Below are 115,343 nucleotides of genomic sequence, written 5' to 3'. Positions count from 1 at the left end.
AGTCTTTTTTTCGTTTTAATACTGGTTTTATATTCATTAATAATGTACCACTCACATAGATCATTTGGATGTTTATAATTAAACGGAAGATACCGATTATTATTAACTCGGCTTTAAATAATAACTTCTAACAAGATTATTTAATTGCCGTTAATAGATTGTTAATCCTAATGGAATTATTAGAAAGGAGAAATTTATGAAAATAATATTTCAAAATATTAATAAAGAACTTAAAAAAATAGGTCTAATTCTTAATGATATTCAGGAAATGCCTTTTATAGAAATTTATAATAAGAATCATGACTGGGATGGTGGGTATGAATCCGGACATGGATATGATGGTGCAAGAGAAGAATTTTATTCTGATTTAAATGAAGAATTTGATTTTCTTATGCAATTTATTACAATTAATAATTTAAAAAAATGTATCTTGGCGCCACTTCACAGTTATAAATACTTTGAGGAATGGTCAGATATTTCAAAAAATGATATCTATCAAATATTAAATAATATATTAAAAAACTATCATATTAATAAGCAAACACAATGTGGTATTGATTTGAATCCTAATGAAAATAAAGTCATATTAAAAAGATTTGTCGAGGGGGGATTTAGGTATATTTCAACAGTTAGTTTCTTTTTCCCTGAAATAAAATTGATTGTTCAGCCTTGGCATCATCTCAATTTATTGTTTTTTCCTTTGGATTATAAAAATATATTATTTATAATAAATCAAATTATTGGTAAATATGATAATTTGGTAATATATGAAGGAGATAAACGTGCATAAACTCGAGGAACCTAAAAAAATCTTATTACAATGATTCAGAGGTGTTAATATGGAATTAGATTTAAATTATTTGAAGTTTGTCCCTATTATCGAAATTAAGCCCTCAATAAAGTATATAGAGATGAATTCTTTTAGCCTTTATTTAATAATGGATATATTTTAAATTTTTAATATATGAGGTGTTATGAAACGAATTGAATTAAAGAAAAAAATTAATGATATTATTTTACCAATATGCAAAGCTGAAGGCTTTGTTCAAAAAAACAAAAGTCTTATGTATTATAAGACAATTGATAATGTTTTAAATGCTATTTTATTTGACACAAGATCTACTGGATATGAGTGTCAGATATTCGTTCAACCATTATATATATCCAACGACTCGCTTGTATTGGGGTTAGGAGATTCAGTATGGCGTATTGATATTAATCATTATAAAAGCTACCATTTAATGCTTGATATGGATGAAAGTGGTATTACAAGTAATATTGAATCCCATGCCATGTTTTTTCAAAAAACTGCTTTTGATTGGTTTGATAATGTAGGTTCTCCTTCAGGTATATGTAAATATATTTGTAGTAATCATAAAGAAAGCAAAATCTTTTACACACCCATTATATGGAAATATGAAGCGAAGGCATATTCTGAATTATATTTAAAGAACTTTTCAAATGCAATAAAATATTATGATTTGTTTGTTAAAGAGTTAAAAGAAGGGAATGCTCGTGGTTGGCGGGATGTGAAAATAGAAGAAATTGAAGAAATGATTAAGGGTATTCAAACATCACCCGAGATAATTCACGGGAAATTAATTCAGACTGCGAAAGAAACGCGTGCGAGAATTGGTATTAATTAAATATTAAATTAACGCATTTATATATTGCCTTTGCGACAGATCTTTATTCCTTCCGCAATGTATCAAGAATCGGTTTCAGGTAGGCTTTATCGGTCCAATCACATTTTTCATCACCCGCAGATATCAGTGCTGTCATCCACGGCTCAAGTTCCGAAGGATCTTTTTTGGCTACGGATTTTCTTAACATCTTACATAGAGTTTTGTCCATTAAGCTCATTGAATCGATATCCCAGGCGCCTCTGCAATAAAACACGGGAATATTTTTTAATTTATCTTTCATATTATGCTCGACAATCTCATGAAAAGCCGCTTCGTTATAAGGAGACGCTCCCACGCAAAAAACAATTAATTTCTTACCTGATAACTGGTCGATGTTCTTTTTTAAAAAAGCAAGCCCCGCAATTCCCGAAGCATATATTCCTCCGCCTAAAATAACAGTATCACAACCCGCAATATCATGTTGATTTGCTTTATCGGTATCGACACAACGAAAACCTGTCTCTTCAGATAGCCAATCAGCATATTTTTTTGTTGCTCCGTATTTAGATTTATATAAAATAATTCCGTTCATTTCATTACAGCTCCTTTAATTCTATTAAATTATAGTTATAGAACCCATATAACATGGCTTATTTAATATAAAACAGCGATTATTATATTGCATTGAATCATAATGATAAAATTATTTCCACGGTCTTGCCTTTCCGAGCCAGCCGTTATCTTCCCAATATTTCTTTTCGGTTGATGAACCCCAACCGGCTTTCTGCATTCCCGCCATCTTGTTGAATATGAAGCGTGTTTTTATACCGATGCGCGGAGGTTTACCATTGGAAAGCTTCTTTGCAAGCTTTGTCATAGCATGCTCGATTCTGTTTTTCTTTTCAGGCTTCACGTCGTCCCAGCATTTTGCCTGAACCGCGATGCCATAGCTCTTTATATAAGGAACACCCCAGAAGAATAATGTTTTCGCAATGCCTCCGGCGGCTTTTCCGGCTCCCGCTCCGGCTGCCGTGGAAATAACGGCGGCTTTCTTTGTAAACATACACCCGCGCGGCTTGTGAGACATCCAATAATTGAATGTCAAGTCGATAAAGGCTTTCATCTGAGCGGACGGCATCATACAGTAATTCGGTGTTGTGAAAATCAATAAATCCGCAGCTTCGACCGAGTCCATGATCACACGCTTTTCGGTGTAATACGGACACTTCGTATCGTCCATAATACAGGAATAACACCCGATACAAAAGTGATTCAGATCACGCGGAAGGAAATACTCGCAAATTTCATTTTTTCCACCGATTTTCTCCGCCAGCATACTTCCGATATGATAGGTGCTGCCTTTGTGGTTTTGCCCGTGAATTAAAACTATTTTCATTATTATTCCATTATTTATATATTTTTCCTGGATTTCGTGTCTAAAAAGCTTACCGATAAGATTGTAATTTAGGGAAAAGAGAGAAAAAACTACTTGTCTTTATATTTAACTTACTGCTATAAAATATTTTGTTTTTACAAATCTCATTATACCAAAAAGCAGAGCCTTTTGCACTGCTTTTCGCAATCTTGGCTCTGATTTTTGTAATTATTATTTACTCGGATTTTAAATAGTTGACGCTTAAAGAGAGAAAAGCTCTGGTATAAGGGCTTTTCTCTCTTATACAACAAGGCTTCGCTGTTTATTATTCTTCAAATTCTGTCTTTTCCATAACCAAAGCAAACAAATTTTCTTTCGATCCTGTCGCAATTGTAACATTAATTATTTTCCAGCCGTTGCTCAGAAATTCATCATTAACTTTCGTTTCCGAAAACCCGAAATCGCCGGTGAAAAAGTGTTGAACGGTTCTCGGTGTCCCTCTTATAATGTAATCGACCGTAACATTGAATAAATCTGCAATCTGCGGGAACAGCGTAACATCAGGATAACAGCCGCCAACTTCCCATTTGCTTATAGATTTGTCGCTGACGCCGAGTTTTGCTGCAAGCTCAAGCTGCGTCATTTTATGTTCTGCTCTTAATTTTGCAATCCTTGTTCCTACTTTTTTCTCATCCATATATAAATTATCCTTTCTGTTTTATGTTTGTATTATAACACGAAAAAAATAAAAGTACACCTGCTTATTTTAGACTAAAAAAACTTAATAACAGATATTTACTCTACCGGAAGTAGAAATTTCTGTTTGTAATATATACTCATTAATGTTTATAATCTCGAAAATACAATCTGAGGTTAATTGAAAATTATGAACGAGGTAATGAAGCGATTATTGTCTCTGAAAAATTATTATTAAAGAGAACAGGAGCCGACCCGGTTTGGTCGACTCCTAAGCTTTTTGCAGCGCGCAGTACTTCAGTAATTAGCATTATACATGACCAGTACATACATTGCGACGGGAGGAGCGGGAGCTTTTTACCCTCCGCCTACTCTGTAAATATAATTATAGCGACTATAAAGCTTTTTCAGAGCTTTGTAGGAATAGTGACTTCATCTCTATTATTTATTGTATATCTTTCCGATGGTAATTTCGCTTCTGTCGGCTTTTTCTCTCTCTCGCTTAAGGTGCGCTTTTGAAATGCCGATATCAAGGAAATCCCATGGCAGAATTTCGTCGCGTGAAAAAGTTCTGTTCGCGAAAAAGGCGACGTCAACGCCGGCTTCCTCGGCGGCCGAAAGCCATTTGTCATAAATAAAATATTCGTCCCAGGCATCGAAGACCTGGCCGTTTCTATATGCTGCCTCAATTACTTTTGAAAGCTTTCTGTTTCCCCTGGCAAAAAAAGCTTCAATACGGCTTACGCGGGCGTCATGGTATGCGTATGATATCTTTTTAGTCCTAACATTTTCTCTGATCAGCTTCTGCTTGCGCATCAGCTCATCCGGCATATTCTGTCCGTCCCATTGAAAAGGTGTGAAAGGCTTCGGCACAAAGCATGAAACACTGATATTTACATTGACACCGCGGCCCTTTGGCTTGCTTTCACTTTTATAATACACATTGACGCATTTTTGCGCGAGATCTGCGATACCGATGACATCCTCGTCTGTCTCAGTGGGAAGTCCGTCCATAAAATAAAGCTTTACCGATGTATGACCGGAATCGAAAGCATAACCCACCGAACGCATAAGATCCTCCTCCGTGACGCCTTTGTTTATGCGGTCGCGAAGCGCCTGGGTTCCCGCTTCGGGCGCGAAGGTAAGAGAAGTCTTTCTGAGGCTGTCCGACTTTTCGAGAAGCTCCTTTGAAAAACTGTCTATGCGCATTGACGGCAGTGATATATTGACCGACTTGGCTCCGCACCAGGATAAAAGCCCGTCGCAGAATTCTTCAAGCTGAGAATAATCGCTGATGCTGAGACAGCACGCGGAAATCTCGTCATACCCTGTATTTTTAAATACTTCCTTTGCTATATCGTTGAGCTTTTGCGCGCTTCTTTCTCTTATAGGGCGGCACACCATTCCGGCCTGACAAAACCTGCATCCTCTAATACATCCTCGGAAAACCTCGAGCGTAATACGGTCATGAACGGCTTCCGTAAAGGGAACGACTTGTTTTACAGGGAAATATGCGTTCTCAAAATCCTTCACATGGCGTTTTTTAATCCGCGCCGGAACATCCGGAAAAAGCGGAGCGAATTTTGAAATCGTACCGTCGGTATTATAATCGACTTTATAAAGCGAGGGTACATAAAAGCCTGAAAGATGAGAAGCGAGACGCAGAAACTCGATTTTTTTCATGCCATCGTCTTTACATTTACGGTAAAGCTCCATGAGCTCCGGCAGGGCTTCTTCTCCTTCGCCTATTGACATGATATCAAAAAAATCCGCAAACGGCTCTGGATTATAGGTGCACGGACCGCCGCAAAGCAGTATCGGCGCTTCACCCAATGGCAGATCCGGCCTCTTATCTGCATAAAACTCGATATCGGCCAGCTCGAGCATATATAAAATGTTTGTATAACACATTTCATACTGAAGAGTAAAGGCGACTATGTCAAAGCTTTTTACAGGATCGGCGCTTTCAAGCGCGTAAAGAGGAACGCCGTTTGTTTTCATGAGCTCGGCCATATCTGGCATGGGCGCGAAACAGCGTTCGCATCTGACAAAGTCAAGCTCGTTAAGGACGCCGTAGAGGATCTTTATCCCAAGATTCGACATTCCGATTTCGTAATTATCAGGAAAGCAGAATGCGACCGAGCACTTGCCTTCTTTATCTTTAATTATTTCGCCGTATTCGCCGCCGATATATCTTGAAGGCTTTGAAACGGAGTCAAGCAGGTTATTTAGTTTTTCAGGTATCATTTGTAATAATGACCAGCCTTTCAATCAAAATGTGAGCTTATGCCTTTTCGGCTTGTCGGAAGAAATTCAGGCACAAAGCTTACCGTCTGAAAGCTTTATCTTTCAGATTTATTGACTCGGCATTTAAATAATTACCGCTTAATGAGAGAAAAGACTCTGGTATATGGGCTTTCTCTCTTATAAACAGGGATTATTTAATCGCCGTTTTAATAAGCACCTTTCTCAGATATTGCCCGGTATATGATCCCGGATTCTGCGCTACCTGTTCGGGAGTTCCGCAAGCGACAAGCGTTCCGCCCTTATCGCCGCCTTCCGGACCGAGATCGATTATATAATCCGATGTTTTGATAATATCAAGATTATGCTCGATGACAAGCACCGTATTTCCGGAATCAACAAAACGGTTCAATACCTCAATAAGCTTTTCGACGTCGGCGGAGTGAAGACCTGTCGTCGGCTCGTCAAGTATATATATGGTTTTTCCCGTGCTGCGTTTTGACAGCTCACAGGAAAGCTTAACGCGCTGCGCCTCACCTCCCGATAAGGTTGTCGATGACTGACCCAGCTTAATATATCCGATTCCGACATCGCACATTGTTTTCAGCTTTCGTGAAATCTGCGGAATGTTCTCAAAGAAAGAGCTTGCCTGAGTAATTGTCATATCAAGCACATCGGCGATAGTCTTTCCTTTGTACCTTACCTCAAGTGTTTCTCGATTGTATCTTTTCCCTTTGCAGACATCGCATGTCACATATACATCCGGAAGAAAGTGCATCTCTATTTTTATTGTTCCGTCGCCGCCGCAGGCTTCGCACCTGCCGCCGCGAAGATTAAATGAAAATCGGTCCTGACCGTATCCCCGCGCTTTTGCGTCGGGCGTTTTTGCAAAAACCGCCCGTATTTCATTGAATAATCCTGTATATGTCGCCGGGTTTGAACGCGGTGTGCGTCCTATCGGAGATTGATCTATCGCGATTACCTTGTCAAGCGCTTCGAGTCCGAGGACGGCTTTGCATTTTCCGGTACGCGTATAAGCGCGGTTCAGCTTTGAGGCAAGCTCCTGAAGCAGTATGCCGTTGACAAGAGATGATTTTCCGCTGCCGGAAACTCCTGTAACCGAGGTAAAGGTACCGAGCGGAATTGAAATGTCGATTCCCTTGAGGTTGTTTTCGCGCGCGTCCAAAACCTTTAGAAAATAACCGTTGCCGGATCTGCGGATGTCCGGCACCTTGATTTTTCTTCTTCCCGACAGGAAATCGCCCGTAATCGATCCCGGCGTGTTCATAACTTCTTGCGGAGTGCCCGCGGCGACTATGTTTCCGCCTTCTATACCGGCTCCGGGGCCGATATCAACTATATAATCGGCGTTTTCCATGGTTTCTTCATCATGCTCGACCACTATAACGGTGTTGCCGATATCTCTCAGCCTTTTCAATGTATCAATGAGCTTTGAATTGTCACGTTGATGAAGTCCGATGCTCGGTTCGTCAAGAATATATAAAACGCCCATCAAAGAGCTGCCTATCTGAGTGGCGAGCCGTATTCTCTGGCTTTCGCCTCCGGACAGAGTTGCGCTTCTCCTTGAAAGCGTCAGGTAATCAAGCCCGACATGTTGTAGAAAAGAAAGCCTGTTTCGTATTTCCTTTGTGATTTCGCGTGAAATCATGGTTTCCTTTTCGGTCAAAGTAAGCTTGTTGATGAATTCCAGAGCGGCGGTAATAGAAAGCCCGGTGAAATCTGCGATCGAAAGTCCACCTACTGTAACCGATAATATTTCCTTTTTAAGACGCTTGCCCTTACATACGGGGCATTCGACATCCTCGAGAAAAGCGTCGTAATATTCGTTGTTGGTTTGTTCAAACCGCTGTTGGATAATGTTGATTATCCCGTCAAAGGAATATGTGAAATCGCGCTTTTGTCCTTCGATTATAAAGCTGCGTGTATGACGTTCGCCGCCTGTGCCGTAGAGAATGGCGTTAAGTGCATCCGGTGAATAATCGCAAAGAGGCGAGTTCAAATCAAGTCCATATTTTTCGAGTACGGCGGTGAGCGTCTTGCCGGACCAGTTATCATTGTCAAGGCTTTTAAAGCCGTTGACCTGAATTGCTCCTTCTGACAGAGAAAGCGAAAGATCCGGAATTACGAGCCGTGGAGATATTATACGCTTCAAGCCAAGACCTCCGCACGCTTCGCACGCGCCGTAAGGATTATTGAATGAAAACATTCTCGGCGCGAGCTCTGCCATGCTGAAGCCGTGTTCTTCACAGGCAAAATTCTGAGACAGTGTGATTATCCTGTCAGGATCGTCAGCGGCTTTATCGACAAATTCTATCATTACAGTTCCGTCTGCGAGGGCGAGCGCGGTTTCGAGCGATCCCGAAAGCCTTCCGAATATATCGCCGTTTATGACAAGCCTGTCAATTACTATTTCTATGGCATGCTTCTTGTTTTTATCGAGAACAGGAGTTTCAGAAAGGTCATAAACGAAGCCGTCAATTCTTACTCTTACATAGCCGTCTGCCATTGCGTCGGCAAGCACCTTTTCATGAAGTCCTTTTTTACCTTTAATGACCGGCGCGAGTATCTGAAAGCGTGTTCCTTCCGGAAACGAAAGTATTTTATCGGCGATCTGATCAACTGTCTGGCCTTTGATTTCCTTTCCGCATACCGGGCAGTGAGGAATGCCGATGTTGGCGTATAACAGCCTGAGATAGTCATATATTTCCGTAACTGTTCCCACGGTGCTTCGCGGATTGCGTGAGGTGGTTTTTTGATCAATTGAAATCGCCGGTGAAAGCCCTTCGATATAATCGACTTCTGGTTTGTCAAGTTGTCCGAGAAACTGACGGGCGTATGAAGAAAGAGATTCCACAAATCGTCTGTATCCTTCGGCGTAGATTGTATCGAAAGCAAGCGAGCTTTTCCCGCACCCGGACAGTCCCGTGAAAACTATCAGCTTATTGCGCGGGATGGACAATGAAATGTTTTTTAAATTATGGGCTCTTGCGCCCGAAATGTATATATCGTCTCTCATATTATTTCCATGTCTTTAAATTTGCTGTAGAATTTGTTTAGCCTTGAAGCGATTTGATTTTATCTCGCAAAGCGGCGGCGTATTCAAAATCAAGCCGTTTTGCGGCGGCTTTCATTTCGGCGGTAAGTGCCTCGAGGCGCTCCTTCTTTGAGCCTGATGTGAGTTTTTCGTTGTTTTTTACGGCGTCTGTGTCGGCATTTTTATCTTTCTTTGTTATCTCAGGCAGGCTTCTTGTGCCTTTTATGATACTCTTCGGGATGATCCCGTGGGCTTCGTTATATGCGTTCTGAAGCTTTCTGCGGCGTTCGGTCTCGTCAATAGCTACACGCATCGAATCAGTGATTTTATCGGCATACATAATAACCTTGCCTTCCGCATGACGGGCCGCGCGTCCTATGATCTGAATAAGAGAACGCTCCGACCTTAAAAAGCCTTCTTTGTCTGCGTCGAGAATCGCGACAAGAGAAACCTCCGGCAAGTCAAGCCCTTCACGCAGAAGGTTAATTCCTACAAGTACGTCGAAAACGCCTTCACGCAGGTCTCGTATCAGCTCCGTACGTTCAAGGGTATCAATGTTGTGATGCAGATACCTGACTTGTATCTCGTGCCCCGATAGATAATCCGTCAGATCTTCGGCCATTTTTTTTGTCAGTGTTATGACAAGACAGCGTTCTTTTTTTGCCGCGCGTATCTTAAGCTCTCCGATAAGGTCGTCAATCTGTCCTTCTGTCGGACGTACATCAATAACAGGGTCGAGAAGGCCGGTGGGACGGATCAACTGTTCCACTATCCGGTCGCTGCGCTGGGTTTCGTATTCGGCAGGCGTGGCGCTTACATAAATCACCTGGCCGAGCTTCTTTTGAAATTCGTCGAATCTCAGAGGACGGTTGTCAAATGCGCTTGGTAGTCTGAAGCCGTAGTTGATTAGATTTTCTTTCCGGGCTCTGTCTCCGGCGCTCATGCCTCTGACCTGAGGAATCGTGACGTGCGATTCGTCAACCATCAGCAGAAAATCGTCCGGGAAATAATCGAGCAGAGTGAAAGGAGTGCTTCCGGGCGGGTTTCCGGCGAAAACCCTTGAATAATTCTCGATGCCGGAGCAGTATCCGATTTCACGCACCATTTCCATATCGTATTTGACCCGTTCGGAAATACGTTGCGCTTCAATAAGCTTGTTATTGGCTTCGTAGAATTTTACGCGCTCCTCGAGCTCTTCTTCAATTTCCGCGATCGCTTTATCGCGGCGCTCCTCTGTTGTTACATAGTGTGTCGCCGGATATATTGCCGCATGGGAAAGCCGTGATTTCACGGAACCGGTAACTGTGTCTATGACGCTGATCCTGTCGACAGTATCGCCGAAAAATTCGATTCTTATGGCGGTATTGCTGCTGTTTGACGGAAAAACCTCGACGACGTCGCCTCTCACTCTGAATCTGTTTCTGGTAAAATCGACATCGTTTCTTTCGTATTGAATCGAAATAAGCTTTTTAATAAGCGCCGCGCGGCTTATTTGGGCATTCTGCCTTACGGAAAGCACAAGGTCCTTATATTCTGAAGGATCACCGAGAGTGTAAATACATGAAACGCTCGAAACGATGATGACATCGCGCCGCTCAAAAAGAGAAGAGGTCGCAGAATGGCGGAGCTTGTCTATCTCGTCGTTGATTGAAGAATCCTTTTCAATATAAACATCTTTTCCCGGGATATACGCTTCGGGCTGATAATAATCATAATATGAAACGAAATATCCGACGGCGTTATTCGGGAAAAATTCGCGGAATTCGCCGCAAAGCTGCGCCGCGAGCGTTTTATTGTGCGAGAGGATCAGCGTTGGGCGGTTGACCTGGGCTATTACATTTGCCATCGTAAAGGTTTTTCCGGAACCCGTAACGCCCAATAATGTCTGCTCCTTAAGTCCGCACTGCAATCCGTCGACAAGCTTTGCTATTGCCTCGGGCTGATCCCCGGTCGGCTTATACTGACTGACAAGTTCGAATTTGTTCAATTTGAGCTCACCTTATTATAAATTTAAATTTTATCGGCAGAATACTGAGCTATATATCTTAAAAAATAATCTTTGCTTATACTTGTATATTTATTTTCGGCAACAATAAAATGATCTAGCAGAGTGACCTGAAGCGAGGCAAGAAAGCCTCTTAGCTTTCTTGTGGTATCGAGATCGTCCTGAGACGCGATCGGCAACCCTGACGGGTGATTATGTGCAAGTATCACCGCAGACGCTTTTTTTAGTATTGTGGTCTCTGCAAGTTTGCGCATGGAAAGGTGAGCGGAGTTTACGCTTCCTTCAAAAATGATTTCATCGCATATGACCCTGAGGCTATTGTCCAGGAAAAGAGCGACGACCTTTTCGTCCTGACATCCGACATATTTCGATACTAAATACGCGCCGATTCTGTCATAATCGGGAAGAGTGTCTCCTATTGAGAATTTATCTTCGCAATATCGCTTTGAAAGGGCGGGAATGAGCTTTAACAGAAGCGCAGTGTGTTCTCCAACGCCGGGTACGGATAACAGGTCGTCGTAAGGAGCGTCGAGGACGCCGGCGACAGAGCCATATTTATCTATAAGCGCGTGCGCGGTATCGTTGGTGTCCGTGAAAGGAACAGAATAAAAAAGCAGCAGCTCTATCACGTTGTGCGGTGCGAAGGAATCAAGTCCTTCGTCAAGAAACCGTTGCTTTACGCGCGCTCTGTGACGCGAATGTATATTTTTTTCCTTGGGCTCCTGTGCCATAGGTTTACCGCTCCTTAAAGCTCATGGAAGATATATAAATGTAATCAATATATTATAACAAATCGTTGAGCCAATGTCAAATAATATAAATGATATGAGTTAAAAATAATACTGTATATCTGTTCGCGTAAAGAAAATTTGTTTCAATATATATTATTAAAACAGAAATTAAATAATTCTTGTTTTATAAGAAAGAAAAGCCCATATACCAGAGTCTTTTCTTTCTTGACGGTATTTATTTAGTTATATGGAGCGCATAAATGATAAAATATACATATCTCATTGTACAAAAAACTCTTAAGCTCAATGATGGATTAATAATATAAATCTAAATCAATGTAGATCGGAATAAAACATGAAAGCTTTTTTGATAATGTTAACAAATAAATATTCAAAGCCGAAAATCCTGCTTTATTCAGTGATATTTCTTGCATTGCTATACATAGTATCCGAGCAAATATTATTTGTATTTCAAAGAACGGAAATTAAAAAATTCATAAACGATTATTTTGATGATATTCAGGCTTTGAATGATTATTCATCATTCAGCTGCGGCAGTCCGCAAAATACCGATATTGCTGATAAAAAATTCAGAGAACTTGAAGCGTTATTTAATAATTATTATGCGGATAATTCAAGCAATAATTCTGTCAAACAGCATAGTATTGATGTACTTAAAAATGATCTTAAAGACATTTTATCAGGAGCAAGCGCTATTTATAAATATGATCTTGATGAAATTGATATAAACTTAAAAATTGCCAAACTTGAATTTGTCAGTCAGAATATAAATAATTAAAATATCAATATATTTTATTTTATTAAAATTCGCCGCGGTTTATTCCGCGGCGAATTTATTTTAGTTTAAACCTTTACAATTTTAAATCATAAAAATATAAAACAGGAATATAAAATTAATATATAAGCTCTTGAATTATCGCGATGTTTTTGTTATTATATACGAATAAAATGATTGATGAATGAGAGATTATTGATTATTATGAAGCTATCTGAAAAAAAGCCTTCGGCATCAAACATTATTACATATATACAGGCCGCTTTGTTCGCGGCTATGATATTGTTTTCCATAACGATGTCTGCGATAAGCCCGGCTTCGGTTCCCGCATTTAATCCTATTCCGGAGGATCCGGCGGAGACACTCGGCATATTCGATCTCAAAGGCAATTATGACGGCGCTATTAACAATAATTATGTAATTTCGCCTTTGTTCGGTTCACAAAAAGGCAAGAATCTGGTTATTGTAAAAATTGATTCGCTTTGCCGCGCTGTGACAGACGCAGGCTTCGCGCCTAAAATCACATCATTCATAAATTCATCGAGTTGTTTCGATAATTATTATTCGTTCGGCGGATATACTCCGACTGACACTGATTTTGTAATAAACACATCCGTTCCTTCCCCGGCTCTTTCGGACGCGTTGTCATATTTATCAGAAAAAAGTATCATTTCTCTTTCTTCGGTGCTTAAAGAAAACGGTTTTTCTTCCGCTTCGGCTTTTTTTACATGCGACTCGCATCTGGGCGGCAGAGACAAACTTTTCAAGCTTCTAGGATTTGATGTAAACAATACCGCTGCCGCTTCATCCGCTTATGACGCGGCGGCTAAATATATCTCAGAAAGTAAAGAATCCGTATTTGTATACATAGAAGACGCTTCAATTGAATATCCCTTTTGCTCTGCTTCGACAGAGAAAACCGGACTTGCCGGCGCGTATGGAGCGGTTGTCGTAAAAGCTGACGGTAAATTCGGAGCGTTTACGGACACATTGAAAAATAAAGGACTTTTGGAAAACACAGTTATAATTCTTGTCGGCGGCGGGAGCGCAATTGATTACAATAAAAAATCAGATGTTACTTCAATTAATTCAATAATGCCCGAAGATCAAAAATATACCGCCGAAGATTATTTTCACGCTCCTCTCGCGATATATTATGACGGTATCAATCCAAAGAATTATAAAGCGATATGCGGAAGTACAGATATTTACCCGACGGTTCTTGACCTTTTCGGAATCAAGCAAACCGAGCTTGCGTTTTTCGGCGTGAATATCCTTTCAGAAGATAATGAAGCGGAAGAAGAACAGCATTATTCAATCCCTCTTGGCTGGCCTTTACGTGATGGATCGTTCGTATCGGATAAACTGATTTTCGCAAAAACACAAGCAAGCTTTTCTATATTATACCATACCGAAAATGACGGAAAGACCGCCGCAAGAAGTGAAGCGACTCCGTATACCAAAAGAATAAACAGTATTTTCAAAGAAGCCGAGCTTTACCTTTCACTTGAACTTCCAGGTATTATTAAAGAAAAAGGAGAAGAAGAGGCATATAAAAAATTTTACGCGGTAAAAAAGCGTGAAACAAAACTGGAGTCATATCCGCCTGCCTCTGTTGTGAAACCTGAAATGTATAAACCCGAAATCGATCTTACATACCGCGCAAAAATATTTACCGCTTGTGAGTTAAACGGTAAATATGACGGCACAATATCTTCCGGCAATATGATATCTTTAAGGCCAAAGGCGGATATCGGCACATTCGTATCCAATCCGATCGACATAGGAGCATTTAAAAAGCTGTATCTTTCCTGGAACGCTTCGCTCAGAGGCGGAAAAATATCCTTATCCGTTGCTCTTGAAAGGAAAGACGGGACGTTTACAGATTATTATTCCTGGGGAACGCGCAGCGCGAAAAAAACTGAAAACGCGAGTGCTTCACGTTCCGATAACGATGCTTCGCTTGATATAGACACTCTTTTAGTTCGTTCGCAGATTACAGGCCGTGTAATAGTGCGGGCTGAGATAACACGAGGGTCATCCTTCTCTCCCGAAATATATAATATCACATTCACGACCGACGGAGAACCGTCAGCATCCTTTACTGACCGCCGGAGCAGCGGAGTTACCTCAATAAAACTGGACACCTCACCGCGCTCTCAGAATAAAATCCCCGATATAGGAAGCGTAATATGCAGCCCGACATCACTTTCGATTGTTTTGGATTATTTGGGTAAAAACATTCCTACCGCTTCGGTAGCCGCGGGGGTGAAGGACAATGCCGAGGGAATATACGGCAACTGGTCGTTCAATGTGGCATATGCCGCTGAAAATGGATTCTTTGCTTATGTCGATTTGTATAATGACGCGGCACTGGAAAGCGCTGTTATCGCGGGCACTCCTGTTGTTTGTTCGATTGCAACATCAAGCGTCGATGAACTTAAAGGTTCTACGTCGGCATATCCCGCGGGGCATCTTCTCTGTGTTATCGGCTTTGAAACCAAAGACGGGCAAATGTACTATATAGTAAACGATCCCTGTTCATCTGACGATGAAAGCGCGTTGCGCGAATATAAAAAGGACGAATTTTTACGTGCCTGGAACGGAATAGTATATATAATTCAAAAAAGGCCGGAAACCGGTTCTTTCCGTATCGGAGAAGGGACCTCTGAAATGCTTGACGTAATAGTCGATTATATTGACGAGGATACACTCGGCCGTCCGGGAGATGTGACCACGAAAAAGTGGATCGTAATTCATAATACAGGCAATTATTCATCTACCGCGGATGCAAAGATGCACAACGAATATATACATAAGTCTACATATAGTTCGACTACCTCGTGGCATTATACCGTTGACGATCATTCGATTTATCAGCATATACCGGATAATGAAAGAGCCTTTCACGCCGGAGACGGCGGATGGGGTGAAGGCAATGCCTACGGAATTGGCATTGAAATATGCGTCAATGAAGGCGGCGATTTTTATGCGGCGCTCGATAATGCGGCTCAGCTTGTGGCAGAGCTAATGATAAAAAACAATCTGACCATGAGCAGTATCAAGCAGCATTATGATTTTAACGGAAAGAATTGTCCGCAGGAAATACGCGAACGCGGTCTGTGGGGAAGCTTTCTTGAAAATATAAATAACAGGTATATCAGACTCAAGGAGAGTATAAAAAAATGAGTTTCAATAAAAAGCTGTTTTCAATAATTCTTGACCGTGCGCGCGGCGATCGAAGCTGGAGACAGTTTTCGCTTGACAGCGATATCAGTTATGTACAGATGCGTAAGCTTGCCCAGATGCAGCAGGAAAATCCGCCCCGCGTAAAGCTTATTAAAAAGCTTGCTCAGAATTCTTTAAACGATATTGCCTATGATGATTTATTATTCTGTGCGGGAGTAAATTTCGGAAATGAAAAAAGACTGCCGGTCAGCTCGAACTCCATTAAACAGGGCGATTTGTTTTATGAACAATTTCTTTCCTTGTCAATCGGACAAAGAAAAATGATATGTGATTTCATGGATTTTTTATCAAACCGATGAAGACTAGATTTGATAATTTTCTGAAAAAAACAAGCGCGGCGGTAAATGAATACTATTCGTCATTGGAATTCAAGTATATCGCTCCTCCCGAGCTTAAGCGAGGCGTCGGAATGTATTTTGAGCGCGGCGGAAAAAGGCTGCGCCCAGGTATTCTTTCCCTTTGCGCCGGAGCGACAGGCGGCGCCGATGCCGTTTTGCGCGCTCTTCCCGCTGCTTGTGCCGTTGAGCTTTATCATAATTGGACGCTTATACATGACGATCTCATAGACGGCGACAATGTTCGCCGAGGAGGACCCAGCGTGCATAAAGCGACATCTGACGAGATGCCGGAGCTTATTTCAGGCGTAATTTCACGAGAAGATGCAGATAAATACGGTGCCGCAAACGCAATACTTTCCGGAGACGCGCTTCACGCGGCGGCCATATCGGTCATTAGCTCAATGAAGGGCGTTTCTGATACGATTAAGTTAAAGCTTGTCACTCTGATGGAAGACAGGCTTACGGGCTCCTTGCTGGAAGGCGAGGCGCTTGACACGCGTTTTGGAATCGTGACAAAAAATCTTGACTCAATGCTCACCATTACGGAAGATAAAATAATTGATATAATGCGTAAAAAGACCGGCGAGCTCTTCGGATATGCCGCTGTATGCGGAGCGATTATCGGATTGGATTTGTCAGATGATTCATCGGAGATCCCTGAAGCTCTAAGAGGCTTTGCTGAGGATTGCGGAGTCGCTTTTCAGCTTGCGGATGATGTGCTTGGCATAATCTCCGATGAAGAAACACTCGGGAAACCCATAGGCGGAGATATCCGGGAAGGGAAGAATACTCTTGTATTGAGATATGGTTATAATAACGCTTCAGAAGATAATAAGCAGATTTTAAGATCGGTTGTCGGAAACCGGAATGCCGGTTCTGACGATATAAAAAAAGCTGTGTCAATTCTTATAAATTCCGGCGGAATCGAATATGCGAAAAAACGCGGAAGCGAATATATCGCTTCCGCGCGTAAAAAGCTTACGGTTGTTCAGGATTCAGAATATAAGGAGCTTCTGAATGATTGGGCGGATATGATGATATTCCGAATCAGGTAAAAATAAAATTTTTTGTGACACGGTATAGCTCGGAAGCATATAATGAAAATCCGATTTCGGTTGGATGAGGATCATCTGTGCGGTAAAAATCCTGCAAATGAGGCATAAGTGTTCTGCCGCATATATATTTTATACCATATTTTTCACAACAGCTTTCAATAACTGAATATACCAATGCCCACCTGTCGGTGTCCTCCTTTTTAAAGGGATTCACGCATAACGGAGCTTCACGGTAATACCAGATAGGGCTTATTGCGATGATGGGTATTCCTGAATATGTATCACGTAAAACAGAAAAAAACCTGTCTGTGTTTTGTCTGACAAAATTATCGGAAACGGTAAGAGCGGTGTCGTTTGCGCCGTATGCGACAAAAATCACATCCGGGACAAAATTCAATGTTTGATCGATAAAATCCGGACAGAACATCGCACTTCCGACAGCGAGATTTATATATTCACAGTCTTCAAAGCGTGAATATAAATTTGGCAGATTCATTGAAGGATGACTCCCGCAATCGACGCCCTGCGCGATGGAATCTCCTAAAAACATCAGCTTTTTGCCTGTTCTTTTAACGGAACACACACAGCCAAGCGAAAGATTTGAAACAAAGATCTGAGCTATGCAAGGAAAATAAACTGTTATTCTCGGGCTTTTTGAATTCGGAATATATTCTATCCGACCGCTTGATTCACCGCGGCACATATATGAATAAACAAGAACGTCATTTTCATATATATCAAACGCGACCTGCTTTCGGTACGCAAGTCCGAACGTATAATCAAAGGATATTCTTTCGGCATCGGTATAGAAATCCATATATATTCCTGAATCACAGTATGCGCGCATTGCGAAGCTTTCGTTTTTTGAAGTGAAATATTCACGCTGACGCAATGTCATTCGCGCTGGCCAAATTCCGGTATCAGTAAAGACAAGCTCGTGAATGCCATGAAATATTTCATATAGCGTTTTTTTAGAATACTCCATATTGCTGTCTCCTGTTAACACCAATAATATTAATTTAAAAATCCTATGACGCATATATCCGCGTCGCGAAAGGTATTCAGATGAATAAAAAAACGACCTCTATAGTTCTGATTATATTCATAATTATTAATTTTGTCAATTGCGTATTGCCTATTTCCGTTTCTGCCGGAGCGGAATATAACGGTGCGTATGTGCCTACGGATTATGAAATATATTCACGCGGGGCATATATGTTGAATCTGAACACGGATACTGTTGTATACGCAAAAAATGCCGACAGAAGAATGTATCCTGCGTCACTTACAAAAATCATGACTGCGATTATTGTGCTTGAAGAATGCGGAGACCCGGCGGAAGAAAAGATAATTGTTCCGTCTGATACAAGTATATTTGACGAAATCTATAAGGTTGGAGGATCAAATATAGCATTGAAGGCAGGCGAAGTTCTGACTGTAAAGGATCTGCTTTATTCGTTGATGCTACCGAGCGCATGCGATTCGGCCACATTACTGGCCTATTATTTCGGAGGCGGAAAAATATCGGATTTTGTTGAAAAAATGAATGCAAAAGCGAAAGAACTGGGAGCTGAAAATACTAATTTCATGAATCCTCATGGTTTGCATGACGACAATCATTATACATCTCCTGCAGATATGAGCCTTTTTATAAAATATGCTTTAAAATTTCCTCTTTTCAATGAAATTATTTCTACTCCGGAATATACCATTCCCGCTACCGATAAGACAAAAGAAAGAAAAATTGAATATACAATTTCGATGCTGCTTAATAAAAACGATGAATATTATAAATATATGAAGGGAATAAAAAGCGGATTTACCGCCGCGGCAGGCAGATGCCTTATGTCTATGGCAGAAAAAGATGGGGAAAAATATATATTGGTATTGATGGGTGCGAATCTTGACCAGCCTGCCGTTTCAAGCGAACAGGCAAATCTTACATATGCCGATACAAAAAGCCTTTACGAATATGCGTTTTCACATTTTGCGTACCGCCAAATAATTACAGAAAACGAAAAGCTGAAAACGGAACGTGTAAGAAACGGAAACGCGGACAGCATAGATATTTTTTCAGAGAATTCTGTATACGCATTACTCCCGATTGATAAGGAAGCGGAGCTTGTATATTCTATGCCTGAAACGCTGCTTGCTCCCCTTGCTCCCGGAACCATCGGAAATTTATATGTATATTATAACGGGAAGTGCTTTGGTGAAACACGTTTAATGAATTCTATGTCTGTTCCGGCAATATCCTCCGGAATAGCGCAGCCCGGGAAATCCGATAATCAGTCCGAACCGGGTAAGGATACGCGTATTGGCGCCGATGATCTTCAAAAGCTCTTTGAAGATCGACCTTTTCTGATACTCCTTATTATTTTGTTTGCCTTTATAATACTGTTTGTTTCTGTGCTGGTTCTTTCTCGCAAGGCATCAGGAAAATCAAAAAAAGCGAGATTCCGGTAATATTATTTAAAAGCTTATAAAACCCACTTGACATAAATGTCTGAATTGCTTATAATGGTTTTCATAACCATGATGTGGCGTAAGAACTAACGATGATCACAGTATTGACTTTTGAAAGGAATTAATATGAAGCAAAAAAATTATCCTCTATATAATGTCAAGGAATTCGGCAGTATACGCGAGATGCTTTTGCTCGCGTCAAAAGAGGCGGGAGACAGGTATGCATTCAAGTATAAAGATAAGAATTCTACGCTTCACGAAATAACATACAATAGTTTTAGACAGGATACTGTTTATCTGGGCACTGCGATTGAATCGCTCGAATGCGGCGAATGCCATATTTCCGCTATAGGCGAAAACAGTTATGACTGGGTTACGGTATATCTTTCTGTTCTTCAGTCAAAAAATGTTTTTGTACCGATAGACAAGGATTTACCTGATAAAGATCTTCTTTATGTTTTGAACGACTGTGATTCTTCAATACTTTTCTATGCGAAAAAGCATGAGAGCTTTATTCGAGAGAACCGCGCGTCATTGCCGGCGTTCAAATATTTTATCGGCTTTGAACGCGAAGAAAACGACGGAGAATTTCTTTCATATGAAAAATTAATAGCCGCGGGGAAAAAAGAAGTTGATTCCGGGAACAACAGCTTTGAAAAAATCAGAAATAATATTGAAAAACTGAAAATGGTCGTATATACCTCCGGGACAACAGGTTTGGCGAAAGGCGTAATGCTTTCTGAAAAGAACCTTGTATTCAGTGTATATTACGGGCTTCAGGTTTCGACTGTTTATGATATCTGCCTTTCAGTTCTTCCGTATCATCACACATATGAAGGCGTGTGCGGCATTCTCGTTTCTCTGCATATGCACGCTACGATCTGTATAAACGACAATCTCCGGAACACCGCGAAAAATTTGCTTTTTTACAAGCCCAGCTATATTATAATCGTCCCTGCGCTTGCGGAAGTATTGTATAATAAGGTCTGGCTTTCCGCTGCTGAAAAGAAAATGGATGTGAAGCTTAAAAAGCTGATCGCGTTTTCAAACAGCTTAAGGAATATCGGAATAGATTTGAGAAAACCGCTGTTTAAGACATTACGTGCCGCTTTCGGCGGAAATCTCAGAAAAATCGTATGCGGCGGAGCGCCTATTCGTCCTGAGATAGGTGAATTTTTTGATTCCATCGGAATAGATCTTATCAACGGATACGGTATAACCGAATGCTCTCCGCTTGTGAGCGCAAACCGTGACAGATTCAACGATTTTCGCACCACCGGCGTAAAATTGCCCTGTATTGATGTAAAACTCGACGATGTAACTGGCGACGGAGAAGGCGAAATTTGTGTCAAGGGTCCGATCGTAATGATGGGATATTATAAAAACCCCGAGGCGACAAAAGCTGTCCTTTCGGACGACGGTTGGTTTAAAACCGGAGATTACGGAAAGATCAACGAGCTCGGACAAATCTCAATTACTGGCCGCAAAAAAAATGTAATAGTTTTGGCGAACGGCAAGAATATATATCCCGAAGAAATTGAAGGATACATCTCGGCAATCCCGCTCGTGAGCGAAGTAATTGTTTCCGCCTTCAAGGATGATCTAGGAAATGAAAGCGCTCTCTGCGCGGAAATATTCCCGAATCTTGATATGCTGAAAGCTCTTAATATCACCGACACTCTCGATGCGTTAAAAACAGAAATAAGGAAACAGCTTGACAAGCTTCCGTCATACAAGCAGGTTACAAAAATCATCGTACGCGATCAGGAGTTTGAGAAAACAACATCGAGAAAGATCAAGAGAAATGCAGCGAGACAGGAAATTAAAAAAGCATCTGTATGATGAATCAATCAATTTTTCAATAACTTTTCAAGAGTTTATTTATAGTTTTATACATCCTTAAATGTATATTAGCAGGTGAGAAGATTGCATCAACAATCATATCACGTCGTTTAAGAATTATGAGAAGAAAAAAGTCCCGCCGTTTTTCGGTGGGACTTTTTAAATAATATCAACTTAATTGATTATGCTTTCGTAATTGTCAATATATTTCTGAAGTTGTGTTTTTGCTGATTCTTCGACTGCCGCATAATCGGAAGCGAAGGTATTGGTTCCTTTAGAGACCATAGCGGTGAGCTTGGTATCGAGATCTCCGATATCAAGTACAAGGCCTAAATCATAAAAGGCGGTATCAAAAATAATATCAAGGCAGAACTGGCTTTCTTCATCGCGTGCGACAACACCTTTGAGAACTCTGTTATAATATTCCGGGCGAACGAGTGTTCTGCCGTAATAAGAGAGTGCTTCAATAACCGCGCCTGCCGCTTCCGCATCCTCTGAATATCTCGGAATGGCGATGACCGGAGTGGAATAGCTGAAGCCGTGAGCATAGTTTTCTTGTTCAGAATCATACTTCGGATAAGGAAGGATTCCGAATTCCTCTTCCATAACACGGCATTGAATTATTCTGACCATGGCCGTCTGGCGGAACATGATTCGGTTTTCCATGAACATGGTATTGCCGTATTCATATACGCTGACGCCGCCGCATTCTGAAGTCGGGATCTGATCAAGGTGAATTGTGGTTGTTTTATCGTTATAAAATTCAAGGACTTTATCGATTATTTCAGTGTTCTTTGCGCTGTAAGCGGTGAGATTTGGTATGTCGTTCTCATCCTTTTCGCAGATATGAACTCCGCAGGATGCGAGCTGGAACACGATACTGGAATAAGCGGTAAGGTATCCCCACTGGTCTTTGCCGGTGCCTTTACCATCGTCGTTTAGGTCTTTATAAGCGCCCTTGCACATATCATACATTGTATCAATTGTCCAGGTGTTGTCTCTGACATGATCGTACGGGCTTTCAAGACCGGTGTCTTCTACCATGCCCTTATTGAACATGACAGCGGCGATTCCGTCATTGTCGACCGTCGATATATCGCCGAGTACGAAGAACAGCTTGTTTGCTATGGACATCTGATCAACGAAGCTTTGTGTATACCAGGGATTGGAAAGCTCCATTGAGTTAAGCGAAGCAAGGTCAATAAAAAAGCCTTCCTGAGCGAGTGGAGCGACCTGATCAAGCTCAATGTGAATCGCATCGTACGTGCCGTTGTTGCTGGAAATATCGGCGCGTGCATCAGCGGCGACGGTATTTCCTGCTATTACTTCAGTTATGTTTACATTATAAAGCGATTTAAGCTTTTCTTTTCTGGTATAATTGGCATTGGTGATTGAATCGTCAACGCTTCCTTCCGTAGGAGTAAAATCGTTGTAAATAGACCAACCTGAAGACTTCGGGACGAGAATAACAAAATCTTCTCCTCCGAAATCAACGCCTTCTGAAACCTTTAATTGGGGTTCGTTCGAGCCGGTTGTTACATTTGCCGTGTTTATCGCTTCGGTGTTGTTCGTCTGAGGTACTGTATCAGGCGTTTGGGGCTGACATCCCACCGCCAGAACGGAGAACAACATCAGAAAAGCGATAATGATCGCAATGGATTTTCTTTTTTTCATTAGAATTCCCTTTCTGAATTTTATTCCATATTCGTTATTAATAGCTCAGAATTAAATAATACCCGCTTAAGTCTCTTGTAAAACAAGGATTATTTAATCGCATTTATATAAAGAATATGTAAATCAATCGTACATGATTTTATCATATGATGTGAGCATTGTCAATAAATTTTATAATAATAATTTCAAAATTGTTCAAATGCGCCAAATAATAAAATGAATTAAATTTACTGCCGACTGTTTAATTAATAACGTGGTAATTATTAACAAGCTTTATTATTTATTACCGTTTTTAATAACCAGCTTTGTTAATGGATAATACAAAAGAAATTTAACGGACATAATAATATTGAGAAAAATAACATCAACTAATATTTATATTGCGTTTTATGTCTTGTTATCTGTGATAAAATAATGAAATAAATATTATAAAAACATTGACAAAGCATGTATTTATGCTACAATAATATAGAATTATATAAGTTCAAAAATTTTAATGATGAGGGAAATCCATGAAAAACAGCACGATAAAAAAACTTGTTGCAGCTATTCTATGTATACTTGCGGTTGCTTCTTCTTTTTCGCTCGCTGCTTGCACGCCCCAAGAACCTGATAATACAAAAACAGGGAATCAGGCTACCGGAACCGCTGCACAGAATACCCAAACAAATGAATCCGGAGTAGTTGACCGCGCCGATGTCAAGGACGGTCTTCCGGAGAGAAATTTCGAAGGCGAGACGGTTACCATTTATGTACGCCAGGATTTTGATTACGAAATTTGGGCGGAAGCTGAAACCGAGGAATTACTCAATGACGCGGTTTATAAACGTCTGAACAATATTCAAGAACGCTTTAATGTAAAACTTGAATCGGTTGTCTGCGGAGATAAATGGTCATGTATCGATAAAATAGCCGCTATTGCTCAGTCCGGTTCCGACGAATGCGATATCGCCGCTATAACTCAGTATTACAGTCCGACATTAATACTTCAAAACGCTTTAGCTAATCTTCATAATACCGAATATCTTGATTTCTCAAAGCCGTGGTGGCCGGATAGCTATATTAAGGTAAACACCTATGAAAATGAGAAGCTGTATTTCCTCGCGGGAGATATAGGAGTGGCATTTATCCAATGGATGAACGGAATATTCTTCAACAGACAGATCTTTGAAGATAAAACAAGTCAGTCCGCCGATACCTTATATCAGCTTGCTACTGATAGAAAATGGACGCTCGACAAGCTCAGCGAATACTGTAAGCTTGTTTATAATGACATTGACGGCGGCGGAGAACGCGACGAAAACGACCTTTACGGTATCGGCCTTGCCCCGAACGCTTCGCTATACGCTTTCCTGGTCGGCAGCAATGTGGAATTTTCGAAATTCAATGCAGACGGCTATCCTGAAATAGTACTGAATAACAGTTATACATTAGAAGTTGTCGATAAACTTCGTTCTTTCATGTACAGTAATAACGGAGTTTATGTCGGAGACACGTATAAATACGATATGGATACTCATTTTGCAAAAAGCGAGCTGATGTTCCTCCCCGGTCGGCTTATTGAATTCGCCCAATACCGCTCTATGGACGACGATTACGGCATTTTGCCCGTGCCGATGTATGATGAGGCGCAGGGTGAATACAAGAGCTTTATTCATGACTCATACAACGTGTTCTGCGTTCCTACGACATGCGAGGATGTTGAAAAATCTGCGTTTATTCTCGAAGCAATGGCGGCGGAAGGCTACAGATATATTACCCCCGCTTATTATGAGATTGCTTTGAAGAAAGCTTATGCGCGAGACGATAAAATGTCTCAGATGCTCGATATTATCCGCGACACCGTTTCGTTTGACTTTGCTCTCGTAAATTCGAATGTGTTAGAGAATATCGAATGGCTTATTCCTTTTTATGTGTTAAAGGAAGGCGGAAGCTTTGCCTCTGAATATGATAAGATATCGGCAAAGCTTGGTACCGATCTCAGCGGTATGATTGATACAATTAAACACCTTGAACCGTAATTTGGCTCATTTGTGGGTTAATAACATGTAATATTAAAACGTCATTTAAATAAGTCGTGTTTTATAAGAGAGAAAAGCCCATATACCAAAGTCTTTTCTCTCTTTAAGCGGTAATTATTTAAATGCCGAGTTAATAATACCCATTATAAAAATATTATGGCGCTGCCGCATATTAATGAGGCAGCGCCTTAGTTACATTTTTGATCGCTGATTGCCTTTGCCGGGAACAATAAAGATGAGAATCAGTTATATTGTTGTTTAGCGTTTTTACTCGGAGATATACAGAGAAGCTTTCACAGCTTTATCTTTACGATATCACCGTCGGCGCTTTCGATATCAACCAGATACATATCCGGATATTTTCGTCTCATCCTGTTCAGCATTCTGATAAGCTTTCGCATGTCATGGGCGTTAAGCTTCAAATCGATATCCATATTTATATGTTTATTTAGTGCTTTGGCTCCGATTGAAGCCGTGATATCGTTGAAAATCAGACATGAAGGGAACAGCAAGGTGAACTTTTTCCCGTCATTCGATTTAACGTAAATACGCATTTTATTCCACCGCTATTTCCACGGTATCTCCGTCGGCGCTTTCGACTTCGACAAGTTTTCCTATAAGTCCTTTTTCAACCATTGCGATAAGCTGTGAGAAATCAATATTTTTTAAAATATCATTTCCGGAGATTTCCGGCATTTTCATACCCATTTCCAATAACATTTTCACAAGCGGCATCGGCAGATTTATTCGAACCTTGTCACCGTCGGATGACAGTACGCGAATCCGGAATACCATATCGTCTATATTTTTCCTTTGTTCCACCGGTAAAATCATAGTTTCTTTTTTTGGCTCGTCAGACAACAGCTCGTCTACCGTCACGCCGAGCATGGAGGCAATTTTCGGAAGCAAAAGTATATCAGGGCAGGAAACATCATTCTCCCATTTGGACACGGCCTGAGGAGATACGCCCAGCTTTTCCGCCATTTCTTCCTGCTTGATACCTTTTTCTTTTCTGAAATCAGAGATTTTCTTTCCTAATGTAGTTGCCATAAAATTGTATCACTCCTTTTACGTTATGCCAATATATTACTATGAAGTTCGGTGAAAATGAATGGATCATCGGTTGAAAAAGCGATCTTTTTAACAACCAAAGGTAGAGTGTTTGCTCAACTGATGGTTGCGTTTGAATGGATTATAATATAATGGGAGATTTTGCGAAAAAATTTATATAAATTATGCTTTTTGCATGATAACACATATTCTCAATATTATCAATACAGTCGGCTTAAGCATTATTACTGCGATAATAAAAGACTATGGTATATTGGCTTTTTACATGAAACAACCCGTATAACCGCCACGGAGGAGAGCCTTTCGGCTTGCTCCCGCTACATATAAACGGAGCTTATATTAAATTTGGTATTTCATCGTGGAGGCTTTGGGCGTGAAGTATGGTTCCCCTGGAAACTGCGGTAATATTCTCCCGGACAAAACTCCATTGCAAATTGTGCTATGGATTTTACTATGGAAATTTACCCATTATTTTTACCGTTGAATAATGCTTGCGCTTTTCGAAAAAATGATATATAATTAGATGGTTTTGGGCCTATGATTGTTAAACGGTAATAAAATAATCCTTGTTCTGCGGACATTGTTTAATTGCTGTGTTAATAAAACGAAATACATCTGAAATTTAATGCTGTGTAATTTACGCGTCAATTAATAAACGGTAATCGAATGACAGAAAAGGTTTAATAAAAATAGATATCAAAGGCAAATGATGAAAAAGCTTGTTTATTTCGATAATTCCGCGACCACGCCCCTTTCTTTCGCCGCAAGAGACGAGCTTATGCGATATGCGAGCGAAAAATATCAGGAATGCGAAGAATACAACAATATTGAACGAAGCTTTGCGAATCCATCGTCGCTTCACCGCGCCGGATTTAATGCGGAACGAAGACTTGAAGAATGCCGCGAAATCATAGCCGGAACAATGGGATGCCGCGCGGCTGAAATATATTTTACCTCCGGCGGCACCGAGAGCGACAATCTTGCCATATTCGGCGCGGTATATGCCCGCGCACGCCGCGGAAAGACTATAATCACCACCGATTCGGAGCATCCCGCCGTTGGAGAGCCGATGAAAAAGCTCGAAAGCGATGGCTATAAGGTTATAAGGCTATCCACTTCGGGAGGCAGACTTGATACAGATATGCTGCGTTCCGCCGCTTCCGAGGATGTGATATTTGCCTCGATCATGCGTGTAAACAATGAAACCGGCGCGATTTACGATATCAAAACAGCATCGGACATAATAAAGCGCGCTTCTCCCGGCGCCATAATACACAGTGACTGCGTACAGAGCTACTTGAAAGAAAAAATATCTCCGTCAATGCTCGGAGCAGACCTTTTTTCCGTCAGCGCGCATAAAATTCATGCGCTGAAAGGCTGCGGCGCACTGTATGTAAAAAGCGGAACGCGCCTTATATCTCAGCTTCTCGGAGGCGGTCAGGAAAAAGCCTTGAGAAGCGGAACTGAAAATACTGTCGGAATATCGGTTTTCGCGGCGGCTGCCGCTGACGGATATGAAAAACTTAATGAAAATAACGCCCATATTGCGTTTCTTTCATCGCAAATCCGCAATTTTGTGATAAATCTGCCGGGAGTAAAGCTTCTTGAGCCGCCATCTTCTTTACCGAGTATAATAAGTATGTCCGTTCCCGGTATTAAAAGCGAGGTAATGCTTCATCTGCTCTCCGACGAAGGAATATGTGTGTCCTCCGGCTCGGCCTGTTCATCAAAAAAAGGGAAGAGCAGTGTTCTGCACGCATACGGACTGACCGATGCCGAGGCCGATTCGACCATAAGAATAAGCCTTTCTCCTATGAATACCGAAGAAGAAACGATATATTTCTGTGATATCCTCGCTAATATGATAAAGACGAAATGGAAAACTATCCTATGAATTTTAAACGCTGCATACTGCTGAAATACGGTGAGATCGTATTGAAGGGACAGAACAAAGGATATTTTGAAGACAGGCTGCGCGCCTCCGTCTCCTCGCGGCTGCGTAGAGCTCTCGGTCCGGACGGATACGAGCTATATTCGATGCAATCCACGGTTTATATTATGCCGCGTGACGATACCATGACGGATGCTGCCATGGAGGAAATGCGGACTGTGTTCGGGTTGGGCGGCTTATGCGTCGCTTGGCGCTGTGAAAAGGATATCGAAGAGATCAAAACAGTATTACATGAAAAAATTGCTCCGGAAATATCCGGATATCGCACATTTAAATGCGATGCGAAGCGCAGCGACAAAAAATTTCCGCTGACTTCTCCCGAGATAATGCGAATCAGCGGAGATGCTCTTCTCGAAACTCCCGGATTCCGTCCTGCGGTTGATGTAATCGATCCGGAAATAACCGTAATGATCGAGATTCGCGACAAACACGCTTTTGTGCATGCCGGGCGTGAAAAGGGCGCCGGAGGAATGCCTCGCGGCAGCAGCGGAAAGGCAATTTTACTTTTATCCGGAGGTATAGACAGTCCTGTTGCCGGATATATGGCCGCTCGCCGCGGAGCTGAGATAGAAGCGTTGCATTTTGAGAGCTATCCCTACACTTCGGAGCGTGCCAAAGAAAAGGTTTTTGAGCTTTCAAAGCTTTTATGCCGTTATACCGACCGGATGCGTGTGTTTACAATAAATCTTACTCCGATACAGCTTGCCATAAAGGAACATTGCGACGAAGAATATTTCACTCTTATTTTACGTCGCTTTATGATGCGGCTTGCCTCCCGTCTCTCAAAAGAACGCGAATGTGGCGCGCTTATAACAGGCGAAAGCCTTGGTCAGGTCGCAAGTCAGACAATGAAGGCGCTTGCCGTTACCGATGCAATTCCCGCTTCCGAGGGCATACCGGTGCTTCGCCCGTGTATAGGTATGGACAAGGATGATATAATAACAATTGCCCGTCACATTGGCACGTTTGATACCTCGATATTGCCTTATGAGGATTGCTGTACGGTATTCACTCCGCGCCATCCCAAGACGAATCCTTCCCTGGAGTGCTTAATCGCACAGGAAGAAAAACTCGATATATCCGCTCTCTGTGAGGAGGCATATAAGGGTATAGAAACAAGGCTTATCACATATTGATGCAGCTGCATCGGAAAGGAATACGATAAAAGCCGGATGAGAAAGTATAAATATCTGCTTAAAGCATTTTGCTATCTGATAATTTATATTGCAATACAGTCGTTTTTCAGCTTTGCGTTTGTTTATTCGATCGTCGGTGAAATATCCGTCGGAGTAACTATTCTTAGCTCGATCGCTGCCATATTGGTTTTCTGGGGTTTATCGTTTATAACAAAAGATAAATTTTCCGATGAAATCCTGCTTAAAAAGCCGCAAAAGCCATCCTTGCTCTTGCTTGTTATTCCTTTGGGCATTTCTCTTCAGTTTGTCATCAGCGCTTTAATGAATCTTTTATACTATATTCCGTTTTTAAAACCGCTTTTCGACAGCTATGCACAGTCATCATCTGTTCTTGATGTCAGCTTTTCGGCTTTTTCACTTATTGGATTTGGCATATGCGGACCGATTGCCGAAGAAGTCCTGTTCAGGGGTTATATCTATGGCAATCTTAAAAAATGCGTAAAGCCGCCGTTCGCGCTCCTGATTCAGGCTTTTGTTTTCGGCTTGCTGCACGGCAATCCGCTCTGGATATTGTATGCGACAGTGCTTGGTATAGTTTTAGGATTGCTGCGTGACAGATTCGAAAGCATATATGCGCCATTGCTGCTTCATTGCTCATTTAATATGACAAGCTTTCTTCAAACGTATGTCGAATCGGCAAGAAATATGGTGATATATTCAGTGTTCGGCATATCGTTTATAACTGCCGCCTTCTGCCTCTATATGATTTTCCCAGACATTCCTATGAAAAAGCCTGATTGAATTGCCGTTTTATATTATATAGCAAGTTAAATTTTATAAAGAATAAACCCTGAAAGGGTATTTTGGGTATGAATATCTTTGATATTTTTAAACGCATAGAAACTCCCGCAGCGGCGGTGAAACCGATTGAGTATATAGTAGCCGGACTGGGAAATCCGGGAGACAAGTATTCGCGTTCAAAACATAATGTGGGTTTCAATACGCTTGATTTGCTTTCGTCAAAGCAGGGCTTTACAATTAATCATTCCAAATGGAACGCGCTTTATACAGACACGGTGTTTTGTGGTAGGAGAGTGCTTTTTGTCAAGCCTCAGACTTTTATGAATAATTCAGGACAAGCAGTACGTGATATATGTGATTTTTATAAAATCCCCCCCGAAAAGCTGATTATCATTTATGACGATATAAACCTTTTGCCTGGCTGTATCAGAATAAGATCAAAAGGCTCCGCCGGCGGACACAACGGGATGAAGGACATTATTTTCCAGCTCGGCAGTGACAACTTTCCCCGTATACGTATCGGCGTCGGAGAAAAGCCCGAGGGATGGGATCTTGCTGACTGGGTGCTTGCTCCGTTTTCAGAGGATGACGGCAAAAAAGTTTCGGAGGCGATCTCGAACGCCTGTGACGCACTGACCGTGATGTTGGAATCGGGAATTGACGCGGCAATGGCAAAATATAATTAAATACCTGAAACTCTCACCTCGATTATTTGTATTTTGTGTACACACTTGTATTAACATTGAAAACTAAAAAAGGTTCAATTATTTATAAGTTTTTTTGATTTTTATATTCAGTGTAGCACATGATTTTATTTTTCTCATTAATTCCGGGTTTTCATAAAGATAATAAAAAGGCTCTTCACGGCAAGTATTGAAATTATAGAAATACGGAGATTGCTTATTTTGCAATATCCTACGGTATAATTCAATAATTTGAAAAGAAAATCCGGATCAACTTGCACATGATTGAGTTACAAAATTCCACTAAAATCCGTGAAGGTATAAAAACAAGAATTGCGGACTTTTTACGAAAAGTCCCTATAAAAAAACACGCGCCGCTTCATTTAACGAAGCGGCGCAATGCTTATTTCTCCATTATGTCGACCATGACCTTGGTGTCGTCTTTTGTGGCGGCGGCTTTTAAAAGAGTTCTGATCGCTTTTGCGATTTTGCCCTGTTTGCCGATTACCTTGCCCATATCCTCGGGAGCGACGGAAAGCTCGAGATGAAGATATTCACCGTCCTGGCGTTCCGCAACCTTGACTTCATCGGGCTTGTCGACGAGCGCCTTAGCTATATCGATCAATACCTGTTTCACTTATTTACCTTGCCTTTCGGTCATTGCCGTCATTCGATTACGCCGCTCTTTTTGAGCAGGCTTTTCACCGTTTCGGTCGGTTGAGCGCCTTTTCCGATCCATGCTTTCGCGGAATCGGCGTTGATCTTGATCTCGGGCGGGTTGGTGAGCGGATTATAATAACCGATCTCCTCTATGAATCTGCCGTCGCGAGGATATCTGGAATCCGCGACGACTACGCGGTAAAAGGGGGCTTTCTTTGCGCCCATTCTTCTGAGTCTAATTTTAACTGCCATTGTGGGGTTCCTCCAAAATTTAAATATAATTATTATAAGCGTTTTATACAGCTGTCAAAAAGCGGCAGGCAGAGAATCGGGGACAATTACGTTTTGATTAAAGCTCGTAATTGATAAAACTGCGGGATTAAAAAGCTCTGACTTTTCACTCTGTGAGGCTGTTGGCGCATGGGTGACTTTTTAAAAAGAGAATTTACCTTTTTTCATGAATTTATTGCGCTTGCCTCCGGCTGTGAAGGCTTTCATCATTTGATTCATTTGATCAAATTGTTTAAGCAGGCGGTTGATCTGTTCGACGCTGGTTCCGCTTCCGGCTGCTATTCGTTTTTTGCGCGATGCGTTAATTATGTCGGGCTTTGCGCGTTCACGCGGAGTCATGGATAGGATTATCGCTTCCATCCGGTTCATTTGTTTATCATCAATCTGTGTGTTTGATATGTCAGATTGTTTCAGACCGGGAAGCATTCCGAGCAGCTGATCCATCGGACCCATTGATCGTATTTGTTTGAATTGATCGAGAAAATCCTGAAGAGTAAAAGAGGATTCGCGCAGCTTTTTTTCAAGCTCTGCGGCCTTTTTGTCGTCATATGCTTCTTGGGCTTTTTCGATGAGACTCAACACATCGCCCATACCGAGTATGCGGGACGCCATGCGGTCGGGATAAAATGGCTCCAAGGCGTCCATTTTTTCTCCGGTTCCGACGAATTTTATCGGCTTTCCTGTTACATGCCGAACCGAGAGAGCGGCGCCGCCGCGCGTATCGCCATCGAGCTTGGTGAGAATTACTCCGGTTATATCTAAAAGACCGTTAAAGCTTTCAGCAACATTTACTGCATCCTGTCCGGTCATGCTGTCGACGACAAGAAGTATTTCGGTTGGGTTCACGGCTGTTTTAAGTTCTTTTAATTCACCCATGAGCGCTTCATCTATGTGAAGACGACCCGCGGTATCTATAATGACGAAATCATAAGAATTTTTGTCGGCGTATTTAAGCGCTTCCTTTGCTATTTCGATCGGCTTTTTGGAATCGGGAATGGCAAACACCGGAACATCAATCGATTCTCCGACGACCTGCAGCTGTTTGACGGCCGCCGGGCGGTATACGTCACAGGCGACAAGCAAAGGACGCTTTCCTTGTTTTTTATAAAGCTTCGCGAGCTTTCCGCTGTGTGTCGTTTTGCCTGAGCCCTGAAGACCGACCATCATGACCGTTGTAGGAGGTTTTGATGATATATTAAGCTTTTCGTTTTTTGTGCCCATTATAGACACAAGCTCTTCATTGACTATTTTTACAATCTGCTGAGCCGGGACGAGGCTTTCAAGGACTTCGGAACCGACGGCGCGTTCGCTTACCGCGGATATAAAATCCTTGACGACTTTGAAATTTACGTCGGCTTCTAAAAGCGCCAGCTTAATTTCGCGCATCCCGGCCTTTACATCGGCCTCAGTCAGTTTGCCTTTGTTTTTGAATTTGCCAAAGGCGGCATTCATCTTGTCAACAAGATTCTGAAACATGAAAATGGATAATTCCTTTCGTGAGGATTAACGCCGGGCGGTTATTCGTAAAGTTCGCTGATCGCGTCGAGCAACGCGCATATTTCTGACGTGGAGCATCCGGATGAAATAGAGATTCGAGCCTTGTCGAGAAGCTCAGATAGCTTCCGTCGTTTTTCACAAAGCAGCATTGCGGCTTCTGCTGATCTCAATTCATCGGCAGCGTGCGCAAGAAGATCGCGGACGGCCTGACGCGAAGTACCGGTGTGCTCCGATATTTCGGCAAGTGAAAAATCATTGTTGTAATAAAGGTCAAAGGCCTCACGCTTTTTATCGGATAGTAGCTGTGCGTACTTATCAAAAAGAACGCAAAGCGACAGATCTTTTTCAAACATACAGGTATACCCGCGAGAATAAATAAATCAATGTAAAGATAAAAGCTTTACATGCTTGCATTATTATAAAGGATTAAACCCGTTTTGTCAAGAGGCAATATAGGATTTTCAAATTGGGTAAATTCCCAAAGTAAAATCCACAGTGGAATTTGAAATGGAGTTTAGTCTGGGAAGGAATTTGAGCGGAACGCAGAGGCGTAAACTTGGAAACCGCCATGTACCGATCGGTATACAAGGTCAAATAAGATTCCTGTCAATTTATGAGATACATGGCGATAATCCAATTATTTAAGCGGCATTAAAAATACTATTATGAGAAGAAAAATTTGGCAGGCTTTTCTCCGGCAATGTGAGCCACATAAAATTTTATAATTTAACTGCAGGTTATTACTTAAGAATCTCCTTCATATAATTCAGTATCAATTTATATAAGAAAAGATGCCACATGAAAAACGCGAAAAAGCTTCTTATCAATACATTGCTTCTGACCGCTACGAGCCTGGCTATGAAGACCGTAGCGGTATTATATAATGTCTTTCTCACAGGAAGGATTGGTACGGCGGGAATAGGTTTATTTTCGTTGATCATGACCGTTTACGCTTTCGCAAAAACTCTCGGTGCTTCCGGATTGTCGCTTGCAAGCACGCGTCTGACCGTAGATAACCCTGACGCTGCCGCGCGCAATATGAGAAAGCTTGTTCTTTCCGGATTAACAGCTGGGCTTATTGCCGGCGCGTTGTTATATTTCTGCGCTGGCATGGCCGCAGAGCTTTGGCTTCAGAGTGCCGCAACAGCGCCTTCTTTAAGAATCCTTGCCTTTTCGCTCCCGTTTATCTCAATGACCGTTTGCTTTGGAGGATATTTTACCGCTGTCAGAAAAATGGCTATATTCGCGGTCATCACATTTGTAGAACAGCTTATAAAGATTGCACTGTCTGTTGTGTTTTTGAATTATGCCTCCGGTTCAGGCGAATCATGCGCGGCAATTTCATTTGCTATTTTAGTTTCTGAAATTTTCAGCTTTACAGTATCATTTATTGTATACATATTACTGTCCCCTTTAAGGAAAGGCGGTGGAAGAAGTCGTTTTATGCGTAGCTTTTTGCGCATTGCGGCACCGGATGCTTCAGGAGCATGGGTAAGGAGCGCGCTGAGAACCGTAGAGCATTTATTAATACCGTCCGGTCTGAAAAGATCTGGCGTTTCCGAAACAGAAGCTCTTGCATCGTACGGCGCGGTTCAGGGGCTTGCGCTCCCTGTGCTGTTATATCCTGCGTCATTATTAAGCTCGCTTTCCGGGCTTCTTGTACCTGAAATAGCGGAAAGTAATGCGGAGAAGAAAAAAAAGCACATAGAATACATGGTTAATCGGGTGCTGTCCGCGTCGATAGTGTTTTCAATATTCATTTCAGGCGCTATGCTGTGCTTCTCTGATACTCTTTCAATGGCGGTATATAAAAACATGGATGCTGCGCCGTACATAAAGCTTATAGCTCCGCTTATACCTGTGATGTATATCGATATGACAATAGACGGTATGCTGAAAGGTCTTGACAAACAAATGGCTGTTATGAGAATTAATATTCTTGATTCAGTGATTTGCGTTATTCTTGTGGCAGTGTTGGTTCCAAAATATGCTGTTAACGGATATCTTCAGACTATTTACATCGCCGAGATAGTAAATTTCACACTGAGTTATTGGACGCTTTACCGCAACTGTCTTTTAAAGATAAGCATTAAGGATAAAATAATAAAACCTATGATCGGAATATGTACTGCGGTTGCCGCGGGACGCATTATATCGCGTATGGCGGACGGATATATTCTGAGTACAGTCATAGGAATAACTTCGGCGGCTTTGATTTATATTTTCTTGCTGTTTTTAATGAAATGCATAACAAGCGAGGAAACGGAATGGATCAGAGTTCTATTTCACATTGGTAAAAAGAAAAATCCGAAAAAGCTCAAAAAGCATGCGGATCGGAAGGAACTAAAAACACTTAAACACGGCAATGAACCGGATTAAAGCAGCTTGTTTCCGGAATATATATTTTACTGGTACGGCAAAATAATTACAGTTAATGAGAAAATTCGTGAGAAGATACCGAGAGAAAAGGTCGAAAAGGCTAAATATTTACTCAGGTATCGTTGCATTTCTATCAGTTTTTTGATATACTTGTCACATGACTGGATTATTTTAATATTTAACGTATAAAAGAAAGGCATGGTCACATTATAATGGGCAAAATTACATTTATGGGCGCGGGAAGCAACGTATTTGCCAAAAATGTATTGGGCGATTCGCTGCTTACCGAGGCATTGAGAGATTTTGATATCGCTCTATACGATATTGACCCTCATAGACTTGACGATTCATATCAGATGATAATTAATATCAATGCTAACATGAACGACGGACGGGCAAATGTAAAGAAGTATGTCGGCGTGGAAAATCGGAAAGAGGCGCTCCGCGGAGCCGATTTTGTTGTAAACGCAATTCAGGTCGGAAGATACGAGCCCTGTACAGTGACTGATTTTGAGGTGCCAAAGAAGCACGGACTGCGCCAGACTATAGGCGACACGCTCGGAATCGGAGGAATATTCAGAGGTTTACGCACAATCCCTGTGCTTGAGAGCTTTGCCGATGACATGTCTCAGGTATGCCCGAACGCATGGTTTATGAATTATACGAATCCGATGGCGATACTTTCGGGCTTTATGCAGAGATATACGGGAATTAAAACAGTCGGACTTTGCCACAGCGTTCAGTCATGCAGCCACACGTTGTTAAATGAGCTCGGAATTCAATATACAGAGCCTGTTTCCGATGTTATTGCCGGAATCAACCATATGGCATGGCTTATGGAAATAAAGGATGGTACAGGCAAAGACCTGTATCCGGAAATCCGCAAGCGCGCTTTTGAAGAGCTTGAAAAGCCGGACAACACCTTCCGTGATCTTGTGAGATTTGAATACATACGCCGTCTGGGTTATTACTGCACCGAATCAAGCGAACACAATGCCGAATACAATCCTTTCTTCATTAAAACCAGATATCCGGAGCTTATCAAAAGATATAACATCCCACTCGACGAGTATCCCCGTCGTTGTATAGAAGCGATACAGGGATGGGAAAATAAACGCAAGCAGCTTATTGATCATACGCTTACACATACACGCACGCACGAATACGCTTCATATATTATGGAAGCAATGGTTACAAACAAGCCTATTTTCATCGGAGGCAATGTAATCAACACAGGTCTGATTGACAACCTTCCCAGGGAAGCATGCGTTGAAGTTACATGTATGATCAATCGAAACGGCGTAAATCCGTGCCATTTCGGTTCTCTTCCGACACAGCTCGCGGCTATGAATATGTCAAACATCGGATGCCAGCTTCTTACTATTGAAGCGGCTGTTACCCGTAAAAAGGAAAAGATATACCAGGCCGCGATGATGGAGCCTCATACAGCCTCGGAGCTTTCAATAGACGACATCGTTTCGCTGTGCGACGATCTTATTAAAGCTCATGGAGACTGGCTTCCCAAATATAATTAAATTATTAACTGGTAATTTTAATAATACTGCTTAAAGAGAGAAAAGGCTTTGGTATATAAAAATTCTCTCAATGTGAGTCATATAACACAACTATTACTTAGTTATTGCTTAATAAAGAAGCTTTTAACGGATTCTACAGGCGAAATCATAAACATTGCAGTAAAATTGAAAGGCATAGTTAAAATGCGAAAAGCGATTAAAAACATATTTTTTACCATGGGGCTCTCATTCACGGCAATAGTATACTCAATGTCTTTGATGAGGAACCTGATAGAAAGTAAAAAAGAATCTTTTCTCGGGATTGCACAAATGAGCTCGATACTGCTGTTTTCATTTATTCTGGGACTTTGCGGATTGGTATTCCTCATACCAAAGCTTCCCGGCTTTGTTAAATGGACAATTCATTTTGTGGCCTCGGCCGGAGCGTTCTTTGTATGTATTGTGGTTTTACTCGGATTAAACAATACGTCGAGTTATATTTTCATATCGTTGATACTGTTTACGCTTTGCTATCTTGCGGTTTCGGGAATCTCTGCGATTATCAGGTCGTCTGAACGCAGGCTTGAAAATAAAAACCGCGAATATAACGCAGTGTATGTGCAAGAAGAACAGAACGGAAAATAACAATAAAACCGCTTGACTTTTTGATCGCTGCGTCATATACTGATACAGAAGATACGATATATTGTTTACGATATGTTCGATTGACGGATTCGGGAGAGACGCGTGAATTCGCGAGCCGAAGGGGATTCAACTCTCAGGCAAAAGGACCGGATCCTGACGAAACTCCGGAAAGCTCTGCCGCGAGATCGCGGTATGACACCGAAGAAGCAACTCCGATTATACGGAGGAATCTTTCAGGTATTAAACACGGAGCTGCGCTTTTTTGCGCGGCTTCGTGTTTTGTTTTATATGTAGAGCAGTGCACGAATCTTTCCGGCGAAAGACTGGTCACGGATTACCACCGAGCAAGGCGAAATGCAAGCTGTTGACAACCATGTAAGCGGTTGATGAAACGCGATTTAAAATTTTTCCTGCGAACAGTACGGTAATAATAAATATTATTCTATAAAAAAATCGGATAGGTCGACAACAAACCGATCTACACAATAGACTGATGGAGGATATGAGATCTATGGAGAAAAAGACACCGCTGTATGAGAAACATTTATCGGCCGGAGGAAAGCTTGTGCCGTTTGCAGGGTATTTATTGCCTATACAATACCCTACCGGAGTAATACGGGAACACAACGCGACACGGACCGGCGCGGGGCTTTTCGATGTTTCACATATGGGCGAAATCATACTTACCGGGAAAGGCGCGCTTAACAGTATTAACTATTTAATGACGAATGATTTTTCGGATATGCTCATAGGAAAAGCCAGATACAGCCCGATGTGTAATGAGAACGGCGGCATTGAGGATGATTTGATCGTTTACCGTACCGGTGAAAATGAATATTTGATTGTTGTAAATGCCTCAAACCGGGAAAAGGATGCCGCGATAATCAGCTCCGGGATCAACTCGGAAACAACGTTTGAAGACGCGTCTGAACGCTTTGCTCAGTTGGCGGTTCAGGGACCGGACGCGGAGCGCATTGTTTTACAGCTTGCCCGACCAAAAGATATCCCGTCAAAATTTTATACCTGTGTTCCGCAATCCGAGATAGCCGGGATCAAATGTATCATTTCCCGGACCGGATATACGGGAGAAGACGGTTTTGAGCTCTATTGCGCCGTAAAAGACGCGGCAAAGCTCTGGGACGAGCTGTTGAAAGCGGGAAATGGCGATTTGATACCATGTGGATTAGGCGCGCGTGACACATTGCGGCTTGAGGCTTCCATGCCTCTTTACGGACATGAAATGAACGATTCGCTCACGCCTTTCGAATCGGGGCTTGGGAAATATGTCAGGCTTGATAAGCCGGAATTTGTCGGCAAGCGGGCGCTGGCTTCATCGACGAATCCATATAGAATGAGAGCCGGGTTCAAAGTCACTGGAAAAGGAATTGTCAGAGAGCATGAAAAAGTGTTTGCCGGAGAAAAGGAGATAGGGATCACTACATCCGGAACCTTCTGCCCTTATCTCAATGGGGCATATGCTATGGCGATTATTAATACAGAATACTTTAATTATCAGGGACTTTTGGCGGAAGTCAGAGGCAGGAAAATTGAAATCGAGCAAACTGATATGCCTTTTTATAAGCGTCGCAAATAGTTTAAAAAAAAATATATATTGAGGTGAACGAAAATGAAATTACCGACAGAACTCAGTTACACGGCTACTCACGAATGGGTGCGTTTTACCGGAAAGAATATGGCTTATATCGGCATAACGGATCATGCACAAGAGGCTTTAGGAGATCTCGTATTCGTTAATTTTCCGGCGAAGGGCGCCGCGGTCACGGCGGGAGAGATTTTATGCGATGTGGAATCCGTGAAAGCGGTTTCAGACATATATTCTCCCGTTACCGGAACGGTATCTGAATTTAACAACACGCTTGAAAATTCACCGGAAAGCATAAACTCCGACCCTTACGGCTCATGGATTGCTAAAATAGAAGAAATAACCGATACTGCCGGGCTTCTGACGGCCGAAGAGTATCAGCAGCTCATTGAGAAGGAAGGATGAAAATATGGGAGGTTATATAACCTGCTCAGATTTCTGTAAAGCCGAAATGCTGGCATATATCGGGAAATCAGATATATCGGAGCTTTTTTCTTCTATTCCCTTAAAAATAATGGAGGATTGCCGTACCGGGATTGAGAGATTTTCCGGAATGTCTGAAATTGAAGTCAGCGAGTATATGAATTCTCTTGCCTCACAAAATACTGTATTCAAGACAATACTTCGCGGAGCGGGTTCATACCGTCATTATATACCCGCTGCGGTTAAGCAGCTTGCTTCCAAAGAGGAATTTGTTACCGCATACACACCTTATCAGCCGGAGCTGAGTCAGGGAATACTGCAGGGTATATTTGAGTATCAGTCCCTGATATGCAGGCTCACGGGCATGGACGTGTCAAACGCTTCCGTCTATGACGGCGCAACCGCTGCGGCGGAGGCAGTCATAATGACGAGCGAAAAAGTAAAAAACAAAAATAAAAACCGCGTTATTATTCCGGAAACAGTCGATCCGAAGACGGCGGCTGTAATAAAAACATATTGTTTTGCGGAAGATTATGAATATGTGTCAATTCCGTCGGTGGGAGGAATCTCAGATATCAACGCTTTGAAGGTCGCGGCGGAGGCGCATGGCGGAGCAATGTGTGTATTAATCCAGACTCCGAATTATTACGGTATAATGGAGCCGGCGGACGAGATTTGCCGGATTGTACATTCGGCAGGAGCAAAATGTATTATTTCTTCGGTTCCTACATCGTTTTCCATTTTCCGCTCGCAGGCGGATTATGGAGCTGATATTGCCGTGGGCGATGCCCAGAGCCTCGGGTTAAGCGTTTCCTTCGGCGGACCGTATCTCGGGTATATGGCATGCAGATCCGATATGACAAGACGGCTCCCCGGCAGGATTGTCGGCAAAACGATCGACGCGGACGGCAATCGCGCCTTTGTGCTTACGCTGCAGGCACGCGAACAACATATACGACGTGAAAAAGCGGCCGCGAACATCTGCAGCAATCAGGCTCACTGTGCCCTTACCGCGGCAATTTATCTGTCAGTTGTGGGGCGCGACGGCTTTGTAAAAATGGGAAGAATATGCTTTGACAAAGCTCACCGTTTTGCCGATATGCTTGAATCGGCAGGTCTGAAACGCGCTTTTAAAGGCGATTTTTTCAATGAGTTTACAACAGTATCTCCGGACAATCCAGGCGCGGTGCTTTCCGCGCTCGAATCTGAAGGAATTCTCGGCGGATTGCAAACAGATAAGGGGATCATCTGGTGCGTTACTGAGCTTGTGAGTGAAAAAGAGCTTGCTCGCGCCGCCGGAATTGTTGAAAGGACGGTGAAGCATCAATGAAAGAGCCCTTGATGTTGTATGAATCTTCAAAGGAAGGGAAAAAGACCTGCGTTTTTCCTGAAACGGAATATAAATACGTCCCCTCCGGAAATTATGCCCGCGATTCGGCACCGGATTTGCCTTGTCTTTCCGAATGCGATGTGAGCCGTCATTATTCTTCTCTGGCCTCCAGAGCTTACGGCGTAAATACAGGCTTTTATCCTCTCGGAAGCTGCACAATGAAATACAATCCGAAAATCGACGAGACCATCGCATCACTGCCCGGCTTTTCTGACATACATCCGCTTCAACCGGAAAAAACGGCGCAGGGTTGTATCAGGGCGATATATGAGCTTCAATCAGCTTTGTGTTCTCTGACCGGCATGGATGCCTTTTCGGTTCAGCCGGCCGCGGGAGCTCATGGCGAGCTGACCGGACTTCTGATAATAAAGGCATATCATATTTCACGCGGAGATCATAACCGCAAAAAGATAATAGTGCCTGATTCTGCCCACGGAACTAATCCGGCATCGGCGTCAATGGCCGGTTTTGAGGTGGTGAATATACCCTCGGATGAAGGCGGATATGTAGACCTCGATATGCTCAAAGCTTCCGTGGGAAGCGATACCGCCGGTCTTATGCTGACAAATCCAAATACACTGGGACTATATGACCCGAATATAACAGAAATCTGCGAAATAATTCACAGATCTGGAGGACTGTGTTATTACGACGGAGCAAATCTGAACGCCGTCGCCGGTATTGCGCGTCCGGGTGATATGGGATTCGATGTGATGCATATAAATCTGCACAAGACATTTGCCGCTCCTCACGGCGGCGGCGGGCCGGGAAGCGGTCCTTGCGGATGTAAAGAATTTCTTGCGCAGTTTTTACCGTCTCCGATTGCGGAAAAGCGGGATGATGAATACGGCTTTTTCAATCCCGCATGCTCAATAGGGCATATGAAGCTGTTTTACGGTAATTTCGCTGTCGCAATTAAATCGCTTACATATGTTCTGTCTCTCGGTTCAGACGGCATAAAGGAAGCGTCTGAAACGGCAGTGCTGAACGCCAACTATCTATTAAAACACCTTACGGAAATAGGATACGAATCCGCATCCGGAAGCAATGGAAATTATTCTTGCATGCATGAATTTGTCCTCACTCTTGAGAAGCTTAAAAATGAAACGGGAGTGACCGCTATGGATATAGCGAAGGGAATGATTGATGAGGGTATACATCCGCCGACTATGTATTTCCCGCTCATTGTGCATGAAGCACTCATGTTTGAACCGACCGAGACAGAATCTAAAGAGACTCTCGACGAAGTGACGGCCGTAATGAAAAAACTGCTTGACACGGCAAAAAGCACGCCCGAAGTTCTTAAAAACGCGCCGGTTAACGCTCAGATACGCCGTCCCGACGAAGTCTTGGCCGCAAGAAAGCCGGTATTAAAGGAATAACAACGTGTTTTTCTTCTGACTTTTATTGATACTGCAGGTTTTGATTGGCTTTTCACCTATCAAAATTATGCCGTTCGAAAATGGCATTCTTCAGTAGACATTTTTAAACGGTAAATTTGTAATACGATAGAAGAGGCTCTGGCTTTCTCTGTATTTACGGTTAGAATACTCTGTAATTTAATATTATCCACCTATAAATGTTGCTTTCGGCGTATCTGCGTCGAAAGCAACATTAGGTTTCGGCAGTAATAACAATTGTATACAAGTCAAATAAAAATATTTTTATTACTATCTTATGAGAAATGATAAGCTTTAGACATAAAAAAGTGATTATTTATAAATCGAACGAATTCTGTAGTAATATTACCCAAAAAGTATATCCTTTACGCCCAATTTACGTGTATTCTATTCAAGGAACATATAACTATTACAAATATTTGGATATTGATCGTATTCTTTACAATATTGACCTGCGGATGGCGTATATTGACTTTTTTCAATATAATGATATAATTCAATCTTGTACGCATCTTTCCTACTAATATAGTATAATCGTCAGAGGTCTGCGCTTGAAAATCAATAAAACAAACAGTAGGCTTTATTATATTTACAACCTTAATGATGAAAAAGCGAAGGGAAGATGCGTTATGCTCGCATCTTCTCTCCTTTCCACAATAATTACATATTTTTCAAGCGGCGTTTTTTATACGGCGTTTATGCGTTTAAACGATATTTCCATGTCGGATATGGGAATTATCACATATCTGCCCATATTGGCAAACTGTTTTTCGCTGTTTTCGCCGATGTTCCTCGAACGCTTCGCAAAAAGAAGATGGGTGCTGGTTCCTTGCCGGCTTTTTGCTTATGCTATCAGTACGCTTGGAATATTGGTACTGCCCGATCTGATAAATAATACCGAAAAGCTTAAGCTGGCGTTTGCTTTTGTTCTTTTTATTTCAAATGCAATTCATGCGATGCTGTCAAGCGGATGGTCGGTATGGCATGTCAATTTTATTCCTCCTGAGACTCGAAACGAATTCTTTTCATTCAATCAAATCATTACAGCGTGTGTTTCAGGAGTCGTTTTGCTCGGCTCAGGATTTTTGGCGGATGCATTGAAGGGCACACCTTATGAGCTCGAAGTTATAAAAGCAATGCGTATCGCCGCATTTGTTGTCGCCATGTTCGAAGCGCTTGTTCTTCTTTCACCTAAAGAATATAGTTATGAAGATCCCGCAAAAAAAGGTTTTCTTGTAAAAATTTTCACTTTGCCGGTAAAAAACCGCAAGTTTATGGCGACCATGTATGTGATACTAATGTGGTCGTTCATGGCGTCGCTTACTTCATCATCTATGACATATTATTTATTAGATATCGGGCTCGGATTTTCGCTTATTTCTGCTGTCGACGTGTCATATTCGCTGTTTTTGCTTTTCATTTCTCCGATATGGCGCCGATTATTAAACAGATGGGGATGGATTGAGACCTTTGGAGTAACGATATTAATGGATGCTCCAATTACTTTTCTGTATTCGTTTGTCACAAAATCCAATTATTTTTGGATTTACCCTGCCGTAAGGCTGACTCAACACGCGCTGGGCGTAGGTATGAATTTGTCCTGGGCTAATTTACCTTACTTGAATCTTCCCGAAAACGGCAAAACATATTTTTTTTCATTTTATTCGTTCACAACGAACCTTGCCACATTTTTCGGAGTTGTATGCGGCGCTGTGTTCATATCTATTTCAAATAACGGTTATTTTACGATTTTTGGCAGCGGAGAAATTTCGGCCGTAAGACTTTTAATGATTTCTCAGGCGATTATTCAACCTATGATCGCAATATATATATTCAAGAACAGAAAAACGATTAATCCCGAATCTTGACATATATTATAATAAGATATATAATATAGTTTCAAAAAAAGGAATCAGAGGCATAAAAAATTGCAGAATCAGAACTCATCTCAATCGCTTGGCACAATAGAAATAATCGATGTTCATAATCATATATTTCCTGATAAAATAGCGCTACGCGCGGCGGAGAATATTCGCGATTATTACGGCTTTTCCGATATGGAGGGCGACGGCACATCTGCCACGCTTCAGAATCTCGCCCGCGCGCTTAACGTCAGACACTTCATCATTTCCTCCGCAGCAACAAAACCCAACAGCGTCGGTACGGCAAACGATTATATACACGAAATGACGTTCGCTGATCCCATATATATTGGGCTCGGCACCACGCATGCCGGTTTTGCCGATCATAAAAAGGAACTCGTCAGAGTGAAGATGATGGGTCTGCGCGGATTAAAAATTCATCCGGATTTTCAGGGCTTTCCAATAAACGACGAAAGGCTTTTCCCGGCATATGATGCGGCATCAGAGCTTGATCTGCCAATACTTTTTCATGTCGGCGATGAAAACAGCAGTTTGTCGGAAGCAAAAAAGCTTAGATTTGTCATGGACAAATTTCCACAGCTGACGGTTATCGCCGCGCATATGGGCGGATATAAAAAGAAAGCGGAGGCTGAAGAATACCTTGTTGGCACCCGCGCTTATTTCGACACATCAGAATGGCATAATTATCTGAAACCCGATGAGTTATTAGATATGATACGCCGCCACGGAATAGAGAAGATCATGTATGGCTGCGATTATCCGTTGAATTCGCCATACACATCCGCAAAAGCTCTGTTTAACTGTGATTTGACTGAAAAAGAAAAAAGACTTATATTTTCGGGAAATGCAAAAAAGCTGTTCAGAATAGATGATTGAATAATTCAATAATTCAATAACACAGCGGCAAGGCGCAAAGCCTTGCCGCTGTGTTATTGAAGAAATGAGGACAGCCTGATGCCGTTATAAACGATACAATGAAATATATCAGAACAGATCTTTTATTCTCTACGTATAAGTATACCTTTCATAAAATCTGTTTCATTATGTATTTGATAGATAGTTTCTTTTTCGCTTTCGGTACAACCGATCAGTATTTTATTTTCCGAATCGCGTTTAATTATATCTACAGTACAGATGATAGCATCGTTTTTTTGCTCTTTATCCGTACCAACCCAAATGTCAATACCACCTTTATCCATTGAAGAGGTATTTTTCAAATAGCCGTAATCAATTTTATATATAAATTCAGGATATCTCGGATGAGCAGTACCTTTCGGACGGTCTATTATTATTTCTGATTCATTTACCAATTTATCTAATGCTTTCCAGAATTCGTCGTTCATTTGGTTCGTCCTTGTACAATTATAATTCAGATGATTGTATACCAGTGATATTGGCTTCATTTATAACTATTTATGCTGTTTTCAGCTTTTTGAAGAATAAGAGAAACTTTTTCCGCAAAGCTCCTCTTTTATAAGTATCGGAGACATAGTCTCCAAACATATCATCATTTCTTTTCATACACGCCTTCGATAAGACCGACACGCTTCGCGTGGCGTCCGCCTTCAAACTCGGTATTTAAGAAAATATCGCAAAGCTCTACGGCAAGCCCGTCGGACACGACTCTGGCGCCGAAGCATAAGACGTTTGCGTCGTTGTGTCTTCGGGAGAATTTGACACTGTAGCTGTCTATGCTGCATATGGCTCTTACGCCGCTTTTTTTATTGGCGCAAAGCATCATGCCGATTCCTGTTCCGCATATGAGAATACCGAATTTTGCTTCGCCGGAAGCGACTGCCTCGGATACAGGACGTGCGTATATCGGATAATCATCGAATTTCTCGCTTGATAAAGCTCCAAAATCCTTGAACTCCAATCCCTTTGAAGTGAGATATTTTTTTACGGATTCTTTAAGATGAATGCCGGTATGGTCGCATCCTATTGCAATCATTTCTCATTAACTCCGATCTCGTTTGATTTTTTAGTTCTTTCCGCTCCGGATTCCCGAAGGTATACAGGTGAGAGCATGGCGGGAGCGAGCTTATTTCCCTCGCTCATTGATTTTTCGCCCAAAAGAGCGACTGTCGCGGCATTTTGATAAATTAAATGCTCAGGCGCAAGTTTATAAGTAAAGTTTCGCCCTTCTTGGGCGCATTTATTACTAAATATATTATAAAGTTTTTTTGCTCCGTCTCCGTTCAGCAATACCGCTTTCCCGGTAGCAAAAAGCTCATCAAAAAGCGCGTCTGCAGAAATTGCCCTGTCCGGAGTCAGTCGTACAAGCGTGCCTTTTGAATCTGATACAGTAAAAAGCGCGTTGTAGAATTCGTTTCTGCGTGCGTCCATGACAGGGCATATTATCATGTTGCCGGCAAACGCAAGATTATATGCAAGCGCCTCGAGCGTTGATACGGCGGCGCATGGTGTATTAAACGGGAAAGCGAGACCCTTGATTGTCGATATTCCTATTCGCAGCCCGGTGAACGAACCTGGTCCTGCGGATACCGCAAAAAGGTCAATATCAGTCGGCTTTAATCCCGCCGAAGAAAGCACCGTGTCTATCATTGGGAGCATCCGTGTGGAATGCTCCATCTTTAAATTGACAGAAAAAGCTGCGACCAGCGAGGAATCGACCATAACTGCGGCCGTTGCGGTGATGGCCGAAGTATCAATCGCGAGTATATTCATACTCATAACCTATCTCCTGTTTTTTCAATTGTTATGTGCCGTATATTATCTGTGCTTCCGTCCTTAGATATTTTGACATCGTATCTTTCGGAGGGAAGCGCGAACGGTATATTGTCGCTCCATTCGCATAATGTGATACCATCTGAAATCAAATCAAAAAATCCGCATGATTCAAGGTCGTCCTCGCCCTTTATGCGGTATACATCAAAGTGATTCACGACAGCGGTTTTGCCGCGATATGTGTTTATTATCGCATATGAAGGGCTTGTAACATGTGCATCAGGAACGAGCGCATGTGTAAATCCTCGCGCGAATGCTGTTTTCCCGGCACCGAGGTCGCCGTAAAGCGCAAAGAAATCACCGTTTGATGCGCATTCGGCGCATTTTGCGCCGATGCTTTCCGTATCCGCTTCGGAATATGAAACATATTCTACTAAATTATTCATTAAAACAGTCCGGATATCCTTCCGTTTTCATCAATGTCGATTATTTCCGCCGCCGGCTTTTTCGGAAGCCCGGGAAGTGTCATGATTTTGCCGGTTTTACAGACAACGAATCCAGCTCCCGCCGAAAGCGTCACTTCTCTGACATGCAGTACGAAATCTTTCGGACGTCCGAGAAGTGACGGATCATCCGAAAGAGAAAATTGAGTTTTCGCCATACAGACAGGACATGACGAATACCCCATTTTTTCGATCTGAGATATGGCTGCGACCGCGGCCGGTTCGTATTCGATCGTTCCGGCTCCGTATATCAGTCTTGCGACGGTTTCAATTTTATCTTTAAGCGGAAGAGAGTCTTCGTACAAGGGCTTGAACCTTCCGGGCGCGTTTGCGGCCGCGACGGTTTTTTCCGCGAGCTCGAGCGCTCCGATTCCGCCTTCGGCAAAAGCCTTCGAAACGGCAAAACCGCATCCCATTTTTTCACACAGCTCTCTGACTATGTTTATCTCTTCATCGGTGTCGGTGTAAAAATGATTCAGCGCGACAACGATATTGACTCCGAATTTTTTCAGATTTTCTATATGAGCTTCGAGATTGCACAGCCCCGCTTTAACCGCGTCTGCGTTTTCTTTGGATGTTTCTTCTTTTTTGATTCCGCCGTTATATTTAAGCGCGCGGAGCGTCGCGACGAGTACTACCGCGCTCGGCGCAATTCCGGAAAGCCGGCATTTAATATCAAAGAACTTTTCGGCACCTAGATCCGCGCCGAATCCCGCCTCCGTAACTACATAATCACACAGCTTTAAGGCAAGAAGGGTTGCTCTGACAGAGTTACAGCCGTGAGCGATGTTTGCGAAAGGTCCGCCATGGATAAGGCATGGCGAATGCTCTATTGTCTGAACCAGGTTTGGCATAATAGCGTCTTTGAGTAAAACCGCCATCGCGCCCTCTGCGTGGAGGTCGCGGCAGAATACCGGGCTGCCATCGTATTTGTCAGCTACAATCATTGAGGCAATTCTTTGTTTAAGATCGGACAAATCGCTTGCCAGGCACAATATGGCCATGATCTCGCTCGCGACCGTGATCATGAAGCTTTCTTCTCTGACAACGCCGTCGGATTTAGCGCCCATTCCGATTACCGTGTTTCTCAGCGCGCGGTCGTTCATATCGAGCACACGTTTGATGTAGACGCGTTTCGGATCAATGCTCAGCGAATTGCCTTGATATATATGATTATCGAGCATTGCGCAAAGCAGATTGTTCGCGGAAGTAATCGCGTGAAAATCACCGGTGAAGTGAAGGTTTATATCCTCCATCGGCAACACCTGTGAATATCCTCCGCCGGCCGCTCCGCCTTTGACTCCGAAAACAGGTCCGAGAGACGGCTCACGCAGGCATATCATGCTTTTACGTCCCATTTTTGCAAGAGCCTGACCGAGACCAATTGTTGTGGTCGTTTTGCCCTCTCCGGCAGGAGTCGGGTTTATCGCGGTGACGAGAATAAGCTTCCCGTTCGGCGCATCCTTGACACGTTTTATCAGATTCTCGTTAAGCTTTGCTTTATATCTGCCGTACGGTTCAAGCTCCTCCGGCAGTATCGACAACTTTTCCGCGATTTCAGAAATAGGCAAAAGCGGAGTATCAAGAGCTATATCTACATCTGATTTCATGATTGGCGGTTCATCCTTTCACGATTATATAATGTCTGGGTTATGTTTGAATTTTCGTTTGCCGGTAATGAAAAATTATCTTTCGGACATACATGCGCGGTAAAATACTTGTCGTATGTGACATAGCCGGGCTTTGAACCGACGGGCTTTTTGACATAACGGGCAAGAGTATAATCGACATCAGCGGAATCGGCTCGCGAAAGCCGAGAATAAAATGCGCAAAGCTCCGCGCAGAATGTAAAATCTTCGGCCGGCGGCTCGGCTCCTTCTGTTACAAGCACTACATGTGATCCCGGATAATTTTTAACGTGAAACCAATAATCGTTTTTGTCTGCCAGAACGGTGGTGACATAATCATTTTGAAGATTGTTTCGTCCGAGCAAAACCTTATATCCGTGCGGAGAGCGCAGCTCTGCAGGCTTCGGCTTTTTTTGCTTTTCTCTTGAAATGGAGGCAGATAAGGACGCTTTTCCGTATCCCGATTTTGAAAGTTCCTCGCGTATTTCCTCTGTCTGAGCGACGGTTTCAACGCGCGAAAGGCTGTCGAATACACTGTCGATATAATCTAGTTCGCTTTTCGCTATGGATATCTGCTTGATCAGCTCGATATAGGCATTTTTCTTTTTCGTAAAACCGCGGTAATATTTTTGCGCGTTTTGCGCGGGTGTTAGGCGTGTGTCGAGTTTAATGTTGACTTCTGATGGAGGATCGGTAGAATAATCCGTGGCTGTTACGGATCCGTCACCTTTTTTGATTTTATATATTTCCTGTGTGATCAGGTCGCCGAAAAGCTTCATACTTGAGGAGCTTTCGCATTCGACAAGCTCCTGTGTTTGCAGAGAAATCTTCTTTGTCAGCCGGTTTTTTGCGTTTTTCAATATTGTATTTATGTCGTTCAATTTTTGCTTCATGCGCTCCGCTTTATCTCTCGCGGAGAAAAAGCCGTCGATGGCGGCAGAAGCTGAAGAAAACGGAATACACTCCGCGCTCTCACCGTATTGACGGATGCACATGAATGAATAATCTATCGGTTTGCGCTCCGGATTGCTTTCATAAACGATGCACGGGGTAAAATTGCCGTCCTTTACACACTGGACTATGGAATTAAAAGAATTCCATAGTAATCCGGACGGACATTCCGCGAGGGACGCCGTGCTGTTTCCGACCGCGCTGAATACCATTTCGCGCGCGGTCATCGGGCTGAGGCCGGCAAAGGTTGTAAAAATCGCTTCGGCGGCGCCCATATTTGGATCAAGCGAGCCGATCACAGAGAGAAATTGATCTTTCGATATACTCATCGTGTCAAGCTTGTCCTGTTTGGGAGGAAGCTCATATACGAGTCCGGGTACGATTTTTCTGTCGGACGGGCTTGTCAGATCGGAGGTGCGGAACGCGGAAATAATCTTGTCCTGCTCGTCGCAGAAAACGAGATTGCTGTTACGCCCCATTATTTCGACATAAATTCTGTTCTTTACTCTGAAGCCCATCTCGTCTCCTGTGTCGAATTCGAGCAATATAACGCGCTCGAAGCCGCATTGGGTAATAGAGGTTATATGGCTTCCGTTGAGATGTTTTCGGAGAAGCATACAGAACATATATGCTTTGGCTGGGTTTTCTTTTTGAGTCTGTGTGACGCACACGCGCGGATTATTTGGAGAAGCGGAAATCAAAAGGCGCAGACTGCCTGCTGCGGTATGCACAAGCAGATTTATTTCATCCTTCTCGGGCTGAAGTACCTTTTCAACACGGCCTCCCGTGACGATTCTGTCAAGCTCAAGCGCGGTACATTTTATCATACAAGCGTCGGCAGACATATCAGATACCTCCCTTAAAGCTCAATGAGCTTTTTTTCACATTTTGTAATATCAATGCATCCGTTATCCGTAACATATACCACGTCCTCAATCCTTACGCCGAATTTGTCCGGAAGGTAAATTCCGGGTTCTACACTCAATACAGCACCGGCCGGAACCGGTTTGTCGTATGAAGGAGCGAAAAGCGGACTTTCGTGAATTTCAAGTCCGACACCGTGTCCTGTCGAATGGCGGAATGCGTCTTTATATCCCGCCTCGGAGATCAATTCACGGGCGGCCTCGTCGACTTTTTTGCCGATGACTCCGGCTTTCACTTTCGATATGGCCGCTGTCTGAGCGGCAAGGACTATGTCATATATTTTCTTCATTTCTTCAGACGCATGCCCCAGCACGACTGTCCGCGTCATATCCGAACAATATCCTTCGAATATACATCCGAAATCCATAGTGACGAAGGCGTCCGGTGTCAGCGTGATGGCCTCGGGTCTGCCGTGCGGCATGGATGTCTTTTTTCCGGAAACACAAATAGTGTCGAAAGATACGTTTTCTGCTCCGTGAGAACGCATATAGAATTCGAGCTCGAGAGCAGTTTCCTTTTCTGTTCGTTTAGGTGAAATAAATTCTAAAATATGTTCAAATGCCTTCTCGGATATCCTCTGCGCCGATATAAGAAGCTCCAGCTCATTTTGCGATTTGCATTCGCGAAGCGATTCTAGCTTTGTACCTAATGGTAAAAAGCGCGCGGATGTGAAGCGATTTTTATACGATTCTAAATCGGCGCAGGTGAGTCTGCGATCTTCATAAAGAAGAGTGTCTGCTTCGCCTGAGGAGAGCATATCGTTTATTTCAGCCGTAAAGCCGTAATTTTTCAGCTCGATTTCGTCAGGTATCTGCCCGCACTTTTGTGCAATCTGCGCCATTTCGTAGTATCTTGAATCAAGAAATAGTACCGCTTTTGAAGATGTTACATAAAGATATCCGTCAGTTGACAGAAAATTCGACAGGAATCTTCTGTTAACTGACGAAAAGATTATGGCGCATTCCTTTTCGCTTATAATGTTCATGAATTTTGTGATGTTATGCATGTTGATCACCTTAAATTTTGCTTTTCAAAGACATCTTTTTTCTGCAAGCCGATATCAGAGGCCTTTCGAAAAAGCGTTTTAGCCTGATAAATAAATTTTCTTTTGATATATCTATGGGAGAAACAAGAATTGATATAATGCCTTCTCGCTTTGCCGCGAGTATATCTGTAAATATCTGATCGCCTACAAGAGCGATATGAGACGGTTCAAGCATAAAAGAGCCGGAAACGGCATCGAGTGAGCCCTTTTTCGGCTTTCCGGATTTGTAACTGTATGAAACCCCGAGGTTTTTAGTGAAAAGAGATACGCGTTTCTGCGAATTATTTGAAACTATACCGATTTTTATTCCGTTGTTTTTAAGCTTTTCAAGATAATCCACAATTTTTACATCAGGGTCGGGATGATTGTGAGGGACAAGAGTATTGTCTATATCAAAAATCACAGCCCGTATATCAAGACATTTAAGAAAATCGGGAGTTATGTCAAATACGGAGTCCAGCATATAATCGGGCATAAATAAATTCATCATCGCAAATATTAATACCTCACATAAATGCAATAAAACTTCAACTATAACTATATCACAAAAGTATGAGTTTTTAAAGCGTTATAAGCAAATTTCATCAAAAAAATGATGAGCTATATTTTACCGCAGATTTCACGGCGAAGTTTATCAATTATACGTTTTTCAAGCCTTGAAATATATGACTGCGATATTCCGAGCATATCTGCGACTTGCTTTTGGGTAAGCTCCTCGCGTCCGCACATGCCGAACCTGAGCTCTATTATGGTACGGTCCCGCTTATCAAGAGAAGCAACCGCACGCATTATTATGCTTTTCTCTTCTTCATTTTCCAGCGATTTGTGAACTTCGCTGCCATCGGAACCGAGAATATCAGACAGTAAAAGCTCATTTCCTTCACGGTCAGTGTTCAAAGGTTCTTCAATGGACACTTCATTTTTTATACAGCTCGTTTTTCTGATAAACATCAATATTTCGTTGTCAATACATTTCGAAGCGTAGGTTGCGAGCTTTATATTCTTATCAGGATCATAACTCTTTATTGCTTTTATCAGTCCGATCGTACCTATCGATACAAGATCTTCTGTTCCTATACCGGTATTGTCATATTTTTTCGCAATATATACCACGAGCCTTAGGTTATGCTCAATAAGAGTATTCCGTATCCCGATCGCTTCCGGACTTTTTCGGAACGCAGATACGAGAGCCGCTTCTTCCTCGGGCGTAAGCGGAGCAGGAAGATCAGAGCTTCCGTTTATGTAAAATATATCTCCGTCCGCTGTTTTTCTTTTTTTGAAAACACGAGTTAAAAATTTAATAATGCTTTTTATAAAATCAAATATCATTTTTATATCTCCTTGAAGCTTTTATAAAGATGAAGCGGGCAGCAGTCCGTCGAATCCGAGATAATCTCCTCCGCAGGTATCTATGCCTACGACAATCGAATCAATTTCTTTGCTTTTTGAAGCGGTGTGACCATTTTGAATCAGAACCTTTTCCGGTTTAAATCCGAACAGAATTCCGCTTCCGCCGCGGAAATGACAGGGTATCGCAAGAAAAGGAGGATAAGAACCGGCATTTTCCGGGATGTCATTTACTCCGCCGCGTATGAGCGCCATTGTTGGTTCGTCAAACAAGCCCGAAGCCGCTTCACAGCTCAAAGTCATAACGGGAAGACCAAAATATGGCTCAGTCAGAATATTTCCGGTATCAATAAGCAGTCTTGCCTGAATGTGCCTGCCTCCGAAATAAATAAAAGCGTCTGACGATGGGCATTCGAGCCGTGCACGAAGCCTTGCGTCTAAAAGCTTTATCAATATAAGTCCGATTCCGGCCGCAGCTGAATATATAAGCGCCCCGATCCCCCCTCCGGTATGTATTCCCGGCATTCCGAAAAAGAATTCACATATTCCTCCGTAAAATACGGCGCTGATTGCCGTGGCTCCGAAAAGAGGGAAAAGTTTCTTCCGCTTTTTAATACCGAAAGCAACGGCTACACTTAAAAAACAAGCGATGATTCCTGCGGCGGCAGCAGCCAAGGGCGGCGGCGACCAAAAGACAATACCAAGAGCGGCCGCGGCTCCTATACTGGAACCTATTATCAGACGACCGGCCGAAGCTTTTTGACGCATAAGCATCGAAGCGGTATATAAAGACATCAGATCCATCGCAATATTGATAAGTGAATACATATCGCCGTATATAATTTCGGCTTCCATCGCGTTCTCCTTTTCATCCGGAATATTAAAATATTACCTCATGATGCGTGCGGATTTTGTCGTATTGTATAATAAACCAAAATATTGCTTAATGGGTTTTATATAAAAAATGCTTATGATAAATCCATATTATGGGTAAAACTCATAAGGTTATTCGGGGAGCTTTTTTGTTTTGCGATTGTAATTTGTTACCATTTATATCTTTATGGCAAAAAGTCTGATGAAAAGAGAAAAGCGTTTTGCATAATAATGGGATAATCATAATGAGCAATTATTGTAAGAAGGAAGAATATTACATACAGCAGCGCAAGCCGCGAGTATTGACAATTTTCACGGATAATGATATAATTCCTACATAAAATGATTTTTACCGCATATCATAAAAACAGAATTTAATCCCTTGCTTTCTTAATTTGTTTATCAGTATGTATGTTCCGGCAAAAATGCTTATGTAGTATAACAGCAGTTATTAAAACGGCAATTGAATAATCCTTGTCTTTAAAGAGTGAAAAGCCCATATACCAGAGTCTTATCTCTTTAAGTTAATTGCAGAGTTAATAATAAAAAGATCGCTATAAAAGAAAAGCTTATGAATTAAAGCAGAAAGGCAGTATCCGGCGGAACATTATTCCGCGACTGCAGCTATATATAATTATAATTTTATTATGAAAAAATCAACAACTTATAAGATAATATGTATAATTACCGCTTTTTCACTGGCGGTATTTTGCTTTTCTTGTGATTTTCCGATGGGTAATTCGATAAAGGACGATGCGGGATCGCGTGACGGATACAAGGCCGATCCGGTAAAAAATGCTTCCGATACACCTGAAGAATCTATTGGTTCCGTCGGTCCTGCCGCTTATGACTATCTCGAAAGTCTTAATGTGAAAACATTCGGCGGCAGCGAGCTGCGTATTGCCGCTTTTGATGATGAATATTTTCTCACAAGCGGATTGACCGACCTCATACATTCGGCGGTAGATGAAAGAAACGCCCTCTGCGAATCAAAGCTCGGCATAAAAATCGTCGGCGCAGATGTGTCGCATACGTCCCTTAATGATTATTACGAAAAGCTTTGTGCTGAATATTATGCGAACAGCGATTTCTGTGAGCTGGTAATAATGCCGTACAGCCTGATGGACGCGTTTATTGCTCAAAACATGCTTCTAAATATGAATACATTGCCGTTTACGGATTATACCGCGCCATATTACGATCATAAAGCCATGGCGTCCGTCACGCCAGGCACGTTCGCATATGCCGCAATAGGCGATTATACATATTCGCCGGATAAAATATGGTGTGTATTTTATAATAAGGATCTTTGTGCAAAGCTTGGACTTAAGGATCCCTCAGAGCTTTTTAATAGCGGTGCATGGAACTGGGATATGGTAAAAACATATTCAAAAACCGCCAGAGACGCCGGATATTACGGCTTTACTACGAATACCGACGATACCACTTTCTGTGATGTGATATGGGCGTCTTCTGATATTACCACTATAGAAAACGAGCCGCCGTATCCGCCTGTCATGAATTTTAAAAACGATACGACTAACAGCGTCATGAAGCTCATTTCATCTTTGATTGTTGACAACAATGCTTTTCTTTCCGAAAGCCGTCGGGGAGATAAAGAGGGCGCGGATTATTTCAAGCAGGGAAGATGCTTGTTTTATATATACAAGGCTTCGGCGGTTTCGTTCCTTGATTCATATGATTTTACGGCAGGGGCGCTTCCCATGCCGAAGTGTTATTCTGATCAGGCAGAATACTCCGGTTATGTGGATCGCTCGACTCAGGCTGTATTTGTTCTTAATAATTGTATGAATACCGATCTTGCGGGCTCCGCACTACAGGTACTTTCGGCCGCGTCATATGGAAAGCTAAGCGATGTGTTCATGAAGATCTGTATGAATTATTATCTCCCCGACAATGATTCTGCTCTGATAATGAAACAGATCATATCAAACGCTTATTATGACGCAGGATATATGCTTGGAGGAAAAGCCCTTAAGGAATTCGGAGATGCCTCTTTTGAAATGATAAGATCAAAGGTGCTTTTCAATCTTGATTTCAATGAGCTTTACAAAGCAAATATAACCGCTTTCAACGAAAGATATTCCGTCAGAAATCTTTTCGTTATCAAACGCCAATAAATAAACTTGTGAGTCTATAGTAAAGATTATTTCGTCTTATTTTACAAAACAGATGTAAATAAAGAATATTCCATAGAAGGTCAATATATGAGAAAAAATACGGCAAGAATTAAATTAAAATCAATTTCGATCGCGGCGATGATTGTCGTCATGACAGCATCGGTCTTTTTCGGGTATCTCGTCGGACAGCAAAGCTTTGCCGCCGCGGAAGGCACTCCCGCAACTGCGGAAACGGGGACTGATCCGCTTATATCTTTGAGTTATCTCAATAATGTTCTAAAGCCGCAGATAATCGCTTCTCTGGATGAAATGATACGCGCAAAGGTCGAAACAGAGCTTGCAGGACAAATTTCTGAACAAATTAAAGCGGATATTTTTACCTATGTTTCTGCCGGAGTTAATGAAAAGCTTGCGGAGCTTGACGCAAAGATTGCCGCGGCGGAAGAGAAGCTCAACAATATGTCCGGTTCTGCCTCCGGTTATACCGTTCTGCATTTATTGAAAGGTCAGAAGCTTTACGCAAAAACAGCGGTTGAGCTGATACACAGGGCGGGAACCTGCCGTGTGATAACGCCTTTTGCGGAGCAGGGAATTGCCGATATGACCATCTCAAACGAGTTATTAAACGGTGAATACCTTTCACTCAACGATTATTGCCTTATACCGCGCGGTGATGACGGAAGGGGTATAGAGGTTGTTTCTGATGAAATATACATAATGGTGAGAGGTGAATACGAAATTGAAGGCTAGATCTGTTTTAGTAAGAATCATAGCCGCTTTTGTATGCCTGCTTATGTTTCTCGGCGTAATTTATGTTGCCTTTTACGGCGTTTTCAATGCAGGCGCGGATGATGCTTCGCAGATATATCCGATTAATACCGACAATATGGTGAGGGTGGCCAAAAACTATAAATTTTCAACAATAGACTGCCTTGCCCAAAGCCAGTCTGTCGGTTCAACCGGTCCTCTCGGATTGAATTTATATATAAATAACGGAAGCTCGGATATTTCGCTGTGCATCAGAAACGGCATGACCGTTGTCATGCGCGATATATCAATGTCAAAGGATTCGCAGGGCAATTTTATTCCCGCGACAGCAAATCTAATATATTCGCCGTATAACCTTATATCCGACGTATCCTATGTGTCACTTTCGGAATTTAATCAGGCTGTCGATTCTCTGCCGGATTCCGTTAAAGGCCATCATACATTTCCGATTATAAGCGAAGGCCGTTATTATATCGGGCTTGGTATGCATTTAAACGAAGGAGAGCGTGATTTGCTTGCTTCGTCGCTTCCCGATTGCGGGGACATACACTTTACTTCGTATGCCGCAACCGACAAAATGCTTGCTCTCGCCGACAAAACAAGCGGAGATACAATTCTCAAGCTCAACACAGCGGATGCAGCTCTATATGCATACCCTGTTCAACCTGATTCCGAAAAACAAACATATTATATTATCAACGAATATAATTATACTTATGAGGGCGTGTTTGAATATCAGACGACATCCAGCGGAATGTCTATGATTAATACGGTCGATTTTGAAGCTTATATGCGGGGCGTACTTCCTTACGAAATAAGTTCAGACTGGCCGGATGAAGCATTAAAGGCATTTGCGATAGTAATGAGGTCATACACGCTCGCGGGAAAGCCCTTCAAGCACCCGAATGACAACTATGATTTTTGTGACAGCACTCACTGTCAGGTATATCGCGGACTTCATTATGCGACCGCGAGGACGAACAACATAATAAACGAAACCAAAGGTCTTGTTTGTACATATGATAACCAGGTGGCGTGTACATTTTATCATGCTATAACCGGCGGACCGACGATCAGCTATAAGGATGCGTGGGACTGGTCAAATGAAAGCTATCCTTACCTTATATCTGTAATGGTTCCATATGAGAATTATAAGAAATATACGAACGGAGTATGGAAAACGACGGTTTCACTTAATGATTTGTCGGATTATCTTCTTTCAAAATCCAAAATATTGTCCAAGCTCAATTCTCCCGTCGCGGATGTAAAAATAACAAGATATCTAGACACCGGTTATGCGTATGAACTGACGCTTACAGGAACAAACGGAAACAAAGCTGTGTTCAAGCAAAGCGATGAGGTTAGAAATATTCTTACGAGATATGTAAAAAGTTCGCGTATGACGATATCAAATCCCGTCACTTTTACAATAAACGATTCCGGACCAGTGACAGCAGCCAGCGCAGATTATAATGTAATATCAGCTGACGCGGGCGGAAATACCTCGATTACGAGACTTGATCAGGACGCGTGCATTATAACTGCTGACGGCTATGAACAGCTTAAAGTCGACAAAACACAGTATATTTTTAACGGTACCGGATGGGGCCACGGAGTCGGAATAAGTCAATACGGGATAAAGGATATGGCGGATCTCGGATTTACATACGATCAGATAATAAAAGCTTATTTTCCACTGGTTACAATACAAAATTATTCTGAATTAAATTGAATAGGAGATTTATCATGGAACAGAAAAAACTTTACAGAAGCACCAATTCAAGAATGCTGTTCGGCGTTTGCGGAGGCATAGGCGAATATCTTAACATTGATCCCACTATTATAAGGCTGCTCGCTGTATTAACGGGCTGCACAGGAACAGGAATAATCGCATATATCGTCGCGGCTATTATAATTCCGGAATAGCCGGCCGGATATTGATACAAAACCCCATGCCAGGATATTCCGGCATGGGGTTTTTATTTCGGCTATGATACGAAGCTCTTTGGCTGAGGATCGGTAACGTGAAATTCACGAGTAAACGAGTTGTATCAGATCAATCAGAATCTGTATCTCCCACAGAATTTGTTATTGCCTTTACTTCTTCCTCGGTATATCCTCCTTGAAAGTGTAATTCAACATAAATATCAGTCGCAGGATCATAATAAACAGTTTTATATCCGTTTGATGCTGTTTCGGGTTTACCGATCATACCTGCCTTATTTATTTCTACTTTCAGCAGGGAATTATCCGAATGCGAAACAGCTGCTTCTATGCTCCAGTCATGCTCATTTATGACTGTGAAGATATCTTTGTATTCTTTACCGATGTATTGCACTCGGCTGACCTTATACGACTGCGACAGCTTTATAGCGGTATTGTTTCTGATGCAGGTAAGCGCTTCTCCGTTTATCAGCCTTGTCGCGTTTTTAATATATACCGGATAACCAGGAGACGACGAGAAATACGCTTCATCTGTGTTAAAATTATAACATATTTCGCCTGACAGATCATTTGTTTCGTCTAAAAGCGTATATTCGGCGATAAGCATGCTGTTATCATCTGAGATTGATTTTGGTATAATATTTAGCACAGGTACTATATTAAGCGGCTTTGTTAGCCCATTTATGTAATATATATCTTCGGGGGTTATATCGCAAATATAAACGGGCTTATTATTTTCATCGCTCATACTGACGATGGCAAATGTGCCTCTATATCGTTCTGCTGAGTAGGAAATAGCCACCATGTCAGAATTAATCCACATGAAATTGTAACCAAAGCGGCTTGCTGCATCAAAGTAAATTCTTTTATCACCGCGCTGGATTAATACATTTATAAATCTATTGCATTTAGGGTGGTATTGCATTGGAGTGGGTGTATATGACCAATCTCCGTATACATCAGTGCATTCCACCGGCGTAGTTAGCTCGAAATATGCGCCGCCCTTTGTGGAATAATCGGTTTCATTCAATATTTTGCTTATATCGCAGAAAATTGTGAAATTTCCGGTTTGCCACTTAAAGGCACCCGTTATGTCATTTTCCCGCAGGTAATAATCAGATGGAGCATAATATGACGTAAAATATCCCCGCATATTGCTGTTTATATATCCGGTAATATCCGTGATAGATGTTCCCGCCGCGGCAAAATAATCACTTAAGCCTACTTCAGTCTGAGTTTTGGTATTGAAATAATAACAATCGTTAATTTCCCCTCCGGCATCGCTTCCTATTACATATATGTTATGTGAACATATAATTGCAAGTATATCGCCTTCAAAAAAATATGTATAGTATGATGTTAAATATGTTCCGGGCAGTTTATCTGATTCTAATTTTCTGATAAAGTCGGCACATCTACGTGTGAAATCGGCTTCTATTTTTAAGTTGAGTCGGTTTGCGCCGTCAGTTTCGGCATTCAAGTGAGGAACAACAAAAACCGAATTATAAACGGTGTCTGATCCGTATTCATTGTTGACGGTTTCAAACGTCAATTTATAAGCATCGCAGACGGGAACGGATAAATCCGGTTCTATTTTATATTTTTGTAGATTACTTATAAAATAATAATTGTTGCATAGGATATCGGCAAGCAGCCTGAAATCAGTAAAGCAGATGTTTCCTTCTTCATCCATTGTTACATGGAAATCATATGACCCTAGATATTTTCTTCCATCATCGTCAAAATATGCTGTTACCCGGACAACTGCATCGGTTTCAGCCAATTCGATTATTTCATATTCTTCATTATCAGCTGCGTCATATGACCATTGCCCGACATAGCCTCCTATTTGGTACAATGCTCCATTATAATCGGCAAACAAAGGATGATTTCCATTGATTTCAGTATTAATAAGTGATTTGGTTAATTCTTCGTTAAAATATTTACGTGTAAGCATTTTAAGATCATTAAATGACGAAAGACCGGGTTCAGTGATTATTTGATATTCCATATCATTAATATCAGTAGTCTGACTACCGTGTTTGATTATGCCATATCCGGAATAAAAGGCATATACGCGTTCTGCTTCAGTGTATACCGAACGAAAAGCGGAAAGAAACTCTGCTTCTTTGCCCGTTATGGGCGGTTTGGTTTCTTCCCCGGTATCGGGTTGTGTTGTCTGAACATCTGTATCAGTTGTTTCAGCAGGATCAATTATATTGCCGGTTGTTGTTCGATTTGTTATATCATCTGTCGTTTTTGGTGTTGATATATTTGTTGTATCTGAAAAACTTGTTTTATCTGTTATCACGGTTGCAGTTGTTTCAAGGGTATCTGTCTGTGTCGTGTCATGCGTTTTGTTATCGGTGGTTTCGCATCCCACGAAAAGAGTCGTCAAAAAAACTATCATTAAAACTGCTGCGATCATTAATACGCCGCGTTTCTTTTTTATACAGTATAAAATATTCATGAATATCTCCTTTGACACTTCAAGGTACATATATGCATTATTTTTATAGTGTGAAATTCTAAATAAACAACAATGGCATACGTTCGATAACTATCATTTAATACTATGCCATAACACATCAGCAAGAAGTCTGAAATCAGTAAATATAATATTACCGTTATTATCTATTGTTACATGATAATCATATGATCCGAAGTGTTTTGTATGAACTTCTTCAGTATACGCGGATACCTGTACGACAGCATCGGTGTCTGATGATTCTATAAGCTCATATTGCTCGTTATCGGCCACTTCATAAGTCCATAGTCCGACATAGCCACCAATTCGGTATAATGCTCCATTGTAATTGATAAACAAAGGGTCATTTCCGTGATTTATTGTATCAATAAGAGATTCAGTTATTGCTTCACTAAAATATCTTCGCGTGAGTGTTTTTAAATCATTAATTGAATGCAGTTCTTGCTCTGTAATAATGAGATATGTCAAACCATCAATATCAACACTAAGTTCTCCGTGTTTAATAAGTCCATAACCGCTGTAAAAAGCATATACACGTTCAGCTTTCTCATATACCAATTTGAAATCGGCAAGCAGCTTTGCTTCTTTATCTAATGGAGTAATTTCTTTGCCGGTTTCCGCTTTTGTTACAAAAACTTCCCATAGCACATCGGCAAGCAGTTTGAAATCAGTAAATATAATATTACCGTTATTATCTATTGTAACATGGAAATCATATGATCCGAAGTATCTTCTGTCATATTCATCGACAGATGCCGTAACGCGAACAACTGCATCGGTTTCAGACAATTCGATTATTTCATATTCATCATTATCGACCGCGTCATATGACCATTGCCCGGCATAACCTCCAATCCGGTACAATGCTCCATTATAATCGATAAACAAAGGATGATTTCCGATATTTTGGGTATTAATAAGGGATTTGGTAAATTCGTCATTGAAATATTTACGTGTAAGCATTTTAAGATCATTTAGTGAAAAAAGCCCCGGTTCTGTAATTACGTCATACCTCATACCGTCAATATCAGTAGTTAAATTACCATGTTTTATTCTCCTATAAACGGAATAAAATGCGTATATGCGCTCTGCTTCTGTGTATACCGAACGAAAAGCGGAAAGAAACTCTGCTTCTTTGCCCGTTATGGCCGGTTTGGTTTCTTCGCCGGTATCGGGTTGTGTTGTCTGAACATCAGTATCAGTTGTTTCAGCAGGATCAATTATACTGCCGGTTGTTGTTTGATTTGTTGTATCTGAAAAACTTGTTTTATCTGTTATCACGGTTGCAGTTGTTTCAAGGGTATCTGTCTGTGTCGTGTCATGCGTTTTGTTATCGGTGGTTTCGCTTCCCGCGAAAAGAATCGTCAAAAAAGCTATCATTAAAACTGCTGCGATCATTAATACGCCGCGTTTCTTTTTTATATAGTATAAAATATTCATGAATATCTCCTTTGAAGAATCAAGGTTTGTTTATATGGTATTGAAAATGCTTGAAAGAATGTTAATGAATATTAATCATTTCAACTATATTATATAAACATAAATATAATATGTCAATAGTTAACAGTTATATTTTTATTAATAAAACAGGCGGTGCCGCTTTTATGTGGCATCGCCTGTTCCGTTAAACAAATATATTATTTCATTGCCTCTGCGACTGATTCGAAAACATTATTTTCGTTTTCAAATCGGTCAGCATCATATATTCTGAATGTTTTTATTCCTTGAGCTTCTTGTGCATCAACAGCAGTGACCTCTCTGAAATAGAAAGACTTGCCGTAACTGAAAGAGGTGTCGTCGAGGATTATTCCGAGCGTGGCGGAGCTGACGCCCGGGCGTGTAACGATTATATCGACGGAGCAGCATCCGTCTTTCCGGCCGCCGCTTACAACAAATCCTTTATCAGTCAGAAATTTTTCCAGGCGGAGTAAGAAATTCGTTTTCTTTTCTGAAACACAGGATGAAGACATTTTTTGCTCGGGGCATGCCTGAGCATTCAGAAGCTCTGAAAATAGTCTGGCATATGGTTTATATCCTGTACATACAGAGCCGTCGATGTCAAAAACCGTACGATCAAAGGAAAGAACGGCTTTAAATGAAATCCTTGCACAGCTGACCAGCGAGGAGAGAATAAACGCTGAGTTCGGATCGTCAAAATACCCTGAAGCTTTTATAAGCCTGTCATTGTATTTTCCCCTGTCGCGTCCAGAAACAGCGGGAGAAAAAATGATATGATCCCGAGTTTCAAAATTACAGCCGTATACACATCTGACAAAAATATTTTCGTCTTCGGATAAAACCGACAGATCCGGCATTATCTGCGCCTGGTCTGAATTATTCGTTTTTTGTATAATGAGCTTCTTTATCAGGCGAGCCTGAGCTTCTGATAAAGTATAAATACCGCAGGAAAGCTTCTTCCCTTTATCCGTGGCTGTTTTAATCATTCCAAACAAGGAATTGACTGCGGCGGATGCTTCTTCTCTGTTAATTTCATTGATTGGATCAAATTCGCCCTTTACTGAAATAGAGGAAATTGACGGAATTTTATAAGGAAGAGGATAAAATGAACTCATATTGCTTCCCGAAATTATATCTGAAAGGATTTTTGTTTCATAATTAATTTCCGGAACGTTATGTAGAATATATTTAATATCGACCGCTGCTTCCGCGGCTTCGGAGAGCATGCTCAGACGGGTTACATCGGTTTCACAAGCCGAAAGGGAATTCATACGAAAGAGTGTTTGTGGACTTTTCGGGCAAATGGAATTACCTATTACACAAACACAGCCGGTATGTCTAAAAAGCATAAGAGCGCGAAAAGTCGGTATAAGGTGTGCGTCATCGAATATAACGCAGTTGAAATTTATATTATGTTCTTCTGTTATAATACTGTAAGCTGATTCACAGTCCGAAACGAAAATAGCGAAGCGGGATGTGATATTTCCGGCTTCGGAAGTCGGAGCCGAGCTTAGTTCAAGGCAAAGTCTCTTATTTATGGAAGCAAGCTTAATCAAGTCGGCTTCTTCCGAAAGCCGTCTTGCCTCTGTGCAAAGCGACCTATATGATTCTTTGGAAAAATCACGCAGCGGTTTGAAATAAGACATAGCGTATTCGCAGGCGGCACGGAAAAAGCCCTTAGTGAACGCATCGGAAAGTTCATCGCGCGATATGTCTGCGCTTTCGCACAGCTTTACAAGCGCGGTTTGGCCACAGCTTTCTGCGACTTCCTTTGCGGCAATCCAGGCGCTCCACTGTTTGAGCGAATCAAAACGCTCGTGTATGGAATCGAGGGTTGGAATAAGCCTGTCAAAATAATCCGCTTTCAAAGCTTCGTTAAATGAATATGAATCAATCTTCAGCAGTCTCGAAAAGTTGTCAAAGGACCCTTCAAATGAGGATTCAGCATCTGAAAACGAGGAGAAAAGTGCGCAAAACGACGAAAATTCATTTGGATCAGAAAGCGATTTTAATAGCTTCGCCATATATTTCCGTCCTGATGAGCTATCATTGAATATTCTTAAAAGCATGTCGTCAAGAGCTTTAAAGCTTGAATAATCAGCTTCTATGGAATCGAAAAGAGCAAAAAGGTCGGTATCCGGCGCGTCTGCATCCTTACCGAAAAGCTTTTTAATGGTTTGGGTATGCTCCGACAGGTATTTAGCGTATTCACTGTATTTAATCAATGAATTAAGTATCTCAGAAATGTTTGAGACCGTGATATCCTTTGGGGAAATTGCATATGTGCGGAGCTTTGTTACCGTGTCCTTTGATACGGCATTTTTCCTGAATATGTTAAGCGATGAAGCTGCTCTGATCTCGGAAAGCATTTCGGCGGAGTTCAATGAAAAAATTCCGTTGTCGAAGCGTTTCATGACAGATTTACGCAATTCTGCTGCCCGCTTGCCGTATTCGATTACAGTTGGAATTTGAGAAATGACGGCACCGTCAGAAACAGAATCGAAATAACCGTAATACGGAGGAAAGCCGGTTTTTGTGATCACGCTTGCCGTTTCAAAAAGCGCTTTTGCCTGTGAAACAGTATGAATTCCATCAATTTGGAAAAGTTTCGCAAGTTCGTTTTGTATTCTGATAAGCATGTTTGCGTCCGAGCGAAGCTTTATAAACGATGATATTATCTCATTCTTGAGTTCATATGAAAAGCTGTTGAGACGGCAGAAGCATAACGGATTGCCGTATGGGCCGCCTGTTTCAACGGATGCGTCGATGACCCTTGCTGCAAGCTCAAAAAGCTTCACTGCGCCAGACTTATCAAGTGAGGCGATAGATTCAAACGCGAATGGAATTGAATACTTTGCGTTACAGACTTTATCAAACTGAAGGAGAGCATTTTTAAAGGAATAACCAAATCCCAGAGGAGTATTCATAGCTTCGTAATATGAATTTACCTTAAGGCGTGCTTCACGGGAACGGTGATATAAAGAGTATATTTCATCCGGATCCGGTAAATCTTTTGATAGTGCAGGCTCGGAAACCGGTTTTTGGGCACACAAATCATAAGAAAACGATCCTGCTGAAAACAGGCGCAGATATTCGGCAAATTTTTTTCTTCCGCGTTCTGTTTCGTTTATGTAGAGGATCTTTTCGCCTTTGGCGGCTCTCATATATGCCATTGAAGCGGACAGAAAGGTTTTTCCTGATCCGGAAGGACCTTTTACAACGGTGAAAGCATTGGTTTCGGATGCGCGCATAGCCGAAAGCTGATATTTATCAAGTGATAACGGCGGCACGGATTCCGATTTATAAACCGCATCCGCGTCGGGTTCGTCCTTGCCTTCCTCAGCGCAAACGGCGGATACATTCTCAGCGGCTGATATTGCGATTTTGCACGCGGTCATGTTTGTTTGTCCACCGTCTTTTAAGACTTCCGGAGTGAGTGATTCCGCGATTCGCATATCAAATACGGGAAAAACGCCTATGAAAGCTTCAGGTTCGGAAACAGATATTGTGCTAAAAAATATTGTCAGCGAACGGGCTTCTTCTGTAATAAAGCTGATTATTTGATCGATGGGTTTATTTTCGTAACTTTTAAGTGCGGAAAGCTTGACGCCGTATAAAAGAGAAAGCCTTTCGATAAGACAAGTATTAATAAATACCCGAGTGGATTTTACCGTAATGCAAAATCCCCTGTGATCGGGGAGAGCGTATATTTTTACAGGAATAAAAAGCAAAGGCGCATTTAATGATTTCCCGATTGATGAATCATAATATCCTATTTCGATGAAGGCGGCATAAAAATTCTCGCATGAACCGTTGCTTTTGGCGCGTTCCACAGTTGAAATCATTGAAAAAAGCTTTGAAGACATTTCTTCGGGATTGTCAAAGCAGAAGAAGGCGGAAGGCGATTTATTGCTTTGGCCAAGCTTCTGCGAAAGCAGCTTTAAAGCATCGGAATCCAGTATGGTTAAGTCTGAATCATAGGGAGCAGAGAGAATATCTGACGAACCCGATCCGGACATGGCGGAGATCATCGAAACAGCGGACGAGGGAATTATTCTGAACGAATTCTTATCTGTGAGGTTGAGAATCGGGCTTTCGGATATAATTATGGATGATGATCCGGACAGATATGAAACAGCATCTGTTATACTAATTTGATGAGCTTCAACAGGTATTTGTTTTATTTTGAAAAAGTCGTCCTTAAGCTCGGGTGTATCCGCTCTCAGCTCCTGCGGCAGAGATTTAACCCCGCTCAGATGTGCGCGGCGAAAATCCACAGCAAGATAAAAGGAATCCTGATTAAGTGACCGTACGGCCATTTCTACGGAAGATTCAAATGAAATGGACGTACCGTTTATAACAGACGAAGGATCGATAAGCAAGAGAATCCCATCCATATTGATTTCGGAACGCACATATTCATTGAATACAGTAAAATTATCGCATACAGATGAAGCAAAACACTTTTTTTCCAAAAAGCATCCCACCATTGTTTTCCCGTTTGTAAGCACGATTAACGGATTTAATTTCATAGCTTCAAGAACAGAGACAAAAACAAGAGCAAGTTCAAGACTGTTGGCCGATGTTCCGGACAGCACTTCATCCGGAAGCTTCAGCTTGGTTAAGCTTTTATCGCATATAAAAAGCGAAGCGGAATAAGTAATTTTTAAAGCTTGAACAGCATTGTACACCGCTTTAAATTCGTCGATTATTTCTGAGGATTGTTTATTTTTATATCCAAAAGCCGGGCTCCTCGATTCCGCGTGTCTTAATGCATAATCACCGAGCCTTTGAATATCAGAGCATTCCGGCATGGATAATGACGCCATCAGCTCCGGGAAAGTGCCTATACCGCTCCAACCTGAAAGCGTCATCAATTCGGTCCCCGCTGAAACGGAGTATTCGTGTCCGTCGTACTTAACTTTTGCGGTGATTTTCGTATGCGTAGTCTCTTTCATAAACGCCAGCATATCTGCGTTTACATCAAGCTTCGGATCGTCAATTCTGATGTGAGAAATAGCGCGTAGTGTCCCGATATTAATTTTTAAAGGATCAAAAAAGCTCGGCAAAGATGACAGCTCAATTTCGATCCCTAAAATATCACGGTCGGTGTTGTTTGATATAATCACTGAATCTATCGCTTTACATAAGCTGTAATATGCGGCATAGCCGTATGAAGCAGGACATTCAAAGCGGACCGATATTAATTCTGACATGTCGTTATCCTTTCATTTCTAAGTTTATTTTTGCTGCTGAAAAGCTGCCTGCTGCTTGCGCGTTTCCGCATCGATTTCGTTTATTCGTTCTTTTGATTCCGTAAAGTCGAGTTTGTCAGTGTAAAACGATTTTAAAAGCAGCTTCTGAGATATAAAATCATCATATTTTTCATATATCGGATGCTCGTTTTCTCCTACAAGCTCAGACATTCTGATCTCGTTTCTGTCAATATAGTTTTTCATAAACAACGCCAGCTCACGGGGAGAACAATTTTCGGCTTTATATGTGAGATAATAACATGAGTCCTGTTCGATCTGAGTCAGTCCGAGCTTTGAAGCGCATTTGAATTTTAAAAAGCGACGGAATGTTCTTACTGAACGCGTCCCGAGCCAGGGAAACATGACATAGCTCATGTTTACGAGAGGAATTATGCCGCATTCAGTAAAGCGCGTGTTTTTATTCAGCTGCCTGACATCATTCAGCCGTTTTGCTGCGTTCGGCATGAGATAAGGATAAATTATGTCTTCTTCTATTACGCGTTTCATACGCTTGAGGATTTTCGTGTGTATTTCACCTTTATCGCCGGGCCACGATATCTCCATCTTACCCTTGACACGCTTTACATATATCAGCTTGCGGGGAACATCAATTTCTTCGACTTCCCATACATGTCCCGCAAGCGCGAATCTGTCTCCGACCGGAGGAACAGACGTAATGGTTCCGATTTCTTCGCTGCCTATTCTGACTGTATAATCTTCACTGTCTTTGAAAACGGCATAAAACTTAAAATTGCCGGCGAGCCTTTCGCCCTTTTCGCCGCATATCAGTTCTTTTTCCTCTGTCTGCTGCAAATAACCGCGTTTTATCATATCTACAAGCAGGTCGCGGTAATCGTTTTTATCGACGTTCCGAAACGGTGAGAGAGATAGGACGCGTCCGGCGAGCTTTGCCGGTGAAAGTGATCCGGATGAAACGGCGGCTGAAAGCGTTTGATGAAATAACAAGCTCATCGGCATTGCTTTTGAAAACGGAGGTTCGATCCATCTTTCTTCGATATATAGCTGAATTATTGCGATCGCCTGCAGCAGCTCCCATGGAATAAGCTGATAAAGCGGTGCGTTTGGAAGGATTGGTTCCTCCCTGAAAACGAGTATCATCTCAGATGGCTCGCTCCTGCGTCCGGAACGGCCTATTCTTTGAAGAAATCCCGTGACTGTATTTGGCGAACCGATGTTGATTATCCGTTCAAGCTTTCCGATGTCTATACCCAATTCAAGAGTTACCGTCGCACAGGCGGTGTTTATCGCATCGGATTTTAAAACTATTTCGGTTTCTTCGCGTATAGCGGCGGAAAGATTTCCGTGATGTATATAAAAGCGGTCCGGGTCGCCGCGCTTTTCCGCGATTTGGCGCATTGTGGCGGTGACATGCTCTGTTTCCTCGCGGGAATTTGAAAATATGATACATTTTTTTCTGGCGGTCGCGTCATATACAAATTCGCTTGCGGCATCAGCCGGTGGAGCTTCCTGTGATGAATCCGTTGTTTCAAATGACCCTGAAAGCATTTCAACCGCTTCTTCGCTGTTTTTTGGCTCTGTCTGCGGCCCGGGAGCGCCGTCGGCGAAGAAATGCTGCACCGCAAGCTTCCAGACAATGCCCTTTTCTTTTATATCCACTACTTCCGTGTCTCTTCCGCTGCCTTCACCTAGCCATTTGGCGGCGAGAGAAGTATCGCCGACCGTTGCGGAAAGCCCGATCCGCCTGGGCGAAAAGCCGATAAGCGAAGATATCCGTTCAATTATACATTTTGTCTGTCCGCCGCGGTCGAACCCCATCAGCGTATGTATTTCGTCGATAATTACGAATCTGAGGTTGCCGAATATACGGGGAATATCGTTGCGGCGGTTGATAAGCATGCTTTCGAGCGATTCCGGTGTAATCTGAAGGATCCCGCAAGGCTTTTTGATCCATTTTTCCTTATGCGCAGTCGGGACATCACCATGCCAGTGAAAAACAGGTATATCGCTTTCATCAAGAAGATATTCAAGGCGTGAAAATTGGTCGTTGATCAGCGCTTTCAGCGGAGCGATATATAAAACTCCGAAGCTGTCGCGCCCTTCGGATTCAAGCATTGACAATATCGGAAAGAACGCAGCCTCTGTTTTACCGGAGGCTGTGGAGGATGAAATCAATAAGTTATTTTCTGAATTGAAAATGACATCGGCCGCTCTAAGCTGAACTTCACGCAGAGACTGCCAGTTGTTTTTGTATATAAAATCGCGGATAAAAGGCGAATAGCGTGCGAAAATTTCCGATGCGTCCGACTTCGACATGATTTATACCTCCTGATCCGATATAAATGACCTTATTTGGTCTTACAGCTCTAATTTTCCGAGATTGAAAAAATCGTCGTCATTGCCCTCTTCGCTGCTATCGTTGTTCTCTTTATCGCTCTCTGAGGCTTTTTCGAGTTTTATATTGTTTTTGTTTCCGACAAGCTCGTCAAAGGTCACTGATTTGTCTTGAAGCATTATATTAAGTATATTGAGAAAATCCCGAATGACCTCTCTTGGAGTGATCATTTCATCGGCTCCCATCCGTTCAAGACAGATTTTCAGAAAAGTTACTATATTTTGCTCTGTGAGCTGTAACTGAACTCCGTAATATTGAGAATGGAGCTTCATGACCCTTTCCACAAGCGCGTAAAGCTCATCATCGGAAAGGCGGTTCAGCTTGATAACGGGTGAAATAAGATTCCTTCTGTCGCCGGTAAACCGACCTTCCTCCAAGCGGCTTTTCAAAGCTTCATAGCTGAAAAGTCCTCTTCGGTTGTCTTCCAGAAACGCGGGTGTTCCGCCGAGCACGATACCCAGCCCTTCGGCCTTTCCCTGCAAAGTATCATTAAACATTGAAAGAATTTTTTCGTAATTATTTTCACGTGACAGTCGGTTCGGTATTTTATACAAATTAACTCCTTCGTCAAAAAGAACGATGAAGCCCTTATATCCGATTCTGCGGAAAAATGCCGCATATAACTTTATATAATCATACCAGTTGGCGTCGTCAATTATGGAAGAAGTTCCGAGCCCGCAGGAACGAGCCTCCTGCTTGGTGGAAAATTCGCCTCTTAACCAGCGTAAGGCGCTTTCTTTTTCGTCGTCGTTGCCTTTGATGACTCCGTCGTAGTATTTTTTTAATACTTTAGCGAAATCAAAACCATTTACAAGCGAGCAAAGATCGTCCGTCACCGAATAAATATCTTTTTCCACCTCTGAAAAAAAAACCGGAGTGTCGGGAGAAAAGCCGTTTTTTACAGCGTTGGTCTGAAGTCCGGACAGCCATCTTGTGAGTATAGAAGGCAGCGCGCCTCCGTCCGGAGAAGACTTTGAACCGAGGTTTTTCATGAGCTCGCGGAAAGCGGCAAGCCCCTGACCTTTTGAACCGTGAAATCTTCGTTCCGGAGAAAGATCACAGTCGGCGGTTATAAAATTCCGTTCAAGAGCGTTGCAGCGGACAAGCCCGATTAAAAAGCTTTTTCCGCTGCCGTATTTTCCTATTACAAAGCGGAAAGTTCCCATACCCGAGGCTATCGCGTCAAAATCAGATAAAAAAGCTCCGATCTCGGAGCTTCTTCCGATGGCGATGTATTCCAATCCGAATCGGGGAACAACACCGGCGGCATAAGCGTTCAACAGGGTTCCGAGTACGCGTCTCGGTATTTTAATAATATCCGCTGCTTTGTTTATTTCGTTTGTCATCATTTTATACCATGATTTATTCATTGTAAAATGATGAATAAATCTTTCCTTGTTCGATAATTATTATGGCTGTGCCAAAAGCCGGCGATTAATGCAAAACTTAATATTATGCTCCGCTATTATCAAAGTGTGTTTTATGATTGTAAAACACGAAGTAAATCCGAAATATAATCTCCGGTTATGTCCAACGTCTGTTCTATTACAATATCACGTATTATATCCGCAGCTGCGGAATTGATCAAATCAACCTCGGCCTCTAAAAAGCTTCCGGCGCTTATGGCGGATGTGCGTGCCGCGGCTTTGTTGTCAGACAAAAGGAAAAGGAGAATTTCTTTTTGAAGAGGAGTTATTTCTGATGCAAATGTCGCAAATTCATCTGCTGAATCGCACTCGTAATCCTCCTGCGGCGTATCGCATTCGTCCTCCGCATCAAAAGAATCTATTGAAGGAATAATGGCAAAATCAAGCATTTCGCCGCTGTCGTCAAACGCTTCCGTAAGCTTTTTGGTCGTGTCCCAGGAGGAAAGCTCGATATTCTTGGCTTTTTCGATATTTATATCGACAGTAACCTTTTTATTTACTTCCTGTTTTTCAGTATCAAGAGACAAGAGTTTTTCAACTGGTTTGTTTGAAACAGAATGTATTCGCGAAAAAAACGCGTCTATCGGCGATTTTTGATCGGAGCTTATATTGACATTTGAGAGCCTGTTGCGTATACAGTATATGGCGCGAAGCTTATTCTCGATATATTTAACGATGCTTGCGGTGCGAAGCCGCACGGATTCGTCGCAGTGAAGAGGATAATATCTGACGGATAACGATGAAACCAGTGATGAATCAATGACTATTCCGGGAAAGATTCTTCTTTTGACCGTCAGTTCGGAAGGCTTTTTTGTGCCCAGATAATCGCCGGATTGATCATAAGAAAAAATTCCGCTTCTGGTAAATTTCAGAATAACCGCGGAGAGCTTTGCCGCGTATTCGCTGTTTTCCGCGTAATGCTTTGACGATCTGTAATCGTAATCCGAAATAACTGAAAGCATAAAATCCATTGAAGTTTTAGTATGGATTAAGGGATGTGTCAGAAGGTAATCAAAAATATATAGACCGTATATAAGCGGCGTCCCGCGTGTTTTGATTGAACAGATTATTTCGCCAATTTTTTCAAAGGGAAGCGGTGTCCGGGTAAGAATACAGAAGTCTGAAACGATATCGCAAAAAAGCTTATCGTTATATACACTTTCGGTTCTGAAGCAGCTCCATAAACGCATTATAATCAGTATCGTATCGGCCGGAGAAAGCTCTCCCGCGAGTGAAAGATTTACAAGCTCGGAAAGAAAGAGGTTCATATACGCGTTGTCGGTTTTTATATCTGCTCCGGAAATAAACCGCTCGCGCCAACTGTAATACCAGTTCAGCTGTGCGGAATTCATATCGGCATAAACCGGCGAAAATGAATACATCGGAAAATGAACTGCGGAAGGGGATGACGATTTACGGTAGGAAATGCGCGCCATCCTTAAAAATCCGCGTTCGCGTTCCGTCGGGGATACATAAGGACATATGTCGGCATCAATAAGAATATTGCTGTCTTTAAAAATTATATTATGTCCGGGATTATCGGCTGGACAACAGGTCTTGAGACTTTGTATAGGCACTTCGTTTTCGTTTTTCTCGGGTGATCCGATTATGATTTCCGCCGTATTAATCCCGGGTTTATATTCGGCATATTCGGGGGCACGCTTTGCGCCCCGTCTTGACGGAGGAACAAGCTTGTCGATATTCCAGAAACCGTCATCGTTTCCGCTCGTTTCGCCGGGTTTACGATCTTCGATTTCCTTCAAAATCACTGCCTCCAAACAAAAAATTTATTATATTATTTTAGCATACATTCATTATTCTTGTCAATATATATACTTGATATTACAAGAAATCTAAAACAATTTTCATAAAATTGAGTATTGCGCCGCATGCATTTGATATTGTTTATTTTGAGTATAAGAAAAACCGCATACCGGATTGGACGGTTATGCGGCCTAATGAAAAATTGAAAATTAAAAATTAAAGGCTCGCGAGGTATTTAAAGCAGCGTGTTACTTCATCAATTCCGTTCGGATTGAGATTTTCGCTTTCCACCACCATCGGCACTCCCATTTCAACAGCCTTTTTTCGTACGGCCTTGACCGGAGCAATGCCTTCTCCGAGCGCTCTGCCGCCCATACCTCCGTCACCATCTTTCAAATGAACAAAAATGAGTCTGTCGGCATATTTTTTCATAAGCGCAATCGGATCCTTACCTGCTTTGAATGCCCAGTATGTGTCTATCTCAAGAGAAAGAGCTGATCTGTTTACAAGCTCGTCATAAATGATCTGTCCGTCATTATTCGGCGCGAATTCGGCATAATGATTGTGAAAACCGAGTGTGATTCCTTCTGCTTTGAGCTTCGGCACATAAGTATTCACCATTGTGATAAAATCGTCGAGCTTCTTCGCCGTGGAAAGATCGGCGCCAGGGATGATTATATATTTATTGCCGATTTCCTTGTGAAAAGCGAGCGTATCGTCATAATTATCCGCAATTTCTTCCCATCCGGTATGTGTACCGGAAATTCCTATTCCGTATTTTTTAAGCCATCCTGATACTTCCGAGGCGGAATGTGAAAAGAATCCGGCAAATTCTATTGCCGAATAACCTATATGGGCGACCTCACGGATTGCCGCTTCAAGATCGTTTGAGGCAAGATCGCGGACACTGTATAACTGAATGCTGTATTTCATATTATTATCCTTTCGTTTGATGTAATATTATGAGATTATTATATTACGTAAGCCGGGAAAAATCAATAATATTTATATATAGTAAAATTTTATGGTTTATTTAATGTCTATTAAATAATGCCGTTTTTGAACGGCATAGTTTTTGGCAGGTAAAAAACCAGCCAAAACCCGAAGTATCCATTGATTGCCGTCTGCACCTGAACAATCATTATTTTTATAAATTCCTTACTGTCGTATTGTTTTATGATTGTCCAGCAGACATTATTTAAAAATGCTGCTGAATAATTATTATATATAAATAAAATTCCATATACCAGAGTACGATTATATATTTACTGCGTAAAAATATAACGGAATAAGCTATTTACTTTCTTTTTAGACGATGCTATAATTATTTCAATATAACAGAGGAGTGTTTACTCGGGATGGTTCTGAATGTAAAAGGATTTGACGGCGGATATATAGAGCTTTCAGATGTAGTTTTGTTTAATGATGAATGCGGATGCGGCCGTATTGAACCTGATTCAATTCGCGTTGTTCCAGCGTTGTTCGATGCGCATATACACACCAGGGATCCCGGGTATACTTATAAAGAGGATATTTATTCGGCTGCGCAGGCGGCGCTTTACGGCGGCTTTTCCGATGTTGCCGCTATGCCGAATACGAAGCCTGCCTGCGACAGCCCGGAGATCATTGCCGATATATGCAAGCGGGCTGAGGCGCTTCCTGTAAATTTGCATCAGATAGCATGCGTCACGGTCGGTTCGGCCGGCGAGAAGCTATGTGATTTAGAGCTTTTGGCCGCTGCCGGCGCGTCAGGATTTTCTGACGACGGAAAGCCGATACAAAGAGACGATATAATGGAGTCAGCATTGAAGACGGCATTTGCTCTCGGTTTACCCTTGATATCTCATTGCGAATGCCCGGAGCTTGTTTACGGAGGAGTGATAAACAAAGGCATTATATCCGAAAAGCTCGGTTTACCGGGTATATCGAACGACTCCGAATACGAAATGATAAAAAGACACATCGCTCTTGCCTCGAAAACAGATACTGCCGTACACATTGCTCATGTCAGCACCAAAGAAGGCTTTACTCTTATACGGGAAGCAAAAAAGGCGGGAATCGGCGTAACCTGCGAAACATGCCCGCATTATTTCTTTTTTAACGAAGCCGAGGTTTATGAAAGAGGCACATACGCAAAAATGAATCCGCCTCTCAGATCCGAAGCCGACAGACTCGCGGCGATTGAAGCGATATGCGACGGCACCGTAGATATAATAGTGACAGATCACGCGCCTCATACAGACAGCGAAAAGCGCATCGGTGACCGGGATTTATCGTCCGCGCTGAGAACGGCGCCATTCGGTGTTATCGGGCTTGAATCCTCGTTTGCCGCAGCTTATACCGCTCTTGTAAAGAGCGGATATATTACGTTTACGCGGCTTATATGTTTGATGAGCGATTTTCCGAGAAGGCTTTTCGGAATAAAACCCTTGAACCTTGATTCAGGCTGCAGAGTCGCATTATTCGATACGGAAAATGAATTTGTTTATACGGCCTCACACGGTAAATCAAAATCTCATAATTCGGTATTTGAAGGTGTTTCTCTTTTCGGCAGACCGGTCGGATATGCGTTCGGAAAAAAAATAAATAATCAAATATAAGTCATTATTTAGCTTAAATTGCAGCCGAACAATATGAGAAAAGCCTGTATACCAAAGTTTTCTCTCATAGAGAGCGGCAATTATTAAAACGGCATTTAAATAAGTCGTGTTTTATAAGAGAGAAAAGCCCATATACCAGAGTCTTTTCTCTCTTTAAGCGGTAATTATTTAAATGCCGAGTTAATAAAAAACATAAATAATTATACCGGGAGAAAAATATGTCTGTAAGAGCACTAATCAAAGCAATAAGCGAAAAAAATAATCCTACCGTAATCGGACTTGATCCAAAACTTGAATATATTCCGGAAGAAATACTCGATAGTTCCGTAAAAAAATACGGTCCGGGGTTCCGTGCCGCTGGAGAAGCGATATTCGAGTTTAATAAGGGGCTGATCGATGCGGTATGCGATATAATTCCATGTGTAAAACCGCAATCGGCTTTTTATGAGATGTATGGAATTCACGGTTTGGAAGCGCTTAGGAATACGGCTGCATATGCGAAAAAATGCGGTATGTATGTAATACTGGACGCAAAACGCGGAGATATCGGCTCTACCGCCGAGGCATATTCTAATGCATATCTCGGCAAAACAGACATATTCGGTAAAAAAATGTCTCCGTTTTATGCGGATGCGCTTACGGTGAACCCATATCTCGGAAGCGACGGGATAAAACCGTTTTTAAATGACTGCAATGAAAACGGCAAGATGATATTCGCTCTTGTGAAAACGAGCAATCCTTCTTCCGGAGAGTTGCAGGACATTGAGACTGAGTATAACGGAGAAAAGATGCCGCTGTATATGCGCTGCGCGATGCTTGTCAAGGAATGGGCAAATCAAACGCGAAAGAGCGGAGGATACCGGGCTGTAGGAGCCGTCGCGGGCGCGACATATCCGGAACAGCTGAAAGAAATCAGGGATGTTCTTCCCGGTGTATTTCTTCTTGTCCCCGGATACGGCGCGCAGGGAGCAAAGGGAGAGGACATCGCCGGAGCGTTTGATAAAAACGGTCTGGGAGCTGTCGTGAATTCATCGCGCGGACTTATATGCGCATATAAAAAGCTCGGAGGAGATTATAAAACCGCCGCCAGAGACGCGGCTTTGGATATGAAAAACGATATAAATAAATTCAGGGGGTGTCAAAAATAAAAGCTTATCTGATATTTTCCGAAAATGAAATATTTCCGTGTGAAAGCTGCGGCGCACAGGGAACCGCTTTCGGTGAAATCTCATGCAATAGCAGTGTTTTCGGTTATCGGAATGTTATAACCGACGCGGCAAGCGAAGGATACATAACTATGCTGACAAACCCCATGACAGGAAATGTCGGGATAAAAGCTGAGGATATGGATATACCGATCCGATCCGCCGCTTTGATTACCCATGATATATGTTCCGCGCCGAGTAATTACAGATGTGGTTATACATTATCAGAATATCTTTGCAGACATTGCGTTCCTGCTGTCGCCGGGATAGATACCCGGGCTCTTGCGCGCCGTATCGCGCGTTTTGGGCGGATACGCGCAGCCGTTACAACCGAGGATATCACAAAAAAAGATAAGCTTACGGAAATCATATCTCTTTTCAATAATGCTAAACCTGTTGTTTTATCAGAGACGGAATCAAGCGTTTCGTCCGGAAATGGCAACAGGCATATTGTGATATATAATTTAGGCGGAGCGGCAAGAGAAGCGGAAGCGATGACGACAAGGAACATGCGTGTCACCGTCGTACCCCGTACATACAGCGCCCAAATGATCTGCGCATTGAATCCATACGGAATCATTATTTCTGACGGCAGCGAAGCGGCCGGTATATCTGATAGCTTAAAAAACAACATTAAAGAAATAATTGAATTAAAAATAAACACCATTGCCGTAGGTTTCGGACATATTATATGTGCCGCGGCATTGGGAGCCGAAACGGAAGAGTTGAATTCCGGCCATCGCGGTCAGAATTATTCCGTGCTGTGTCCCGTAAAATCACGTATATATGTAACGGATCAAAATCACGGATATACGGTAAAGAACAATTCGATCCCCCGCCTTGTCGGCGAGATAACACAGATAAATCTTAGCGATCTCACTCCGGAGGCAATCCGGTATCGCGGATATCCGCTTGAAACGGTTCAATACCGACCGGATAATACGTCAAATGAACATACAACCGGATGGATATACGACGAATTTACCGCGAAGTGTAAAGGAGACATATAATATGCCCAGAAATAAAAATATAAAAAAAATTCTTGTCATTGGCCCTGGACCGAGCGTCATCGGACAGGCGGCGGAATTTGATTATGCTGTAACTCAGGCCTGCAGGGTGCTGCGTGAAGAAGGATGCCGTATTGTATTGATAAATTCCGATCCTGCCGCAATTATGACCGACAGCAGCATCGCAGACTGTGTTTATATAGAGCCGCTTACGGTCGAAGTAATTAAAAAAATAATAGAAAAAGAAGAACCGGATAGTATTCTCGGTACACTCGGGGGCAAAACTGCACTTAAGCTTACCGCCATGCTTGAGGAGAGCGGATTTTTATCAGAAAAGGGAATCAGTCTTCTCGGAACAAGCAAAGATATTATTCTTCTTGCAGAGGACAGGCGAAAATTCAAAGACGTAATGAAAAGCATTGATCAGCCGTGTGTTCATTCGGCTGTTGTCAGTACAAAAGAGGATGCTTTCCGGTTTGCGTCCGATATAGGTTATCCGGTTATTCTACGTTCAGTGTCCGCTTTCGAGGGGACTTTCGGCGAAACGGCCCATGAAGAAGATGAACTTAGTGAAATAATTGAAAATGCATTTTCGGTCAACGGTGTTAAAGAATTTCTTATTGAAAAGTATATCTCCGGATGGAAAGAAATCGAATTTGAAGTCATGCGTGACGCGGCCGGAAATGCAATAACCGTATGCAGCATGGAAAATGTCGATCCTGTCGGCGTCCATACAGGCGACTCAATCGTAACAGTTCCCGCACAGACGCTAGGAACTGAAGAATACTCCATGCTCAATACGGCTTCGCTGAATATCATCTCATCGCTCGGCATAAAGGGCAGCTGCAATATTCAATTTGCACTTAGAACGGACAGCCTCGAATACGCTGTCATTGAGGTAAATCCCGGCGCTTCACGTTCGTCTGCACTGGCCAGCAAGGCATGCGGTTATCCAATTATACGTGTTGATACTAAAATTGCGATCGGATATAATCTTGACGAAATAATAAACCCGTCAACCGGAAAGGCATTTGCGTGCTTTGAACCGGTTTTCGATCGCTGCGCTGTGAAATTTCCGAAATGGCCGTTCGAAAAGTTTACATCCGCCGACAGGACGCTCGGGACCAAGATGACATCGACCGGAGAGGTTATGGCGCTGGATGTTTCTTTCGAGGGTGCTCTTTTAAAAGCCATAAGAGGAGCGCAGCCTGAAGTTTTATATCCCTTTCTGCCTCGTATTTCGCTTCTTTCGGACGAAGAGCTCATAAACAGGCTTTCGTGCTGCGATGATGAAAGGATCTTCGTCATTTTTGAGGCCTTACGACGCGGGATAACGGCAGATGAGATCAATAAGACCACAATGATAGATAAGTTTTTCATAAATAAAATGAAAAACATCATCTTAATAGAAGAAGAACTTAAGAACGGAAAACTCGATGCGGAGTTGTATAAGAAAGCACGCAAAACGGGATTTTTAAACTCTGTGATCTGTTCCTTTGCCGGCGATATACCGGAAGAATTCTTATCTGAACCTGTATATAAGACAGTGAATGCGTGCTCATCCGGATTTGATACGCATGACGCATATTATTATTCGGTCGCTTATGGTGAGAATGAAGCTTCCTTTGACACAAATAATGGCAAAAAGAAAATTTTGGTATTGGGATCGGGTCCTGTCAGCATCGGTCAGGGAATCGAGTTTGATTATTGCTCCGTTCATTGCGTATGGACATTAAAAAAGGCCGGATATGAAACGATAATGGTCAATGACGATCCCGAAACTGTCTCGACGGATTATGACACCGCCGACAAACTGTATTTTGAACCGCTGTGTCGCGAAGATATAATCAATATAATTAATCATGAAAAACCCGACGGAGTTGTGACGCAGTTTGGCGGCAGAACGGCGGACAAGCTTGCCGCGCAATTGAAAAACGCGGGAGTAAAGTTTATCGGTACGTCGCCGGAAATGATCGGAATAGCCGAAAACAGAGAAAAATTAAATGAACTCCTAGATTCGCTTTCAATACCTCATCCGCCGGTACAATCCGTATTTACTCTGGATGAAGCATTGGCTGCGGCAGACAATCTCGGATATCCGGTTTTGGTACGGACGAGTTGTGCTGACGGAGTTCAAAATAAAATAATCGCATATAACGACGATGACATCCGCGAATATATAAAGCTTAATAAACAGCTGTATCCGTTATTGATATATAAATACCTTTCTGGAAAAGAAGCGGAGGTCGACGCGATAAGCGACGGGGAAAACATACTTATTCCCGGAATAATGGAGCATATAGAACGCGCCGGAATACATTCCGGAGATTCCATTTCGGTATATCCGTCAAGAACACTTTCCTCAAGGATAAAGCGCGAAATTACTGATTATACCGAAAAGCTTGCGACAGCACTCAAAGCCGTCGGACTTTTAAACATCCAATTCGTGGTTTATAATAATGAAGTTTATGTTATAAAAGTGAATCTCCGCGCTTCTCGGACAGTACCATATATCGGAAAGGTCACGGGAATTCCGATGGTGGAGCTCGCGGTGAAATGTGCGCTCGGGCAAAAGCTTACTGCTTTGGGATACGGTACGGGGCTTTATCCGGAAGGCAATTATATAGCTGTCAAGGTGCCGGTTTTTTCATTTGATAAGCTTCGCAATGTAGATACGCTTCTCGGTCCCGATATGAAATCGACCGGAGAAGCACTCGGAATTGCTATTACCTTTGAAGAAGCGCTGCACAAAGGGCTTGTGGCCGCGGGATTGAAAATCAAACATTCCGGTGGGGTTCTTATAACCGTGAGAGATCAGGATAAACAGGAAATTATCCCGATAGCGGAAAAATTTGCTGATTTGGGATTTTCTTTATACGCGACCGCGAGAACGGCAAGGACGCTCAATGCCCATATGGTTGCGGCAAATTCTGTCAGAAGAATAGGAGAGCCGGAACCCAATATAATGACATTGATTGACAAAGGGAAAATTAATTATATAATCAGCACATCTAATAAAGGGCGCCTGCCTCAGGAAGACGATGCGAGGATAAGAATGAAAGCCGTTGAGAGATCGATACCGTGTCTGACGGCCATCGACACCGCTTCCGCTTTGGTAAAAAGCTGCCTTAAGACAAAGAAAAATGTTGAAGAATACGATATAGTCGATATAACTAAAATTATTTGATCAAAGAGGATTGAAAATATGGCAAAAAATATACCCTGGAACAGCCGCATTACGTGGTATGTTTATGATGACAAACAGATTATGGAGTATACCGAAAGCGATTTTGAAAAGGATGCAAAAACTTTGTCGGACCTCGGTACAAACATAATATTGTTAGGGAACAAAGTACATTTCAGATTTGATTATTATCCGTATTGGAATATTATTAATGATACTCTCGGAAAGCTGATACGCGCGTTTCATAAATACGGGATCAAGGTTGTCGAGCATCATTCCTGCAGCCTCTGCCATTGTATGACCGCTCCGGAAAAGCTTCCTCGCAACTGGGAACGTGGAAACCCGGATGACAAGCGCGTCAAGGACTTCTGGAAAAAGGCGTTTGATTTCGTTACTCACGATTCCAAGATTGACGGAGTAAATGTTCAGAGTATGATGCAGATAGACGGGAGTACGGGAGAACTCGGAATTTCGCCGTATAAAACACATACCTTCTGCTATAACAATGAGGATTATCGCCGTATATATTTTAAATATCTTGAAAGCGTTTACGCTGTGAATCCGGACGGTATTATGACCGATGATATCCAATACTATAACAACGGAAACGCATGCACATGCCCCACATGCAGAAGACTATTCAAAGAACAAACCGGATATTCTATGCCTGAATCCGCGGATGAATGGAAAAATAACTTTTTTGGCGATTATTCCAATCCTGTTTATGTCGCTTTTGATAAATTCAGGCGCGACAGCGCGGAACGTATGCAAAGGGACGTTCAAGCTCATTTCCGCTCTCTCGGCCTAAATCTTCTCCGTCCGAACTACATATCATCGGAAGTGCTTCAGAACATGACCGCATATCCTTTCGACAATGTCTGCGATCTGTGGGATGTCATGTTTCAGGAGAACTGTTATTCATATATTACCAAGTATTCCTGGCCGGAGTTCGACTGCGAAGCAACGCACAGATATGCTTTCGCAAGCAAAAACGGCATACCGTCTATGTCAATGTTTTATGATATGAAGCCGTATAATTCATATTTTTCGTGGTCACTCGCGCAAAGCTGGGGCCAATTATATAACGGCTCGTTTGACATGGTTCCGGAAATGCTTGAATATGAAGGGCTTCTCCGCGGTATCGAAAAAAAATATCCGCAGTATTTCTACGATCAGAAAAAGAAAAGTGATTATTCGGTATTCTTCTCAAAAAAGAATCGCGATCTTATCGCGGACCCGATAAGCTCATCGACATTATCTATATATACCTGGCTGCAATCTGGAATATTTACGCAGAAGTCCGGCGATTTTGTACTGGAAAATTCGGAAACGAAAGAACTGGCCGCAAAAAGGGTCATTGTTCTGTCGCATGTATTCATGCTTTCCGAAGAAGAAATCAAGTCTTTTGCTGATTACGCATATAACGGCGGGACGCTTGTTCTCGTAGATCTGTGCGGAAAAAAGACGACCGAAGGAATTGACAGATCACCGGAGGAGATTCAAAAGCTCTTCGGCTATAAAACAAAAATAATTCCTATAAACGAAACGGCCGCATCCGCGCAAATGAACGGTAAAATGCTTGGTGAAATGACATATTGTCTCACATATGAGAATTCCGATCCGATTGCAATTACGGATTTCGGCACGGTCATAGCATCAGAAAAAACTGGTAAAGGACGAATTGTATTCGTAGGAGCAAAGACAAATGAAATAATGCCGCATATGAGCGCGGGGGCTGAAAGAAGCAGCCATATAGGCACGTCTTCCGCTCAGAAATACACCGTGAATATTATGCGTTCCACCATAGGAAGCATATTGGATTATTTGATACCTTCGCCGATAATGGAAATCGACGATGAAAAATACAAGCTTTCCTGTTTTGACTCGGCAGATCGAAAAACCATACTGACACATATAATCAACGTCGGAAATACTCTATCAAAGGTTGACGGAGCGCCGATAACGCATCTGGATGTCATACCCGATTTTGTAATCGGAGGCGAATCCGCTATAAAGAATAAAAAGCTTTGCCTGTCGGTGAAAACTGATAAAACTATAAAAAATGCATATCTTATTTCACCTGAAATTGCACGCGGTGAAAAACAGTCGGTTCTGTTTTCTTTGTCCGGAAATAAAGTCACGGTTACGATTCCTGAGGGTATATTCTCAGGCTATGCGCTGATAGCTCTTGAATGACCTGCGTATTATTTATACTCGAATATATTGATTTGAACTGATGTATAAAATTTTTATAGTCGAAGATGATCCCACAATTTCCTCGGTTATATCAAAAATGCTAAGCTCCTGGGGAAACGAAACAGTATGCGCGAAAGATTTTACGCACGTATTTGAAGAGTTTTGCGAATGTGTGCCGTCGCTTATCCTTATGGATATATACCTTCCGTTCTATAACGGCTTTTACTGGTGCTCCAGAATTCGTTCAGTATCGAAAATCCCAATTATATTCATATCGTCTGCGTCTGACAATATGAACATCGTGACTGCCATAAACATGGGCGGAGACGATTTCATATCTAAGCCCTTTGATCTGGATGTCCTTGCCGCAAAGGTGAATGCTGTTTTACGCCGCGCGTATTCATTTTCCGTAGGTACTCATTTGATTGAAGCCGGCGGCGCTGTTCTTGATACCGGTTCGGCTTCTCTTTTAATCGGAAAGGATAGAGTTGAACTGACAAAAAATGAATTCAGAATTCTTTCGGTATTGATGGAGAATAAGGGACGCACTGTATCAAGATCGGATCTGATAGCAAAATTATGGGAGACGGACAGCTTTATAGATGACAATACTCTGACCGTAAATATAAACCGTTTACGAAAAAAACTGTCGGAGCATCTTCCGAATGAGCCGGAGTTGATAAAAACAAGAAAGGGATCGGGATATATAATAGAAAACGATAAATGAAAAAAGAAACGCACATTATTATTCGGTATCTAAGGTATCATATAAAGAGCATTATTCTCTTTACCGTGTTTGCCGGAGTATTTGCTGCCGTGTTTTCGCTCTACACACTTCCGACCGAGGCTGTATTATATGCCTCGGCGCTTTGTCTTACACTTATGTTTTCTATTGCTGCTGTCGGATACTTCAGATTTCGGAAAAAACATAATGATCTTTCCGAAATAGCGTGCCGAGCATGCTTTTCGATTGATAATATGCCAGAGCCGTCCAATTTGATTGAAGCCGATTACGCAACAATATGCGAAGAGCTTTTTAAAGCAAAATCACGAGCTGAATCGGACGCCGAGACAAAGCTGACCGATATGCGTGAATACTATACTTTATGGGCTCATCAAATTAAAACACCGCTTGCCGCGATGAGACTTTTGACGCAGGCAAGGGAAGAAACCCGCTCGATTGATGAAAGTGAAGGTGAAGATGAAGATGAAAGCGAAAGAAATAAAAAAAGTGAAAACGTTAACATTATAAATAACGATGTTTGCGATACCGGAGATGCTTCTTATAATGACGAAATGAAAGAGCAGCTATTCAGAACCGAGCAATATGCCGAAATGGTGCTCCAGTACCTTCGAAGCGAGAGTATTTCCGGAGATCTTGTTTTGAACGAGTATGATATTGACGAGCTTATATGCCGCGCGTTGAGAAAATACGCTCGTTCCGTCATTCGCGCAAAAATATCTCTTTCATATGATGGAACGAGTCTTCACGCTGTCACCGATGAAAAATGGCTGACCTTCGTTATTGAGCAACTTATTTCAAACGCGATAAAATATACTCCGGGGGGGAAAATATGCATATATACTTCAAAGCGGTCTATATTCATTTCAGATACAGGAATCGGAATAGCCGCTTCTGATCTGCCGCGTATATTCGAGTGCGGATATACCGGCTTTAATGGACGCGCCGAAAACAAATCCACCGGAATCGGTTTGTTTTTATGCAAAAAAGTTCTTAAAAAGCTGTCTCACGGTATATATGTTTCTTCCGAAGTCGGTAAAGGGACTTGCTTCGAAATAAGGTTTTCAGAGTCTCAGGTTACAAAAATGTAAGTTTATAATGGAATTTGTAAGCTAATGAAATGGCACGCGTCATATGAAGCGTGCTATAATTTTTGCGTAATAACAAGAAGGAGATATATATGTCAATACTTGAAGTATCAAATGTACGTAAAATTTATTCATCCCGTTTTGGCGCGGCAAAAACCGTCGCTTTATGCGGTACAAGCTTTTCTGTGGAAAACGGAGAATTTGTTGCGATAATGGGCGAATCAGGAAGTGGTAAAACGACATTGCTGAATCTCATTGCTTCATTGGACAGACCGACGTCAGGTGATATTATCCTCGACGGCAAAAAGCTGTCTGAGATCAGCGATAAAGAACTGTCCGTGTTTCGCCGAGAAAACCTTGGATTCGTTTTTCAGGATTTTAATTTGCTCGATACATTTTCAATAAGGGACAACATTTTTTTACCTCTGGTGCTCGCCCGCAAGTCATATGAGGAGATGTCGGCACGACTTGAGCCGTTAGCAAAGCGTCTTGAAATACAGCAGTTTCTTGATAAATTTCCATATGAAGTATCAGGAGGGCAGAAACAACGTTGTGCTATTGGGCGCGCTCTTATAACAAATCCTAAAATGCTTCTTGCTGACGAACCAACCGGCGCTCTCGACTCCAGAACCAGTGATGAGCTGTTAAAGCTTTTTGAAGAAATAAACATTTCCGGTCAGACAATACTTATGGTCACTCACAGCGTTAAAGCCGCAAGCAGAGCCGGCAGAGTATTATTTCTGCGCGACGGAGAGGTTTTTCATCAGCTTTATAGAGCGGGACGGAAGCCCGAAGAAATGATTCAGAAAATATATGATACAATTTCTGTGCTTGGCGGCGGGGAGGCGAGGAAATAATGGGAGAAAAAGCAAAAACCAAACGCGGTATGTTTTATTCTGCGCTTGCTTCATCCAATATCAGACGCAATATCCGATTTTACCTGCCTTATATACTCTGCGGCGCAGGCATTGTTGCGATGTTCTATATAATGTGTTTCATTACGGACAATTCCGCGTTGAAAAATATGCATGGCTCAGAGCAAGTAATAATGCTTATGAGGCTTGGCATGGTGATAATCGGCATTTTCTCGACAATTATTTTGTTTTATATAAACAGCTTTTTAATAAAGAGAAGAAAAAATGAAATAGGTCTGTTAAACGTGCTCGGCATGGAAAAAAAGCAGATTGCGCTTATGATGACGATTGAGGGAGTTATTTCTTCATTTATAAGCATTTCGGCCGGGTTATTTATCGGAATACTGTTTTCAAAGCTATGCGTTGTTCTGCTAATTAATCTGATAGGCTATGATATATATTTCGGATTTTCCATATCGCTGTACGGCGTAAAGCTTACATGCATTCTGTTTATCGTTATATATACGTTAAGCTTGCTTGACAACCTCAGAAGAATCGGATTGTCCAACCCCATGGAGCTTTTAAGAGGTACAAAAACAGGTGAAAAAGAACCGAAGACTAAAATAATTCTAACTCTTATCGGTTTGTTGTCTTTGGGAACAGGGTATTATATAGCTATTGTTACAGAAAAGCCTCTCGAAGCATTGCTTTTGTTTTTTGTGGCTGTTTTGCTTGTGATAATCGGAACCTATTGCTTGTTTATTGCGGGAAGTATCGCGGTATTGAAGCTTTTACGGTCTAATAAGAAGTTTTATTATAAGTCAGGAAACTTTATGTCGGTGTCAGGTATGATCTACCGCATGAAGCAAAATGCAGTAGGACTTGCGGGAATATGTATTTTATCTACTATGGTGCTTGTTACCGTATCTACGACCGTGTGTTTATATAGCGGAATGGAAGATTCAATAAGAAGTATTTATCCGCGCAATATAATGATAAAGGTATCTTCGCTGCCGGATGAATTTGATGTTTCGTCTATAAAAGGCGCTGTTGAAAAGCTTGCCTCCGAAGAAAATATCAGTATTTCGAATGCTGAATATTATAAATATTTACCCGCGAGAATTTTTCTGGACGAAGGGAACAAGTTCTTTTTTAAAAACAGACAGAATAAAACCGAAGAAGCAATTGATGCTAAATTCATATCTGATACAGAATATAACAGAATCTCATCCGGCAATACTGTTTTGTCTCCGGGCGAGGCTATATGCTATTCGGCTGATTTTACGTTAAAATATGACAAAATATGGCTTGGAAACAATGAATTCATACTTAAAGAGTGTTCTGATAAATTTTCACTCGCAGAGTCTTACAATGCGGTTGACAGAAACAGGTGCATAATTGTGCTTTCGGCTTCGGATATGGAAAAAATTATAGGACAAAATAGTGAAATCAATGATGAAACAGATCAAGCGGAAAATGAATTGAATTATAGTTACTGTTATAACTTTGATTCCGGTTCTTCCGGTGAAACACAAAGCAAATATTGCTCTGATTTAAGCGCTTATATTAATAATGGTGTTATACCGGAAAATACGTATGATTATATATCATGTGCTGATGACAATAAAGCGGATTTTATGTCGGTATACGGCGCATTGTTCTTCATGGGTATGTTTTTGGGGCTTCTTTTTGCGGCTGCCACCGCAATGATTATGTATTACAAACAGATATCGGAAGGCTATGACGATAAGGACAGATTTGAAATTATGCAGAAAGTCGGAATGAGCCGAGAGGAAGTGCGGTCAACAATACAATCTCAGGTGCTTACCGTGTTCTTCCTGCCATTATTAACTGCTGCCGTGCATATCATATTTGCGTTTAAAATGATAACCCGTCTGCTTATGGTTCTAAATTTGACAAATGTAAACCTGTTTCTTATTTGCACTGTTGTTACTTTCGCCATATTTGCTTTGCTTTATGTTTTTGTATATGCTATGACAGCAAAGACATATTATAAAATCGTTGCTTTGAAGGCTCCGCAGACAAGACAGAGTGTGTAATATAAAAGTTTTTTGGTATGTGACAATGACAACGTAATATTTTGCCATTTTAATTATTATTGACAAAAAGACGAAATGGTTATATAATATAAAATTGCAACCGTGACGCGCGGTCGCGCGCGGAGGACGAAAGCAATCCGCGTGAGGAAAGTCCGGGCTTCAAAAGGCAGGATAACGGGTAACACCCGCCGAAGGTGACTTCCGGGAAAGTGCAACAGAGATATACCGCCCGCTTTCGCGGGTAAGGATGGAAAGGCGAGGTAAGAGCTCACCGGCATACCGGAGACGGATATGCCCTGTAAACCCTATCCGAAGCAACACCGTATATGGAGCAGCGTCATATCGGGAAACCGATATGGCGCACGTTCGCCTGACGGCTCCGAAGGTGGCATGAAATGCGTGGCAACACGCATTCAAGACAGATGATCGCGGCTCGCGTATTCACGCGGGAACAGAACCCGGCTTACGCGCACGGTTGCATTAATTTTTAGTATACTTCCCGGATAGGCATTATTTGTATTGAAATCCGCAAAATTATGTGTTATAATCACATTATAAGGGACAGTGTACGAAAAACCGGGAGGATCAAAATGACAGATAATGGCGGCGGGAAGACGATCACGTTTTCTCTTCAAAGAGACAAAGACAAGATTACAAAAGAAATAATAAGCGCTGTATATGCCGCGCTGGTTGAAAAAGGATATGATCCGATCAACCAGATCGTAGGGTACATCCTCTCCGAAGATCCCACATACATTACGAATCATAAAAACGCAAGAAGTCTCATCAGTAAAATTGACCGTGATGAACTTTTGCGTCAGTTGCTTATCAATTATCTTAAATAATCGTCCTCGCCTTAAATACTAAACAGGAGGAAAACAAATGGCGGAAAGAATAACAGAATTCATGACATATAAAGGTCACCCGCTTTTACGCAGTGATATGGTTTTATGTTACGGAAATCCTAAAGAACGCGCAGTGTTGACGCTTAATATACTAACAACCGAAAATTACAAAGGATATGAAATTCCCGAGCTGATTCTCGTTGGCATGATTGACACAAAAACCGGTTCTCTCATAAAACAAACTCAGCAAAGCGGTCTCTTTAAGGCGCTTGATATCGGCGCGAGCTGGCTTGACAGAGAGCTTAAAAAGCAGGATTAAACGTAATTAAAGCAAATAAAGCAGAAAAATATATTTTAAATATGATATAAATAACGAAAAAAATGATTTCGCCGCGGCGCGAATTGCCGGCGCAAGTGATTGCGGCTGCATTTTGCTTGCCGCGGGGTTTTTTTAGCGGAGCGACAGGTGTATGATAATTAATGTTTCGGACATTCTCGAATTAAAAAAGGCGCATCCGTGCGGCAGCAAATGCTTTTCAGTAATGCGTATCGGAAGCGATATAAAAATAAAATGCGCCGAATGCGGCCGTGAAATAACGCTTGAAAGAATAAAGCTTGAGAAGCAAATCAGAAAAATCAACGGACATAATATAAAATGATTAACAATGATACGCGTCTGACCGCGAAACTTGATATAATTGAAAAAAAATTCACAACAATTGAAGACCGGCTTTCAAACGTGGAAATCGCTTCAAATACAGCGGAATATAAAAAGCTAATGAAAGAACGGAATACGCTTTTTCCGATAGTAGAATCATACAGAAAGCTCAGTGCCGCGCAGATCGACTTGAAAAATGCCCGTGCTCTGCTTGATGAAAAACCTGATGAAGATATGAGAATTCTTTGTGAGGAAGAAATATCATCATCTGAAGAAAAAATAAATAATACAATAAATGAAATAAAGCTTCTTTTACTGCCAAAGGATCCCGACGATGATAAAAACGTAATAATTGAAATACGCGGAGGCGCGGGAGGTAATGAGGCGGCTCTGTTTTCATATGTGCTGTATCGTATGTACAGTATGTATGCCGAAAGCGTCGGATGGCGTTTGGAGCTGGTCAACGCGAATGAAACTGAGCTGGGCGGTTTTAAGGAAGTTTCGTTTTTGATAACAGGTGACGGAGCATATTCACGCCTAAAATACGAAAGCGGTGTCCACCGTGTGCAGAGAGTTCCGGAAACTGAAGCTCAGGGAAGAATTCACACATCTACCGTGACCGTCGCGGTGCTTCCCGAAGCCGAAAATGTCGAGATAGAAATTAATCCTGCCGATCTTGAAATAGAAGCGCACCGGGCCACAGGCGCAGGTGGTCAGCATATAAACAAAACTGATTCCGCGATAAGAATAATTCACAAGCCGACGGGGATAGTTGTCGAATGCCAGGACGAACGCAGCCAGTATAAAAACAAAGAAAAGGCGATGAAGGTTCTGCGATCAAAGCTATATGAGGCCGAACGTCGTAAGCGCGATGAATCCATAGCATCACAGCGGAAAAATCAAATTGGCACCGGCGACCGCAGCGAAAGAATCAGAACATATAACTATCCGCAGAGACGCGTCACCGATCACCGCATTGGCTTGACGCTTTATGATCTTGAAAATATATTAAACGGAAAGCTTGACATATTGATTGACGCCTTGATCAGTTATGAACATGCGAATATGCTTGCTGCCGAAAATACGCAGGAATGACATATAAAAACAAATTATGATAGTGTCAGGCTTTCTTGCGGTTTGAGCATAGTAGCGAAATTGAAAGGCATAATCATATATGAATACCGTTATCGCAAAGATATCGTCACCCGATTATTATTCAAAATCTCTGCCTGAGGCGGCGGAAATAATAAAAAACGGCGGGCTGGTCGCATTTCCGACAGAAACAGTATACGGACTTGGCGCAAATGCTTTGGATACCGACGCCGTCGCGAAAATATTCGAAGCAAAAGGACGTCCTCAGGATAATCCGCTTATTGTACACATCGCTTTCCCCGACGAAATAAAAAAGTATGCGTATACATCCTCATATACAGGCTGTGAAGAAAGATTAAATTCCCTTGTCAAGCGTTTTATGCCGGGGCCGCTCACAGTAATTCTGCCAAAGAAGGATATTGTGCCGGATATAGTGACAGCCGGGATGAGAAGTGTTGCAATAAGATGCCCGTCAAATAAAACGGCGAATGAGCTGATTATTGCTTCCGGTGTATCGATAGCAGCTCCGTCTGCAAACTTGTCCGGAAAGCCGAGCCCAACGCGCGCGGAACATGTATTTACCGACATGAACGGAAAAATACCGATGATTATTGACGGCGGAGATACGGATATCGGTCTGGAATCCACCGTAATAAGTTTATTAGCCGGAAAAACAAAACTGCTGAGACCCGGCGGAGTGACCTTTGAGGAATTGAAGGAGCTATGCCCGGATATTGAAGCGGACCCCGCAGTTAGGGGAAAGCTTCCGGACGGTCAGAGACCGCTCGCACCGGGTATGAAATACCGTCATTATGCGCCCAAAGCACAAATTATTGCTGTCAAAGGCAGAGAAGAGAAAATACTGTCATATTTTAAAGAAAAGCTATTGAACGGAGCCGGAATATTGTGTTATGATGAGGACAAACTTATTTTACCGTCTTCTGAAAACGCAATATCGTTCGGTGCGAAGAATGATAAAAACGCGCAGGCCGCACAGCTTTTTGAGCGCTTAAGAGAATTTGATTTGAAGCCTGTCAGTGTTATATACACGAGATATCCTGATGACACCGGTCTTGGACTTGCGGTGTTTAACAGGCTTTTAAAAGCATGCGGGTTTGATACCGTAAACGCTGACCTGTTATAAATGCAAAAGGATTCCTGACGAAAGGCAAAGGGCATATTTTATGGTTGTAATTGGGCTGTGCGGATCTTCAGGCTCGGGAAAATCAACAGTTGCCGGTGTTTGGAAAGCTATGGGCGCTGTTGTCGCCGATTGTGACATGATATATGCGGAACTGACCTCAGGAAATCCCGATGGAAATCCTTCTGAATGCACAGCGGCTGTTTCAAGAGCTTTTGGCGGAGGAATGATATCATCTGACGGCTCTCTTGACAGAGCTGCTGTGAGAAGACTAATATTCGCCGATGATGAAAAGAGAAAAAAACTTAATGAAATCACTCATGCCGCGGTATTGAATGAAGTCGTCAACACTATAAACAAAGCACGTGACGAGGGGAATGACACGTTCGTTGTCGATGCTCCGTTATTATTTGAAAGCGGCTTCGATAAAAAATGCGATGTTACCGTATGTGTCGTTTCGCCGCTGCCATTGAAAATCAAGAGAATAATTCTAAGGGATTGCCTGACCGAAGATCAGGCTGAAATGCGGCTCAGCAAGCAGTTAAGTGATAGTGAGCTTGAAAAGCTTTGCGATATTACAATAATCAACGATTCCGGGATTGATGTGCTAAAAAAAAGAGCGGCAGGCATATATAAAGGTATAACAGATAATGAGCTCAAAAAATAAGCTTTCTTCACGTCGGAAAAACAAAAACAACCATACCGGTATTAGAACAATTTTAGCTATCCTGGCTGTTGCGGTTACGGGAGCGGCCGCGGTTATCGTATATATTGTGATTTCATACAAGCCGGAGGAAATAATGCTTCCGCTTATGTATGAGGAAAATATAAATAAATACAGCGAGGAATATTCGATTCCTGCTTACACTATATATTCAGTAATTAAATGCGAAAGCTCCTTTAATCCGGATGCCGTATCAAGGGCTGGAGCAATAGGGCTAATGCAGATAATGCCGTCAACATTTGAATGGCTCTGCGAATTTACAGGCGAGGACTGCGACCCCCAAAAGCTGTACGATCCTGATACGAACATTAAATACGGCACGATGTTTTTATCTCGTCTGTACGCGCAATTCGGCAGCTGGGATATTGTACATGCCGCTTATAATGCGGGGCAGGGCAGAGTATTAAGCTGGCTTTCCGACGACCGTTATTCAAAAGATGGAAAGCTGACCGATATACCCATAAAAGAAACAAAAGCTTATTTATCGCGTATAAATCAATATAAGGAATTATATAAATCTACATACGCTTCGAAAGGATGGAACGATTATGATGACAACAGATGAAAAAAGCACAGGCGAAAAAAAGCAGGGCGAAATTTTAAAAGAAGCGCTTTGCTATAATATCAAAAACGGTGCAGAGACACTAAATGACAATGAAATCGAAAAAGTGTTAGACTTTGCCGAGGGGTACAAGCTTTTTCTTGACGGAGCGAAAACCGAAAGAGAAGCAGTAAGAGCAGCCGCCAATCGCGCCATAGAATGCGGATTCAAGAGATTTGAATACGGCGCCGAATATGCCGCCGGAGAAAAAGTTTTTTATATCAACAGAAACAAGGCCATAATTCTCGCCGTGATCGGCAAAAAGAAAGTAGACTGCGGAATCCGTATTCTCGCAGCGCATATTGATTCTCCGAGACTTGATTTGAAACCCAATCCAATGTTTGAAGAGGGCGGTTTTGCTTTTTTCAAAACACATTATTACGGTGGTATAAAAAAATATCAATGGCCTACGATCCCTCTGGCATTGCATGGAACAGTAATAAACGAAAAGGGCTGTGCAATCGACGTAAAAGTCGGCGAGGACGAATCCGATCCGGTGTTTTATATTTCCGATTTGCTTCCGCATCTTGGCGCGGATCAGAGCGCGAAGCCGCTCGGAACCGCGATCCCGGGAGAATCTCTCAATGCGATTATAGGCACTTATCCGATACAAGACAAAACCGCAAGCGACAGAATCAAGCTCGCGGTATTAAAGCTTCTAAATGAAAAATATGGAATTAAGGAAGAGGATTTTCTGTCCTCAGAGCTGACGCTCGTTCCCGCGGATAAAGCAAAGGATGTTGGCTTTGACCGCAGTCTTATCGGCTCTTACGGGCATGACGACAGAGTTTGTGCTTATCCTGCTCTTGAAGCAATCCTCGGAGTGAGCGATCCCGAATATACCTGCATGGCTGTTTTGACCGATAAAGAAGAAATCGGCAGCGTCGGAAACACAGGGCTTAATACGAACTATATGGCGGATTTCATGTCAGAGCTCTGCAATTCACAAAAAGCCAATCCGCGTAAAATGTTCTCAAACAGCACATGCCTTTCCGCCGACGTAAACGCGTGCTATGATCCCAAATTTGCGGATTGCTTTGAAAAGCAAAACAGCGCAATGATAAACTGCGGTGTTGTCGTAACAAAGTATACAGGCTCCCGCGGGAAGAGCGGAACCTCTGACGCGTCTGCTGAATTTATGGGCAAGATCAGGAATATATTGAATAGTGCCGGCGTTATATGGCAGACAGCTGAACTCGGCAAAGTCGATCAAGGCGGCGGCGGGACCGTTGCGCAGTATGTTGCAAAGTTCAATATTGATGTTGTCGATGTCGGCGTTCCGGTGCTTTCAATGCACGCCCCGTATGAAGTAATTTCAAAAATAGATATATATTCAGCATTCCGGGCATTTGATGCATTTCTCAAGGCATGACAAAAGAAAATAAACCTGTAAATAAAAAGCCCGAGTTGCTTTCTCCGGCGGGGAATTTTGAAAAGCTCACGTTTGCGCTTTCTTACGGAGCAGACGCGGTTTACCTTGCCGGGGAAGAATTCGGTATGCGCTCCGCGGCCGGAAATTTTACAAATGACGAGCTGATTGAAGCGTCAAAATATGTAAGATCATCAGGAAAGCGTTTTTATATAACCGTTAATACACTGCCCAGAGATGATGAATTTCACAAGCTTAAGGAGTTTCTGAATTTTCTTAGAGAAATAAAGCCCGACGCGGTTATTGTGGCTGATTTGGGTGTGTTCGCTCTTTGCCGGAGGCTTCTGCCGGAAACGGATATACACATTTCAACCCAGGGAGCGGTTGTCAACAGCGAATCCTGTCGGATATGGCATGAAATGGGAGCAAAGCGAATTGTACTCGCACGTGAGCTGACGCTTGATGAAATAAAGCGTATACGTGATAATGTTCCTGAAACTCTTGAGCTTGAAGTTTTTATCCACGGAGCTATGTGTGTGTCAATATCGGGAAGGTGCTTGCTGTCCGAATATTACGTAGACAGAGATGCCAATCGTGGAAAATGCGCTCAGCCGTGCAGATGGATTTACAATTTTGCTGAGGAAAAGCGGCCTGATGACATACTCACTGGTGAAGTCCATCGCGAAGGGACATATCTTTTCGGATCAAAGGATATGAATCTTATAAGACATATTGATGAGTTATGCGATTCAGGTATTGATTGCTTCAAAATCGAAGGAAGGATGAAGAGTGCGTATTATGCTGCTGTCACGGCAAATGCCTACCATATAGCTATAGACGCACATAATTCATCACAGCCTGCGGATATTGATGCGCTCGCGCTGGAATTGGATGGAGTTTCACACAGAGAGTATTGTACTGGTTATTTTTTTGATCATCCTTATTTGAATTCACAGCTTGCGGATAAGCCCGGTTATATTAGAGAAAGCAGCTTTCTGGCTACAATAGACAGATTTGATCCTGAAACTCACACCGCTTTTTGCACGCAAAAGAATAAAATGTATTCTGGTTTTCCCGCGGAGCTTTTAACTCCCGGGAAAACCGGGGTAAGATTCATTGCCGGTGAAATGAGAGATTCTGAAGGATGTATAATAGATGCCTCTCCTCATCCTCAGATGAAATACAGCGTACGTTTTCCCGATGATTTCCCGTTCACGCCAAAAACGGGAGATATAATAAGAGCGGCACAGTGCTGAAGCTATATAAAAGTATTGTTTAGAAAGGTATAGCCATTAATATGAAAAAGGGTATTGCAATAGCCGGAAACCTGATAGTTGATCATGTTAAAATGATTGACAGTTATCCTGCAATGGGAATGCTGACAAATATAAGGGAAGTATCCGATTCAATAGGAGGCTGCGCGGGCAACACGATTTGCGATCTGGCAATAATTGATCGTTCTGTGCCGTTAAAGTGCATAGGCAGAATCGGGGCAGACGCAGACGGAAATTATATACTCAAGATGCTTGAAAGCTGCGGAATTGATACTTCACTTATAAAAAAGACATCTGCTACGACTACATCATTTACTGATGTTATGACATCTCTTTCGCAGAACGAACGCACGTTTTTCCACGCGCGTGGTGCTAATGCGGAATTTTGCATTGATGATATACCCTTTGATCAGATAAACGCCGATATATTCCATCTTGGATACGCTCTGCTTCTCGATAAATTTGATATTTCAGATCCGGACAGCGAATTCGGTACGGTTTTTGCGCGTGCTTTGGCATATGCACAAAAAGCTGGAATGAAGACAAGCATGGATGTAGTCAGCGAAAACAGCGACAGATTTGACATTCTTGTTCCCCCTTGTCTTAAATATTGCGACTACCTTATAATCAATGAAATTGAGGCTGCTCAAACAACAGGCATATCAATTAGAGGAGCCGACAGAAAAATAATCGATTCAGAGGTAAAACGTGTAATAGAAAAGATGTTCTCGCTGGGTGTTTCCGATACGGTTTGTGTTCACGCGCCTGAAGGCGGTTGGTATTCGAAAAAAGGCGGAACAGTTTTTTATCGCGATTCACTTTATTTACCTAAAGGATATATAAAGGGAAAAGTCGGTGCCGGAGACGCGTTTTGCGCGGGAATGCTTTATTCGTTATACAGAGAATTTAATCCGGACTACTCGTTGAGAGTTGCAAATGCCGCCGCAGGCGCAAATCTTTCTCAAAAAAATTCAATAGACGGTATGCGTGATTTTACTGAAATGATGAAGCTTGACGCGCTTTATGCGGATGTAAAGCCGGATGAATATTGCTGAGCAGCTTTATATTATCTTATAATATTATTTTGCCGTGGCAGCCCGCAATATTCTGTCGCGGCGAAAGTTTTATGTATGTTTACAAAAATGATAAAACTAATTAGAGGAATTCGAAAATGCATTCCATAAGAGAATTATATAAAATTGGCTCCGGACCGTCCAGCTCGCATACAATGGGACCGGAAAAGGCGGCAAAGCAGTTTATTTTACAGAATCCGGATGCTGACAGCTTTAAAGCTATCCTTTACGGATCTTTGGCGAAAACCGGAAAAGGGCATGGTACAGACAGGGTATTAATAAGCACATTTGAGCCGAAAAAGTGCGAGGTTATTTTTAATAAAGACGATTCAATAGTATTGCCGCATGAAAATACTATGGATTTGATCGCATATAAGTACGGAATTGAATCCGCCCATATCCGTGTAATGAGCATCGGCGGAGGCGATATAATGATAGAAGGAGAGAAAGAACCGCCGCATATTGATGTATATCCTGAAAATTCGTTCGCTGAAATTGCCGAGGTATGCAGAAATAACAACATCAGGATAAGCGAATATGTACGCCTTCGCGAAGGAGACGGTATTTTTAATTATCTTGCGGAAATATGGAATACTATGCAGCGCTGTATGCTGGATGGACTGTCATCTAAAGGGGTTTTACCAGGCGGACTCAATGTAGAAAGAAAAGCAAATTTTTTATATAATCAACGGCACATGGACGAAAGCGATTCGACATACCAGACTCGTATAGTATGCTCATACGCTTTTGCGGCAAGTGAACAGAATGCCGGAGGAGGAACGGTTGTTACGGCTCCGACCTGCGGTTCATGCGGAGTTGTTCCCGCTGTTTTAAAGTACATGAATGATGAAAGAGGCTTTCATGACGAAAAAATAATAAACGCGCTTGCCGTTGCAGGAATAATAGGAAACGTAGTTAAAGAAAACGCTTCAATAAGCGGAGCGGAGTGCGGCTGTCAAGCAGAAGTTGGATGTGCATGTTCAATGGCGGCTGCCGCCCTTGCCGAGCTTTTCAATATGGGAATAGACCAGATTGAATACGCGGCAGAGGTCGCGCTTGAGCATCATCTTGGTCTTACCTGTGATCCGATATGCGGTCTCGTCCAAATCCCGTGCATAGAACGAAATGCCGTCGCGGCAATGCGTGCCATTAACGCCGTGACACTGGCAAATTTTCTGACATTTACAAGAAAGATATCATTTGATTTTATTGTAAAAACCATGTATGAAACAGGTAAGGATATGCCGTCACGATATCGCGAAACCTCTGACGGAGGGCTTGCGAAGCTGTATAAATGAAGTCCGTACAAAAACCGGTGCGCCGAAAATGGCGCACCGGTTTTTAGTTGTATTTTTTATTAAAACGAGCTTCCTTCCGTAGAACAAACCCTGTTCCGCCCGTTTTCCCGGGCTTTATCCAGTTGAGACGAAGCGGAGGCGAGCAGCTTGTCAAGCGTCGATTCGGTGAGCTCCGGATGTATATCGGGCCAGTACATTGAAATTCCGATGCTTACGGTTAAGTGTTGAGAGACAGAAACCGGGGTGGATTCAATATCGGATTTTATATCTAATCCTTCAATTCGTTTCAAAACCCGGGTGGCGTGCTCTGTCGCGGCGACGCGTGATTTTGAAATAACCAGCACAGCAAAAACATCTTCTGAATAGCGGCAGATGACATCAGTTTCACGCCCGAAAAGATCAGATAAGCACTGGGATATCATGGCAAGAGCTTCGTCGCCTTTCAGATGTCCGAAAACATCGGTATAATTTTTAAAATAGTCAATTCCGATCATATATGCCGCGCATGGCTGACCTATACGCCGGCATATCGCAAGAGTTGATCTCATTTTCTCGAGTCCTGATCGGTTGTTAAATAGCCCTGTGAGAATATCAGTATCGCTTTCGACACGCAGACGTGTGACAATGTCGGTATATTCACTATGAAGGTAAAACGAAACAAAGAATGAAATCATTGCGATAGCAAATATAAAAACGATATTTAAAATATTACTGCTGAAAAAAGCGCTTACCGCTGTCGTAAAAATGGTAAAGAATAAATAAAGCGCCTTGAGATCTTTTACCGAAAAAACAGGGACAATTATTGCCAAGCAGAAGAAGAGAAGAGTATTGAATGGCAAGTCAGAACAAATCGTGTCACGAATAAAAAGCGGAGATAATGAAAGCAGCAGAAACAGCCAATATGATCTGTAAATACCAATCGATTTGTGTGGAGGCATTTCTTTTTTATATAGCAAATGTATTGAAATCGCGGCTATTGCTGATAAAAATGCGGAAACACAAAGAGAGATAAATATCGGAGAGTGTATATCGAATCTGATACTTGGCAAAGCAAAACAGCAGACAAGATAAATAAATACCAGCTTAGAAAGGGACAAAATACGCTTGATATTCAGAGATGCAAGATATATTTCTGATTTTGAGGACATATCGGGATCAGGAGCATCTTTTTTTAACAGCCTTGAAATATCCATTTCGTCACTTCCATAAATAGGTATTGTTACATTGTTTGCTTCGATAATAATTGATTAAAATTCGATATCGCGTTCTTTTTCTTCACGGGGAGGCTTTTTTTGTTTTGACGCCTTGTTGCTCCCTCCGTCGTTTTTATTTGAAGAAGCTTTTTTATTGTAAAATATAAATAAAGTTGTAATGCCTAAATATATGATTAAATTTAAGAAAAAACCTGCTAAAAAATTTCTCGTGAGTCTGAAAAAAGCCAACTGCGGCGAAAAAAAGTTTATTAGGAAGCCGTTTTCATACTGACCGGCAAATTTTTGCGACGCCAACTCTGACAATGAATTATTATAAACATTTGAGACACCGAGAATAAGAAAATAAATACTGACAGGAAGCGAAATTATTATATAAGATATGGCATTTGTTATTGCGTAGTTTTTTATTGATTCTTTTGAAATGCCGTCAGCGCTGTCTTCTGATAATTTATTTTTTTCGAAGAATATATATATGACAGAAAGTATAATGCAGAAGGCAAACGATGATATTATATTTATACCCATGATATTTGTGGCGTCTCTGTTGCCGCCGATGAGAGTTGAAATCTGTGTGTAAGAAGAGGTTAGTATAAATGGAAAATAATAAGAAATAAGGTTAATTATCAGCATAACGAGCAATGATATTGAATACTGCTTCAGCTTTTTCATAATTATGACCTTTCTATTACGATTATATTATATATATTACATCAAATGGACATTAATGTCAAGATATAAAAGATCTGTAAGGCGATTTATCGGTACTATAGTCAGATTTAAATTTACATAAGTAAATGTTTTTCATGAAAGCTTTAACTTGGGGAATTTTAAGCACTATCCCCATTATCACCGCTATAGATGAAAAAACAATTGTTGCTATATCCGGAAAAAAAGGAGATTCGGCGAAAATTATACCTGTACCGTTTAATATTGCGATATATTTGGATGGAAGATACACAAAAAAATATGTAGGATATGCGATCAATACAGCCAGCCCCAGATAACCTGATATCGCAGATACTCGAGCATAAACAGCTTCGAAATTAACAGAATTTAAATATGTATTGAATTCACCTGTATAATAGCAATTAAAAACTTCGGATTGCCTACGTATTGTTCGCTGCATAAAATAAATAATCAGGAACAGTATCATTGAAAAAATAAAAGTACGATAATACGCAAGGGTTTTGTTGACATCATTTAACGAACCTAAAAAAATAATAATAAATACAAATACCGGAATATTAACGTATATAAGCATGTTGGTATTTGACGTATGCTTAACATAAGATATACCGGTTAACGTTGCGGAGACTGCGCCGTATGCGAATGAAGCGACGGCAAATAAAAATGGAAAAAGCGAGTGTGTTGCTTGTTTTCCGGCGATGCCGATCATTGAGTTAAAAGGAATAATCAAGCCTTCAAGGCAGAAAGACAATATAAGTAAAACAACATAAGGAAGTACGATATAAAAAGCGCGCAAGGCCGGCGGAGCTTTATGAGCCGCGTATAATCTTTTGAAATTCGTCGTATTCTTATGCTTTTCCTCAGCGCGGTTTAAAAGTGAAAAGGATATAGATTTTAAAACGACTCCGGCTGCAAAGAACAATGATAGATATAGATAGAAAATATAAGGGAAATACCATATCTCAGTACAATGTCTGATGAGTAATACATAGGCTACCGGAAATAATGAAAAAGTTAGACAAAAAAGCATTTTTAGATTTATCTTTATCATAATATTTTACAGCCTCCTGTTTTAACTGTAATTATCCTCGGGTCGCCGCACTCCTGAACGTATTCACCTGAATATGGTATTACGATGTGTATATTTTTTTGCCCGGAATAAAGTGTCTTAATATAATCGCAGAAGGAAATCAGATTATCGTCGATATAACCGGTTATGAGAAAAATTTCATCCGGAACAACAGTATTCTGTGCGGAAAATGAATCAAAAATATTTTTGATATGTTGTCTGCGGACATTATAATCTATCGATGCCAAAAATTTAAATAATTCGGGTGAATTCGGTGTAAATTTATCCGAAACCGTAAAATCTGAGTCTGCCTTGCTTATATATCCGCTATCCGGGAAATATGTGCCTCCCGAAACGATAACAAGTCCGGTGTCATTTCCAAATCCGCTTATGAGTTCAATATTTGAACAAAGGGATATAAGCATTTCAAGCATGGCCGGATTGCCCGGAACTTCTCCGTCATCTCTTATCGAACAACGTAAATTTAGCAGCACAAGAGCTTCTTTAATTAAAGACTTTTCGTTTACGACAGATTGATCAGGAGCGTATATCGGAGGATAAACAACCGTTTGTCCAAAAAGCCCGGATTTATCATTTAATTCATGCGGTATGAATTGATTGCCAGTTTCGCCAAAGCCCAGCGGAGTATCGGTTGACAGAGTTGAGGAAAAGGAGCAGATTCCGCGTACAGGAAACTTTACTTTATGCTTAACAACGATTGTTTCAGTACCATTCGGGACGAATTGAACCGGGAGACTGTTCGCAATAATTTTGCCGCTTTCATCGAGAAAAAAGGCGCCTCCGGTCAGACTGACCGATGAATGATAAAGATTAAAGGTATATTTATGCTTTGCTTTGAAAACTTCGGTAAAAATACCTTCTCCGTATGATGTCACAGAAGAGTTTTCGAAGCCACAGTAATAATCAACATTTTTATTACCTTTATAATGCTTGATTGCTGTCTGTACGGCGATAATAATTAATAGAATTATAAATATCCAGCCTGCCGCAGTCACTTTCAATCATCTCCATTTAATAAATTATACTGTCAAGTTTGTATTTTGTGCTTTCCGATGTGCCCAAAAGCATTATTCTGCTTCCATCGCAGGAAAACATTTTAAAAATGTCGTTAAGATGCGAAACAAACACCCAGGTTATATTCATTTCCTCGAAGTATTTAAGAATATTAAATATGCCTTCCGCGCCTTCGGAATAAGAGGTTGTCTGAAATGTCTCGTTCATCAGGACAAGAGAACAGCTTTCTGCTTTTCGTACAATATCGGCAATATCAGAGACTTCCTGTTCAAATCTTCCCGCGGATTGATATCCGTTCAGTTCTTTTTCGGCGGCGGCAAAGTGAGTATAAAGCCCTCGGCGGATGGATATGCTCGCGCTTTCGGCGCAGACCGGAAGCCCTGCCTGAGCAAAGAGCTGAGCAGTACCTATAGAACGAAGGAAAACAGTTTTTCCGCTGTTGTTTTTGCCTTTTATTAAAACTCCTTTTGTTGCCGGCCCAAATGAAACATCATTTGGAACGACAGCCGAAACACTCACGGAGGATACCGACAGATAGAGGTCATAAAGTGTGACGCATTTTATCGTGTTTTCGCTTTCCGGAAGTATATCCGGTATGACACATGGCACACCGACAGCGGGAAGACAATTTCCGAAAGAAAGAGCGGATTCGTAAAAATCGAGTTCCTTGACTGCGGTTGTAAACATAGAATTTAATTCGTTTAAAATAACTGCAAAAAGCTGTTCTATTTCCGCAAAAGCATTTTTTAAAAGTGATATCCGTATGTTTACATCGTCAGTTTCTATTGTTACAGATGACGAGCTTACATGTTCTTTCTTCCTTGATAATAACTTCATTATACTGTGCTGCTCCGCTTTTTCAGATGATATTCCAAAAGAAAACAGCTCACATGAGGTCATTAATAGCGAATTGTCAAATTTAAGGTAAAGATCGAACATATTCTTGGCTTCTATATCGGCAAAATTATGGGAAAGCCGGTATATTTCAGAAAATGCTTCAGAGTCGCAAAATCTATTGAGAAAAGAACGAATGGATAAAAGACCTTCGGATTTGATATCGAAGTTCATTAGTAATGAGGATAAGGATTTTATGCTGTCGAAGGTATGTGTAACATATATGGCAGTCATTTCGAGCGAAGAGGCGGCGGAGGAAATTGCGGCTGTAGAATTATTAAGCCTTTTTAATGAGAACATAGATGCTCTTGTGGACTCAAATTCGCGAGCCTGTTCATTTATTCGCAATAATTCAGCAGACAGCTTTTCGAAAAGAAGCGGGATATTATAAAAATCAGAATATAATTCCTGTCTGTAAATAATATTTTCGCGAATCAACAGTGGATGAGATAGTACATACAGAAAATATTTACGCTTTGTGACATCCGGAATTACATATTCCGTGGCGCGGTCTATTGACAGGTCATATATCGCAGATTCTGTTACCGGATCGATGTCGCCGGAAAGCGAGCTTTCGGGAAGCTTAAAAAGAAGCGATAATTTATTCATATAACAGGATCCTTATATCCTTGGTGCTTATTAAGCCGCTTTACTAAATCATATTTACTCAGGGCATATTTCCTCAAAATATCTTCCGCGTATGAATTCTTGATTCCGGCGGAACGCATAACCTTAAATGTCCGCCGATTTGCATCATTCTCATCAACAAGAACGTTCATGACCGGTATTCCGCATTCGGCAACTTCGTGAAAATGTGTTACATATATACCAAAGGATGGAATAGAGCTGAATTTATTCGCGGTTTCGATTGTCAGTGAAATAGCCGTGTTTTCTTCCGTACCCGAGAATGTTTCATTGAAGAAAGAAAAGGAATCAGCATTGCATTTTTTAAAAATTTCGTCAACACGCAATTTTTCTTCTTCAAGTCTGCCTACGGAATCAAATCGTTCGTCTTTAGGAAAATGCGTAAATATTGTCGTGAAAGGATATATATCGGCGTTTTCACACGGTATAGGACAGCCTCCGATGAAAAGCACAAGGCATTGCGCAACCGTTCTGATGAATGTCGTTTTACCGCCTCCGTTTGCGCCTGTAAGAAAGAAAAATGATCCGTTTTCGTCAAAGTCTGCGTCATTAGGTACGACAGAGCTTTTGTTTTCGCTTTTTAAAGCAAGAGAAATTTCATACGCGTTCCGCAGCTTCAGCTTTCTGTTCTTAGAAACAGTCGGATAAGTCATCGGATATCCTAAATTTATCAGTTTTTCATAAAATTTACGGATTGAAATATAATAGTTTATTTCTGTGATATAATTAAGGAGAGAAGGGTTCAATATTGTTTCCGCGTTTTCGCGAAAATTTCTCAAAATATAAAACTCATTTTTATAAAGACTTTCGAGCGCAGAAATCAGATAAACAGAGGGCTTCGAAGTCGAAGTTGAAATTTTTCGGGGTTCCAGGCCAAGCTCGTAAGCGCATCTGCGGAGTATTGACGGGAAACTTTCCTGCTTGTTTTTGTCAACATCGTATTGAGAAATTAACAGCTGTTTGTCATCGGAGGACAGTATGCAGGAGTTTATTCTTGTCAACGCGTCCGAAGCGCGTTTGATTTCATCATCAAGCGTATGAATGCATATGGCGTCAGCTTGCCAAAAATCGCGGAAACGGTTGTTGAAAAAACCTGTTCCGCCAAGGTAAACAGATTCTTCAGCAAATTTGTAAAAAGCTTTTGCGTAATTTAGGTAATAGACCGAAGCCTCGGCTTCCGATTTCGCGGATTCGTAATGACGTCTTTGATAAGCTGTTTCCGATAGAATATTTAAAAGCGAATTCAATTCGTTCAGGAAAGCATTATTATTCAAGGCTTGAAAAAAAGATTGACGCGCAAATATTTCGTCAGCGGAAGAACACCGCACCGAAAGAATTCTCTTTGTATCAAAATCAAAAATTCCGCTGAGCTTTATATCAATGAAGAATTCTTCGTCCGGAGCTTTCGGCAGTGAAAACTCGCTGTCTGTAAATAAAAGAGAAGGAAATATCATATGCACATCCCGTCTTTGTACAGTAATTAGTGTTTTCTAAAGACTGTTATTATGTGTATTGTCTTTTACTTCTATATTTTTGGGATCTGTTTTACGGAAAATAATCAGTTTGCTGAGAATATAATTAACAATCAGTGTAATAATGTTTGATATTATCAATACGACAATGTCATTGAGTAAGAATGGAGGATTGGCAAGCAGCCAAAGGAGAAATTGATCTATGCCAAGAGATAAAAGCCGGGCGGCGTAAAAAGAAAATATTTCCCAAATAAGGCCGCCTTTTAGCTTGGCATTGCTTTTAAAAACGTAGAGCTTATTCGTGATAAATGCAAATGTAACCGCGCATATCCAGGATATTGTTTTTGACACATACATATCCGCATCGAAAAGGCGCGTCATTATGATATAAGAGGCATAGGAGACAATAGTCGTGAGCACACCGAAAACAATGTATAATATTCCTTCGCTTTTAACGAAGCTGAAATATTTCTCACGGTATTTTTTGGGAATAATGCAAGATAGAATTCTGAAGCAGAAATCAATGAATTTTAACAAAGCTTTATCTCCGGATTAGTCAATCATAAAAATTATATACTATGTAAATTATACTATATTTAAAATCGCATGTCAATTAAAAAAACTTTTATTTAATATCTGCCTTGAGAATTACAAATTTCTAACTCGAAAACTAAATAATTATCGCCTAAAGAGAGAAAAGGAGTTTGTATACAGGCTTTTCTCTCTTATTAGGCAAGGCTTATTTAATGTCTGTAAAAAATCATAAAACGCATGCGACAGTAAAGAAAATATGAAAAAAGAATTATACAGGCGGCAATCAAAGGAACTGTATTATACAATATTCAATGCCGCTTAATAATTGTTGCATTTTTTACCGTTATGTTTAGTGAAATATTCTTTTGATTTCCAATCTCCCCGCGGGCGCTCTGCCTATAACACCGTTGTAGTAATGGTCTTCTTTAAGACCATAAAATCAACAAATATTAAATTTAAAAGCTATAACTTATTCAGTACAAACAAAAAATTGAAAATATAATGTTTTTAATGGTTTATTATCTATATTGAAACTCCGGAATTAATATGCTATAATATGTCGACATTAAGCAACCGGAGTCAAGCCGCAAATGTGTATAAATCTCTTTAACCTTTTTGTTGCTTTATGATTTTTTATTGGCGCGTAATTAAAATATTTACCGTTATAAAAGAGAAAAGGCTCTGGTATATAGGCTTTTCTCTTTTATAAATTGGTATTATTTAATTATCATTTTAATAAACAAGCCTTGTGTTTTACGCAGGGCTTTACTATTTATGGCATATTGAAAGGCAAACACAGATTTATATGACTAAAGCGATTACAAATAAATCAGATAACAAGCATGGTATTACAGAGGGCGTCATCTGGCAGCAGCTGCTTATCTTCTTCTTCCCGATGCTTCTCGGATCGTTTTTTCAACAGCTGTACAACACAGCCGACGCCGTCGTCGTCGGTCGCTTTATCGGCAAAGAGGCTCTTTCGGCAGTAGGCGGAACTACCGGCACAATTATAAATGTGCTTGTAGGCTTTTTTATTGCCGTATCCTCAGGCGCCACAATTATTATTTCCCAGTATTACGGCGCGCGTAAAGACGAGGATGTCGGGAATGCCGTACACACCTCAATGGCATTTGCGATAACTGGTGGTATTATAATAATGGTGGTGGGATTGGTTGCCGCTCCGTACGCATTAAAAGCGATGAATACGCCCGAAGAATTAATGCCTTATTCTCTGACGTATATACGCATATATTTTTACGGACTGATACCGAATCTTGTTTATAACATCGGCTCGGGAATATTAAGAGCTATAGGCGACTCCAAGAGACCGTTATATTTTCTCATAGTAAGTTGTTTTATAAATATTATTTTCGATTTATTCTTCGTCGTTACTCTGCGAATGGGCATTGCCGGAGCGGCATGGGCGACCATCCTTTCACAACTGATCAGCGCAATTCTCATCTGTGTTTCTCTTACAAAATCGCTGGAATCATATCAGCTTAAAATCAGAAGCATTAAATTTCATAAGTATATATCAAAAAGTATCATTTCGATCGGGCTGCCTGCCGGTTTTCAGACCCTGATGTACTCTTTTTCAAATATTATTATCCAAAGCTTTGTAAACGGTTACGACACCGATACAATCGCAGCCTGGACCTCATATTCAAAAATAGACTCAATGTTCTGGATGATCATAAGCTCATTCGGGATATCGCTCACAACCTTTGTCGGTCAGAATTACGGCGCGAAGCTAAATGATCGAATCAGAAAGGGCGTGCGCACCTGTCTGGGAATTTCATCGGCGGCAACCGTTTTGATAAGCGTTATTCTGTATTTTTTTGGAACTTATATTTTTTACCTTTTCAGCGATGACCCGGCGGTAATCGAAAAGGGTGCGGTCATTCTTCGTTATCTGGTGCCGACATATATAACATATGTATGTATCGAGATGTATTCCGGTTCGCTCAGAGGGATGGGCAGCACATTAATACCGCTGATAATGACCGGATTCGGCATATGCGCATTGCGCGTTATATGGCTGTATGCTGCGGTGCCCGTATATCCCGATTTCACAACGGTTCTGTTCAGTTATCCGATGACATGGACAGTGACTTCGCTGATGTTCATTATCTATTACCAGATATTCATAAGAAAAAAGAAAATTGGATTTGATTGATATAGATACGCGGCTTCCTTGAAAAGAAGCCTGGCAAGAAACTCAATATACAATATATCAAAGTTTTCGAAGCTTTTCATAAAAACGACCGTACCTACCAAAAATCCGCGGACAGTTTTGCTCTGTCCGCGGATTTTCTGTACATTAATGGATTTAATTTCGCATTGTTTCCTATGCTGTTATAAAGTAACAAGCGCTTGTTCTAATTTTATTATACGGCATAAATACAGTTGTTTCAATAACCGCATTTTTGAATTTTGGTTTAATTATTAAACCACTGGTTTATTAACTCAGCGTTTAAATTATTACCAATCAATAGAGAGAAAAGACTCTGCTTGCTTATTTATGTGAACCGGTTAAATTTTGATCTCTTAACCGTAACCATTATTTCAGAGGGTGTTCAGATTAATTACAAGGGATGTTCATTCTGATTATCTATAATTTAATCAGATGGTTTAAATGATTTTCAATCGGAGAGAAAAAATGTTTATTATTAAGAATGCGTTTTTAAACATCACGAGTTCAAAAGGGCGGAACGTTTTAATCGGAATTATTGTTTTTATAATAGCCGTTTCGTCCTGCATCGCGCTATCAGTAAAAGAATCGGCGAAAAAAGCTGAGGAAGAAGGTCTTGCAAATATAACAGTTACCGGTACAATATCTATTGACAGACAAGCAATGATGGAAAAGGCACGATCCGAAGGCGGAGATATCAGGAGCATGCTGTCCGGTCAGCATAACCTTTCTTTGGACGATTTGAAAAAATATGCTGGCTCAAGTTATGTCAAGGATTTTATTTATACAATTTCCTCCTCTGTAAACGGTTCGGTTATAGAGCCTGTCGAAACCGATACAACCGTAAACGACACGCAGAATGATACGCGATCAGACAATTTTCCCGGCGGTATGAACGGCGGCAGAGGTATGAGTTTTGGCACACAAGGACAGTTTTTAATTACCGGATACAGCTCATATGACGCCATGAACAACTTTCTGACCGGTGTCTGTAAAATAACTGACGGTGAAATATTTGACGTCGATTCTGATAAATACGAATGTATCATCAGCGACGAACTAAGCCTGTTCAACAATATAAAGATCGGAGATACCATTACACTGACTAATCCGAATAACGAAGAACAAACTTTTAATTTTATTGTAAAGGGTATTTATAATAATACGAATTCGGGCAGTGCAAACAATTTCAGGCAATTCTCCACAGCGGGAGACCCCGCCAACCAGATTTACACAAGCTACGGAGCTTTGGAAAAAGCGATATCATACACAAGCGATAACGCCACAATTGAAACCGATGATTACGGCAGAGAGCGTTCGACTGCAATGAGCGGGAACACCTCCGGTACGTATATTTTCGCCGACGCGGATTCCTTTAACGCTTTTAAGGCTGATGTCAGGCAAATGGGTTTGAGCGAGGATTATACTGTTTCGTCCACTGATATCAACAGTTATGAAAACAGCCTCGTACCTGTTATAAACACAGCAAATTATGCAAATACATTACTCCTGATTGTTTTAATAATAGGCGCTATAATTTTGGTTGTTCTGAATATCTTCAATATCCGCGAACGCAAATACGAGGTTGGTGTTCTCACGGCAATAGGTATGAAAAAAGGCAAGGTCGCTTTACAGTTTGTATCAGAGTTATTAATCGTTACATTCGTCGCAATTATTTTAGGAGCCGCGGTCGGAGCGGTTGCTTCTGTTCCGACTTCAAATGCTTTGCTCGAATCCCAGATCTCCGCGCAAGAAGCTCTACAGCAGGAGCAAAGCAATAATTTTGGCAGACAGGGAGGCAATTTCAGAGGCGGATCATTTGGAGACGGGAGCATGAGCAATAGAAACACTCAGATAAATTATATTTCCACGCTAAACGCATCGACAGATATGCAGGTGGTTTTTCAATTGATGTTCATCGGTATTGCTTTGACAATATTGGCAAGTCTGTCGGCGGTCATTTTCATCATGCGATATGAGCCGCTTAAAATTCTGAGCGAAAGAGCATAAAAGGAGAATAGTAATAATTATGAGCTTATTGAAATTGGAAGATTTATCTTTTTCCTATGATGATGGAAAAACCGATGTTCTAAAAAACTTGAATTATGAATTTGAAAAAGGGAAGGTTTATGGAATAATGGGTAAATCAGGCGCGGGAAAAACCACTTTGCTTTCCCTTTTATCCGGATTAACTACACCAACAAGCGGCAAAATATTATATGACGGCAAAGACATAAGTAAAATAGACAAATATAAATATCGAAGCAAGTTTGTCGGCGTCGTTTTTCAAGGCTTTAATTTATTGCCGCAATATACGGCGCTTCGAAACGTTGAGCTTTCCCTGGATGTGTCAGGGAAAAAGGTTAATGACAAGAGGATTCATGCAATGGAAACACTCCATAAGGTAGATATTGATGAAACAAAAGCTAAACGGAGGATTCTCAAGCTTTCCGGAGGCGAACAGCAAAGGGTCGCTATCGCAAGAGCGCTTTCATATGATCCCGACATTATACTAGCCGATGAGCCAACGGGGAATCTTGATTTAGGAACTCAGCAGGATGTAATAGACATTTTCAAAAAATTAGCGCATGATGAAAACAAATGCATCATTATTGTGACGCATTCGCCTGAAGTGGGGAAAAATGTTGATATAATATATGAATTGGCCCCGCTTATAGCCGAAAAAGCAAAGAATAAAATCAATAACACCGAGCTAAAAAAATAAAAGAGTTTATTATTAAAACGGCAATAAATTTTTTATACGCATTTTAAAAGTCCATATATCAAAGGCTTTTAATGTGTGTCGAGAGTATTTTATTGCCATTATAATAATATATAATCAGCAGCTTCAACAAACAATTGAACGAACCAGAGAACACGAAAGGATGGTAATCAAATGATCAGCAAATTAACAGTAGGCCTTCTTGCACTGACAATTGCGGGAGGATTAAGTATCACGTCATTGGCGGCAGGCGCCGGATCAGCCGCTGCATCCAATAACTGTGACAGTACGTCAATATGTACGCAAAGCAATGAAAAAACATACGTACAGCTTACGGATGAACAAAAGGCCGATATCATCGCCAAAGCTAAAGAACGCCTTGCTCAGGGTTTAGCTGACGGCAAAATCACTCAGGAGCAATATGATAAGGCAATCGCCGCAATCGATAACGGCAAGCTGCCTTTTCTCGGTAAAGGCGGCTTTTTCGGAATTGCGAAATCCGAACTCACGGACGAGCAGAAGGCCGAAATGATCGCCAAAGCCAAGGAGCGCCTTGCTCAGAGCTTAGCAGACGGCAAAATCACTCAGGAGCAATATGATAAGGCAATCACCGCTATCGATAACGGCAAGCTGCCTTTTCTCGGTAAAGGCGGCTTTTTCGGAATTGCGAAATCCGAACTCACGGATGAACAGAAAGCCGATATTATAGCCAAAGCTAAAGAGCGCCTTGCTCAGAGCTTAGCTGACGGTAAAATCACTCAGGAGCAATATGATAAGGCAATCGCCGCTATCGATAACGGCAAGCTGCCCATGCAAAACAGGCAAAACAGAAAAACCGCGCGTTTCGGTTGCAGACGAGGTAATTCAGAAGGAACGAGCGTTACCGGCGAATAAAATAAGTCAACATAATCAAAGCTCCGATTTTTATCGGAGCTTTGATAAAGTTTGTAGCTTCTTTATTATTCCGAAGCAAACAGACTGAGCCATTCCTTATTAAATTCGTCCGGCTTTGACAGTTTACCCGCATTAAAAGCTTCATATAATGAACAGGTAACAAATGTGTTCAAATGATTTGATAGAAAATTGCCGGCCTGCCAATGTAAGTTCTTCGGAATTGCAGGTAAATATTCTTTTAAAACAAGGTCATAAGCGATATTGAAATAATCTTTTGCCGTATCATAAAAAGAAAAGGCTATTTTTTCGATCTCCTTTCGTTCGTGTTCAGAAACATAATAATAGTTTTGCCGGAAGCCGCTTTCATTTCTGATAAACAGCTTCTTTTCAAGCGCAACACTGAACAAATTCTTTTGCTCGTCTGTTAAATTCTCTGGTTTTATATCACCTTTTATCACATCTCGGCAAAGAGCGAACACTCCGTAAGGGATATCAAAATATATTGAGCTGTCAAGTCCGCTCCAATAATGGAAAAACCCTTGAGCAGAATCATTTTCGCATTTATGAACCGGTCCGTCAAAAGGCTGATATTCTTTCCATTCCGGTTTGTTTTCAAAGAAATAACTGTTATCAAAACCAAGAGCAATCCATTTACCGCCGGCCGGACGATCAGGAATATCACGGTACATAACAATATTACATTCTTCGCGTTTAAATTTGCATAACATAATATCAGTTATTATGTGAATATATACCCACAACAGGCGTCCCCATGTAAATACAGCGGTATTGAACTTATCATGTGAAAGCTTTACCTTGTTTGCTTCAATAAACTCAATCAGCTTCTTATAATAATCAGGAAAGCATTCTTTATAGATTTTATCACCTGTGCAATTTTGTCCCGGCAGAATTACAAAATCTGTTTGAAATTTCTTTTCCTTAACTTTTTTCATCAGTTGATTTTTGACAAGATAATTAACTTCGTCTTCGATATAAGGAGCTGATATTCCAAGCTCTATACATAATTCTTCGATTGTTACCGGCGCTCTGTAAGCGGTGAGCAAAATATTTTGTGTGGATTTTCTCTTTACACAGCTCATGGGTTCGTAATCAGCTCCAGGATTACATTGGCATGACAGGCGCAAAGTGCCGGGTTTATAGCTTTTCTCTCCGTATTCTCTCATGGTATTCATTCCTTCTTTTATAAATTTTCTGGCATCGTAAAGCCACCATTTGACTGTTCCTGAGCTCTTGCCCAGAGCTTTACCTATTTCATCACAGGATTTTCCGTAAAAATAGTACATCACGACCGCTTCCCGGTAATTACCGGACATTAATGAAAGCTCTCGACGCAAGAGCGCTTTCTGTTCTTTAAATTCATATTCATCCTCAACGCTTTCATCTGACGGATACAATTCCGTAAGATACATTGTAGAACCGTGCTTTTTATTTCGCAGCCAGTTAAAAAAAGTGTGATTAGATATACTCCATACCCAAGCATTGAAATTTTCAATAGCTTTACCTGCTTGAATCGAACGGATAATCTGACAGGAAATATCCTGTGCTAAATCCTCCGCATCTTCTTTTGTGTTTGTTTTCAAGCAACAAAATCCAAAAACCTTTGAAATATATTCATCTTCAAAAAGTTTAAAGAGCTGGGCTTTATCCGTCAATTATGTCACCTCACTTACGTTTTTTTTACAACATGTTGTCTATATATTAAGTAACCGAAGGAATGAATCGGTTGGATTATTTTATATTTTATCATGAATTTACGAAATTTCAATCAGTACAGAGCGAGCTACTTACGAAAGCAGTGATTATCCGCAGACTTATTAATAATTTAATGTCCTTCCATCTTACTAGAAACAAAAAAATCAAATATTTTAAAAAAGATATTGACAAACTCTCTATGTTATGTTAGAATAACACCCGTTGCGAGTGAGATGCTTAACAGATCGAATAACAAAATTATTGTGCCATGCGGTTTGTTTTCCATATTATATACATAGAACGCAATCTGCTGGTGTAGCTCAATTGGCAGAGCAGCTGATTTGTAATCAGCAGGTTGGGGGTTCGATTCCCTTCACCAGCTCCACGCAACCAAATATATACGGGGGAATTCCCGAGCGGCCAAAGGGGGCAGACTGTAAATCTGTTGTCTCTGACTTCGGTGGTCCGAATCCACCTTCCCCCACCAAAAAAGCCTTGAATTGCAATGCAATTCAAGGCTTTTTTCATCTTAGTACACGTTTTAGTACACACTTTTTCAAAGCACAGAAAAGCAAAGAAAAAAAGGAGCAGGGAACTGCTCCTTAATGTTTTAGTGTTTGGCGCTTTTGTTATATAAGTTATTTCGCCATTCTCCTTGCTAAGTCAGACACGCTTATTACGTATTTGTCGAGTTTGAATCTTTTCTTTGCTGTATGCTCGTCAATTTTCAATGCCCTCGCAAAGGCGTCCATTTGTAAATAATAAAAAAGGCTCTCCGGTCAATTAAGATCAGAGAGCTTTTTATCTTATGATAAGAATTAGGCGGGGTGACATTCCCACATCTCCACAATGGGCGACGGCTGCCCGTTCCGTCCTCTCATTCTTGAATCCATTCCGATTTTAAAATCGCATACTGATATGTGTTTTCATAAATCGGTTTACCGTCCTCTCCGTTGGCAAAAGAAACAAATTCGCGGAACAGTCCTTCTTTCCGCATACCGAGCTTTTCACAGAGCTTTTGACAGGCAATGTTGTAATCCTCGGTGTAAGTAATGTCTACTGAACAAATACGAATTTCAAATTTCGCTGCGGTAGATGATGTGTTATTAGCAAACAATATAGGAACACAAAAAAGGCGCAAAGAACCTTTTTCAGGTTCAGGACAATAACAGACATAGCGATACA

Annotated in this window: 93 protein-coding genes, 2 tRNA genes, 1 other RNA gene and 1 riboswitch (1 of these 97 running past the window's edge); of the genes, 54 read left to right on the top strand and 42 right to left on the bottom strand. The window is 41.6% G+C overall.

What is annotated here, in order from left to right; all coding sequences use genetic code 11:
- Window positions 1-37, bottom strand: partial view of a GNAT family N-acetyltransferase gene (locus tag VB118_06125; GenBank protein ID MEA4832177.1) — the 5' end (the start) only. Its footprint begins 404 nt before the window's first position; the window shows 37 of its 441 coding nt (coding positions 1-37); the start codon lies at window positions 35-37; its stop codon lies off the left edge, out of view.
- A gap of 159 nt (window positions 38-196) precedes the next feature.
- Between VB118_06125 and VB118_06120 the strand changes: the two genes are divergently transcribed.
- Together VB118_06120 and VB118_06115 are read left to right on the top strand one after the other, a co-directional pair.
- Entirely contained in the window at window positions 197-790 is a 594-nt protein-coding gene (locus VB118_06120; GenBank protein ID MEA4832176.1) for a hypothetical protein, read from the top strand.
- A 184-nt stretch (window positions 791-974) separates the two neighbouring features.
- The gene (locus tag VB118_06115) at window positions 975-1,646 is read left to right on the top strand and encodes a hypothetical protein (GenBank protein ID MEA4832175.1); all 672 of its coding nucleotides are present in this window, start codon (window positions 975-977) and stop codon (window positions 1,644-1,646) included.
- A gap of 43 nt (window positions 1,647-1,689) precedes the next feature.
- Here VB118_06115 and VB118_06110 read toward each other — a convergent pair whose 3' ends face one another.
- The 7 genes from VB118_06110 to VB118_06080 all read right to left on the bottom strand — a co-directional run bounded on the left by VB118_06110 (window position 1,690) and on the right by VB118_06080 (window position 11,731).
- A complete protein-coding gene (locus tag VB118_06110) occupies window positions 1,690-2,217 on the bottom strand; it encodes a flavodoxin domain-containing protein (GenBank protein ID MEA4832174.1) in 528 nt (175 codons plus the stop codon).
- Window positions 2,218-2,328: 111 nt separating this feature from the next.
- On the bottom strand, window positions 2,329-3,021 hold the full coding sequence (locus VB118_06105; protein MEA4832173.1) for an NAD(P)H-dependent oxidoreductase: 693 nt from the start codon (window positions 3,019-3,021) through the stop codon (window positions 2,329-2,331).
- Window positions 3,022-3,325: 304 nt separating this feature from the next.
- The gene (locus VB118_06100) at window positions 3,326-3,697 is read right to left on the bottom strand and encodes a helix-turn-helix transcriptional regulator (GenBank protein MEA4832172.1); all 372 of its coding nucleotides are present in this window, start codon (window positions 3,695-3,697) and stop codon (window positions 3,326-3,328) included.
- Between the two features lie 440 nt (window positions 3,698-4,137).
- Window positions 4,138-5,943: a TIGR03960 family B12-binding radical SAM protein gene (locus VB118_06095; protein ID MEA4832171.1), complete on the bottom strand. Its 1,806-nt coding sequence runs from the start codon at window positions 5,941-5,943 to the stop codon at window positions 4,138-4,140.
- 190 nt (window positions 5,944-6,133) lie between these two features.
- Window positions 6,134-8,977 (bottom strand): excinuclease ABC subunit UvrA, encoded by a 2,844-nt coding sequence (gene uvrA, locus VB118_06090; protein MEA4832170.1) that lies wholly within the window; start codon window positions 8,975-8,977, stop codon window positions 6,134-6,136.
- Window positions 8,978-9,014: 37 nt separating this feature from the next.
- Window positions 9,015-10,982, bottom strand: coding sequence for an excinuclease ABC subunit UvrB (uvrB, locus tag VB118_06085; GenBank protein ID MEA4832169.1), 1,968 nt, complete (start codon window positions 10,980-10,982; stop codon window positions 9,015-9,017).
- A gap of 23 nt (window positions 10,983-11,005) precedes the next feature.
- Entirely contained in the window at window positions 11,006-11,731 is a 726-nt protein-coding gene (locus VB118_06080; protein ID MEA4832168.1) for a JAB domain-containing protein, read from the bottom strand.
- A 373-nt stretch (window positions 11,732-12,104) separates the two neighbouring features.
- Between VB118_06080 and VB118_06075 the strand changes: the two genes are divergently transcribed.
- The 4 genes from VB118_06075 (at window position 12,105) to VB118_06060 (ending at window position 17,169) form a co-directional block, all read left to right on the top strand.
- The gene (locus tag VB118_06075) at window positions 12,105-12,530 is read left to right on the top strand and encodes a hypothetical protein (GenBank protein MEA4832167.1); all 426 of its coding nucleotides are present in this window, start codon (window positions 12,105-12,107) and stop codon (window positions 12,528-12,530) included.
- 201 nt (window positions 12,531-12,731) lie between these two features.
- Window positions 12,732-15,716, top strand: a complete 2,985-nt coding sequence (locus VB118_06070) for an N-acetylmuramoyl-L-alanine amidase (GenBank protein ID MEA4832166.1) — start codon at window positions 12,732-12,734, stop codon at window positions 15,714-15,716.
- On the top strand, window positions 15,713-16,075 hold the full coding sequence (locus VB118_06065) for a hypothetical protein (GenBank protein MEA4832165.1): 363 nt from the start codon (window positions 15,713-15,715) through the stop codon (window positions 16,073-16,075). Before VB118_06070 ends, VB118_06065 begins: the two co-directional genes overlap by 4 nt.
- The gene (locus VB118_06060) at window positions 16,072-17,169 is read left to right on the top strand and encodes a polyprenyl synthetase family protein (protein MEA4832164.1); all 1,098 of its coding nucleotides are present in this window, start codon (window positions 16,072-16,074) and stop codon (window positions 17,167-17,169) included. The genes VB118_06065 and VB118_06060 overlap by 4 nt, the downstream gene beginning before the upstream one ends.
- On the opposite strand, the gene VB118_06055 is transcribed toward VB118_06060, so the two are convergent.
- Window positions 17,162-18,154 (bottom strand): GDSL-type esterase/lipase family protein, encoded by a 993-nt coding sequence (locus VB118_06055; GenBank protein MEA4832163.1) that lies wholly within the window; start codon window positions 18,152-18,154, stop codon window positions 17,162-17,164. The genes VB118_06060 and VB118_06055 overlap by 8 nt on opposite strands.
- Window positions 18,155-18,234: 80 nt before the next feature.
- Between VB118_06055 and VB118_06050 the strand changes: the two genes are divergently transcribed.
- Both VB118_06050 and VB118_06045 read left to right on the top strand, forming a co-directional pair.
- Window positions 18,235-19,635: a D-alanyl-D-alanine carboxypeptidase family protein gene (locus tag VB118_06050; protein ID MEA4832162.1), complete on the top strand. Its 1,401-nt coding sequence runs from the start codon at window positions 18,235-18,237 to the stop codon at window positions 19,633-19,635.
- 126 nt (window positions 19,636-19,761) lie between these two features.
- Window positions 19,762-21,477, top strand: coding sequence for an AMP-binding protein (locus VB118_06045; protein ID MEA4832161.1), 1,716 nt, complete (start codon window positions 19,762-19,764; stop codon window positions 21,475-21,477).
- Window positions 21,478-21,651: 174 nt separating this feature from the next.
- Here VB118_06045 and VB118_06040 read toward each other — a convergent pair whose 3' ends face one another.
- Entirely contained in the window at window positions 21,652-23,151 is a 1,500-nt protein-coding gene (locus VB118_06040) for a hypothetical protein (GenBank protein MEA4832160.1), read from the bottom strand.
- Between the two features lie 512 nt (window positions 23,152-23,663).
- On the opposite strand from VB118_06040, the gene VB118_06035 reads away from it, so the two are divergent.
- Window positions 23,664-25,172, top strand: a complete 1,509-nt coding sequence (locus VB118_06035; GenBank protein MEA4832159.1) for a hypothetical protein — start codon at window positions 23,664-23,666, stop codon at window positions 25,170-25,172.
- A 293-nt stretch (window positions 25,173-25,465) separates the two neighbouring features.
- On the opposite strand, the gene VB118_06030 is transcribed toward VB118_06035, so the two are convergent.
- Both VB118_06030 and VB118_06025 read right to left on the bottom strand, forming a co-directional pair.
- Window positions 25,466-25,726 (bottom strand): hypothetical protein, encoded by a 261-nt coding sequence (locus tag VB118_06030; GenBank protein ID MEA4832158.1) that lies wholly within the window; start codon window positions 25,724-25,726, stop codon window positions 25,466-25,468.
- Window position 25,727: 1 nt separating this feature from the next.
- Window positions 25,728-26,222: a helix-turn-helix transcriptional regulator gene (locus VB118_06025; GenBank protein MEA4832157.1), complete on the bottom strand. Its 495-nt coding sequence runs from the start codon at window positions 26,220-26,222 to the stop codon at window positions 25,728-25,730.
- A gap of 730 nt (window positions 26,223-26,952) precedes the next feature.
- Here VB118_06025 and VB118_06020 point away from each other — a divergent pair.
- From VB118_06020 to pth, 4 genes are all read left to right on the top strand, one after another.
- A complete protein-coding gene (locus VB118_06020; GenBank protein ID MEA4832156.1) occupies window positions 26,953-28,137 on the top strand; it encodes a cysteine desulfurase family protein in 1,185 nt (394 codons plus the stop codon).
- On the top strand, window positions 28,134-29,330 hold the full coding sequence (thiI, locus tag VB118_06015) for a tRNA uracil 4-sulfurtransferase ThiI (GenBank protein ID MEA4832155.1): 1,197 nt from the start codon (window positions 28,134-28,136) through the stop codon (window positions 29,328-29,330). Before VB118_06020 ends, thiI begins: the two co-directional genes overlap by 4 nt.
- A gap of 36 nt (window positions 29,331-29,366) precedes the next feature.
- Window positions 29,367-30,131: a type II CAAX endopeptidase family protein gene (locus VB118_06010; protein ID MEA4832154.1), complete on the top strand. Its 765-nt coding sequence runs from the start codon at window positions 29,367-29,369 to the stop codon at window positions 30,129-30,131.
- A 68-nt stretch (window positions 30,132-30,199) separates the two neighbouring features.
- Entirely contained in the window at window positions 30,200-30,817 is a 618-nt protein-coding gene (pth, locus tag VB118_06005; GenBank protein ID MEA4832153.1) for an aminoacyl-tRNA hydrolase, read from the top strand.
- A 400-nt stretch (window positions 30,818-31,217) separates the two neighbouring features.
- On the opposite strand, the gene VB118_06000 is transcribed toward pth, so the two are convergent.
- The 4 genes from VB118_06000 to VB118_05985 all read right to left on the bottom strand — a co-directional run bounded on the left by VB118_06000 (window position 31,218) and on the right by VB118_05985 (window position 33,615).
- Window positions 31,218-31,451, bottom strand: coding sequence for a KH domain-containing protein (locus VB118_06000; protein MEA4832152.1), 234 nt, complete (start codon window positions 31,449-31,451; stop codon window positions 31,218-31,220).
- A 29-nt stretch (window positions 31,452-31,480) separates the two neighbouring features.
- Window positions 31,481-31,726 carry a 30S ribosomal protein S16 gene (gene rpsP, locus VB118_05995; GenBank protein ID MEA4832151.1) on the bottom strand — a complete coding sequence of 82 codons (246 nt, stop codon included), beginning with the start codon at window positions 31,724-31,726 and terminating at the stop codon, window positions 31,481-31,483.
- A 180-nt stretch (window positions 31,727-31,906) separates the two neighbouring features.
- Window positions 31,907-33,241 carry a signal recognition particle protein gene (ffh, locus tag VB118_05990; protein MEA4832150.1) on the bottom strand — a complete coding sequence of 445 codons (1,335 nt, stop codon included), beginning with the start codon at window positions 33,239-33,241 and terminating at the stop codon, window positions 31,907-31,909.
- Between the two features lie 41 nt (window positions 33,242-33,282).
- Window positions 33,283-33,615 carry a sigma factor-like helix-turn-helix DNA-binding protein gene (locus VB118_05985; GenBank protein MEA4832149.1) on the bottom strand — a complete coding sequence of 111 codons (333 nt, stop codon included), beginning with the start codon at window positions 33,613-33,615 and terminating at the stop codon, window positions 33,283-33,285.
- Window positions 33,616-34,060: 445 nt separating this feature from the next.
- Here VB118_05985 and VB118_05980 point away from each other — a divergent pair, with 445 nt between their 5' ends.
- The 3 genes from VB118_05980 (at window position 34,061) to VB118_05970 (ending at window position 37,800) form a co-directional block, all read left to right on the top strand.
- Window positions 34,061-35,641, top strand: coding sequence for an oligosaccharide flippase family protein (locus VB118_05980; protein ID MEA4832148.1), 1,581 nt, complete (start codon window positions 34,061-34,063; stop codon window positions 35,639-35,641).
- A gap of 212 nt (window positions 35,642-35,853) precedes the next feature.
- The gene (locus VB118_05975; GenBank protein MEA4832147.1) at window positions 35,854-37,176 is read left to right on the top strand and encodes an alpha-glucosidase/alpha-galactosidase; all 1,323 of its coding nucleotides are present in this window, start codon (window positions 35,854-35,856) and stop codon (window positions 37,174-37,176) included.
- Between the two features lie 183 nt (window positions 37,177-37,359).
- Window positions 37,360-37,800: a hypothetical protein gene (locus VB118_05970; GenBank protein MEA4832146.1), complete on the top strand. Its 441-nt coding sequence runs from the start codon at window positions 37,360-37,362 to the stop codon at window positions 37,798-37,800.
- 80 nt (window positions 37,801-37,880) lie between these two features.
- Window positions 37,881-37,959: riboswitch (glycine riboswitch) on the top strand.
- Here VB118_05970 and VB118_05965 read toward each other — a convergent pair.
- Entirely contained in the window at window positions 37,934-38,131 is a 198-nt protein-coding gene (locus VB118_05965) for a hypothetical protein (GenBank protein MEA4832145.1), read from the bottom strand. It overlaps the preceding riboswitch by 26 nt.
- Window positions 38,132-38,311: 180 nt before the next feature.
- Here VB118_05965 and gcvT point away from each other — a divergent pair, with 180 nt between their 5' ends.
- The 6 genes from gcvT to VB118_05935 all read left to right on the top strand — a co-directional run bounded on the left by gcvT (window position 38,312) and on the right by VB118_05935 (window position 45,375).
- On the top strand, window positions 38,312-39,394 hold the full coding sequence (gcvT, locus tag VB118_05960; GenBank protein MEA4832144.1) for a glycine cleavage system aminomethyltransferase GcvT: 1,083 nt from the start codon (window positions 38,312-38,314) through the stop codon (window positions 39,392-39,394).
- A 33-nt stretch (window positions 39,395-39,427) separates the two neighbouring features.
- Window positions 39,428-39,808 (top strand): glycine cleavage system protein GcvH, encoded by a 381-nt coding sequence (gene gcvH, locus VB118_05955; protein MEA4832143.1) that lies wholly within the window; start codon window positions 39,428-39,430, stop codon window positions 39,806-39,808.
- A gap of 4 nt (window positions 39,809-39,812) precedes the next feature.
- Window positions 39,813-41,156, top strand: coding sequence for an aminomethyl-transferring glycine dehydrogenase subunit GcvPA (gene gcvPA / locus VB118_05950; GenBank protein MEA4832142.1), 1,344 nt, complete (start codon window positions 39,813-39,815; stop codon window positions 41,154-41,156).
- Window positions 41,153-42,598, top strand: coding sequence for an aminomethyl-transferring glycine dehydrogenase subunit GcvPB (gene gcvPB, locus VB118_05945; GenBank protein ID MEA4832141.1), 1,446 nt, complete (start codon window positions 41,153-41,155; stop codon window positions 42,596-42,598). The genes gcvPA and gcvPB overlap by 4 nt, the downstream gene beginning before the upstream one ends.
- Window positions 42,599-43,167: 569 nt before the next feature.
- Entirely contained in the window at window positions 43,168-44,484 is a 1,317-nt protein-coding gene (locus tag VB118_05940) for an MFS transporter (GenBank protein ID MEA4832140.1), read from the top strand.
- 60 nt (window positions 44,485-44,544) lie between these two features.
- Window positions 44,545-45,375 (top strand): amidohydrolase family protein, encoded by an 831-nt coding sequence (locus VB118_05935; GenBank protein MEA4832139.1) that lies wholly within the window; start codon window positions 44,545-44,547, stop codon window positions 45,373-45,375.
- 122 nt (window positions 45,376-45,497) lie between these two features.
- Here VB118_05935 and VB118_05930 read toward each other — a convergent pair whose 3' ends face one another.
- From VB118_05930 to VB118_05885, 10 genes are all read right to left on the bottom strand, one after another.
- A complete protein-coding gene (locus VB118_05930; GenBank protein MEA4832138.1) occupies window positions 45,498-45,842 on the bottom strand; it encodes an inorganic pyrophosphatase in 345 nt (114 codons plus the stop codon).
- Window positions 45,843-46,006: 164 nt separating this feature from the next.
- Window positions 46,007-46,450 carry a ribose 5-phosphate isomerase B gene (gene rpiB, locus VB118_05925; GenBank protein MEA4832137.1) on the bottom strand — a complete coding sequence of 148 codons (444 nt, stop codon included), beginning with the start codon at window positions 46,448-46,450 and terminating at the stop codon, window positions 46,007-46,009.
- Window positions 46,447-47,193 carry a tRNA (adenosine(37)-N6)-threonylcarbamoyltransferase complex dimerization subunit type 1 TsaB gene (tsaB, locus tag VB118_05920; protein ID MEA4832136.1) on the bottom strand — a complete coding sequence of 249 codons (747 nt, stop codon included), beginning with the start codon at window positions 47,191-47,193 and terminating at the stop codon, window positions 46,447-46,449. Before tsaB ends, rpiB begins: the two co-directional genes overlap by 4 nt.
- Complete coding sequence (gene tsaE / locus VB118_05915) at window positions 47,190-47,633, bottom strand: tRNA (adenosine(37)-N6)-threonylcarbamoyltransferase complex ATPase subunit type 1 TsaE (protein MEA4832135.1); 444 nt, start codon at window positions 47,631-47,633, stop codon at window positions 47,190-47,192. The genes tsaB and tsaE overlap by 4 nt, the downstream gene beginning before the upstream one ends.
- Window positions 47,633-49,300: a formate--tetrahydrofolate ligase gene (locus VB118_05910; GenBank protein ID MEA4832134.1), complete on the bottom strand. Its 1,668-nt coding sequence runs from the start codon at window positions 49,298-49,300 to the stop codon at window positions 47,633-47,635. Before VB118_05910 ends, tsaE begins: the two co-directional genes overlap by 1 nt.
- Window positions 49,297-51,114 carry an NFACT RNA binding domain-containing protein gene (locus VB118_05905; protein ID MEA4832133.1) on the bottom strand — a complete coding sequence of 606 codons (1,818 nt, stop codon included), beginning with the start codon at window positions 51,112-51,114 and terminating at the stop codon, window positions 49,297-49,299. Before VB118_05905 ends, VB118_05910 begins: the two co-directional genes overlap by 4 nt.
- Window positions 51,115-51,128: 14 nt before the next feature.
- On the bottom strand, window positions 51,129-52,199 hold the full coding sequence (locus VB118_05900; GenBank protein ID MEA4832132.1) for an aminopeptidase P family protein: 1,071 nt from the start codon (window positions 52,197-52,199) through the stop codon (window positions 51,129-51,131).
- Between the two features lie 10 nt (window positions 52,200-52,209).
- Complete coding sequence (locus VB118_05895; GenBank protein MEA4832131.1) at window positions 52,210-52,728, bottom strand: YqeG family HAD IIIA-type phosphatase; 519 nt, start codon at window positions 52,726-52,728, stop codon at window positions 52,210-52,212.
- Between the two features lie 110 nt (window positions 52,729-52,838).
- Window positions 52,839-53,567 carry a sigma-70 family RNA polymerase sigma factor gene (locus VB118_05890; protein ID MEA4832130.1) on the bottom strand — a complete coding sequence of 243 codons (729 nt, stop codon included), beginning with the start codon at window positions 53,565-53,567 and terminating at the stop codon, window positions 52,839-52,841.
- Between the two features lie 21 nt (window positions 53,568-53,588).
- On the bottom strand, window positions 53,589-54,440 hold the full coding sequence (locus VB118_05885; protein ID MEA4832129.1) for a sigma-E processing peptidase SpoIIGA: 852 nt from the start codon (window positions 54,438-54,440) through the stop codon (window positions 53,589-53,591).
- Between the two features lie 665 nt (window positions 54,441-55,105).
- On the opposite strand from VB118_05885, the gene VB118_05880 reads away from it, so the two are divergent.
- From VB118_05880 to VB118_05865, 4 genes are all read left to right on the top strand, one after another.
- Window positions 55,106-56,599 (top strand): hypothetical protein, encoded by a 1,494-nt coding sequence (locus VB118_05880; protein MEA4832128.1) that lies wholly within the window; start codon window positions 55,106-55,108, stop codon window positions 56,597-56,599.
- Window positions 56,600-56,686: 87 nt separating this feature from the next.
- Window positions 56,687-57,349 carry a hypothetical protein gene (locus tag VB118_05875; GenBank protein MEA4832127.1) on the top strand — a complete coding sequence of 221 codons (663 nt, stop codon included), beginning with the start codon at window positions 56,687-56,689 and terminating at the stop codon, window positions 57,347-57,349.
- Entirely contained in the window at window positions 57,339-59,099 is a 1,761-nt protein-coding gene (locus VB118_05870; GenBank protein MEA4832126.1) for a SpoIID/LytB domain-containing protein, read from the top strand. Before VB118_05875 ends, VB118_05870 begins: the two co-directional genes overlap by 11 nt.
- 14 nt (window positions 59,100-59,113) lie before the next feature.
- Window positions 59,114-59,293, top strand: a complete 180-nt coding sequence (locus VB118_05865) for a PspC domain-containing protein (protein ID MEA4832125.1) — start codon at window positions 59,114-59,116, stop codon at window positions 59,291-59,293.
- Between the two features lie 130 nt (window positions 59,294-59,423).
- Here VB118_05865 and VB118_05860 read toward each other — a convergent pair whose 3' ends face one another.
- The 7 genes from VB118_05860 to VB118_05830 form a co-directional block, all read right to left on the bottom strand.
- Window positions 59,424-61,781: a hypothetical protein gene (locus tag VB118_05860; protein ID MEA4832124.1), complete on the bottom strand. Its 2,358-nt coding sequence runs from the start codon at window positions 61,779-61,781 to the stop codon at window positions 59,424-59,426.
- A 93-nt stretch (window positions 61,782-61,874) separates the two neighbouring features.
- Entirely contained in the window at window positions 61,875-63,239 is a 1,365-nt protein-coding gene (locus tag VB118_05855; GenBank protein MEA4832123.1) for a hypothetical protein, read from the bottom strand.
- Between the two features lie 197 nt (window positions 63,240-63,436).
- Window positions 63,437-68,473, bottom strand: coding sequence for a DUF4011 domain-containing protein (locus tag VB118_05850; protein MEA4832122.1), 5,037 nt, complete (start codon window positions 68,471-68,473; stop codon window positions 63,437-63,439).
- A gap of 24 nt (window positions 68,474-68,497) precedes the next feature.
- Complete coding sequence (locus VB118_05845; protein MEA4832121.1) at window positions 68,498-70,807, bottom strand: DEAD/DEAH box helicase; 2,310 nt, start codon at window positions 70,805-70,807, stop codon at window positions 68,498-68,500.
- A gap of 42 nt (window positions 70,808-70,849) precedes the next feature.
- Entirely contained in the window at window positions 70,850-72,235 is a 1,386-nt protein-coding gene (locus tag VB118_05840; protein ID MEA4832120.1) for an ATP-binding protein, read from the bottom strand.
- A gap of 131 nt (window positions 72,236-72,366) precedes the next feature.
- Window positions 72,367-74,076 (bottom strand): TerB N-terminal domain-containing protein, encoded by a 1,710-nt coding sequence (locus tag VB118_05835; GenBank protein MEA4832119.1) that lies wholly within the window; start codon window positions 74,074-74,076, stop codon window positions 72,367-72,369.
- A gap of 217 nt (window positions 74,077-74,293) precedes the next feature.
- Entirely contained in the window at window positions 74,294-75,010 is a 717-nt protein-coding gene (locus VB118_05830; protein ID MEA4832118.1) for a sugar phosphate isomerase/epimerase, read from the bottom strand.
- 425 nt (window positions 75,011-75,435) lie between these two features.
- On the opposite strand from VB118_05830, the gene VB118_05825 reads away from it, so the two are divergent.
- The 21 genes from VB118_05825 to VB118_05725 all read left to right on the top strand — a co-directional run bounded on the left by VB118_05825 (window position 75,436) and on the right by VB118_05725 (window position 99,088).
- A complete protein-coding gene (locus VB118_05825) occupies window positions 75,436-76,677 on the top strand; it encodes a dihydroorotase (protein MEA4832117.1) in 1,242 nt (413 codons plus the stop codon).
- A gap of 218 nt (window positions 76,678-76,895) precedes the next feature.
- Window positions 76,896-77,825, top strand: coding sequence for an orotidine-5'-phosphate decarboxylase (gene pyrF, locus VB118_05820; protein MEA4832116.1), 930 nt, complete (start codon window positions 76,896-76,898; stop codon window positions 77,823-77,825).
- Window positions 77,813-78,892, top strand: a complete 1,080-nt coding sequence (locus VB118_05815; GenBank protein ID MEA4832115.1) for a carbamoyl phosphate synthase small subunit — start codon at window positions 77,813-77,815, stop codon at window positions 78,890-78,892. The genes pyrF and VB118_05815 overlap by 13 nt, the downstream gene beginning before the upstream one ends.
- Before the next feature lies 1 nt (window position 78,893).
- Entirely contained in the window at window positions 78,894-82,076 is a 3,183-nt protein-coding gene (gene carB, locus VB118_05810) for a carbamoyl-phosphate synthase large subunit (protein ID MEA4832114.1), read from the top strand.
- 18 nt (window positions 82,077-82,094) lie between these two features.
- The gene (locus VB118_05805; protein MEA4832113.1) at window positions 82,095-84,269 is read left to right on the top strand and encodes a beta-galactosidase trimerization domain-containing protein; all 2,175 of its coding nucleotides are present in this window, start codon (window positions 82,095-82,097) and stop codon (window positions 84,267-84,269) included.
- 40 nt (window positions 84,270-84,309) lie between these two features.
- Window positions 84,310-84,996 (top strand): response regulator transcription factor, encoded by a 687-nt coding sequence (locus tag VB118_05800; GenBank protein MEA4832112.1) that lies wholly within the window; start codon window positions 84,310-84,312, stop codon window positions 84,994-84,996.
- A complete protein-coding gene (locus VB118_05795) occupies window positions 84,993-86,102 on the top strand; it encodes a sensor histidine kinase (GenBank protein MEA4832111.1) in 1,110 nt (369 codons plus the stop codon). The genes VB118_05800 and VB118_05795 overlap by 4 nt, the downstream gene beginning before the upstream one ends.
- Window positions 86,103-86,191: 89 nt before the next feature.
- Complete coding sequence (locus VB118_05790) at window positions 86,192-86,956, top strand: ABC transporter ATP-binding protein (GenBank protein ID MEA4832110.1); 765 nt, start codon at window positions 86,192-86,194, stop codon at window positions 86,954-86,956.
- Window positions 86,956-89,013: an FtsX-like permease family protein gene (locus VB118_05785; GenBank protein MEA4832109.1), complete on the top strand. Its 2,058-nt coding sequence runs from the start codon at window positions 86,956-86,958 to the stop codon at window positions 89,011-89,013. Before VB118_05790 ends, VB118_05785 begins: the two co-directional genes overlap by 1 nt.
- A 97-nt stretch (window positions 89,014-89,110) precedes the next feature.
- An RNA gene (gene rnpB / locus VB118_05780) (RNase P RNA component class A) lies at window positions 89,111-89,495 on the top strand.
- Between the two features lie 108 nt (window positions 89,496-89,603).
- Window positions 89,604-89,858, top strand: coding sequence for an IreB family regulatory phosphoprotein (locus tag VB118_05775; protein MEA4832108.1), 255 nt, complete (start codon window positions 89,604-89,606; stop codon window positions 89,856-89,858).
- A gap of 37 nt (window positions 89,859-89,895) precedes the next feature.
- A complete protein-coding gene (locus tag VB118_05770; protein MEA4832107.1) occupies window positions 89,896-90,177 on the top strand; it encodes a hypothetical protein in 282 nt (93 codons plus the stop codon).
- A 151-nt stretch (window positions 90,178-90,328) separates the two neighbouring features.
- Entirely contained in the window at window positions 90,329-90,517 is a 189-nt protein-coding gene (locus tag VB118_05765; protein MEA4832106.1) for a DUF951 domain-containing protein, read from the top strand.
- Window positions 90,514-91,611 carry a peptide chain release factor 1 gene (gene prfA / locus VB118_05760; GenBank protein MEA4832105.1) on the top strand — a complete coding sequence of 366 codons (1,098 nt, stop codon included), beginning with the start codon at window positions 90,514-90,516 and terminating at the stop codon, window positions 91,609-91,611. The genes VB118_05765 and prfA overlap by 4 nt, the downstream gene beginning before the upstream one ends.
- Window positions 91,612-91,690: 79 nt before the next feature.
- Window positions 91,691-92,752 (top strand): L-threonylcarbamoyladenylate synthase, encoded by a 1,062-nt coding sequence (locus VB118_05755; GenBank protein MEA4832104.1) that lies wholly within the window; start codon window positions 91,691-91,693, stop codon window positions 92,750-92,752.
- A gap of 40 nt (window positions 92,753-92,792) precedes the next feature.
- Window positions 92,793-93,416, top strand: coding sequence for a dephospho-CoA kinase (gene coaE, locus VB118_05750; GenBank protein MEA4832103.1), 624 nt, complete (start codon window positions 92,793-92,795; stop codon window positions 93,414-93,416).
- Window positions 93,400-94,038, top strand: coding sequence for a lytic transglycosylase domain-containing protein (locus tag VB118_05745; GenBank protein ID MEA4832102.1), 639 nt, complete (start codon window positions 93,400-93,402; stop codon window positions 94,036-94,038). Before coaE ends, VB118_05745 begins: the two co-directional genes overlap by 17 nt.
- A complete protein-coding gene (locus VB118_05740) occupies window positions 94,022-95,446 on the top strand; it encodes an aminopeptidase (GenBank protein MEA4832101.1) in 1,425 nt (474 codons plus the stop codon). Before VB118_05745 ends, VB118_05740 begins: the two co-directional genes overlap by 17 nt.
- Window positions 95,443-96,699, top strand: a complete 1,257-nt coding sequence (locus VB118_05735; GenBank protein ID MEA4832100.1) for a U32 family peptidase — start codon at window positions 95,443-95,445, stop codon at window positions 96,697-96,699. The genes VB118_05740 and VB118_05735 overlap by 4 nt, the downstream gene beginning before the upstream one ends.
- A gap of 41 nt (window positions 96,700-96,740) precedes the next feature.
- Window positions 96,741-97,772 (top strand): carbohydrate kinase family protein, encoded by a 1,032-nt coding sequence (locus VB118_05730; GenBank protein MEA4832099.1) that lies wholly within the window; start codon window positions 96,741-96,743, stop codon window positions 97,770-97,772.
- 116 nt (window positions 97,773-97,888) lie between these two features.
- The gene (locus VB118_05725) at window positions 97,889-99,088 is read left to right on the top strand and encodes an L-serine ammonia-lyase, iron-sulfur-dependent, subunit alpha (GenBank protein MEA4832098.1); all 1,200 of its coding nucleotides are present in this window, start codon (window positions 97,889-97,891) and stop codon (window positions 99,086-99,088) included.
- A gap of 59 nt (window positions 99,089-99,147) precedes the next feature.
- Here the strand turns inward: VB118_05725 and VB118_05720 are convergent, their stop codons facing one another.
- Together VB118_05720 and VB118_05715 are read right to left on the bottom strand one after the other, a co-directional pair.
- Complete coding sequence (locus VB118_05720; protein MEA4832097.1) at window positions 99,148-100,281, bottom strand: GGDEF domain-containing protein; 1,134 nt, start codon at window positions 100,279-100,281, stop codon at window positions 99,148-99,150.
- 54 nt (window positions 100,282-100,335) lie between these two features.
- Window positions 100,336-100,971 (bottom strand): hypothetical protein, encoded by a 636-nt coding sequence (locus VB118_05715; GenBank protein MEA4832096.1) that lies wholly within the window; start codon window positions 100,969-100,971, stop codon window positions 100,336-100,338.
- Window positions 100,972-101,105: 134 nt separating this feature from the next.
- Here VB118_05715 and VB118_05710 point away from each other — a divergent pair, with 134 nt between their 5' ends.
- Window positions 101,106-101,306, top strand: coding sequence for a hypothetical protein (locus VB118_05710; GenBank protein MEA4832095.1), 201 nt, complete (start codon window positions 101,106-101,108; stop codon window positions 101,304-101,306).
- Window positions 101,307-102,036: 730 nt separating this feature from the next.
- Here VB118_05710 and VB118_05705 read toward each other — a convergent pair.
- Genes VB118_05705 through VB118_05690 form a run of 4 tightly spaced genes read right to left on the bottom strand, consistent with a single transcriptional unit; the run spans window position 102,037 to window position 106,641 of the window.
- Complete coding sequence (locus VB118_05705; GenBank protein ID MEA4832094.1) at window positions 102,037-103,074, bottom strand: hypothetical protein; 1,038 nt, start codon at window positions 103,072-103,074, stop codon at window positions 102,037-102,039.
- Window positions 103,075-103,090: 16 nt separating this feature from the next.
- Window positions 103,091-104,596 (bottom strand): hypothetical protein, encoded by a 1,506-nt coding sequence (locus VB118_05700; GenBank protein MEA4832093.1) that lies wholly within the window; start codon window positions 104,594-104,596, stop codon window positions 103,091-103,093.
- On the bottom strand, window positions 104,593-106,086 hold the full coding sequence (locus tag VB118_05695; protein ID MEA4832092.1) for a hypothetical protein: 1,494 nt from the start codon (window positions 106,084-106,086) through the stop codon (window positions 104,593-104,595). Before VB118_05695 ends, VB118_05700 begins: the two co-directional genes overlap by 4 nt.
- A 36-nt stretch (window positions 106,087-106,122) precedes the next feature.
- Window positions 106,123-106,641 (bottom strand): GtrA family protein, encoded by a 519-nt coding sequence (locus VB118_05690; GenBank protein MEA4832091.1) that lies wholly within the window; start codon window positions 106,639-106,641, stop codon window positions 106,123-106,125.
- Between the two features lie 802 nt (window positions 106,642-107,443).
- On the opposite strand from VB118_05690, the gene VB118_05685 reads away from it, so the two are divergent.
- The 4 genes from VB118_05685 (at window position 107,444) to VB118_05670 (ending at window position 112,445) form a co-directional block, all read left to right on the top strand.
- Entirely contained in the window at window positions 107,444-108,814 is a 1,371-nt protein-coding gene (locus VB118_05685) for an MATE family efflux transporter (GenBank protein ID MEA4832090.1), read from the top strand.
- 483 nt (window positions 108,815-109,297) lie between these two features.
- Window positions 109,298-110,839 (top strand): ABC transporter permease, encoded by a 1,542-nt coding sequence (locus VB118_05680; GenBank protein MEA4832089.1) that lies wholly within the window; start codon window positions 109,298-109,300, stop codon window positions 110,837-110,839.
- A 19-nt stretch (window positions 110,840-110,858) separates the two neighbouring features.
- Window positions 110,859-111,554 (top strand): ATP-binding cassette domain-containing protein, encoded by a 696-nt coding sequence (locus VB118_05675; GenBank protein ID MEA4832088.1) that lies wholly within the window; start codon window positions 110,859-110,861, stop codon window positions 111,552-111,554.
- A 171-nt stretch (window positions 111,555-111,725) separates the two neighbouring features.
- Window positions 111,726-112,445 carry a hypothetical protein gene (locus VB118_05670; protein ID MEA4832087.1) on the top strand — a complete coding sequence of 240 codons (720 nt, stop codon included), beginning with the start codon at window positions 111,726-111,728 and terminating at the stop codon, window positions 112,443-112,445.
- Between the two features lie 65 nt (window positions 112,446-112,510).
- On the opposite strand, the gene VB118_05665 is transcribed toward VB118_05670, so the two are convergent.
- Window positions 112,511-114,118, bottom strand: coding sequence for an RNA polymerase sigma factor (locus tag VB118_05665; GenBank protein ID MEA4832086.1), 1,608 nt, complete (start codon window positions 114,116-114,118; stop codon window positions 112,511-112,513).
- 349 nt (window positions 114,119-114,467) lie between these two features.
- Here VB118_05665 and VB118_05660 point away from each other — a divergent pair.
- Both VB118_05660 and VB118_05655 read left to right on the top strand, forming a co-directional pair.
- Window positions 114,468-114,543 (top strand) — tRNA-Thr (locus tag VB118_05660).
- Between the two features lie 17 nt (window positions 114,544-114,560).
- A tRNA-Tyr gene (locus tag VB118_05655) sits at window positions 114,561-114,645 on the top strand.
- Between the two features lie 390 nt (window positions 114,646-115,035).
- On the opposite strand, the gene VB118_05650 is transcribed toward VB118_05655, so the two are convergent.
- Window positions 115,036-115,343, bottom strand: a 308-nt coding sequence (locus VB118_05650) for a GNAT family protein (GenBank protein MEA4832085.1), incomplete at its 5' end; no start/stop codon positions are given.

Source organism: Oscillospiraceae bacterium (assembly GCA_034925865.1).
Taxonomy (GTDB): domain Bacteria; phylum Bacillota; class Clostridia; order Oscillospirales; family SIG627; genus SIG704.
The sequence above is the reverse complement of the archived record's forward strand: the minus strand, read 5'-3'. Positions and strand labels throughout refer to the sequence as shown.

Coding starts and splice junctions, on each gene's coding strand:
- VB118_06120 (MEA4832176.1), top strand. CDS start 197: ATGAAAATAATATTTCAAAATATTAATAAAGAACTTAAAAAAATAGGT.
- VB118_06115 (MEA4832175.1), top strand. CDS start 975: ATGAAACGAATTGAATTAAAGAAAAAAATTAATGATATTATTTTACCA.
- VB118_06110 (MEA4832174.1), bottom strand. CDS start 2,217: ATGAACGGAATTATTTTATATAAATCTAAATACGGAGCAACAAAAAAA.
- VB118_06105 (MEA4832173.1), bottom strand. CDS start 3,021: ATGAAAATAGTTTTAATTCACGGGCAAAACCACAAAGGCAGCACCTAT.
- VB118_06100 (MEA4832172.1), bottom strand. CDS start 3,697: ATGGATGAGAAAAAAGTAGGAACAAGGATTGCAAAATTAAGAGCAGAA.
- VB118_06095 (MEA4832171.1), bottom strand. CDS start 5,943: ATGATACCTGAAAAACTAAATAACCTGCTTGACTCCGTTTCAAAGCCT.
- uvrA (MEA4832170.1), bottom strand. CDS start 8,977: ATGAGAGACGATATATACATTTCGGGCGCAAGAGCCCATAATTTAAAA.
- VB118_06080 (MEA4832168.1), bottom strand. CDS start 11,731: ATGGCACAGGAGCCCAAGGAAAAAAATATACATTCGCGTCACAGAGCG.
- VB118_06075 (MEA4832167.1), top strand. CDS start 12,105: ATGTTAACAAATAAATATTCAAAGCCGAAAATCCTGCTTTATTCAGTG.
- VB118_06070 (MEA4832166.1), top strand. CDS start 12,732: ATGAAGCTATCTGAAAAAAAGCCTTCGGCATCAAACATTATTACATAT.
- VB118_06065 (MEA4832165.1), top strand. CDS start 15,713: ATGAGTTTCAATAAAAAGCTGTTTTCAATAATTCTTGACCGTGCGCGC.
- VB118_06060 (MEA4832164.1), top strand. CDS start 16,072: ATGAAGACTAGATTTGATAATTTTCTGAAAAAAACAAGCGCGGCGGTA.
- VB118_06055 (MEA4832163.1), bottom strand. CDS start 18,154: ATGGAGTATTCTAAAAAAACGCTATATGAAATATTTCATGGCATTCAC.
- VB118_06050 (MEA4832162.1), top strand. CDS start 18,235: ATGAATAAAAAAACGACCTCTATAGTTCTGATTATATTCATAATTATT.
- VB118_06045 (MEA4832161.1), top strand. CDS start 19,762: ATGAAGCAAAAAAATTATCCTCTATATAATGTCAAGGAATTCGGCAGT.
- VB118_06040 (MEA4832160.1), bottom strand. CDS start 23,151: ATGAAAAAAAGAAAATCCATTGCGATCATTATCGCTTTTCTGATGTTG.
- VB118_06035 (MEA4832159.1), top strand. CDS start 23,664: ATGAAAAACAGCACGATAAAAAAACTTGTTGCAGCTATTCTATGTATA.
- VB118_06030 (MEA4832158.1), bottom strand. CDS start 25,726: ATGCGTATTTACGTTAAATCGAATGACGGGAAAAAGTTCACCTTGCTG.
- VB118_06025 (MEA4832157.1), bottom strand. CDS start 26,222: ATGGCAACTACATTAGGAAAGAAAATCTCTGATTTCAGAAAAGAAAAA.
- VB118_06020 (MEA4832156.1), top strand. CDS start 26,953: ATGAAAAAGCTTGTTTATTTCGATAATTCCGCGACCACGCCCCTTTCT.
- thiI (MEA4832155.1), top strand. CDS start 28,134: ATGAATTTTAAACGCTGCATACTGCTGAAATACGGTGAGATCGTATTG.
- VB118_06010 (MEA4832154.1), top strand. CDS start 29,367: ATGAGAAAGTATAAATATCTGCTTAAAGCATTTTGCTATCTGATAATT.
- pth (MEA4832153.1), top strand. CDS start 30,200: ATGAATATCTTTGATATTTTTAAACGCATAGAAACTCCCGCAGCGGCG.
- rpsP (MEA4832151.1), bottom strand. CDS start 31,726: ATGGCAGTTAAAATTAGACTCAGAAGAATGGGCGCAAAGAAAGCCCCC.
- ffh (MEA4832150.1), bottom strand. CDS start 33,241: ATGTTTCAGAATCTTGTTGACAAGATGAATGCCGCCTTTGGCAAATTC.
- VB118_05985 (MEA4832149.1), bottom strand. CDS start 33,615: ATGTTTGAAAAAGATCTGTCGCTTTGCGTTCTTTTTGATAAGTACGCA.
- VB118_05980 (MEA4832148.1), top strand. CDS start 34,061: ATGAAAAACGCGAAAAAGCTTCTTATCAATACATTGCTTCTGACCGCT.
- VB118_05975 (MEA4832147.1), top strand. CDS start 35,854: ATGGGCAAAATTACATTTATGGGCGCGGGAAGCAACGTATTTGCCAAA.
- VB118_05970 (MEA4832146.1), top strand. CDS start 37,360: ATGCGAAAAGCGATTAAAAACATATTTTTTACCATGGGGCTCTCATTC.
- gcvT (MEA4832144.1), top strand. CDS start 38,312: ATGGAGAAAAAGACACCGCTGTATGAGAAACATTTATCGGCCGGAGGA.
- gcvH (MEA4832143.1), top strand. CDS start 39,428: ATGAAATTACCGACAGAACTCAGTTACACGGCTACTCACGAATGGGTG.
- gcvPA (MEA4832142.1), top strand. CDS start 39,813: ATGGGAGGTTATATAACCTGCTCAGATTTCTGTAAAGCCGAAATGCTG.
- gcvPB (MEA4832141.1), top strand. CDS start 41,153: ATGAAAGAGCCCTTGATGTTGTATGAATCTTCAAAGGAAGGGAAAAAG.
- VB118_05930 (MEA4832138.1), bottom strand. CDS start 45,842: ATGAACGACGAATTCTGGAAAGCATTAGATAAATTGGTAAATGAATCA.
- rpiB (MEA4832137.1), bottom strand. CDS start 46,450: ATGATTGCAATAGGATGCGACCATACCGGCATTCATCTTAAAGAATCC.
- tsaB (MEA4832136.1), bottom strand. CDS start 47,193: ATGAGTATGAATATACTCGCGATTGATACTTCGGCCATCACCGCAACG.
- tsaE (MEA4832135.1), bottom strand. CDS start 47,633: ATGAATAATTTAGTAGAATATGTTTCATATTCCGAAGCGGATACGGAA.
- VB118_05910 (MEA4832134.1), bottom strand. CDS start 49,300: ATGAAATCAGATGTAGATATAGCTCTTGATACTCCGCTTTTGCCTATT.
- VB118_05905 (MEA4832133.1), bottom strand. CDS start 51,114: ATGTCTGCCGACGCTTGTATGATAAAATGTACCGCGCTTGAGCTTGAC.
- VB118_05900 (MEA4832132.1), bottom strand. CDS start 52,199: ATGCATAACATCACAAAATTCATGAACATTATAAGCGAAAAGGAATGC.
- VB118_05895 (MEA4832131.1), bottom strand. CDS start 52,728: ATGATGAATTTATTTATGCCCGATTATATGCTGGACTCCGTATTTGAC.
- VB118_05890 (MEA4832130.1), bottom strand. CDS start 53,567: ATGATATTTGATTTTATAAAAAGCATTATTAAATTTTTAACTCGTGTT.
- VB118_05885 (MEA4832129.1), bottom strand. CDS start 54,440: ATGGAAGCCGAAATTATATACGGCGATATGTATTCACTTATCAATATT.
- VB118_05880 (MEA4832128.1), top strand. CDS start 55,106: ATGAAAAAATCAACAACTTATAAGATAATATGTATAATTACCGCTTTT.
- VB118_05875 (MEA4832127.1), top strand. CDS start 56,687: ATGAGAAAAAATACGGCAAGAATTAAATTAAAATCAATTTCGATCGCG.
- VB118_05865 (MEA4832125.1), top strand. CDS start 59,114: ATGGAACAGAAAAAACTTTACAGAAGCACCAATTCAAGAATGCTGTTC.
- VB118_05860 (MEA4832124.1), bottom strand. CDS start 61,781: ATGAATATTTTATACTGTATAAAAAAGAAACGCGGCGTATTAATGATC.
- VB118_05855 (MEA4832123.1), bottom strand. CDS start 63,239: ATGAATATTTTATACTATATAAAAAAGAAACGCGGCGTATTAATGATC.
- VB118_05850 (MEA4832122.1), bottom strand. CDS start 68,473: ATGTCAGAATTAATATCGGTCCGCTTTGAATGTCCTGCTTCATACGGC.
- VB118_05845 (MEA4832121.1), bottom strand. CDS start 70,807: ATGTCGAAGTCGGACGCATCGGAAATTTTCGCACGCTATTCGCCTTTT.
- VB118_05840 (MEA4832120.1), bottom strand. CDS start 72,235: ATGATGACAAACGAAATAAACAAAGCAGCGGATATTATTAAAATACCG.
- VB118_05830 (MEA4832118.1), bottom strand. CDS start 75,010: ATGAAATACAGCATTCAGTTATACAGTGTCCGCGATCTTGCCTCAAAC.
- VB118_05825 (MEA4832117.1), top strand. CDS start 75,436: ATGGTTCTGAATGTAAAAGGATTTGACGGCGGATATATAGAGCTTTCA.
- pyrF (MEA4832116.1), top strand. CDS start 76,896: ATGTCTGTAAGAGCACTAATCAAAGCAATAAGCGAAAAAAATAATCCT.
- carB (MEA4832114.1), top strand. CDS start 78,894: ATGCCCAGAAATAAAAATATAAAAAAAATTCTTGTCATTGGCCCTGGA.
- VB118_05805 (MEA4832113.1), top strand. CDS start 82,095: ATGGCAAAAAATATACCCTGGAACAGCCGCATTACGTGGTATGTTTAT.
- VB118_05800 (MEA4832112.1), top strand. CDS start 84,310: ATGTATAAAATTTTTATAGTCGAAGATGATCCCACAATTTCCTCGGTT.
- VB118_05795 (MEA4832111.1), top strand. CDS start 84,993: ATGAAAAAAGAAACGCACATTATTATTCGGTATCTAAGGTATCATATA.
- VB118_05790 (MEA4832110.1), top strand. CDS start 86,192: ATGTCAATACTTGAAGTATCAAATGTACGTAAAATTTATTCATCCCGT.
- VB118_05785 (MEA4832109.1), top strand. CDS start 86,956: ATGGGAGAAAAAGCAAAAACCAAACGCGGTATGTTTTATTCTGCGCTT.
- VB118_05775 (MEA4832108.1), top strand. CDS start 89,604: ATGACAGATAATGGCGGCGGGAAGACGATCACGTTTTCTCTTCAAAGA.
- VB118_05770 (MEA4832107.1), top strand. CDS start 89,896: ATGGCGGAAAGAATAACAGAATTCATGACATATAAAGGTCACCCGCTT.
- VB118_05765 (MEA4832106.1), top strand. CDS start 90,329: ATGATAATTAATGTTTCGGACATTCTCGAATTAAAAAAGGCGCATCCG.
- prfA (MEA4832105.1), top strand. CDS start 90,514: ATGATTAACAATGATACGCGTCTGACCGCGAAACTTGATATAATTGAA.
- VB118_05755 (MEA4832104.1), top strand. CDS start 91,691: ATGAATACCGTTATCGCAAAGATATCGTCACCCGATTATTATTCAAAA.
- coaE (MEA4832103.1), top strand. CDS start 92,793: ATGGTTGTAATTGGGCTGTGCGGATCTTCAGGCTCGGGAAAATCAACA.
- VB118_05745 (MEA4832102.1), top strand. CDS start 93,400: ATGAGCTCAAAAAATAAGCTTTCTTCACGTCGGAAAAACAAAAACAAC.
- VB118_05740 (MEA4832101.1), top strand. CDS start 94,022: ATGATGACAACAGATGAAAAAAGCACAGGCGAAAAAAAGCAGGGCGAA.
- VB118_05735 (MEA4832100.1), top strand. CDS start 95,443: ATGACAAAAGAAAATAAACCTGTAAATAAAAAGCCCGAGTTGCTTTCT.
- VB118_05730 (MEA4832099.1), top strand. CDS start 96,741: ATGAAAAAGGGTATTGCAATAGCCGGAAACCTGATAGTTGATCATGTT.
- VB118_05725 (MEA4832098.1), top strand. CDS start 97,889: ATGCATTCCATAAGAGAATTATATAAAATTGGCTCCGGACCGTCCAGC.
- VB118_05720 (MEA4832097.1), bottom strand. CDS start 100,281: ATGGATATTTCAAGGCTGTTAAAAAAAGATGCTCCTGATCCCGATATG.
- VB118_05715 (MEA4832096.1), bottom strand. CDS start 100,971: ATGAAAAAGCTGAAGCAGTATTCAATATCATTGCTCGTTATGCTGATA.
- VB118_05710 (MEA4832095.1), top strand. CDS start 101,106: ATGAAAGCTTTAACTTGGGGAATTTTAAGCACTATCCCCATTATCACC.
- VB118_05700 (MEA4832093.1), bottom strand. CDS start 104,596: ATGAATAAATTATCGCTTCTTTTTAAGCTTCCCGAAAGCTCGCTTTCC.
- VB118_05695 (MEA4832092.1), bottom strand. CDS start 106,086: ATGATATTTCCTTCTCTTTTATTTACAGACAGCGAGTTTTCACTGCCG.
- VB118_05685 (MEA4832090.1), top strand. CDS start 107,444: ATGACTAAAGCGATTACAAATAAATCAGATAACAAGCATGGTATTACA.
- VB118_05680 (MEA4832089.1), top strand. CDS start 109,298: ATGTTTATTATTAAGAATGCGTTTTTAAACATCACGAGTTCAAAAGGG.
- VB118_05675 (MEA4832088.1), top strand. CDS start 110,859: ATGAGCTTATTGAAATTGGAAGATTTATCTTTTTCCTATGATGATGGA.
- VB118_05670 (MEA4832087.1), top strand. CDS start 111,726: ATGATCAGCAAATTAACAGTAGGCCTTCTTGCACTGACAATTGCGGGA.